General features: G+C 69.2%; 95 protein-coding genes, 1 tRNA gene and 1 pseudogene (1 of these 97 running past the window's edge). 31 read left to right on the forward strand and 66 right to left on the reverse strand.

The window, feature by feature from the left end:
* The 6 genes from EPA64_RS10955 to EPA64_RS10980 form a co-directional block, all read right to left on the reverse strand.
* On the reverse strand, nt 1-237 hold the beginning of the coding sequence (locus EPA64_RS10955; RefSeq protein ID WP_134726396.1) for a peptidoglycan glycosyltransferase FtsW. 930 nt of this gene lie to the left of the window's left edge; the window shows 237 of its 1,167 coding nt (coding positions 1-237); it begins with the start codon at nt 235-237; the stop codon falls past the left edge of the window.
* Between the two features lie 574 nt (nt 238-811).
* The gene (gene gltB, locus EPA64_RS10960; RefSeq protein WP_134726397.1) at nt 812-5,347 is read right to left on the reverse strand and encodes a glutamate synthase large subunit; all 4,536 of its coding nucleotides are present in this window, start codon (nt 5,345-5,347) and stop codon (nt 812-814) included.
* The gene (locus EPA64_RS10965) at nt 5,344-6,042 is read right to left on the reverse strand and encodes a hypothetical protein (RefSeq protein ID WP_246026721.1); all 699 of its coding nucleotides are present in this window, start codon (nt 6,040-6,042) and stop codon (nt 5,344-5,346) included. Before EPA64_RS10965 ends, gltB begins: the two co-directional genes overlap by 4 nt.
* Complete coding sequence (locus tag EPA64_RS10970; RefSeq protein WP_134726398.1) at nt 6,042-7,610, reverse strand: NAD(P)-dependent oxidoreductase; 1,569 nt, start codon at nt 7,608-7,610, stop codon at nt 6,042-6,044. The genes EPA64_RS10965 and EPA64_RS10970 overlap by 1 nt, the downstream gene beginning before the upstream one ends.
* A 147-nt stretch (nt 7,611-7,757) precedes the next feature.
* Entirely contained in the window at nt 7,758-8,561 is an 804-nt protein-coding gene (locus tag EPA64_RS10975) for an undecaprenyl-diphosphate phosphatase (protein WP_134726399.1), read from the reverse strand.
* Nucleotides 8,561-9,547: a complex I NDUFA9 subunit family protein gene (locus EPA64_RS10980; RefSeq protein WP_134726400.1), complete on the reverse strand. Its 987-nt coding sequence runs from the start codon at nt 9,545-9,547 to the stop codon at nt 8,561-8,563. Before EPA64_RS10980 ends, EPA64_RS10975 begins: the two co-directional genes overlap by 1 nt.
* Before the next feature lie 215 nt (nt 9,548-9,762).
* On the opposite strand from EPA64_RS10980, the gene EPA64_RS10985 reads away from it, so the two are divergent.
* Nucleotides 9,763-9,847, forward strand: a tRNA-Leu gene (locus EPA64_RS10985).
* Between the two features lie 67 nt (nt 9,848-9,914).
* On the opposite strand, the gene EPA64_RS10990 is transcribed toward EPA64_RS10985, so the two are convergent.
* Nucleotides 9,915-11,549, reverse strand: a complete 1,635-nt coding sequence (locus tag EPA64_RS10990) for a PQQ-dependent sugar dehydrogenase (RefSeq protein ID WP_220443746.1) — start codon at nt 11,547-11,549, stop codon at nt 9,915-9,917.
* Complete coding sequence (locus tag EPA64_RS10995) at nt 11,549-11,971, reverse strand: DUF2231 domain-containing protein (RefSeq protein WP_134726402.1); 423 nt, start codon at nt 11,969-11,971, stop codon at nt 11,549-11,551. Before EPA64_RS10995 ends, EPA64_RS10990 begins: the two co-directional genes overlap by 1 nt.
* Nucleotides 11,972-12,155: 184 nt before the next feature.
* On the opposite strand from EPA64_RS10995, the gene EPA64_RS11000 reads away from it, so the two are divergent.
* From EPA64_RS11000 to EPA64_RS11020, 5 genes are all read left to right on the forward strand, one after another.
* Nucleotides 12,156-12,869 carry a DUF1269 domain-containing protein gene (locus EPA64_RS11000; RefSeq protein ID WP_134726403.1) on the forward strand — a complete coding sequence of 238 codons (714 nt, stop codon included), beginning with the start codon at nt 12,156-12,158 and terminating at the stop codon, nt 12,867-12,869.
* Nucleotides 12,870-12,962: 93 nt separating this feature from the next.
* Nucleotides 12,963-13,694 carry a monofunctional biosynthetic peptidoglycan transglycosylase gene (gene mtgA / locus EPA64_RS11005; protein ID WP_181953514.1) on the forward strand — a complete coding sequence of 244 codons (732 nt, stop codon included), beginning with the start codon at nt 12,963-12,965 and terminating at the stop codon, nt 13,692-13,694.
* Nucleotides 13,695-13,788: 94 nt separating this feature from the next.
* On the forward strand, nt 13,789-14,469 hold the full coding sequence (gene fzlA / locus EPA64_RS11010) for an FtsZ-binding protein FzlA (protein ID WP_134726405.1): 681 nt from the start codon (nt 13,789-13,791) through the stop codon (nt 14,467-14,469).
* A gap of 64 nt (nt 14,470-14,533) precedes the next feature.
* On the forward strand, nt 14,534-15,559 hold the full coding sequence (gene queG / locus EPA64_RS11015; RefSeq protein WP_425467029.1) for a tRNA epoxyqueuosine(34) reductase QueG: 1,026 nt from the start codon (nt 14,534-14,536) through the stop codon (nt 15,557-15,559).
* Nucleotides 15,556-16,467 (forward strand): DMT family transporter, encoded by a 912-nt coding sequence (locus tag EPA64_RS11020; RefSeq protein WP_134726407.1) that lies wholly within the window; start codon nt 15,556-15,558, stop codon nt 16,465-16,467. The genes queG and EPA64_RS11020 overlap by 4 nt, the downstream gene beginning before the upstream one ends.
* Nucleotides 16,468-16,485: 18 nt before the next feature.
* Here the strand turns inward: EPA64_RS11020 and EPA64_RS11025 are convergent, their stop codons facing one another.
* The 9 genes from EPA64_RS11025 to cysQ all read right to left on the reverse strand — a co-directional run bounded on the left by EPA64_RS11025 (nt 16,486) and on the right by cysQ (nt 27,004).
* A complete protein-coding gene (locus EPA64_RS11025; RefSeq protein WP_134726408.1) occupies nt 16,486-17,862 on the reverse strand; it encodes a hypothetical protein in 1,377 nt (458 codons plus the stop codon).
* Nucleotides 17,859-19,781, reverse strand: coding sequence for a DUF5927 domain-containing protein (locus EPA64_RS11030; RefSeq protein WP_134726409.1), 1,923 nt, complete (start codon nt 19,779-19,781; stop codon nt 17,859-17,861). Before EPA64_RS11030 ends, EPA64_RS11025 begins: the two co-directional genes overlap by 4 nt.
* A complete protein-coding gene (locus tag EPA64_RS11035) occupies nt 19,781-20,830 on the reverse strand; it encodes a glycosyltransferase family 2 protein (protein WP_246026722.1) in 1,050 nt (349 codons plus the stop codon). The genes EPA64_RS11030 and EPA64_RS11035 overlap by 1 nt, the downstream gene beginning before the upstream one ends.
* Nucleotides 20,827-22,116 carry a glycosyltransferase family 4 protein gene (locus EPA64_RS11040; RefSeq protein ID WP_134726410.1) on the reverse strand — a complete coding sequence of 430 codons (1,290 nt, stop codon included), beginning with the start codon at nt 22,114-22,116 and terminating at the stop codon, nt 20,827-20,829. The genes EPA64_RS11035 and EPA64_RS11040 overlap by 4 nt, the downstream gene beginning before the upstream one ends.
* Entirely contained in the window at nt 22,106-23,107 is a 1,002-nt protein-coding gene (gene galE, locus EPA64_RS11045) for a UDP-glucose 4-epimerase GalE (RefSeq protein ID WP_134726411.1), read from the reverse strand. Before galE ends, EPA64_RS11040 begins: the two co-directional genes overlap by 11 nt.
* Before the next feature lie 2 nt (nt 23,108-23,109).
* Nucleotides 23,110-24,000 carry a UTP--glucose-1-phosphate uridylyltransferase gene (locus tag EPA64_RS11050; protein ID WP_134726412.1) on the reverse strand — a complete coding sequence of 297 codons (891 nt, stop codon included), beginning with the start codon at nt 23,998-24,000 and terminating at the stop codon, nt 23,110-23,112.
* Between the two features lie 172 nt (nt 24,001-24,172).
* On the reverse strand, nt 24,173-25,402 hold the full coding sequence (locus EPA64_RS11055; protein WP_134726413.1) for a glycosyltransferase: 1,230 nt from the start codon (nt 25,400-25,402) through the stop codon (nt 24,173-24,175).
* A complete protein-coding gene (locus EPA64_RS11060) occupies nt 25,399-26,199 on the reverse strand; it encodes a 3-deoxy-manno-octulosonate cytidylyltransferase (RefSeq protein ID WP_134726414.1) in 801 nt (266 codons plus the stop codon). The genes EPA64_RS11055 and EPA64_RS11060 overlap by 4 nt, the downstream gene beginning before the upstream one ends.
* A gap of 4 nt (nt 26,200-26,203) precedes the next feature.
* Nucleotides 26,204-27,004 (reverse strand): 3'(2'),5'-bisphosphate nucleotidase CysQ, encoded by an 801-nt coding sequence (gene cysQ, locus EPA64_RS11065; protein ID WP_134726415.1) that lies wholly within the window; start codon nt 27,002-27,004, stop codon nt 26,204-26,206.
* 178 nt (nt 27,005-27,182) lie between these two features.
* On the opposite strand from cysQ, the gene EPA64_RS11070 reads away from it, so the two are divergent.
* From EPA64_RS11070 to EPA64_RS11090, 5 genes are all read left to right on the forward strand, one after another.
* Complete coding sequence (locus EPA64_RS11070) at nt 27,183-28,007, forward strand: ABC transporter permease (protein ID WP_134726416.1); 825 nt, start codon at nt 27,183-27,185, stop codon at nt 28,005-28,007.
* Between the two features lie 280 nt (nt 28,008-28,287).
* On the forward strand, nt 28,288-30,201 hold the full coding sequence (gene dnaK / locus EPA64_RS11075) for a molecular chaperone DnaK (RefSeq protein WP_134726417.1): 1,914 nt from the start codon (nt 28,288-28,290) through the stop codon (nt 30,199-30,201).
* Nucleotides 30,202-30,291: 90 nt separating this feature from the next.
* The gene (dnaJ, locus tag EPA64_RS11080; RefSeq protein ID WP_134726418.1) at nt 30,292-31,452 is read left to right on the forward strand and encodes a molecular chaperone DnaJ; all 1,161 of its coding nucleotides are present in this window, start codon (nt 30,292-30,294) and stop codon (nt 31,450-31,452) included.
* A gap of 75 nt (nt 31,453-31,527) precedes the next feature.
* Nucleotides 31,528-32,316: a RadC family protein gene (radC, locus tag EPA64_RS11085; protein ID WP_134726419.1), complete on the forward strand. Its 789-nt coding sequence runs from the start codon at nt 31,528-31,530 to the stop codon at nt 32,314-32,316.
* A gap of 138 nt (nt 32,317-32,454) precedes the next feature.
* On the forward strand, nt 32,455-33,468 hold the full coding sequence (locus EPA64_RS11090) for an NAD(P)H-dependent flavin oxidoreductase (protein WP_134726420.1): 1,014 nt from the start codon (nt 32,455-32,457) through the stop codon (nt 33,466-33,468).
* A gap of 434 nt (nt 33,469-33,902) precedes the next feature.
* On the opposite strand, the gene serB is transcribed toward EPA64_RS11090, so the two are convergent.
* Nucleotides 33,903-34,784 carry a phosphoserine phosphatase SerB gene (gene serB / locus EPA64_RS11095; protein ID WP_134726421.1) on the reverse strand — a complete coding sequence of 294 codons (882 nt, stop codon included), beginning with the start codon at nt 34,782-34,784 and terminating at the stop codon, nt 33,903-33,905.
* Nucleotides 34,785-34,946: 162 nt separating this feature from the next.
* Here serB and EPA64_RS11100 point away from each other — a divergent pair, with 162 nt between their 5' ends.
* The 5 genes from EPA64_RS11100 (at nt 34,947) to EPA64_RS11120 (ending at nt 39,908) form a co-directional block, all read left to right on the forward strand.
* Complete coding sequence (locus EPA64_RS11100; protein ID WP_134726422.1) at nt 34,947-36,095, forward strand: phosphoserine transaminase; 1,149 nt, start codon at nt 34,947-34,949, stop codon at nt 36,093-36,095.
* A 105-nt stretch (nt 36,096-36,200) separates the two neighbouring features.
* A complete protein-coding gene (gene serA, locus EPA64_RS11105; RefSeq protein ID WP_167626656.1) occupies nt 36,201-37,793 on the forward strand; it encodes a phosphoglycerate dehydrogenase in 1,593 nt (530 codons plus the stop codon).
* Nucleotides 37,794-37,855: 62 nt separating this feature from the next.
* Nucleotides 37,856-38,605 (forward strand): metallophosphoesterase family protein, encoded by a 750-nt coding sequence (locus EPA64_RS11110; RefSeq protein WP_134726424.1) that lies wholly within the window; start codon nt 37,856-37,858, stop codon nt 38,603-38,605.
* 126 nt (nt 38,606-38,731) lie between these two features.
* Complete coding sequence (hspQ, locus tag EPA64_RS11115; protein ID WP_134726425.1) at nt 38,732-39,052, forward strand: heat shock protein HspQ; 321 nt, start codon at nt 38,732-38,734, stop codon at nt 39,050-39,052.
* 103 nt (nt 39,053-39,155) lie between these two features.
* Nucleotides 39,156-39,908, forward strand: a complete 753-nt coding sequence (locus EPA64_RS11120) for a TSUP family transporter (RefSeq protein WP_134726426.1) — start codon at nt 39,156-39,158, stop codon at nt 39,906-39,908.
* A gap of 156 nt (nt 39,909-40,064) precedes the next feature.
* On the opposite strand, the gene EPA64_RS11125 is transcribed toward EPA64_RS11120, so the two are convergent.
* Nucleotides 40,065-41,051, reverse strand: a complete 987-nt coding sequence (locus EPA64_RS11125) for an asparaginase (protein WP_134726427.1) — start codon at nt 41,049-41,051, stop codon at nt 40,065-40,067.
* A gap of 142 nt (nt 41,052-41,193) precedes the next feature.
* Between EPA64_RS11125 and EPA64_RS11130 the strand changes: the two genes are divergently transcribed.
* The 7 genes from EPA64_RS11130 to EPA64_RS11160 all read left to right on the forward strand — a co-directional run bounded on the left by EPA64_RS11130 (nt 41,194) and on the right by EPA64_RS11160 (nt 49,673).
* Nucleotides 41,194-41,718, forward strand: coding sequence for an invasion associated locus B family protein (locus EPA64_RS11130; protein ID WP_134726428.1), 525 nt, complete (start codon nt 41,194-41,196; stop codon nt 41,716-41,718).
* A gap of 106 nt (nt 41,719-41,824) precedes the next feature.
* Nucleotides 41,825-43,066: a dual-specificity RNA methyltransferase RlmN gene (gene rlmN, locus EPA64_RS11135; protein ID WP_134726429.1), complete on the forward strand. Its 1,242-nt coding sequence runs from the start codon at nt 41,825-41,827 to the stop codon at nt 43,064-43,066.
* Between the two features lie 117 nt (nt 43,067-43,183).
* Nucleotides 43,184-44,722 (forward strand): 2,3-bisphosphoglycerate-independent phosphoglycerate mutase, encoded by a 1,539-nt coding sequence (gene gpmI, locus EPA64_RS11140; protein ID WP_134726430.1) that lies wholly within the window; start codon nt 43,184-43,186, stop codon nt 44,720-44,722.
* Complete coding sequence (locus EPA64_RS11145; protein ID WP_134726431.1) at nt 44,719-46,002, forward strand: murein hydrolase activator EnvC family protein; 1,284 nt, start codon at nt 44,719-44,721, stop codon at nt 46,000-46,002. The genes gpmI and EPA64_RS11145 overlap by 4 nt, the downstream gene beginning before the upstream one ends.
* Nucleotides 45,999-47,531, forward strand: a complete 1,533-nt coding sequence (locus tag EPA64_RS11150; RefSeq protein WP_134726432.1) for a S41 family peptidase — start codon at nt 45,999-46,001, stop codon at nt 47,529-47,531. The genes EPA64_RS11145 and EPA64_RS11150 overlap by 4 nt, the downstream gene beginning before the upstream one ends.
* Nucleotides 47,528-48,049 (forward strand): RNA pyrophosphohydrolase, encoded by a 522-nt coding sequence (locus tag EPA64_RS11155; protein ID WP_134726433.1) that lies wholly within the window; start codon nt 47,528-47,530, stop codon nt 48,047-48,049. Before EPA64_RS11150 ends, EPA64_RS11155 begins: the two co-directional genes overlap by 4 nt.
* Nucleotides 48,050-48,203: 154 nt before the next feature.
* Nucleotides 48,204-49,673 (forward strand): ABC transporter substrate-binding protein, encoded by a 1,470-nt coding sequence (locus EPA64_RS11160; protein ID WP_134726434.1) that lies wholly within the window; start codon nt 48,204-48,206, stop codon nt 49,671-49,673.
* 4 nt (nt 49,674-49,677) lie between these two features.
* Here EPA64_RS11160 and EPA64_RS11165 read toward each other — a convergent pair whose 3' ends face one another.
* The 3 genes from EPA64_RS11165 to EPA64_RS11175 form a co-directional block, all read right to left on the reverse strand.
* Nucleotides 49,678-50,565 carry a DMT family transporter gene (locus EPA64_RS11165; RefSeq protein ID WP_134726435.1) on the reverse strand — a complete coding sequence of 296 codons (888 nt, stop codon included), beginning with the start codon at nt 50,563-50,565 and terminating at the stop codon, nt 49,678-49,680.
* A gap of 16 nt (nt 50,566-50,581) precedes the next feature.
* Nucleotides 50,582-51,601, reverse strand: coding sequence for a lytic transglycosylase domain-containing protein (locus tag EPA64_RS11170; protein ID WP_246026723.1), 1,020 nt, complete (start codon nt 51,599-51,601; stop codon nt 50,582-50,584).
* Nucleotides 51,602-51,732: 131 nt separating this feature from the next.
* Nucleotides 51,733-52,521, reverse strand: coding sequence for a L,D-transpeptidase (locus EPA64_RS11175; RefSeq protein ID WP_134726436.1), 789 nt, complete (start codon nt 52,519-52,521; stop codon nt 51,733-51,735).
* A 367-nt stretch (nt 52,522-52,888) separates the two neighbouring features.
* Here EPA64_RS11175 and EPA64_RS11180 point away from each other — a divergent pair, with 367 nt between their 5' ends.
* Nucleotides 52,889-53,170, forward strand: a complete 282-nt coding sequence (locus EPA64_RS11180) for a GlsB/YeaQ/YmgE family stress response membrane protein (RefSeq protein WP_134726437.1) — start codon at nt 52,889-52,891, stop codon at nt 53,168-53,170.
* Between the two features lie 61 nt (nt 53,171-53,231).
* Here the strand turns inward: EPA64_RS11180 and EPA64_RS11185 are convergent, their stop codons facing one another.
* A complete protein-coding gene (locus tag EPA64_RS11185) occupies nt 53,232-53,579 on the reverse strand; it encodes a hypothetical protein (RefSeq protein WP_134726438.1) in 348 nt (115 codons plus the stop codon).
* Between the two features lie 175 nt (nt 53,580-53,754).
* On the opposite strand from EPA64_RS11185, the gene EPA64_RS11190 reads away from it, so the two are divergent.
* From EPA64_RS11190 to EPA64_RS17095, 6 genes are all read left to right on the forward strand, one after another.
* On the forward strand, nt 53,755-55,389 hold the full coding sequence (locus EPA64_RS11190; RefSeq protein WP_134726439.1) for an MFS transporter: 1,635 nt from the start codon (nt 53,755-53,757) through the stop codon (nt 55,387-55,389).
* A gap of 136 nt (nt 55,390-55,525) precedes the next feature.
* Nucleotides 55,526-56,080: an NADPH-dependent FMN reductase gene (locus EPA64_RS11195; protein ID WP_134726440.1), complete on the forward strand. Its 555-nt coding sequence runs from the start codon at nt 55,526-55,528 to the stop codon at nt 56,078-56,080.
* 238 nt (nt 56,081-56,318) lie between these two features.
* On the forward strand, nt 56,319-57,257 hold the full coding sequence (locus tag EPA64_RS11200) for an ABC transporter permease (protein WP_134726441.1): 939 nt from the start codon (nt 56,319-56,321) through the stop codon (nt 57,255-57,257).
* The gene (locus EPA64_RS11205; RefSeq protein ID WP_134726442.1) at nt 57,254-58,066 is read left to right on the forward strand and encodes an ABC transporter permease; all 813 of its coding nucleotides are present in this window, start codon (nt 57,254-57,256) and stop codon (nt 58,064-58,066) included. Before EPA64_RS11200 ends, EPA64_RS11205 begins: the two co-directional genes overlap by 4 nt.
* The gene (locus tag EPA64_RS11210; protein ID WP_134726443.1) at nt 58,063-59,637 is read left to right on the forward strand and encodes an ABC transporter ATP-binding protein; all 1,575 of its coding nucleotides are present in this window, start codon (nt 58,063-58,065) and stop codon (nt 59,635-59,637) included. The genes EPA64_RS11205 and EPA64_RS11210 overlap by 4 nt, the downstream gene beginning before the upstream one ends.
* Nucleotides 59,638-59,694: 57 nt before the next feature.
* A complete protein-coding gene (locus tag EPA64_RS17095) occupies nt 59,695-60,180 on the forward strand; it encodes a TFIIB-type zinc ribbon-containing protein (RefSeq protein WP_134726444.1) in 486 nt (161 codons plus the stop codon).
* Nucleotides 60,181-60,287: 107 nt separating this feature from the next.
* Here EPA64_RS17095 and EPA64_RS11220 read toward each other — a convergent pair whose 3' ends face one another.
* Nucleotides 60,288-61,250, reverse strand: a complete 963-nt coding sequence (locus EPA64_RS11220) for an L-malyl-CoA/beta-methylmalyl-CoA lyase (protein WP_134726445.1) — start codon at nt 61,248-61,250, stop codon at nt 60,288-60,290.
* 170 nt (nt 61,251-61,420) lie between these two features.
* Between EPA64_RS11220 and EPA64_RS11225 the strand changes: the two genes are divergently transcribed.
* Nucleotides 61,421-62,281 carry a D-amino-acid transaminase gene (locus tag EPA64_RS11225; protein ID WP_134726446.1) on the forward strand — a complete coding sequence of 287 codons (861 nt, stop codon included), beginning with the start codon at nt 61,421-61,423 and terminating at the stop codon, nt 62,279-62,281.
* A gap of 67 nt (nt 62,282-62,348) precedes the next feature.
* Here the strand turns inward: EPA64_RS11225 and EPA64_RS16325 are convergent, their stop codons facing one another.
* The 42 genes and pseudogenes from EPA64_RS16325 to EPA64_RS11435 all read right to left on the reverse strand — a co-directional run.
* Nucleotides 62,349-63,260 carry a calcium-binding protein gene (locus EPA64_RS16325; RefSeq protein WP_167626657.1) on the reverse strand — a complete coding sequence of 304 codons (912 nt, stop codon included), beginning with the start codon at nt 63,258-63,260 and terminating at the stop codon, nt 62,349-62,351.
* A gap of 31 nt (nt 63,261-63,291) precedes the next feature.
* Nucleotides 63,292-64,083: an amino acid ABC transporter ATP-binding protein gene (locus tag EPA64_RS11240; RefSeq protein WP_134726447.1), complete on the reverse strand. Its 792-nt coding sequence runs from the start codon at nt 64,081-64,083 to the stop codon at nt 63,292-63,294.
* A 10-nt stretch (nt 64,084-64,093) separates the two neighbouring features.
* The gene (locus EPA64_RS11245) at nt 64,094-65,545 is read right to left on the reverse strand and encodes an amino acid ABC transporter permease (protein WP_134726448.1); all 1,452 of its coding nucleotides are present in this window, start codon (nt 65,543-65,545) and stop codon (nt 64,094-64,096) included.
* Nucleotide 65,546: 1 nt separating this feature from the next.
* Nucleotides 65,547-66,809, reverse strand: coding sequence for an amino acid ABC transporter permease (locus EPA64_RS11250; protein WP_167626658.1), 1,263 nt, complete (start codon nt 66,807-66,809; stop codon nt 65,547-65,549).
* Between the two features lie 123 nt (nt 66,810-66,932).
* Entirely contained in the window at nt 66,933-67,949 is a 1,017-nt protein-coding gene (locus EPA64_RS11255) for an amino acid ABC transporter substrate-binding protein (RefSeq protein WP_134726449.1), read from the reverse strand.
* A 158-nt stretch (nt 67,950-68,107) separates the two neighbouring features.
* Nucleotides 68,108-68,830 carry an ATP12 family chaperone protein gene (locus EPA64_RS11260; RefSeq protein ID WP_134726450.1) on the reverse strand — a complete coding sequence of 241 codons (723 nt, stop codon included), beginning with the start codon at nt 68,828-68,830 and terminating at the stop codon, nt 68,108-68,110.
* Nucleotides 68,827-68,976, reverse strand: a complete 150-nt coding sequence (locus tag EPA64_RS16330; protein WP_167626659.1) for a hypothetical protein — start codon at nt 68,974-68,976, stop codon at nt 68,827-68,829. Before EPA64_RS16330 ends, EPA64_RS11260 begins: the two co-directional genes overlap by 4 nt.
* Nucleotides 68,973-70,013: an RluA family pseudouridine synthase gene (locus EPA64_RS11265; RefSeq protein WP_134726451.1), complete on the reverse strand. Its 1,041-nt coding sequence runs from the start codon at nt 70,011-70,013 to the stop codon at nt 68,973-68,975. Before EPA64_RS11265 ends, EPA64_RS16330 begins: the two co-directional genes overlap by 4 nt.
* A complete protein-coding gene (gene crcB, locus EPA64_RS11270; RefSeq protein WP_134726452.1) occupies nt 70,010-70,378 on the reverse strand; it encodes a fluoride efflux transporter CrcB in 369 nt (122 codons plus the stop codon). Before crcB ends, EPA64_RS11265 begins: the two co-directional genes overlap by 4 nt.
* 31 nt (nt 70,379-70,409) lie before the next feature.
* On the reverse strand, nt 70,410-71,726 hold the full coding sequence (locus tag EPA64_RS11275) for a replication-associated recombination protein A (protein WP_134726453.1): 1,317 nt from the start codon (nt 71,724-71,726) through the stop codon (nt 70,410-70,412).
* A 71-nt stretch (nt 71,727-71,797) separates the two neighbouring features.
* Nucleotides 71,798-72,388 (reverse strand): acyl-homoserine-lactone synthase, encoded by a 591-nt coding sequence (locus tag EPA64_RS11280; RefSeq protein WP_134726454.1) that lies wholly within the window; start codon nt 72,386-72,388, stop codon nt 71,798-71,800.
* 61 nt (nt 72,389-72,449) lie between these two features.
* Nucleotides 72,450-73,061: a helix-turn-helix transcriptional regulator gene (locus tag EPA64_RS11285; protein ID WP_134726455.1), complete on the reverse strand. Its 612-nt coding sequence runs from the start codon at nt 73,059-73,061 to the stop codon at nt 72,450-72,452.
* 171 nt (nt 73,062-73,232) lie between these two features.
* Nucleotides 73,233-73,658: a 50S ribosomal protein L17 gene (gene rplQ, locus EPA64_RS11290; RefSeq protein WP_134726456.1), complete on the reverse strand. Its 426-nt coding sequence runs from the start codon at nt 73,656-73,658 to the stop codon at nt 73,233-73,235.
* Nucleotides 73,659-73,772: 114 nt separating this feature from the next.
* The gene (locus tag EPA64_RS11295) at nt 73,773-74,789 is read right to left on the reverse strand and encodes a DNA-directed RNA polymerase subunit alpha (protein ID WP_134726457.1); all 1,017 of its coding nucleotides are present in this window, start codon (nt 74,787-74,789) and stop codon (nt 73,773-73,775) included.
* A gap of 115 nt (nt 74,790-74,904) precedes the next feature.
* Nucleotides 74,905-75,294: a 30S ribosomal protein S11 gene (gene rpsK / locus EPA64_RS11300; protein ID WP_036704563.1), complete on the reverse strand. Its 390-nt coding sequence runs from the start codon at nt 75,292-75,294 to the stop codon at nt 74,905-74,907.
* Nucleotides 75,295-75,306: 12 nt separating this feature from the next.
* Nucleotides 75,307-75,675 carry a 30S ribosomal protein S13 gene (gene rpsM / locus EPA64_RS11305; RefSeq protein ID WP_134726458.1) on the reverse strand — a complete coding sequence of 123 codons (369 nt, stop codon included), beginning with the start codon at nt 75,673-75,675 and terminating at the stop codon, nt 75,307-75,309.
* 179 nt (nt 75,676-75,854) lie between these two features.
* Entirely contained in the window at nt 75,855-76,514 is a 660-nt protein-coding gene (locus EPA64_RS11310) for an adenylate kinase (RefSeq protein ID WP_134726459.1), read from the reverse strand.
* 45 nt (nt 76,515-76,559) lie between these two features.
* Nucleotides 76,560-77,930 (reverse strand): preprotein translocase subunit SecY, encoded by a 1,371-nt coding sequence (gene secY, locus EPA64_RS11315; protein ID WP_134726460.1) that lies wholly within the window; start codon nt 77,928-77,930, stop codon nt 76,560-76,562.
* A 130-nt stretch (nt 77,931-78,060) separates the two neighbouring features.
* Nucleotides 78,061-78,549: a 50S ribosomal protein L15 gene (gene rplO / locus EPA64_RS11320; protein ID WP_134726461.1), complete on the reverse strand. Its 489-nt coding sequence runs from the start codon at nt 78,547-78,549 to the stop codon at nt 78,061-78,063.
* Between the two features lie 145 nt (nt 78,550-78,694).
* Nucleotides 78,695-79,450, reverse strand: a complete 756-nt coding sequence (locus EPA64_RS11325) for a hypothetical protein (protein ID WP_246026724.1) — start codon at nt 79,448-79,450, stop codon at nt 78,695-78,697.
* A gap of 136 nt (nt 79,451-79,586) precedes the next feature.
* On the reverse strand, nt 79,587-79,772 hold the full coding sequence (gene rpmD / locus EPA64_RS11330) for a 50S ribosomal protein L30 (RefSeq protein WP_134726462.1): 186 nt from the start codon (nt 79,770-79,772) through the stop codon (nt 79,587-79,589).
* Nucleotides 79,773-79,774: 2 nt separating this feature from the next.
* Entirely contained in the window at nt 79,775-80,353 is a 579-nt protein-coding gene (gene rpsE, locus EPA64_RS11335; protein ID WP_134726463.1) for a 30S ribosomal protein S5, read from the reverse strand.
* 114 nt (nt 80,354-80,467) lie between these two features.
* On the reverse strand, nt 80,468-80,827 hold the full coding sequence (gene rplR, locus EPA64_RS11340; RefSeq protein ID WP_134726464.1) for a 50S ribosomal protein L18: 360 nt from the start codon (nt 80,825-80,827) through the stop codon (nt 80,468-80,470).
* A gap of 11 nt (nt 80,828-80,838) precedes the next feature.
* Nucleotides 80,839-81,372, reverse strand: a complete 534-nt coding sequence (gene rplF, locus EPA64_RS11345) for a 50S ribosomal protein L6 (RefSeq protein ID WP_134726465.1) — start codon at nt 81,370-81,372, stop codon at nt 80,839-80,841.
* A gap of 10 nt (nt 81,373-81,382) precedes the next feature.
* Nucleotides 81,383-81,781 (reverse strand): 30S ribosomal protein S8, encoded by a 399-nt coding sequence (rpsH, locus tag EPA64_RS11350; protein WP_134726466.1) that lies wholly within the window; start codon nt 81,779-81,781, stop codon nt 81,383-81,385.
* A gap of 10 nt (nt 81,782-81,791) precedes the next feature.
* Nucleotides 81,792-82,097 (reverse strand): 30S ribosomal protein S14, encoded by a 306-nt coding sequence (gene rpsN / locus EPA64_RS11355; protein WP_134726467.1) that lies wholly within the window; start codon nt 82,095-82,097, stop codon nt 81,792-81,794.
* An 18-nt stretch (nt 82,098-82,115) separates the two neighbouring features.
* Nucleotides 82,116-82,676 carry a 50S ribosomal protein L5 gene (gene rplE / locus EPA64_RS11360; protein WP_134726468.1) on the reverse strand — a complete coding sequence of 187 codons (561 nt, stop codon included), beginning with the start codon at nt 82,674-82,676 and terminating at the stop codon, nt 82,116-82,118.
* Complete coding sequence (rplX, locus tag EPA64_RS11365) at nt 82,676-82,981, reverse strand: 50S ribosomal protein L24 (protein WP_134726469.1); 306 nt, start codon at nt 82,979-82,981, stop codon at nt 82,676-82,678. Before rplX ends, rplE begins: the two co-directional genes overlap by 1 nt.
* Entirely contained in the window at nt 82,981-83,349 is a 369-nt protein-coding gene (gene rplN, locus EPA64_RS11370) for a 50S ribosomal protein L14 (RefSeq protein WP_010400243.1), read from the reverse strand. The genes rplX and rplN overlap by 1 nt, the downstream gene beginning before the upstream one ends.
* A 102-nt stretch (nt 83,350-83,451) precedes the next feature.
* Nucleotides 83,452-83,700 (reverse strand): 30S ribosomal protein S17, encoded by a 249-nt coding sequence (rpsQ, locus tag EPA64_RS11375; RefSeq protein WP_134726470.1) that lies wholly within the window; start codon nt 83,698-83,700, stop codon nt 83,452-83,454.
* Nucleotides 83,701-83,710: 10 nt separating this feature from the next.
* Nucleotides 83,711-83,917 (reverse strand): 50S ribosomal protein L29, encoded by a 207-nt coding sequence (rpmC, locus tag EPA64_RS11380; protein WP_134726471.1) that lies wholly within the window; start codon nt 83,915-83,917, stop codon nt 83,711-83,713.
* Between the two features lie 197 nt (nt 83,918-84,114).
* The gene (gene rplP, locus EPA64_RS11385; RefSeq protein ID WP_134726472.1) at nt 84,115-84,528 is read right to left on the reverse strand and encodes a 50S ribosomal protein L16; all 414 of its coding nucleotides are present in this window, start codon (nt 84,526-84,528) and stop codon (nt 84,115-84,117) included.
* A gap of 12 nt (nt 84,529-84,540) precedes the next feature.
* Entirely contained in the window at nt 84,541-85,257 is a 717-nt protein-coding gene (rpsC, locus tag EPA64_RS11390) for a 30S ribosomal protein S3 (protein ID WP_134726473.1), read from the reverse strand.
* 107 nt (nt 85,258-85,364) lie between these two features.
* A pseudogene (rplV, locus tag EPA64_RS11395) lies at nt 85,365-85,733 on the reverse strand (50S ribosomal protein L22); the annotation flags it as partial.
* 5 nt (nt 85,734-85,738) lie between these two features.
* Nucleotides 85,739-86,017 (reverse strand): 30S ribosomal protein S19, encoded by a 279-nt coding sequence (gene rpsS, locus EPA64_RS11400; protein ID WP_134726475.1) that lies wholly within the window; start codon nt 86,015-86,017, stop codon nt 85,739-85,741.
* A 3-nt stretch (nt 86,018-86,020) separates the two neighbouring features.
* Complete coding sequence (rplB, locus tag EPA64_RS11405) at nt 86,021-86,860, reverse strand: 50S ribosomal protein L2 (protein WP_134726476.1); 840 nt, start codon at nt 86,858-86,860, stop codon at nt 86,021-86,023.
* 92 nt (nt 86,861-86,952) lie between these two features.
* The gene (locus EPA64_RS11410) at nt 86,953-87,267 is read right to left on the reverse strand and encodes a 50S ribosomal protein L23 (protein WP_134726477.1); all 315 of its coding nucleotides are present in this window, start codon (nt 87,265-87,267) and stop codon (nt 86,953-86,955) included.
* Nucleotides 87,264-87,884, reverse strand: a complete 621-nt coding sequence (rplD, locus tag EPA64_RS11415) for a 50S ribosomal protein L4 (RefSeq protein WP_134726478.1) — start codon at nt 87,882-87,884, stop codon at nt 87,264-87,266. Before rplD ends, EPA64_RS11410 begins: the two co-directional genes overlap by 4 nt.
* Nucleotides 87,881-88,738, reverse strand: a complete 858-nt coding sequence (gene rplC / locus EPA64_RS11420) for a 50S ribosomal protein L3 (RefSeq protein WP_134726479.1) — start codon at nt 88,736-88,738, stop codon at nt 87,881-87,883. Before rplC ends, rplD begins: the two co-directional genes overlap by 4 nt.
* A 10-nt stretch (nt 88,739-88,748) precedes the next feature.
* The gene (gene rpsJ / locus EPA64_RS11425; RefSeq protein WP_036704922.1) at nt 88,749-89,057 is read right to left on the reverse strand and encodes a 30S ribosomal protein S10; all 309 of its coding nucleotides are present in this window, start codon (nt 89,055-89,057) and stop codon (nt 88,749-88,751) included.
* Nucleotides 89,058-89,236: 179 nt separating this feature from the next.
* Nucleotides 89,237-90,076, reverse strand: a complete 840-nt coding sequence (locus tag EPA64_RS11430) for a 2OG-Fe(II) oxygenase (protein WP_246026725.1) — start codon at nt 90,074-90,076, stop codon at nt 89,237-89,239.
* A 251-nt stretch (nt 90,077-90,327) separates the two neighbouring features.
* Nucleotides 90,328-90,543, reverse strand: a 216-nt coding sequence (locus EPA64_RS11435; protein ID WP_484217447.1) for an EF-Tu C-terminal domain-related protein, incomplete at its 5' end; no start/stop codon positions are given.

Here is a 90,543-nt window from a genome sequence, read left to right on the forward strand (position 1 = left end):
GACCAGCATCGCCACCAGAGCCATGCCGCCGAACGCCGCCTGCCGGATGACGTAATAGAACTGCGGCAGGTTGTTGCGTTCGGCCAGCGGCACCGAGGCGGCCAGCCCCAGCAGCAGCCCGATGCCGAACAGCCCCAGCACGCAGGCCATCGACCATCGGTCCACGGTGCGCCACCAGCGTGGAAGAATAGGGTCGCCCGCCCGCACGGGCGTGGCGCCGAAGACCATCTCGGTCATGGGAATACCGCCGTCACTGCCTCAAGCCATGCCCGGTTGGTCCGGGTCTGCGGCGAAGGATAGCGCGAATGAACGCCCCGCGCTACTGCTTGTCTGCTGACATGGGTGTGTCTTGAGGTGTCGAAAAACGCCGGTCAGGGGGCTGCGCCGTGCGGGGGGCGTGGACTGCGACGGGCACGGGCGCTGCGGCGGGCACGGGGGCTGCGGCGGGCACGGGGGCTGCGCCGCGGAATGGGACTGCGTTGCGGAACCGTCGCCGCGCCCCGGAACCAATGTCGCGCCCGCGCCGCGAGACTGCGCGACGGAACGCCGGATGGGTGGGACGGGGGGCGGCGCCGCCCCCGCGATCACTCGCCGGGCATGGGGGCAGCGTTGCAGAATATGTGCCCCGCCCAGCGCGAGGTCGCGGGGGGGTCCGCGTTGAGGAATGGATGCGCCCCCGGGCACGCGCTGCGCCCCGGAGCGGGCTGCGTTGCGAAACCGGCGTCGCGCCACGGCACCAAAGTCGCGCCGTGGGGCGAGGCTGCGCCCCGGCAGCCGGCGGGCAACGGGGGGGCGTCGCCGCCCCCCGCCTTCACTCCGCCGGGATGGCGGCCAGGTCGCCCGTCTCGGCCAGCGGGTGCGTCAGGTGGGGCAGCATCTCGCGCGGGCACAGTTGCAGGAAATGCCCGCGCTCGCGGTCCCAGTCGGCCAGGATGTCGGCGGCGCGGCGGCTGCCCGTCTCGGCCAGATGACGCTCGACCAGCCCTTTCAGCTGCGTTTCCCAGTGCGGCTGGGTGACGGCGCAGCTGACCAGCGTCTCGTCGTTCAGATAGGCGGGCGCGAGGCCGTCGGGGTCATACAGATACGCCATCCCGCCCGTCATCCCCGCGCCAAAGTTCGCGCCGATGCGGCCCAGGATCACCGCGACCCCGCCGGTCATGTATTCGCAGCCGTTCGACCCGCAGCCCTCGATCACCACCGACGCGCCCGAGTTGCGGACCGCGAAGCGTTCGCCCGCGCGCCCGGCGGCGAACAGGAACCCGGACGTCGCGCCATACAGCACGGTGTTGCCGATGATGGTGTTGTCGGCGGCGACCAGCGGGCTGTCCATCGGCGGGCGGACGGTGATGATGCCGCCCGACAGGCCCTTGCCGACATAGTCGTTGGCGTCGCCCGTCACCTCGATCTTCAGCCCCGGCGCGGCGAACGCGCCCAGCGACTGCCCGGCCGACCCGGTCAGCCGCACGGTCAGGTGGTCGGGCTGCAAGCCGTTGCGCATCCCGTAACGCTGCACGATCAGGCTGGACGTGCGGGTGCCGATGGTCCGATGCGTGTTGCGCACCGCATAGGACAGCTGCATCTTTTCGCCGTCGTCAAAGAACCGCGCCGCGTCGCGGGCGATTTCCGCGTCCAGCGTGTCCAGCACCGCGTTGCGCGGGCGGGTGCGGTCATAGACGATCTTGTCGGACCCATCGACCGTGATCAGCAGCGGGTTCAGGTCCAGGTCGTCCAGATGCGCGCTGCCCCGGCTGACCTGCGTCAGCAGGTCGGCCCGCCCGATCACCTCGTCCAGCGACCGCGCGCCGATGGACGCAAGGATCTCGCGCACCTCCTGCGCATAAAAGGTGATGAGGTTCACCACCTTGTCCGCCGAGCCGGTGAACATCGCGCGCAGCCGTTCATCCTGCGTGCAGACGCCCACCGGGCAGGTGTTCGACTGGCACTGGCGCACCATGATGCAACCCATCGCGATCAGGGCGGCGGTGCCGATGCCGTATTCCTCGGCCCCCATCATCGCCGCCATCACCACGTCGCGGCCCGTCCTGAGGCCGCCGTCGGTGCGCAGCGTCACCCGGTCGCGCAGGCGGTTCATCGCCAGCACCTGATGCGCCTCGGTCAGCCCCATCTCCCACGGCAGGCCCGCGAACTTGATGGACGTCGCGGGGCTGGCCCCGGTGCCGCCGTTGTGGCCGGAAATCAGGATGATGTCGGCCTTGGCCTTGGCGACGCCCGCCGCGATGGTGCCGACGCCGGACCCGGCCACCAGCTTGACGGTGATCTTGGCGCGCGGGTTGATCTGCTTCAGGTCATAGATCAGCTGCGCCAGATCCTCGATCGAATAGATGTCGTGGTGCGGCGGGGGCGAGATCAGCGTCACCCCCGGCGTCGAATGGCGCAGCCGCGCGATCAGCGACGTGACCTTCATCCCCGGCAGCTGCCCGCCCTCGCCGGGCTTGGCGCCCTGCGCGACCTTGATCTCAAGCTCCTCGCAGGCGTTCAGGTATTCCGCCGTGACGCCGAAGCGGCCCGAGGCCACCTGCTTGATCTTGGCGCAGGGGTTGTCGCCGTTCGGCAGCGGGTGGCTGTGCGCAGGGTCTTCCCCGCCCTCGCCGGAATCGGATTTCGCCCCGATCCGGTTCATGGCGATGTTCAGCGTCATATGCGCCTCGGGCGACAGCGCCCCTAGCGACATGCCCGGCGTCACGAAGCGCTTTCGGATCGAGGTGATGCTTTCCACCTCCTCGATGGGCACCGGCTTGCCCAGCGCCTTGATGTCCAGCAGGTCGCGCAGGTGGATCGGCGGGTTCGCCCGCATCGCGCCGGAAAACTGCTTCCAGATTTCATAGGACGCCTTTTCGCAGGCGACCTGCAGCAGGCGCATGGTGTTGGCCTCCCACGCGTGGTTTTCGCCCGACCGCCGCGCCTTGTAGAAGCCGCCGATGGGCAGCAGATCGCCCGCCTGCGCGTGCCAGCCCTTGTGGTGGATGTCTTCCAGCTTGGCCTGCAGCCCGTGCAGCCCGATGCCGGAAATGCGGCTTTGCATGCCGGGGAAGAACTCGGCCACCATCGCGCGGGACAGCCCCACCGCCTCGAAGTTGAGGCCGCCGCGATAGGACGACAGGACCGAGATCCCCATCTTGGCCATGATCTTCAACAGCCCCGCGTCGATGGCGTCGCGATAGCGGCACATCGCGTGGATCAGGTCGCCCGCCAGCAGCCCGCGATCGATCCGGTCGGCGATGGTGTCCTGCGCCAGATAGGGGTTCACCGTCGTCGCGCCGCAGCCGATCAGCACGGCAAAGTAATGCGGGTCGATGCATTCCGCCGACCGCACGTTGATCGAACAGAAGGTCCGCAGCCCCTTGCGCGTCAGCCAGCTGTGCACCGCGCTGGTCGCCAGGATCATCGGCAGGCCGATGCGGTCCGGTCCCTGCCGTTCGTCGGTCAGCACGATCTGGCCCGCGCCGGAACGCACCGCGTCCTCGGCCTCGGCCCGGATGCGGGCCAGCGCCTCGGCCATCGCATCCTGTCCGGCGCCGTCGGGGAAGGTGCAGTCGATCCACGTCACCGCGTCGCCGAACATCCGCACGACCTCGGCCAGCTCGCCGCTGGCAAGGAAGGGCGTTTCCAGCAGCGTGATCTCGGTATGGCGCGAGGATTCATCCAGCACGTTCTTGAGGTTGCCGAACCGGGTCTTGAGGCTCATCACCCGCGTTTCCCGCAGGCTGTCAATCGGCGGGTTGGTGACCTGGCTGAAGTTCTGGCGGAAGAAATGCGACAGCGGCCGGTATTGCGCCGACAGCACCGCCGGCGGCGTGTCGTCGCCCATGCTGGCCAGCGCCTCTTTCCCGTCCTCGACCATCGGGGCCAGCACCGTCTCGATCTCCTCGACGGTATAGCCGGCGGCGATCTGGCGGCGGCGCAGCTCCTCGGCGCGGTAATTCACCGGTTCGGGCAGGTTTTCCAGCATCTTGCCGGGCTGGACGACCTTTTCCACCCAGTCGCCAAAGGGCTGGCTGGCGGCCAGCCGGTCCTTGATCTCGCGGTCGTGGTAAAGCCGACCGTCCGTCATATCGACGGCGATCATCTGCCCCGGCCCCAGCGCGCCCTTTTCGCGCACCAGCGATTCCGGGACCGGCACCATCCCCACCTCGGACCCCGCGATCAGCAGGTTGTCGGTGGTCACGACATAGCGCATCGGGCGCAGGCCGCTACGGTCCAGCCCCCCGCAGACCCAGCGCCCGTCCGTCATCGCCAGGGCGGCGGGGCCGTCCCACGGCTCCATGATGGAATTGCAATAGGCGTACATGTCGGCCCACGCCCTGGGCATGTCGGTGGTGGCCTTGGACCACGCCTCGGGCACCATGATCGACTTGACCATCGGCGCGCTGCGGCCCGACCGGACCATCACCTCGAACACGGCGTCCAGCGCGGCGCTGTCGGACGACCCGCCGGGCACGATCGGCTTGATGTCCTCGGCCATGTCGCCAAAGGTCACCGACGCCATGCGGATTTCATGGCTTTTCAGCCAGTTGAGGTTGCCCTTCAGCGTGTTGATCTCGCCGTTGTGGGCCAGCATGCGGAAGGGCTGGGCCAGCCACCACTGCGGGAAGGTGTTGGTGGAATAACGCTGGTGATAGATCGCAAAGGCGCTTTCGAACCGTGCGTCTTTCAGGTCGGGATAGAACTCGGCCACCTGCTCGGCCAGCATCATGCCCTTGTAGATGATCGACCGGCAGGACAGCGTGCAGATATACATCCCCGCGATCTGGGCGGCGACGGCGGCGCGCTCGATCCGGCGGCGGATGATATACAGTTCGCGCTCGAACGCCTCGTGATCGATGTCCTTTTCGCAGCGGATCAGGATCTGCTCGATCTCGGGGCGGGTGGCGTTGGCCTTTTCGCCCAGCACGGCGGTGTTCACGGGGACATGCCGCCAGCCATAGATATAGTGGCCCATCCGCAGCACCTCGGATTCCACGATGGTGCGGCAGCGTTCCTGCGCGCCAAAGTCGGTGCGCGGCAGGAACACCTGGCCCACGGCGATCAGCTTGGCCGGGTCGGGCTTGTGGCCGGTGCGGTGGACCTGGTCGTGAAAGAACGCCACCGGGATCTGGACGTGGATGCCCGCGCCGTCGCCGGTCTTGCCGTCCGCATCGACCGCGCCCCGGTGCCACACGGCCTTCAGCGCGTCGATGCCGTTTTCCACGACCCGGCGCGAGGGGGAGCCGTCGATGTTGACCACCAGCCCCACCCCGCAGGACGAATGTTCGTCCTCGGCCCGGTAAAGCGAGTTCTCCGCCATCCACGCGCGGCGGATTTCTTCCTGCTGCTGCCAGTCGGTCATGTCGCGGCCTTTCCGGTTGCGCGCTGCGTCATCAGCAGGTCGCAGTCATATTCGGGTGTGGTCGATGCAAAGCCCGGCTGTCCGGGCGCAATCAGGCGCATGGGCGTGTCGTTGGTGTCCTGCGTCGCGCCGGTCCAGTCGGTCGCGGTTTCGACGCCGCCGTAAAAGCGGCCCTGTTCGCGGTTGACGAACTGGCCGCCGCGGCGGTCGATCAGCAGGTCGCCGGCCTCGGAAAAGGTTTTCAGCTGGAACGTTGTGACGTCCAGCGTCACACCCGACACCGTGACCGTCTTGCCGGTCAGGCGGTCGCCGCCGATGTGGCGCAAGCGCTCGCCCGTGGTGGAACGCGTCCAGAAGTCGAAATCATCGCGCCCGGTTTCCAGCAGCGTGGTCAGGCTGGCGTGGTCGGCCGATGCCTCGTCAAGCGTGTCGGTGACGCCCGACACAAGGTCGGTGCTTTCCATCCACCGCGTTTGCGCGTCGATGCGCGATTCGTGCACGCGGCCCGCCTTGGTGAAATAGGTCACGCGCTGGTCGCCCGGCGCGTCCGCGTCACAGCGGTAATGCTGCGCCACGGTGCAGGACCGCTGCTGCACGGTCAGTTCCAGCCGGCAGCCGGCGGGCGGTGTCCACTGCGCAGCGGCGGCGGGCGCAGCCGCCACCAGCGCCAGCGCCGCAGGGGCAAGGGCGCGCATCACTGCGCCGCCATGCGCGTGGCCGCGCCCAGTTCGGCGGCGATGGCGTCGGCCGCCTCGCGCCCGTCGCGGATCGCCCAGACGACAAGGCTGGCGCCCCGCACGATGTCGCCGACCGCCCAGACCCCGGGCAGGCTGGTCGCGTGGGTGCGGAAATCGGCGCGGATGGTGCCCCATCGCGTCACCTCCAGCCCCTCCACGCCCCACAGGCGGGGCAGTTCCTCAGGCTCGAACCCCAGCGCCTTGATGACCAGGTCGGCGGGTTCGTGGTAATCGGCGCCCTCGATCGCCTCGGGCATCTGGCGGCCCGACACGTCCGGCGCGCCCAGCCGCATCCGGGTGACGCGCAGCCCAAGGGCGGGGCCGGTCGAGCGGTCGGTGTCCGTCACGATCCGCGCGGGCGACAGCCGGGGGTTGTCGCCGATGCCGTCGCCGTCCACGTCGCCGCCGTCATTGGCGACCTCGGCCTCGTCCGCAGTCGCGGCGTCGCCCGCGACATGGCCGGCGAATGCGTTGGGCGCCGACAGCCAGACGAACTCGACACCCTCTTCCTCGGCGTTCTGCACCTCGCGCTGACTGCCCGGCATGTTGGCGCGGTCGCGGCGATAGAGGCATTTGACCGACGCCGCCCCCTGCCGGATCGCGGTGCGCACGCAGTCCATCGCGGTGTCGCCGCCGCCGATGACGACGACGCGCTTGCCCGCGGCATTCAGTTCGCCGTCGGCAAAATCCGGCACCTCGTCGCCCAGATCGACGCGGTTGCTGGCGGTCAGGTAATCCAGCGCCGCCACGACGCCGCGCGCGGGCGCGTTGTCGATGTCCAGATCGCGGGTCTTGTAGACGCCGGTCGCGATCAGCACCGCGTCGTGCCGGCCCCTGATCGCGTCAAAGCTGATGGTGCGGCCCACCTCGGCGTTCAGCACGAACTCGACCCCGCCATCCGACAGCAGCCGGGTCCGGCGTTCGACGACGTGCTTTTCCAGCTTGAAGCCGGGGATGCCATAGATCATCAGCCCGCCCGCGCGGTCGTGGCGGTCATAGACGGTGACCTGGAACCCCATGCGCCGCAGCCGGTCGGCCGCCGCCAGCCCGCCCGGACCGGCGCCGATGATGCCGACGCTTTCGCCGCGTTCGGCCAGCGGGCGGATCGGCTCGACCCAGCCTTCCTGCCATGCGGTGTCGTTGATGTATTTCTCGATGGCGCCGATGGTGACGGTGCCGTGGCCCGACTGCTCGATGACGCAGTTGCCCTCGCACAGGCGGTCCTGGGGGCAGATGCGGCCGCAGATTTCCGGGAATGTGTTGGTCGCCTGGCTGGTCAGATGCGCCTCGCGCAGGCGCCCCTCGGCGGTCAGCCGCAGCCAGTCGGGGATGTTGTTGTGCAGCGGGCAGTGCGACTGGCAATAGGGCACGCCGCATTGGCTGCACCGGCTGGCCTGCTCGGCGGCCTTGGCGCCGGCGAACTCGCGATAGATCTCGTGGAAATCGTCGGCGCGCTCATCCGCCGTGCGCTTTTCCGGCATCTCGCGACCAACGGTCACGAACTTCAGCATCGTCTGCGTGGCCATCGGCTGCGCCCCTTGGTCGAATCGCTTGGGACCGCAATAAACCAGCACCGGAATCTGATAAAGTCAGCAAGACTGATCTATCGCGCAGATATTTTCAATCGCTCAACAATTGCCGGGATTTCTAGCGGCTCATTAGGTCAGCACCGCTTACCCTTGCGCCATAAGCGCCAGCAAAGCCACGCCTCCCACCCCGATCCGCCACCACGCAAAGACGCCGTAACCATGCACCGAGACATAGTTCAGCAGTCCGCGCACCACGACCAGCGCCGACAGGAACGCGCATACGAACCCGATCGCCACGTTTCCGGCAGCGGCCGCGTCCAGGATGTCGCGGTTCTTCAGCAGGTCATAGGTGAACGCCCCCAGCATCGTGGGCATCGACAGGAAAAAGCTGAACTCGGCCGCGGACCGCTTGTCCGCGCCCAGCGCCAGCGCCCCCACGATGGTCGCGCCCGATCGCGACACGCCGGGGATCATCGCAAGGCACTGGATCGCGCCGATCCCCAGCGCCATCCGCAGGGGGAAATCCTCGGCCTGGTGATAGCGCGGGTTGACCGCCAGCCGGTCGGCGAACAGCAGCACCACGCCCCCAAGGATCAGCATGACCGCGATCAGCACCGGGGTTTCGAACAGCACGCGCTTGATGATGTCATGGGCCAGCACGCCCACGACGACCGCGGGCAGGAACGCGACCAGCACCGCCGCGATGAACCGGCGCGCGCGCGGGTCGCGGGGGGCCGCCGCCATGATCGACCACAGCCGGCCGGCATAGACGAACAGGATGGCAAGGATAGCGCCCAGCTGGATCAGCACCTCGAACGCGCGGCCGGGGCTGTCAAAGCCCAGGAAATGCCCCGCCAGCAGCACATGCCCGGTCGAGCTGACGGGGATGAACTCGGACAGCCCCTCGACCACGCCGAGGGCCGCGGCAACCAGCGTGTCTGGCGCCATCAGCGTTCGCGCAGGTTCTTGGCCGATGCCTTGATGGCGTCATATTGCCCGGACGGGCGGAACCGCCAAAGATATTCCGGCACCACCGCCGCGGCGGCGACCGGATGGATGCCCAGTTCGGCAAACCCCATCACGCCCTGCCCGACCCGATTCGGCCGGCGCAGCAGGCGCGCCTGATCGCGGGTGATGACACGGTTCGTGACCAGCCCGCCGGTGGTCCACTGGGCGGCGTCGAACATCCCGCCCAGAATGCCCGCCATCCAGTTCGGCATGCCGATGATAGCCCGCCGCCGGCCGGTCGTGTCGGCCACCAGCCGCGCGATCTGGCGCATCGTCATGACGTCGGGGCCGCCCAGCTCATAGACGCCGGGTTCGGCCTGGCCGCTGGCGGCCTTGAGGGCGGCGCAGGCCACGTCCTCGACATAGACCGGCTGCATCTCGGCGCTGGCGCCGGGCACCAGCATGACCGGACCCAGCCGCGACAGGCTGCCGATGCGGTTGAAGAACTTGTCGTCCGGCCCGAACATCACCGACGGGCGCAGGATCACGGCGTCGGGCCGGTGGGCCAGCACCGCCGCCTCGCCGCGGCCCTTGGATGCGGCATAGCGGCTGTCGCTGTCGGGGTCGGCGCCGATGGCCGAGACATGGACGAAGCGCCCGACGCCCCGCTGCGCGGCGATGCGCGCGATGCGGCCCGCGGCCTCGTCATGGACGGCGTCAAAGCTGTTCGGCCCCTGCCGGACCATGATGCCCACGCAGTTGATGACCGCATCGGCGTCCATCAGCGCCGCCGTCACCGACAGATCGTCGCGCACGTTGCAGGGCACCGGCTCGACCTGGCCCACGCTGCCATAGGTGCGGACCACGCCCGCCAGGTTCGGCCGCCGGCACGCCACGCGGACGCGCCAGCCGTCGCGCGCCATCAGCCGCGCGATCTGACGGCCCAGAAAGCCCGACCCGCCATAGATGGTGACCAGTCTCGACATGCGCTGCCCCCCGGTCGGGCGCCGCAACGGCGCCGGAAATGCCTGCTACCCCGCTGATAGCCGACGCCCTTTCCGGCATCAAGACGCCGCGCCGCCGCATCCGGTGGGGCGGCGGCAGCGTGCCGCCGGGTCACGGACCAAGGGCCTGCGATTTTCTTGCGACGCCCTGTTGACACCCCCCGCCGACCTCTCTAAATCCCCGCCTCACGCAACCTGCCCAGGTGGCGGAATTGGTAGACGCGCACGGTTCAGGTCCGTGTGCCGCAAGGCGTGGAGGTTCGAGTCCTCTCCTGGGCACCATGCGGACAAGGCCCGGAAAGCAAACGCTTTCCGGGCCTTTTTGTATTCCGGGGCAGAGGGGTCTGGGTCAGTCGGCCGGTGCGGGCGGCGTGGCCCCTGCCGCCGGTTCCGCCGCGGGCGCGGGGGTGGTCGCTGCGGGTGCGGCATCGGGTGCCGGGGTTGCGGGTGCGGATGCAGCAGCGGGTGCGGCATCGGGTGCCGGGGTCGCGGGTGCGGATGCAGCAGCGGGCGCCGCATCGGTTGCCGGGGTCGCCGGGGCGGGTGCAGCGTCAGGCGCGGCGTCAGTCGCCGGGGTCGCCGGGGCGGGTGCAGCGTCAGGCGCGGCGTCAGTCGCCGGGGTCGCCGGGGCGGGTGCAGCGTCAGGCGCGGCGTCCGTCGCCGGTGCGGCGGTCGGCGGTGCGGCCCCAGCGTCCGGCGTGACGCGCCAGACCGTGTTCGTCAGATCGTCGGCGACGATCAGCGCGCCGCGCGGATCGACCGTTACGCCGACCGGACGGCCCCGCGTGTTGCCGTCCTCTTGCAGGAAGCCCGACACGAAATCGACCGGGTCGCCCGCCGGCGCGCCGTCGCGGAACGGGACGAAGATCACCTTGTAGCCGACCGGCTCGCTGCGGTTCCAGCTGCCGTGTTCGCCCACGAACACGCCGTCCGCGAACCCGGTCCCCATCGCCTCGCTGGAAAACGCCACCCCCAGCGCCGCGACATGCGAGCCCAGCGCATAGTCGGGCGCGATGGCCGAGGCGACCTTTTCGGGGTCTTGCGGCTGCGCGCGCGGATCGACCGTCTGCCCCCAATAGCTGTAGGGCCAGCCATAGAACGCGCCCTGCCGGACCGAGGTGAGATAGTCGGGCACCAGATCGTCGCCGATCTCGTCGCGTTCGTTCACCACCGCCCACAACTGGTCCGTGCCGGGCTGGATGGCCAGCGCGGTGGGATTGCGCAGCCCGGTCGCATAGATGCTGTGCGCGCCGGTCTGCGCGTCGATCTGCCAGACCATCGCGCGGTCTTCCTCGGCCGCCATGCCGCGTTCGGTGATGTTGCTGTTCGACCCGATGCCGACATACAGGAACCGCCCGTCGGCGCTGGCGGTCATCGCCTTGGTCCAGTGGTGGTTGATGGCGGCGGGCAGCCGGGTCAGCGTCTCGGGCGGCCCGGCGGCCTCGGTCTGGCCGTCGGCATAGTCGAAGGTCACCACCGCGTCCTGGTTGGCGACAAAGATCGTGCCGTCGATCAGCGCAAGGCCATAGGGTGCGTTCAGGCCGTCGGCAAACACCCCCTGGGTTTCATAGACTCCGTCGCCATCCGCGTCGCGCAGCAGGGTCAGGCGGTTCCCGCCCTCGACCTTGCTTTTCCCCAGGCTCTTGATAAAGCCCGCGATGATGTCCTTGGGCCGCAGCGCGGGGGCGTTGCCGCCCGACCCTTCGGCCACCAGGATGTCGCCGTTGGGCAGGATCAGCGTCTGGCGCGGGATCTTCAGGTCCGTGGCGATTGGTTCGATGGTGTATCCCTCGGGGACGGTGGGGCGGGCGTCGCCCCACATCGCCGGCCGCGGGATCGTCATGGCGGGCAGCAGGCCCCGTTGGGGGTCGGGCAGGGCCGGGTTCGCGCCGAACTGCGCGGGCGCGGCCGCATCCTGCGCGGACGCGCCGCCGGTCAGCGCGGCGGACAGCAGGGCAGAGCCGATCACGAGGGTCGCGCGCATCATTCCATCCTTCCTGCGGCATGGCCGATCCAGGCCGCCGCCAGCGCCAGCGCCGTCGTGACCGCCGACAGATAAAGCCCCTCGGGCATGGTCGCCCACGCGTCCTTGGCGTGGACCAGCGCGTTCAGGAAGCCCAGCACCCACATGACAAGCAGCAGGGCGAAATAGAGGCCGCGCCGGTCCGTCCCGCCGGGTCGGCGGCGAAACAGGTTGATGAACGCCCACAGCACCGCGCCGGCGCTGACCAGCAGGCCGCCGGCGATCAGCCACGACGAGAAATTGGCCCACTGGACCTCATACGTGGCGCGATAGGCGAAATCGCTGGCCAGCGCGCCCGCGAACAGCGGAAACGCCGCCCCCAGGCAGATGGCGTGCAGCGGATGCAGCGGCCGTGGCCGTATCGGCGTGGACAGGGCGACCATGACCGCTCCTTTGGTTGCGTGACCGGGTATGGGGGGCGAACGCGTCGGCTGCGGGGCGGTTCCGGCCGCGTTGCCCGCCCGGCCCGTGCGCCGGGGTGCTGAGGCGAAAATGTCGCCGACGGGACGGACCCGGCCCGCCCCCGGCGAGTTGGGGTGCGAAACCCCGCAGCAGCAGGAGAAAGCGATGTCACAGCTGATCGTCATCGGGTTCGACAACCAGGCCGACGCCTTTGAACTGCGTCAGGATCTTGTCAAGGCGCAGGCCGAATACCTGATCCGGCTTGAGGATGCGGTCGTCGTCACCCGCCCGTCCGCCGGCGAATACCAGCTGCACCAGGCGGTCAACCTGGCCTCTGCCGGGGCGCTGGGCGGCACGTTCTGGGGTGGGCTGATCGGGCTGCTGTTCCTGAACCCGCTGCTGGGCGCGGCCGTCGGCGCGGCGTCCGGGGCCGTTGCGGGCCGCTATTCCGACTATGGGATCAACGACGATTTCATCCGCAGCATCGGCAAGACCGTGCCCGAAGGCAGCGCCGCGGTGTTCATCCTGGCGCGCGAGGTCAATACCGACAAGCTTCTCCCGCGGCTTGAGAAATACGGGTCGGGGGCGCGGGTGATCCAGACCTCGATGAGCGACGCGGACGAGGCACGGCTACGCGAGACGATGCGGGGCGCAGTCTGGCAAACCGGCGCGGCGGCACCCGGTGGGGCGGCATCCGGTGGGGCGGCACCCGGCGGGGCGGCATCCGGTGGGGCGGCACCCGGCGGGGCGGCACCCGGCGGGGCGGCATCCGGCGCGGCGGCACCCGGCGGGGCGGCGACCGTCCAGACCACCGGCAGCGCCCCCGACACCGCCTCGGACGCGCCGGGCCACCATTCCACCGCGGCGCCACGCGCCTGACGGGTCCGCCGCGCCACAGGCGCGTGCCGCGCATCGGCTTGCGCGCCGCCGTTCCTTGACGCCTTGCGCGGGGGCGTGACACTGGGGGCCATGATGCCGCCCGCAACGATGCATGCCGCAGACGGCGGCCCTGCCCCTCGCCGCCGGCGCTCCCTGCTGCGGCGCGCGTGGCGGGGGCTGCGCTGGCTGGCGTGGCGTTTCGCCGCGCTGATGCTGGCGATGGTGGTGCTGTTCTGGATGGTGAACCCGCCCACCACCTGGACGATAATGACCGAGGCGGGCGCGACCGGGCCGCACGACGCCACCCGCCGCTGGACCCGCGCCGACGACATCGCCCCGGTCATGCTGCGGTCGGTGGTCGCGGCCGAGGACGCCAATTTCTGCAGCCACTGGGGGTTCGACATGGCCGAGATCCGCCGCGTCATCGCGCGGGGCGAAAACCGCGGCGCGTCCACCCTGACCCAGCAGACCGCCAAGAACGTCTATCTGTGGCAGGGACGCAGCTGGGTCCGCAAGGCGCTGGAAACGCTGTATACTCCCATGATCGAGGCGGTCTGGTCCAAGCGCCGCATCGTCGAGGTCTATCTGAACGTGGCCGAGTTCGGCCCCGGCGTGTTCGGCATCCACGCCGCCGCCGCGCATCATTTCGGCACGACCCCCGACCGGCTGACGGCGGGCCAGGCGGCGGCGCTGGCCGCCGTGCTGCCCGCGCCCAAGACCCGCGACCCGCGCCCGCGCTCGGCCCGCGCCCGCGCCATTGCCGACGGCGCCGAGACGATCCGCCGCGACGGCCGGGCGGCCTGCTTTCAGGGCGGGGGCGGCTGACCGCGCCCCCCGCGCCCCAGCCCCGCCACGCGCTGCGGTTGAACACCGCCCCCCGCTTGCGTATCACCGCACGGACCCATCGCAGGCAGTTTCCATGAATACCCCCACGACCCCCCGGCTTTACCACGTCCCGCTGTCGCCATTCTGCCGCAAGGTGCGGCTGGTGCTGGCCGAAAAGCGGATCGAGGTCGAGCTGGTCGAGGAACGCTGGTGGGAACCGGGGTCCGAGGTCCAGCGCCGCAACCCCGCCGGCAAGATCCCGGTGCTGCGGATGGACGGGCGGCTGATGGCCGAAAGCCAGGCGATCTGCGAATACCTCGACGAGATCGCGCCGACCCCGCCGCTGATGCCGAACTCGGCCCTTGACCGCTATGAGGTGCGCCGCCTGTGCGTCTGGTTCGACGACAAGTTCAACGCCGAGGTGACGCGCCCGGTGCTGTCGGAACGGGTGTGGAAAAAGGTGATGAAGGCCGGATACCCCGACAGCAAGCTGGTCAAGTCCGGGCTGCGCGCGGTCAAGGACCACATCGACTATATGACCGGGCTGCTGGAAACCCGCAAATGGCTGGCGGGCAACACCCTCAGCCTGGCGGATTTCACCGCCGCCGCGCATCTGTCGTGCCTGGATTACATCTCGGACGTGGACTGGGACCGTTCGACCACGCTGCGCGACTGGTATGCGACGGTGAAATCGCGCCCCGCCTTCCGGTCGCTGCTGGCCGATCAGGTGCCCGGGATCACGCCCGCGCCGCATTATGCCCAGCTTGATTTCTGATCCGCCGCCCGGGGGCAGGGTCGGGGGCGCTGCCTCCATCGTCTTACACGACGATCCCCGGGATATTTCCGCCACGCTGAAACAGGCGCTGCACGCGCAGGCGCTGGCCGAGGGGTTTACCGCCATGCGGGTCACCACCCCCGACGCAATCCCGCAGGCGGCGGCGCGGCTGGCCGAGTATGTGGCCAATGACCGCCACGGCCAGATGGGCTGGATGGCCGAGCGCATGGGCTGGCGCGGCGATCCCGCCGCCCTGTGGCCCGAGGCGCGGTCCGTGGTGATGCTGGCCGAGGCCTATACGCCCCCCCACGACCCGCGCGAGGATCTGGCGCGCGCCGACCGCGGCGCGGTCAGCGTCTATGCGCAGGGCAAGGACTATCACGACATCGTCAAGTCGCGGCTGAAGCGCGTCGGCCGCTGGCTGATCGAACAGGGCGGGGGCGGGATCAAGGTCTTCGTGGACACCGCCCCGGTCATGGAAAAGCCGCTGGCGCAGGCGGCGGGGCTGGGCTGGCAGGGCAAGCACACCAACCTGCTGTCGCGCGACCTCGGCAGCTGGTTCTTTCTGGGCGCGATCTTCACCACCCTGCCCCTGCCCCCCGACGCGGCCGAGGCCAGCCACTGCGGCAACTGCACCGCCTGCCTGGACATCTGCCCCACGCGGGCCTTTCCCGCGCCCTATCAGCTGGATGCGCGGCGCTGCATTTCCTATCTGACGATCGAACACAGGGGCCCGGTCGACCCCGAGCTGCGCCCCGCGCTGGGCAACCGCATCTATGGCTGCGACGACTGCCTTGCCGCCTGCCCGTGGAACAAGTTCGCCGTCGCCGCGACCGAGATGCGCTATCACGGGCCGCACCGCGCCCCGCCGCTGGCCGAGCTTGCGGCACTGGACGACGCGGGGTTCCGGGCGCGGTTTTCGGGCAGCCCGATCAAGCGCATCGGCCGCGACCGGATGGTGCGCAACGTGCTGTATGCGATCGGCAACAGCGGCCTGCCCGCCCTGCGTGGCGTGGCGCAGGGGCTGGCGGACGACCCCGATCCGGCGGTCGCCGATGCCGCGCGCTGGGCTGTGGCGCGGCTGGCATGAACCCCTTGCGCGGCGTCCTGCTGAAGCTGGGCAGCGTGTTCCTGTTCACCGTCATGGCCGCGATCCTGAAGGCCACGGCCGTCAGCGTCCCGGCGGGGGAACAGGTGTTCTTCCGGTCGCTGTTCGCCATTCCCGTGATCCTGGCCTGGCTTGCCCTCCGGGGCGAGATGGCGACCGGCCTGCGGACGCGCGACCCGATGAGCCATGCGTATCGCGGCATCGTGGGGTCCATCGCGATGGGCACCGGATTCGCCGGGCTGGGGCTGCTGCCGTTCCCCGAGGCGACGGCGCTGGGCTATGCCATGCCGCTGCTGACGGTGATCTTTGCGGCGATGTTTCTGGGCGAGACCGTCCGCGCCTTTCGGCTGGGCATGGTCGGGCTGGGGCTGGCGGGGGTGCTGATCGTGCTGTCGCCGCGCCTGTCGGCGGCCGCCGACGGCGTGTCGCTGGCCGAGACGCTGGGCGCGGTGCTGACGCTGATCGGGGCCGCGTTCGGGGCGCTGGCGCAGATCTTCATCTCGCGCATGGTGCGGACGGAATCGACGACGGCGGTGGTGTTCTGGTTTTCCGTCACGGCGACGGTGCTGTCGCTGGTCACGCTGCCCTTTGGCTGGGTGCTGCCCGACGCGCGCACGGCGGCGCTGCTGGTCGGCTGCGGCGTGCTGGGCGGCGCGGCGCAGATCATGCTGACCGCGTCCTATCGTTTCGCGGACGCCTCGCTGGTGGCGCCGTTCGACTATGCCTCGATGCTGATGGCGCTGGCGATCGGCTGGTTCGTCTTTGACGAGGGCGCCTCGCCGCGGATGCTGGCGGGCGCGGTCGTCATCATCGCGGCGGGCGTCGCGATCATCCTGCGCGAACGCTCGCTGGGCATCAGCCGCGCGCGCCGGGCGGGGACGCCCCGCTAGGGTCGGGCGGGAACGCCCTCAGGGCCGGTCGGCAAAGCCGAAGGCGACATAATCGCGCAGATAGGCGGCCTTGGCCGCCTTGCGCAGGGCGGGGTCGTCCAGCACCGCGGGCAGCGGATCGGGCCGTGGCCCGGCCGCGTCGATCCCGGCGGCGCGGGCAAGAAAGGCCAGATCGCCGTCGATCCGATCCTCGCGCGCGACAAGGTCGGGGGCGGCAAAGCGGGCGAAACCGGCCAGCACCTCGGACTGGGTGGCCCAGCCGGGATGGGTGGCCAGCGTCGTCTGGCCCAGCAGGTTGCGGCGCAGGAAATCGAGGAACGCCGCGAACAGGGGCGCGCGCGCCGCGGCGTCCAGCCTGTCCAGTTCGTCGTCGGGCGGCAGGGGGACGCGGTGGATGTCGCGCAGGGTCTGGCGCAACTCGGGGCTGCGGGCGGCCAGCATCGCCCCGAACGCATCCCACGCGCGCGGCAGCGGATGGCGCAGCACGGTAAAGCTGCGGTGGCCGGGGTGGGCGCGTTTCCACTGGCGCAGGCCGTTCTGGGTCAGGTCGCCCGCCACCGGCCCCAGCCCCGCCAGCCAGCGCCCGACGCTGGCCGACGGCCCGCCGCGCACCGGCATGAACAGCAGCCCCGCGCCTGCGTCCGCCGTCTGGAACGACGGCACGGCGGGACCGCGCCGCGGTTCGAACCCGGGGATGCGGTGCAGCTGGAACGGATCGGCGGCGACCAGTTCGGCCTGCATCTCGGGCAGGTTCGTGACCTTGTCGGCCATCTCGCGCGGGTTCTGGGGCACCTGGTCCTGCGCCGGCTCGACCCGCTCAAGGTCGGTGCGGCCCAGCCAGCGCGCCAGGCCGGTCATCACGGCCGCGTCGCGCAAATCGTCATAGTTCAGCCAGAACGCCGTCTGCCCCCGGCTTTGCAGGCCGTGCTGGATGCGGTCCAGAAACGCCTGCGTCGCGGCCAGCGACTGGCGGAAATCGGCGGCGTCGAAATCGACGCGGGCGGGGATCGGCGTTTCGGACTGGTTCAGCTTCCACTGGTTGGTGGCATAGGCCAGCCGCGTGGACACCCAGCTGTCCACGGGATTGCGGGTCAGCACGATCTTGGCGCAGGTCGGATCGTCCATCACGGGATCGAACACGCGCGGATCGTGGTCGTGGAAATACCGGAACCCCTTGACCTTGCGGGCCGCGACCATGTGCTGCCACAGCCGCAAAGGGTCGGCGTCGCGGTCGGCCAGCGTCATGCCATACAGGTCGCCCTGATCGGGCCAGCCTACGAAATAGGGGTTATAGGCCTCGCCGAAGCAGGCGAGGTCGTGGGCGTTCATCGTCGCCTCAAGCAGGTTCGACCCGGTGCGCATGCCGGCGAAGATGACAAAGCTGCGAAAGGTCATGGGCGTTCCCTTGTCGGGCCGACGGCACGGCGCAGGCCGCGTCCGGCGGCCAGTGGGGCGGCAGGGTCGTGGCGGACCTGCGGCGCGCCGGGGGGCGCGGGGGGCGCCGCCGGCCCGGCCCGTTGCGCGCCCGCCGGGGCGCTGCCCGCGCCGGGCGCCGCCGCCGCGCCGCTGGCGTTGCCCGGCTTGGCCCCCGCATGCACCGTCACCGCGCGCAGGGTCCGCAGGTCGCCCATCCGGCGCGGGCGCAGCCCGGCGTTGGTCAGCCGCCGCAGCAGCGGCACCACCCCCGTCACGCTGCGCATCGCGGGCAGCGCGACGCTGTGCGGCCCCTCGGGCGCGAGGTCGTGCAGCATCAGCCGCAGCGGCACCTGCGGCTTGGCGACCGTGTCGGCCAGGTTGAACCGGGCAACGCGGGCCTTGACCCAGACCGAATCCAGCGCCGACAGGAACTCGATCTCGGCCCGCTGCATCACGGCGGCAGCGCGGCGGATGTCGTCGAAGGGCATCCCCGATCCCAGCATCGGGGCGATCCACGCCCCCGTCGCGACATAGATGCGCGCGTTCGGATCGGTCGCCATGAACCAGTTCAGCGACTGCCGGTCGCGCGGGGAAAACAGAAAGCCGATCTCGGTCGGCGAGGACCGGATCAGCGAGGTCAGGAACCCGCGCGGGTCAAGGTCGCGGATCGCCGCGCTGTCGGACAGCGCGCCGGGACCGATGCGTTCGTCCTGCGCGAACTCGACCTGGTCGCGGGCCAGCAGGTGGCGGTGCATGGTCAGGCCGGTCCCTGCGGCCAGCCATTCGGCCAGCCCCGGGAACAAATCGCCAAAGCCATAGATCACCGCATAGGGGCGCGCGGTCTTGCCGTTCTCGGCGTCCTTGCGGGGAAAGCGGCTTTGCATGTAAAGCCCCGGCCGCCCGCGCTGGCGGCGGTCGGCGGCCCGGTCCAGCAGCGCCTCGATCCGGTCGGTGTCGGGTTCCTGATCGGCCTGGCCGTCGGCCGCCGTCACCGGGAAATGGTCGTAGAGCGCCCGCGCCCCCGGCCAGATCTTGCGCGCGACAAAGGCGCGCGACCCGGCCAGCAGCGACAGGTGGTCGTCATAGAACACATAGGGTTTGCCCTGCGCGTCGAACTTGGCCAGCGTCAGCGACCGGCTTTCCACGTCGATGGAATGGCGGCGCACCAGCGTCTGGAAATAGCTTTCGTCGGGCACCCACACGCGGCGGAAATACGCGTCCCATTCCGCGCGCCGCGGGTCGTTCAGGATCGCGCGCACCGTGGCGGCGGTCAGGCACCACCATTGCGACCCCAGATGCGGGACCAGCCCCTGCGGGATGGCGCGGGCCAGCCCCAGCCGGCGCTGCAGCGCGACATAGCGGTCGAACAGCCCCCGCTGGCGGCGATAGGAAAACGGGAAGCGCAGGGTAAAGCGTTCCTCGTTCAACCCGCCCACGGTCCAGCCCACGTCCCGCGCCGTCACGCTTTCGATAAAGTCGCGCCCGGCGTGGCGCGCCAGATGCGCGGCCAGTTCCGGCATCGGGCGCAGCGGCAGGCAGGCGCCCGACGCGGTGATGACGTGGGTCAGGTCGGGGTGGCTGTCCAGCAGCAGCCGCGCGGCGTCCAGCGTCGCCTGCACCAGGCTGAAGGTGCCCCATTCGCAGGGCCGCCGCGCGGGATACAGCGCGCCCGTCCCCTGCAGCGCGGATTTCAGCGCCGCCGTCGCGTCGGCCGGGGCCTTGGCGTCGATGTGGATGGCGATGCGCGCGCCGCCATCCGTCCACAGCCGGGCCATGCGCGCGGCCAGTTCAAGATTGTCGTGGCACAGCATCACCACGCCCAGACGGACGGGGACAGGGACCGGGGCCGCCCCGCCCGTCGCCCCTGCAGGCACGGTGCCGCTGCCGGGCGGCGCCATCAGACCCAGTTCCCGCGCGAGATCAGGCCCAGATCCTCGAGCTGGCGCCAGTTCTGGAACCGCTGCGACTGGGCGGTCCAGAAATCGGGATCGTCCTGCAGGCCCTGATGATAGGCGCGGTATTCCTGGCTGTTGCCGTAATGCTGGCCCCGGTCCAGTTCCTCGGCGGATTTTTCAACGAAGGTGGACAGGAACTTGGCGTGCAGCAGGATGCCCGAGGCGCGTTCGCCCCCGTCCTCGTCATAGACCATGTTCAGCGAGCGGGGCAGCAGCATGTGGGTGGAACTGACATAGACATAGGGCCGTTCCCAGCGCACCAGCGGGATCTTGTTCAGCGCCGGGGCCTGTTCGGGCCGGTCGGCAAAGAACGCGCGCGTGCGCGGCCCGCCCTGTATCCACAGATTGCCATAGGTGCCGTTCTTGCGGATCGTATAGTTGGCCGGGTCGAACCACGACGCGACGGCGAACGGATCGCCGCCCCGCTGATAGGGTTCGGCGGTGACCGGGCCGCGCGGATACATGTCCAGCAGCATGGCGGGAAACGACTTGACGGCGGAACTGTCCAGCCAGTCGGTCAGCGCGCGGATCGGGCGCGTGTCGCAATGCGGATAGACCAGGAACTCGTCGGGATCGACGGTCAGGCACCAGTGCCCGCTGCCGTGCCGGAACAGCAGCCACGCCGTCCAGTCCATGCCGAAGCGCGACGCCTTGTAGCTGTCGCCCGTGCGCCACACCGACACGTCGGGCTGCGCGGCCAGGAACTCGCGGCTGCCGTCGTCGCTGTCGTTGTCCACGAACAGGAAATGGTCGATGCCCATCCTGCGGTAATAGTCGAGGAAGTATGGCAGCCGCACGCCTTCGTTGCGCTGGGTGACAAAGGCCAGGATCGCGTCGCGCCCGATGGCGCCGGTGCGGTCGGCCACCGGGGTCAGGCGGTTGCGGCGCCGGATGGCGCGGCCAAGATACCACTGCCGGCGCGCCCTCAGCCGCAGCTTGCGTCGATATGTCTTCCACCACCTCGGCACGGTCACGTCCCTTCCAGCATTCACGCGCGCGCGGACACGGCACGGATCGCCTGCGAGGCAAGCGCAAAATGCTCGTTCCAGGTGGGAACCGCAAGGGGCTGCAACCGCCGCTTGTGCCCGGCGGCCATGTCGGCCACCGCCGCGGCCCAGGCCTGCGGGTCGTCCGCCGGCAGCCAGCGCGCGCGATCCCCCAGGATTTCGCGCGCCGGCGGCAGGGGCGTCGCGATCACCGGCAGGCCGCGGGCCGCGGCCTCGGTCAACGGCAGGCCGAAGCCTTCGGCATGGCTGGGCATCAGCAGGGCGTGCGCGCGGTCCAGCAGCGCGGCGACAGCGCCGTCCGACAGGCCGGTCAGTTCCCGCACCGGCCCGCCCTGCGGCAGCGCGTCCAGCCGGGCGAAGGTCGCCGCGTTCCGCCAGCCGCGACGGCCGACGATGAACAGCCGCGGCATCGCCGCAGGCGGGGTTTGCGCGCCAAGCCTGTCCCACGCGTCCAGCAGCAGCGCATGGTTCTTGCGCGGCTCGATGGTGCCGAGGGCGACGAAGAACGGGCGCGACAGGTCAAGGTCCGTCGGCAGCGCGCCGGGTTCGGGCGCGGCCAGCGTGGTGCCGATGGGCGCGACGACGACCGGGGCATGGCCGGGCAGGCCCAGCCGGTCGCGCCACCGCAAGACGTCGCCGCGGGTCGCGGCCGAGATCGCCAGCACCAGGTCGGCGTGGCCCACCCCCGCGCCAAAGCGGTCGAGGAATGCGCGCGACTGGCCTTGCCGCGTGTAATCGGGATGGTCCAGCGGGATGGTGTCGTGGATCAGCAGGACGCGCCGCGCCCACCCCATGTTCGCCCACAGCGCCGCCGACAGATTGGCGTGGCCGACGTTCAGATAGGCGAGGATCGCGCCGGATTGCGCGGCCGGAGCCTCCGGCGGGGATATTTCGGGCCAAGAGATGTTCAACCCGGCAAGCGCCCGCCGCGCGGCGCGCCCCAGCCCGCGCCCGCTGCGGCCGCGCCGCGCCAGCGCCATGCGGGACAGCGCGGTTTCCGCCCGCGCGCGCAGGCCCGTCCGACCCAGCAGCCGGTCCAGCGCGCCCGCCGGCGGCACCGCCCCGCCCCCGGCCCACCCCAGCAGCGCGGCCCCGGCGGCCGGGGGCAGCAGCATCTGCCGGCGGCGGATGCGCGCCAGCAGCAGGTGCGGGCGGTCCTGCAGATGCGCCAGCCACGCCGCCTCGACCCGGTCGATCCCGGTCAGCGGCCCCTGCCCCAGGCGCGAGATCAGGCGGGTGACGTCCAAGACGATGACGGGTTCAGCCGCCATACCCGCCCGTCTGGTGCCACCGCCAGGCGTCGCCGATCATCGCGGGCAGGGTCGAGCGGTCGGGCCGCCAGCCCAGCACGCGCCCGGCCTTTTCGCTGCCCGACACCAGCTTGACGGCATCGCCGCCGCGGCGCGGTCCCTCGGTGACCGGGACGGCGCGGTTCGACACGTGGCGGGCGTTGTCGATCACCTCGCGGACCGAGAAGCCGTTGCCGGTGCCCAGGCAGAACACCTCGGTCCCGCCGCCCTGCGGGCCGTTGCCCGCGCGCAGCCAGTTCAGGCCCAGCACATGCGCGTCCACAAGGTCCATGACATGGACATAGTCGCGGATGCAGGTGCCGTCGGGCGTCGGGTAATCGCTGCCGTGGATGGTCAGCGCCGGGCGCCTGCCGTCGATGGCGTCCAGGATCAGCGGGACCAGATGCGTTTCCGGCTGGTGGAACTCGCCCACCTGCGCGTCGGGATCGGCGCCCGCGACGTTGAAATAGCGGAAGATGACCGACCGCAGCCCGTCCGACGCCCCGAAGTCGCGCAGCATGTCCTCGATCGCGCGCTTGGAGGCGCCATAGCTGTTCAGCGGCTGCTGGGGCGTCGCCTCGTCCAGAACCACGCCGTCATGGTCGCCATAGGTCGCGCAGGTGGACGAAAAGACGAAATCGCGCACGCCGGCGGCCAGCGCCGCCTCGATCAGGGTCAGGCTGGCGCAGACATTGCCGCGCCAGTATTTGCCGGGCTGGACCATCGCCTCGCCGACCTGGCTGAGGGCGGCGAAATGCATCACCGCGACGGGCCGGTGTTCGGCAAAGACCTGATCCAGCCGGTCCCGGTCCAGCAGGTCGCCCTGTTCGAACGGGCCGAACTTGACCGCATCGCGCCAGCCCGTGCAGAGGTTGTCATAGGTGACGGGGACAAGGCCCGCCGCCGCCAGCGCCTTGCAGGCGTGCGAGCCGATATAGCCCGCGCCGCCCGTCACCAGAATCCGGTCGGCCATGATTACTCGGCGGCCTTCCGCATCGCCAGCACGTCCTGAAGGTAATCCAGAAACTCGGGCCGCAGCTCTTCGCGCGCGAGGCCGAAGGCGACCGTCGCCTGCAGGAAGCCCGCCTTGGACCCGCAGTCGAACCGCTGGCCGCGGAAGCGCAGGCCATAGACGTCGCGCCCGGCCTCGATCTCGTCGGCGATGGCGTCGGTCAGCTGGATTTCCCCGCCCGCGCCCTGTTTCAGCTTGTTGAGGTTTTCCATCACCGTCGGCGCCAGGATATAGCGGCCGATCACCGCGAGGTTCGACGGCGGGTTCTCCCTGGGCTTTTCGACCATGCCGCGGACGCGGACGATGGCGCCCATGTCCTCGGCCACGTCCAGCACGCCATAGGACCGGGTCTTGTCCATCGGCACTTCCATCGTGGCCACCATGCTGCCGCCGGTCTCGGCATGCGCCTCGATCATCTGCTGCAGGCAGGGCGGCTCGCCCTGGATGACGTCGTCGGTCAGCAGCACGGCGAACGGCTCGTCCGCGACAAGGCGGCGGGCGCACCAGACGGCGTGTCCAAGCCCCATCGCCTTGTGCTGGCGGATATAGGCGATGGCGCCGGATTCCATGTTGGTCTGGCGCAGCAGTTCCAGCAGGTCGGTCTTGCCGTCCTTGCGCAGGGTGTTTTCCAGCTCGTGCGCGTGGTCGAAGTAATCCTCCAGCGCGCCCTTGCCGCGCGAGGTGACGAAGATGAACTCCTTGATCCCGGCCGACCGCGCCTCGTCGATGGCATACTGGATCAGCGGGCGATCCACGAGGGTCATGATCTCTTTCGGGATCGACTTGGTGGCCGGCAGGAACCTGGTCCCCAGGCCAGCGACTGGGAAGATGGCCTTGGTGACCTTGCGATTCATGACACGCTCCGAATTGGGTGGTGGGCGAACTGAGTGGTGGCCCGGCTTGGGTTGGCCGCGCGAAACGCCGCCAGCCGCGGGCTGCATTATCCACGCGCGGGCCAGCAGCTTCAAGCGCGCTGACACCGCCCGGGCTTTCGCCCGCCACCGGACTGCGCGGGGGGCGCGGGCGTCAGCGGCCCAGCCGCCGCAGCCGGCCGAATTCGCGGGCGGCCCGCCACGCGAACCGGCCCCGCACCAACGGCGGATCGTCACGGCCGGACGGCCCCCACAGCCCGCCCCGCTGTTCCCACCATCCGCCGGGCGTCAGCCCGCTGCGATGCGGCAGGACCGTGGGCGTCAGCAGCAGCAGCGTGACGATCCGTCCCGCCGCCGCCGCGTCCCGGGCCTGCCGCCGCAGTGCGGCGGCCCGCCAGTGCCAGCCCGCCATATGCAGCGTTGCGCGGCCCTGACCGTCCAGCCGCAGGTCCAAAGGCGCGGGCAGGGGCGCGGACAGCGGCGGGGGCAAGGGCGGCGCGCCGCGCCGGGCCGCGTCGGCCAGACCGCGCCGCCAGCTTGCCATCAGCGGCCCCACCGACAGCGGGTCCAGCCGCCCTGCAACCATGTGGCGAATCAGCCGGGCGCGTTGCGCTTTTTCTGCCGGATCGGCCGTGCCGCCGTGGCGCGCGGCGAACAGCCCCTGCGACCGGCCGAGTTGCGTCAGGTCGCGCGGCACCGCCTGCGGCCCGCGGCCCGCATCGGCCGCCAGCCCGTGCGCGACCTCGGCCCGCGGCACGACGGCGGTCAGCGCCTGCGGCCAGCGGGCCGCCATCCGCAGGTTCACGTCGCTTTCGTCCAGGTGATAGGGGAACGCCGGATCGAAGCCCCCGATTTCCGCCAGCGCCGCCGCCCGAAAGGCGCAGTTCGTCCCGATGGTCCCGACCGGACCGGCGGCATCGGGGGCCAGCAGCACCGGCGCGTCGCCCGTGACCGCCAGCGGCACGCCCAGCCCGTCCCGCGTCATGCGTTCGGCCCGCAGCTGCCAGCCCAGTCCGTCCGGCCCGCGCGTGAACCCCGCCGCCGCAATGACGCGGGGATCGGCAAAGGGCGCGGTCAGCGCCGCCAGCCAGCCCGGTTCGGCCACCGCGTCGTCATCGACGAACGCGACCACCGCGCCGCGCGCCGCCGCAAGCCCCCGGTTGCGGGCCTGCGAGATGTTGGGCACGTCGAACGCCACACGGCGCGCCGGCAGGTCCGGCCGCTGGCCGATGCTGCCGGGGTCGGCGACAAGGACGATTTCGTAATCCGGGTGCGATTGCAGCGACAGCGCCGTCAGGCACAGCGACAGGGCTGCGGGCCGGTGGCGCGACACCACGATGACGGACACGGCGGGCGCGCCGGGGCGGGCGCCCGGCGCGGTCACGCCATGCCCATCTGCCGCATCATCGATTCCAGCCGGGGCACGTCGCTGGGGTTGTTCAGCTCCCAGAACTGGCGGCCGCGGGCGTCCACCTCGACGCACAGCACGCGGCGGGCCTGTTCGAGGAACCGCAGCTGCTCCAGCCCTTCCAGCCGCTCCAGCGCGCCCTCGGGCCAGGTCGGATAGGCGGCCAGCGCGTCGGGGCGATAGGCATAGACGCCGACATGGTGGAACACCGGGCTGGGGTCGTCGGGCGCGACCTCGTGGGGGACGAAGGGGATGACCTCTTTCGAGAAATAGAGCGCGCCGCGATCGGCCCCGAACACCGCCGTCGTGCCGCCCACGCGCCCGGCGGCGCGGTCGGCCATGAGGTCGGCGCGCATGGCGCCCGAACAGCGCAGGACGGGCGTCGCCACCTCGGCCCCGGGGGCGGCGTCAAGGCCCGCGACCAGATCCTCGACGAACCAGGCGGGGGTCAGGGGCGCGTCGCCTTGCAGGTTCACGATCACCTCGGGGCGGGCGGGCAGCTGCGCCAGCACCTCGGCGCATCGCTCGGTCCCGTTGCGGCAGGCCGTCGAGGTCATCGCCACCTCGGCGCCGAAACCCGCCGCATGGTCGGCGATGCGGGCGTCGTCGGTCGCCACGATCACCCGGTCGGCGCCGGTGACGGCCATCGCGGCATCCCAGCTGCGCCGGATCAGGCTGCGCGCCTGCCCGTCCGCGCCGGTCAGTTCGACCAGCGGCTTGCCGGGATAGCGCGAGGATTGGAACCGCGCCGGGATGACGATGACGACCGACACCGCCTCAGCCCTGGGGATGCAGCAGCACGCCGGGGGCGTAGGCGATGAAGAACGGGTTCTCGAACCCCGCCTTGCCATAGGTCAGGGCGGTGTGGTCGTCGAATCGCACAACCTCGCCCCCCGCGCCGCGCAGCACGGCGTCGCCCGCGGCGGTGTCCCATTCCATCGTGCGGCCGACGCGGGGATACAGGTCCGCCTCGCCGGTGGCGACAAGGCAGAACTTCAGCGACGATCCGGCGCTGGTCATGTCGCGCACGTTGTATTGCGCGATATAGTCGTCGGTGGCCTGGTCGCGGTGGGACTTGGACGCCACGACCATCAGGCCGCGGTTGTCGGGGGTGGGGTTGACCCCGATGGGGTGAACCTCGCCGGGCTGGGGGCCGAACGGCCCCCTTTCCTCGACCGAGCGGCCGTCGGCGGTGGTATAGAACAGCCGCCCGCGCGCGGGCGCATAGACGACGCCGCGCAGCGGCACGCCGTTTTCGACATAGGCGATGTTGACGGTGAAATCGCCGCGGCGCTGCACGAACTCCTTGGTGCCGTCCAGCGGATCGACGATCAGAAAGCGGTCATGGCTCAGCCCGTGGGTGTCGGCCTGTTCCTCGGTCACCAGCGCCACGCCGGGGAACGCCGCGCGCAGCCCGGCCGAGATCAGCGCGTCGGCGGCCTCGTCGGCCTCGGTCACGGGGGATGCGTCGGATTTCGCCCGCACGGCGAACTCGGGGCCGTCATAGACCTGCATGATCCTGGCACCGGCCTCCAGCGCCAGACGCCGCATCTCGGGGACGAGTCGATCGAATTGCATGCGCTTTTCCTTGCGGTTCGGGTCCGGCACACCCCCCGCCGCGCCAGCCGCGATTGAATGAGGGCGTCAGGGAACTTATGGTGCGGGGCGAAGCGATCGGCAAGCGGGCACCCCGGCCCCGCCCCGCCCGCCGACCGTCCATCGCCCGTCCAACGCCCGCCACAAGGTTTCCTGACGCATGTTCGCCCCCCAGCGCCGCAACCGCACCCTTGCCCAGGCGGCGCTCACGACGCTGGCCCTGATCTATCACCAGGCGGTCTACAACGTCCGCAAGACCCACCGGAACGCGGTCATGGCCCTGCTGCTGTCCGTGCTGCAGGCGATGGTGATGATCATGGGGTTCTACGCCATGTTCTGGATCATGGGGGTCAGGCGGTCGCCCCTGCGCGGCGATTTCATGATCTATCTGATGTCCGGCATCTTCATGTTCATGACCCATGTGCAGACCGCCGGGGCGGTGTCGATGGCCGGGGGCGCGACCCAGGCGATCATGAAGCACGGGCCGATGAACACCGCCGTGACCATCTGCGGCGAGGCATTGGGCGTGCTTTACCTCAAGATCTTCTCGGTCCTCGTGGTCCTGGGGTTCTATCACCTGGCCATCAACCCGGTCGAGATCGAGAACTGGCGCGGCGCGCTGGGGATGCTGATCCTTGCATGGTTCACCGGCGCCTGTGTGGGGCTGATCTTCCTGTCCCTCCGCACCTGGTGGCCCGAAGGGGGCAAGATCGGCACCATGATCTATCAGCGGGTGAACATGATCGCGTCGGGCAAGATGTTCGTGGCCAACGCGATGCCCGGTTTCCTGATCGAGATGTTCGACTGGAACCCGCTGTTCCACATCATCGACCAGACCCGCGGGTTCATGTTCATCAACTATTCGCCGCACCACAGCTCGGTCACCTATCCGATCTGGGCGGGGCTGACGCTGCTGATGATCGGGCTGATGATGGAGTTCGTGACCCGCAACGCCGCATCGCTGAGCTGGTCGGCCGGGCGCTGACGGGGCTGGCCCCGGCACCCGGTCTTTCCTGCACGGTGCCGCGTCGCGGCGGCGACACGGCGCCCTGCCCGGCCGTAACCGCCGCCTTTCCCGCGCGCGCCTGTTCATCGCCCCGCCATGCCGGAACTTGCGGTTCGGCGCGCTTGCGCCCCCAAAACCGCACCCTATATACGCTGCGAAGCCGACCGGGGCTGCCCGGTCATTCACCAGCCACGGGATTTCGGCGCGGGGGCCGCGGACGGACCCGCATCCGAACCATCGCCGCAAGAAAGGTTTACGCATGGCCAAAGTCATCGGCATCGACCTCGGGACAACGAACAGCTGTGTCGCCATCATGGACGGCAGCCAGCCCCGCGTGATCGAGAACTCGGAAGGGGCGCGCACCACGCCCTCGATCGTCGCCTTCACCGAAAGCGAACGTCTGGTCGGCCAGCCGGCCAAGCGCCAGGCGGTCACCAATCCGGAAAACACCATCTTCGCCGTCAAGCGCCTGATCGGCCGCCGCGTCACCGACGCCGAGGTGGAAAAGGACCGCAACCTCGTCCCCTACAAGATCGTGGACGGCGGCAACGGCGACGCCTGGGTCGAGGTCCGGGGCGAGAAATATTCCCCCGCGCAGATCAGCGCGATGATCCTTCAGAAGATGAAGGAAACCGCCGAATCCTATCTGGGCGAAAGCGTGTCGCAGGCGGTCATCACGGTGCCTGCGTATTTCAACGACGCCCAGCGTCAGGCGACCAAGGACGCGGGCAAGATCGCGGGCCTGGACGTGCTGCGGATCATCAACGAACCGACCGCGGCGGCGCTGGCTTACGGCCTGGACAAGAAGGAAAGCCGGACCATCGCGGTCTATGACCTTGGCGGCGGCACCTTCGACATCACCGTGCTGGAAATCGACGACGGCCTGTTCGAGGTGAAATCGACCAACGGGGACACGTTCCTGGGCGGCGAAGACTTTGACATGCGGATCGTCAATTATCTGGCCGACGAGTTCAAAAAGGAACACGGCGTCGACCTGACCCGCGACAAGATGGCCCTGCAGCGGCTGAAAGAAGCTGCCGAAAAGGCCAAGATCGAACTGTCGTCGTCCAGCCAGACCGAGATCAACCAGCCGTTCATCAGCATGGACAAGAACAGCGGCACGCCGCTGCACATGGTCATGAAGCTGACCCGCGCCAAGCTGGAAAGCCTGGTTGGCGACCTGATCAAGGCCACGCTGAAGCCGTGCCAAGCCGCGCTGAAGGACGCCGGGCTGGCCAAGGGCGACATCGACGAGGTGGTGCTGGTCGGCGGCATGACCCGCATGCCCAAGGTCATCGAGGAAGTGACCGCCTTCTTTGGCAAGGAGCCCCACAAGGGCGTCAACCCCGACGAGGTGGTGGCGCTGGGTGCCGCCGTTCAGGCCGGCGTGCTGCAGGGTGACGTCAAGGACGTCGTGCTGCTGGACGTGACGCCGCTGTCCCTTGGCATCGAGACGCTGGGTGGCGTGTTCACCCGCCTGATCGACCGCAACACCACGATCCCGACCAAGAAGTCGCAGGTCTTCTCGACCGCCGAGGACAACCAGAACGCCGTGACGATCCGGGTGTTCCAGGGCGAACGCGAGATGGCCGCGGACAACAAGATGCTGGGCCAGTTCAACCTCGAGGACATCCCCCCGGCGCCCCGCGGCCTGCCCCAGATCGAGGTGACGTTCGACATCGACGCCAACGGCATCGTGTCGGTCAGCGCCAAGGACAAGGGCACCGGCAAGACCCAGAACATCACGATCCAGGCGTCGGGCGGCCTGTCGGACGAGGACATCGAGAAGATGGTCCGCGACGCCGAGACCAACGCCGAGGCCGACAAGTCCCGCCGCGATCTGGTCGAGACGCGCAACCAGGCCGAAAGCCTGATCCATTCGACCCGCAAGTCGCTGGACGAGCATGGCGACAAGGTCGACAGCTCGACCGTCGAGGCGATCGAACTGGCCGTCGGCGCACTTGAGGAAAGCCTCAAGTCCGAGGACGCCGGCAAGATCAAGGGCGGCATCCAGAACCTGATGGACGCGTCCATGCGGCTGGGCGAGGCGATCTACAAGGCCGGGCAGTCGGGCGGCGACGCCGACGACCGCGACACCGACGCGCCGCGCGACGTGGACGAGAACATCGTCGACGCGGACTTCGAAGACCTGGGCGAAGACAAGCGCAAGTAAGCGCCTGCCTCGCTGCGACCGGCCCGCGCGTGCGTGGGCCGGTCTTTCTGTCAGGGCGCCAGTCGCGCCGATACGGACACCGAGACCCCTATGGCAAAACGCGATTTCTATGATGTTCTGGGTTGCGCGCGCGCAGCGACCGCGGACGAGATCAAGAAGGCCTATCGCGCCAAGGCCAAGGAACTGCACCCTGACCGCAACCAGGACTGCAAGAAGTCCGAGGCATCGTTCAAGGAAGTGAACGAGGCCTATGAATGCCTCAAGGATCCGCAGCGCCGCGCCGCCTATGACCGCTTTGGCCATGCCGCGTTCGATGGCGGCATGGGCGGCATGGGGGGCTTTGGCCGCCAGCCGCAGGGCGATTTCGGCGCGGCGTTTTCCGACATGTTCGAGGATCTGTTCGGCGATTTCGTCGGCGCGCGCGCCAATGGCGGCGGGCGGGCGCGGGCGACGCGCGGGCAGGATCTGCGCTATAACCTGCGGGTCTCGCTCGAGGATGCCTATCAGGGGCTGGACAAGACGATCACGGTCCCCGGATCGGTCGCCTGCGGCGAATGCAACGGCACCGGCGCCGAGGGCGCGGTCGAGCCGACAAGCTGCCCGACCTGTTCCGGCATGGGCAAGGTGCGCGCAAGCCAGGGCTTCTTCACCGTCGAGCGCACCTGCCCGACCTGCAACGGCCAGGGCCAGATCGTCAAGAACCCCTGCAAATCCTGCCACGGCGCAGGGCGCATCGAACAGGACCGCAGCCTGTCGGTGACGATCCCCGCGGGGGTCGAGACGGGCACCCGCATCCGGCTGGCCGGCGAGGGCGAGGCCGGGATGCGCGGCGGCCCGGCGGGCGATCTGTATATCTTCGTCGAGGTGGCCGAGCACGCGATCTTTATCCGCGACGGCCGCACGCTGGCCTGCCAGGTGCCGGTCGGCATGGCCACCGCCGCACTGGGCGGCGAGGTCGAGGTGCCGACGATCGACGGCGGCCGGTCGCGCGTCAAGGTGCCGCCGGGCAGCCAGACGGGCCGCCAGATGCGCCTGCGCGGCAAGGGCATGCCGCCGCTGCGCCACGGCGCCGGCCTGAACGGAGAGCCGGGCGACATGCTGATCGAACTGACGGTCGAGACGCCGGTGAACCTGACCGCGCGGCAGAAAGACCTGCTGCGCGAGTTCGAGGCGATCCAGGCCGACAACAACCCGCAGACCGACAATTTCTTTACCAAGATCAAAAGCTTCTGGGACGGGCTGGGGGGCTGACCCCCTGCGCGGGGCCGGGGTTCGCGCCCGGCCGCCGTTAACCGCCCCTTAACCCGGCCGTGCCACGCTGGCCTCATGTCCGGGAATCACGCCTTTCACGAAGCCTCGCCCTCGCTTTTCGGTTTTGCTCCGGCCGACGACGACGTGGTCGAGGTGACGGTCCCGGCCCGTCCCCCGCGGGCGGGCCGGGCGCCCAGCTATGTGGCCGACCACCGCGCCCGCCTGCGCGACCGTTTCCTGCAGGGCGGGGCCGCGGCGATGCCGGATTACGAGCTGCTGGAGCTGGTGCTGTTCCGCGCCGTGCCGCGCATGGACATGAAGCCGCTGGCCCGCCGCCTGCTGGACCGTTTCGGCGATTTCAACCGCGTGCTGTCGGCCGAACCTGCGCGGCTGATGCAGGTCGAGGGCGTCGGACAGGCGGTCGTGACCGAGCTGAAGATCGTTGAGGCGGCGGCGCAGCGGCTGGCGCGGTCGCGCGTCATCAACCGCCCGGTTCTGACCAGCTGGGACGCGCTGGTCGATTACTGCCACACGGCGATGGCCCACGCCGCCATCGAACAGTTCCGCGTGCTGTATCTGGACCGCAAGAACGTCCTGATCGCGGACGAGGAACAGGCCCGCGGCACCGTCGATCACGTCCCCGTCTATCCGCGAGAGATCGTGCGCCGCGCGCTCGAGCTGAACGCCAGCGCAATGATCCTTGTCCACAACCACCCCTCGGGCGACCCGACGCCCAGCCAGCCCGACATCGCCATGACCGCGCAGATCGTGGCGGCGGCGGCGACGATGGGCATCGTCATCCACGACCACCTGATCATCGGGAAAAGCCGCGACCTGAGCTTTCGGGCGCAGGGGCTGCTGTGAGTAAGGCGCAACCGCGCGGTCCGGCGCCGCCCGCGCCGACGGGTCCGCCCGGCAAGCGGCGGCTGCGCGCCGTCCCACTCTGCCCTCGCAACCGGCATCGCCTTCTGCGACGTTGCGCCGAAAGCAGGGGGATACGCCATGACCGACCTGATCGCCGCCCTTGGACTGCGCTGCCCGGTGCTGCAGGCGCCGATGGCGGGCACGTCGACCCCCGCCCTTGCGGCGGCGGTGTCGAACGCGGGCGGGCTGGGCAATCTGGGGCTGGCCGCCATGACGCCGCAGCAGGCGGCGCAGGCGATGGCCGAGACGGCCGCGCTGACCGGCCGCGCCTGGGGCGTCAATCTGTTCTGCCACCGCCCGCCCGTCCGCGACCCGGTGCGAGAGGCCGCGTGGCTCGACCGCCTTGCCCCGCATTTCACCCGGTTCGGCGCGCAGCCCCCCGCATCGCTGCGCGAGATCTACCTCAGCTTTCTGCAGGACGACGCGATGCTGGCGGCCGTCGTGGCGGCGCGCCCGCGGCTGGTCAGCTTTCACTTTGGCCTGCCCCGGCCGGACCAGATCGCGGCCCTGCGCGAAACGGGCGCGCTGCTGGCGGCGACCGCAACAGGCCCGGCCGAGGCGCAGGCGATTGCGGACGCGGGGCTGGACGCCATCGTCGCGCAGGGCTGGCAGGCGGGCGGGCACCGCGGCATCTTCGACCCCGACGGCCCCGACGAGCGGCTGGACACGCTGGATCTGGTGGCGCGGCTGGTTCCCCTTGGCCTGCCGGTGATCGCGGCGGGGGCGATCATGCAGGCGTCGGACACCCGCGCGGCGCTGGCGGCGGGGGCGGCGGCGGTGCAATGCGGCACGGCCTTTCTGCGCGCCCCCGAGGCCGCGACCCCGCAGCCCCACCGCGACGCGCTGGCTGTGGGCGAGACGGTGATGACCGCCGCCATATCCGGGCGGCCGGCACGGGCCTGCGTCAACGACTTCACCCAGCTGGGCGGCGCCGGGGCGGGCTATCCGATGACCTATGACGCGGGCAAGGCGCTGAACGCGGCGGCGCTGGCGGCGGGTCACACCGGCTTTGGCCCGCATTGGGCGGGCACGGGGGCCGCGCAGGCGGTCGCGCGGCCGGCGGCGGAAACGGTTGCGGCGCTGTGCCCCTAATGGCGGGGCCTTGGCGGCAGATTGGCCGAGGCGGTGATCGCCACCGCCAACCCGGCGGCAGGTTCGCCGACGCCTCCCGGCGCGGGTTCACCAACGCGCTGATCGCCTGGGCCAGTCCGGCGCGGGTTCACCGATGCCTCCATCGCGGCGCGGGTTTGCCAATATCCCGATCGCCTCTGCCAGTCCGGCGACAGGCTCACCAACGCCCTGATCGCCTCGGCCAGCCCGGCGCAGGTGCGGCGATGCCCTGATCGCCCCAGCCAGTCATCGCGGGTTCGCTCACGCCTGTCGCCGCGGCCAGCCCGGCGCGGGTTCACCGACGCCCTGATCGCTGCAGGCGGCAGGCTCACCGACGCCCCCATCGCCGCGACCGGCTCGGCGGCAGGCGCGCCTGGCCGGTCCTGCCCGCTTGCGCGCCGCCTCCTCCCGGTCTCTCAGCCCGCGACGAACTCATCCGCGCCATAGCCCTGCAGATACAGCAGCGCGGTCAGGTCGCCGTGGTTGATGCGGATCGGGGCCTGCGCCGCGACCACGGGTTTGGCATGCAGCGCCACGCCCGCGCCCGCCAGCTGCAGCATGCCCAGGTCGTTCGCGCCGTCGCCCACCGCCAGCACGTCGGCGGCGGTCAGCCCGCGGCGCGCGACGATGTCGTTCAGCGCGTCCACCTTGGCCTCGCGTCCCAGGATCGGCAGCGCCACGCGGCCGGTCAGCCGCCCCGCGCCGTCGGACAGCAGCACGTTGGCGCGCTGTTCGTCGAACCCCAGCCGGTCGGCGACCGGCCCGGTGAAATCGGTGAAGCCGCCGGACACCAGCGCGGTCCACGCGCCCTGCGCCTTCATCGTGGCGACCAGCGTCGCGCCGCCGCGGGCCAGCGTGATGCGGGTTTCCAGAACCTCGGCCACGACCGACTCCGGCAGCCCTTCCAGCACCGCCACGCGGGCGACCAGCGCCTCGTGAAAGTTCAGCTCGCCGTTCATGGCGCGGGCGGTGATCGCCGCGACCAGCGGGCCAAAGCCTGCGACGGCGGCCAGCTCGTCGATGCACTCCTGGTCGATCATGGTCGAATCCATGTCCGCCAGCAGCACCGCCTTGCGCCGGTTGGCGGTCGGCTGGACCGCCACGTCGATGCCGCGCGCGTCCAGTTCCGCCTGAACGGCGTCAAAGTCGGCGGGGCGGTCCGCCACCGGAAACTCGGCCGCGATCGAGGGGTCCAGCCACAGCGCGTGACCGCCGTCCCAGCGGCGTTGCAGCGCGGTGACGCTGTCGTCGTCCAGGTCTGCGCGGCCCGGCGCGGCAAGGATGCTGACGGTAAACATGAAAACCCCCGACAGATGTCGCCGCCCGCATAAGGGCAAACGCGCCCGCCCGCCAGCCGGGCGCCGCCGCGATTTCGCGCTTGCGGCGAATCGCGCGGCCGATTACGCCGGTCAGCGGGACACACCGCCCCAACGCGGTGCTTTTTAGCTGGAAGGCTAACCATGCTCGACACGACGACCCCGGCAACGCGGCCGGCCAATCCGCGTTTTTCCTCTGGCCCCTGCGCCAAGATCCCCCATTATTCGCTGGACCTGCTTGCCGACGCGCCCCTGGGCCGTTCGCATCGCGCCGCCATCGGCAAGTCCAGGCTGGCCCGCGCCATCGACCTGACGCGCGAGGTGCTGGGCGTTCCCGCCGATTACCGCATCGGCATCGTGCCGGGGTCCGACACCGGCGCCGTGGAAATGGCGATGTGGACGATGCTGGGCGAACGCCCGGTGGAAATGCTCGCCTGGGAAAGTTTTGGCGAGGGCTGGGTCACCGACGCCGTCAAGCAGCTGAAGCTGGACGCGACCGTGCGCAAGGCCGACTATGGCCACATCGTCGATCTGGCGCAGGTCGATTTCGACCGCGACGTCGTGTTCACCTGGAACGGCACGACCAGCGGCGTCTGCCTGCCGAACGGCGACGCCATCCCCGCCGACCGCGCCGGGCTGACGATCTGCGACGCGACCAGCGCCGCGTTCGCGATGGACCTGCCTTGGGACCGGCTGGATGTGGTGACCTTCAGCTGGCAGAAAGCATTGGGCGGCGAGGGCGCGCATGGCGTGCTGATCCTGTCGCCGCGCGCTGTCGCCCGGCTGGAAAGCTATGTCCCCGACCGCCCGCTGCCCAAGATCTTTCGCCTGACCAAGGGCGGCAAGCTGATCGAGGGCATCTTCAAGGGCGAGACGATCAACACGCCGTCCATGCTGTGCGTCGAGGATTACATCGTCGCGCTGGAATGGGCGCAGTCGGTGGGCGGGCTGGACGGGCTGATCGCCCGGTCGCAGGCCAACGCCCGCACCGTGGCCGAGTTCGTGGACGCCCGCGACTGGATCGAGAACCTGGCGGCGGACCCCGCCACGGCGTCGAACACCTCGGTCTGCCTGCGCTTTACCGATCCGCGCATCAAGGACGCCGCGGCCTTCGCCAAGGCCGTGGCCAAGCGGCTGGAGAAGGAGGGCGTCGCCTATGACATCGGCGCCTATCGCGATGCACCGGCCGGGCTGCGGATCTGGTGCGGATCGACGGTGGAAACCGCCGATGTCGCGGCCCTGATGCCGTGGATCGACTGGGCGTTCCAGCAGGAAATCGCAGCGCAGGGCTGACTGCGCCCGGGGGCGCTGCCCCCGGACCCCGGGATATTTCAACACCAAAGACGATGCAGGCGCTGGCGGACCGCCGCGCGCTGCCCCATCACGAGGATAAGGCGAATGGCACCCAAGGTTCTGGTTTCCGACGCGCTGAGCGAAACCGCCGTCCAGATCTTCCGCGACCGCGGGGTCGAGGTCGATTATCTGCCCGATCTGGGCAAGGACAAGGAAAAGCTGGCCGAGATCATCGGCAACTATGACGGTCTGGCGATCCGGTCGGCCACCAAGGCCACCGAGAAGCTGCTGGAGAAAGCCACGCGGCTGAAGGTCATCGGCCGCGCCGGGATCGGCGTCGACAACGTGGACATTCCGGCCGCGTCGAAAAAGGGCGTGATCGTGATGAACACGCCCTTTGGCAACAGCGTCACCACCGCCGAACACGCCATCGCGCTGATGTTCGCGGTCGCCCGGCAGCTGCCCGAGGCGTCGTTCAGCACCCATGCCGGCAAGTGGGAAAAGAACCGCTTCATGGGGGTCGAGCTGTTCAACAAGACGCTGGGCCTGATCGGGGCGGGCAACATCGGGTCGATCGTCGCGAACCGGGCGCTGGGGCTGCACATGAAGGTCGTGGCCTATGACCCCTTCCTGTCCGAGGACCGCGCAAAGGAAATCGGCGTCACCAAGGTCGATCTGGACGAGCTGCTGCGCCGCGCCGATTTCATCACCCTGCACGTGCCGCTGACCGACAAGACCCGCAACATCCTGTCGGCGGAAAGCCTGGCCAAGACCAAGCCCGGCGTCCGTATCGTCAACGCCGCGCGCGGCGGCCTGATCGACGAGGCGGCGCTAGCCGAGATGCTGAAATCGGGCCACGTCGCGGGCGCGGCGCTGGACGTCTTTGCCGAGGAGCCGGCCACCAGCAGCCCGCTGTTCAACCTGCCCAATGTCGTCGTGACCCCGCATCTGGGCGCATCGACCAGCGAGGCGCAGGAGAACGTGGCCCTGCAGGTGGCCGAGCAGATGTCGGATTACCTGCTGACCGGGGCCGTGCAGAACGCCCTGAACATGCCCAGCGTGACCGCCGAAGAGGCGCTGGTCATGGGGCCGTGGATCAAGCTGGCCGGCCATCTGGGCAGCTTTGTCGGCCAGATGACGGACGAGCCGATCAAGGCCGTCAACATCCTTTATGACGGCGTCGCGTCCACCATGAACCTGAACGCGCTGAACGCGGCCGTGATCGCGGGCGTGATGAAGGCGGCGAACCCGGACGTGAACATGGTGTCCGCCCCCGTGGTCGCCAAGGAACGCGGCATCCAGATCGCCACCACCACGCAGGACAAGTCCGGCGTCTATGACGGCTATGTCAAGGTGACGATGGTCACCGGCGACCGCGAGCGGTCCATCGCCGGCACGGTCTTCAGCGATCACAAGCCGCGCTTTATCCAGATCCGCGGCATCAACGTCGATGCCGAGATCGGCGAGCACATGATGTATACCCGCAACCGTGACGTGCCCGGCGTCATCGGCACGCTGGGCGTCACGCTGGGGGGCATGGGCGTCAACATGGCGAACTTTACCCTGGGGCGCGCGGCCAACGGCGGCGACGCCATCGCCATCACCTATCTGGACGAGCCGCTGCGCGAGGACGTGCGCAACGCGCTGCTGGCGACGGGCAAGTTCGAACAGGTGCGGCCGCTGCGCTTTCAGCTGTGACGGCTGGACAACGCCCCGACCCCCCGCCCAATCTGCCGGGGGTTCCAGCGCGGGGGCACGCCATGCGGATCTATGCCGTCGGCGACATCCACGGCCACCTTGACCTGCTGCGGCAGGTTCATCGCCGCATCGCGGACGACGGCGGCGAGGATGCGACCATCGTCCATGTCGGCGATCTGGTGGACCGCGGGCCCGATTCCCGCGGCGTCGTCGATTACCTGATCGAGGGGCAGACCCGGGGCCGCAACTGGCTGGTCATCAAGGGCAACCACGACCGCATGCTGCCGCAGTTCCTGCGCGACCCCGGTTACGTCGATCCGGGGATCAAGTCGGGCCGCCCCTGGATCGCCCACGACAACATGGGCGCGGCCGGCACGCTGGCGTCCTATGGCATCGCCGACGCGTATGAGCGTGAGGTGGCCTCGGTCCACGCCGAGGCGCTGGCCCGCGTGCCCGACCATCACGTCCGCTGGCTGGACAGCCTGCCCGCGTGGCACCTGACGCCGCTGGCGCTGTTCGTTCATGCAGGCCTGCGTCCGGGCGTCGATCTGCGCGACCAGGTCCAGGACGACCTGCTGTGGATCCGCAAGCCCTTTGCGCAGGATGCGCGCGACCACGGCGTCCTGGTCGTCCACGGCCACACGCCCGTGCGCCATCCGACGCATTTCGGCAACCGGCTGAACCTGGACACCGGCGCCGCCTATGGCGGGCCGGTCAGCGCCGTGCGGCTGGATGCGGACGGCGGCATCTGGTGGCTGAGCGACGCGGGGCCGCGGCCGGTCGCGCCGGGCGCGGGCGACGCGCACGACTAGGGCGGCGATCAGGCCGAGGATTCTGCCTCAAGGTTGAGTGATCGGCGGATCAGGACACGCTCGCCGATAGACTTTTGGTCGGGACTGCCCTATTTACCGGGCCAACACGGATGCAGGGCGTGCGGGATGCGACAGGCGAAATACAACATCGGGCAGGTGGTCCGCCATCGGCAGCATCCCTTCCGCGGCGTCATCTTCGACGTGGACGCGGTGTTTTCCAACACCGAGGAATGGTATCTGTCCATCCCCGAGGATTGCCGCCCGTCAAGGGACCAGCCCTATTACCACCTGTATGCCGAAACCGAGGCGACCTATTACGTCGCCTATGTGTCCGAACAGAATCTGGTCGCCGACCCCTCGGGCGAGCCGCTGGAACACCCCGAGCTGATCGGCATGTTCGGCGAGTTCGACGACGGCCGCTATCCGTTGCAGCACGGGCTGAACTGACCCCTTTCGCCCGCCGGCCGCGCGTTTCGGCCCCCAGGATCGCCCCGATGCCGCGCCGTTCCGGCCCCCTGCCCCCTTGCGCGCCGATCGCGGCGGCCCCGTCATGCTGACGGCCGAGATCGTGGCCCTGCTGGTCGCCGCCGCGGCTGTCGCGGGGTTCGTCGATTCCATCGCAGGCGGCGGCGGGCTGATCACCGTGCCCGCGCTGATGCTGGCGGGAATGCCGCCCGATCAGGCGCTGGCCACCAACAAGGTGCAGGGCAGTTTCGGCGCGGCGACCGCCGCCGCCAGCTATGCCCGCAGCGGGCTGGTGGACCTGCGCGCGCAGCTGCCGGTCGCGGCGCTGGCGTTCTGCGGGGGTGTGGCGGGCGCGCTGATGGTGTCGGCGATCCCCACCGGCGCGCTGCGCGTCATCCTGCCCGTCGTGCTGGTCGCCATCGCGCTGTTCTTTGCGCTGAAACCCGGCCTTGACGACACCGACCGGGCGGCGCGGCTGTCGCGGGGCGCGTTCGCGCTGACCGCGGTGCCGGTCGTCGCGTTCTATGACGGGCTGATCGGGCCTGGGGCCGGGGCGTTCTATATGCTGTCGTTCGTGATGCTGGCGGGTTTCGGCATCCTGCGCGCGACCGCGCACACAAAGCTGTTGAACCTGGCGTCCAACATGGGCGGGCTGACGGCATTCGCGCTGACCGGGCAGCCGCTGTGGCTGGTCGGGCTGGTCATGGGCGCGGCGCAGATGGCGGGCGCGTGGGCCGGGTCGCGGGTGGCGATGCGCATCGGCGCGCGGGTGATCAAGCCGCTGCTGGTCGTGACCTCGACCGCGCTGGCGCTGCGGCTGCTGTGGCAGATGATCTAGGGCGGCGCCGTGACGGCCGAAGCCGTGCGCGTGGGGCTGCCACAATCCGGCACGGCTGACGCGGCGCCAAAATCGGGCGCGCCCCGCCCGAGGACGTGATCGGCGCACGGCTGGATCGCCAAAACCGCGCCCGCGTGACCCTGCCCGTCCGCCCCGTCAGGTCGCGAAACCGGCCGACTGCCGCAGTTCGGCGACGGCGGTGCCGCGCCAGTTGCGGATCGGCCCGGTCAGGTATTGCGCGACCACCGGATGCCCGGCGTCCAGCAGCCCCAGGCGGACCAGCAGGGCCGTGATCGCCGCCTCGGACCCGCGGGTGCCGCCGTCCGCCACCTTCAGCGCGACCCCCAGGCCGCGGTCGGGGGCGATGGCGACGAACACCGCCTCGGCCCCGGTCTTGACGGCGACGCGCCCGCCCATCGCGCGCATCAGGGCGGTGCAGGCCCGCCCCTCGCCCGCGACCAGCTCGGGATGCGCGCCCATCGCGTGGACCAGCCGCGTCATCGCCCGGCCCCGCAGGCCCGCGCCGGGGTTGGCGAACGCGGCCATCGCGCGGGCCAGACCGGCGACGGTGGTGGCAAAGTTCGGGGCCGAGCAGCCGTCGATGCCGTGGCCGGCAACGGGCGCGCCCGTCACCTCTTCGGTCGCGGCCAGCACGGCCCGCTGCACGGGATGGTCCAGTTCGTGATATTCCGGCCCCGCCCCCAGATGCCGGGTCAGGGTCAGGAAGCCCGCGTGCTTGCCCGAACAGTTGTTGTGCAGCTGGCAGGGGGCGGTGTCGGAACAGGTCAGCCGCCTGGCCTCGGCCCGGTCGTTCGGCATGTGGGCGCCGCAGCGCAGGTCAGGCTCGGCCAGGCCCAGCGCGGCCAGCCAGTCGCCCACCCGGCCGACGTGGTCGGCCGCGCCCTGATGGCTGGCGCAGGCCAGCGCCAGATGCTGCGGAGACAGCCCGGCGGCGTCGGCAGCCCCGCTTTCGACCAGCGGCAGCGCCTGGATCATCTTGCACGACGACCGCGGAAAGATCACCGCATCGGGGTCGCCCCAGCTTTGCACGACGCCCGACGCGTCGCAGACCGCGACATGCCCGCGATGCACGCTTTCCAGCAGGCCGCCCCGCCACAACTCGATCAGATCCGCCGCCGCCATCCGGTTTTCCTTTGACATTCGCGCGATTTCCCGCCTGCGGGTCTTTTGCCCCGCGGGACTTTTCGCTTATCTTCGCCGCAGACGGCTGAAAAGACCATCACCAGACGCGACACCCGCAATCAGACGGGGCAGGAGGCAGAGCATGACCATCCATTCGATCCGCAAGCTGGGCATCGCGGCGGCGACGCTGGCGGCGCTGGCCTCGCCCGCGCTGGCGGCCGAACCCAAGGTGCTGGGCAGCGAGGGGGACTGGACCGCGTTCGGCGGGGACGCCCCCAAGGAATGCTGGGCCGTGTCGCCGCCCAAATCCACCCGCAACACCGACGCCGAGGGCAACCCGCGCGAGGTGACGCGCAGCGACATCCGGCTGTATATCGCCTATCGCCCCGGCCAGAACGGCGAGGTGTCGTTCCAGGGCGGCTATCCCTTTGCCCCCGACAGCACGGTCGAGGTCGATGTCGGCGGCACCAAGTTCAAGCTGTTCACCGAGGGCGAAAGCGCCTGGACGGGTTCCCCGGACGAGGATGCCAAGCTGATCGGCGCGCTGCGCGCCGGGTCGAACGCAGTCGTCACCGGCCGGTCCTCGCGCGGGACGCGCACGGCCGACACGTTCTCGCTGGCGGGGATCACCGCGATGACCAACACGGCGCGCGAAACCTGCAAGTAAGCCTTGCGTCCGGGGCCTGCCCTGCGGCGGGGTCTTGTGCTATGACATGGGCCGCCCCAGATCGGGGCGGCCCTGCCTTTTTCCTGCTGACCCGGACGGATTGCCCATGACCCCGCCTGCCGCCCCCGCGAACCGACCCGACGCCGCGCCCGCCTCGTCGTCGCCGACGCCGACGGCACAGGCGCCGATCACCCAGGACGTGCTGACGATCCCGCGCAAGCCGGTCGCCGCGGACCGGATCAACATCATCGGGCTGACCCGCGAGGGGCTGCGCGCCGCCCTGATCGCCGCCGGGACGCCCGAGCGGCAGGCCAAGATGCGCGTCGGCCAGATCTGGCAGTGGGTCTATCACTGGGGCGTGCGCGATTTCGCGCAGATGACCAACCTTGCCAAGGATTACCGCGCCTTTCTGGCGGACCGCTTCGAGATCGCCATCCCCGAGATCGTGACCCGCCAGGTCAGCGAGGACGGCACCCGCAAATACCTGCTGCGCATCGCCGGCGGGCACGAGGTCGAGACCGTCTATATCCCCGAGGACAGCCGCGGCACGCTGTGCGTCAGCTCTCAGGTCGGCTGCACGCTGACCTGTTCGTTCTGCCACACCGGCACGCAGAAGCTGGTGCGCAACCTGACCGCCGGGGAAATCGTGGGCCAGCTGATGGTCGCCCGCGACGATCTGGGCGAATGGCCCGAACCCGGCGCGCCCAAGGACGAGACCCGGCTGGTCAGCAATCTGGTGCTGATGGGCATGGGCGAGCCGCTGTACAACTTCGACAACGTGCGCGACGCGATGAAGGTGGTGATGGACAACGAGGGGCTCAGCCTGTCGCGCCGGCGCATCACCCTGTCCACCTCGGGCGTGGTCCCCGAGATCGCCAAGACCGCCCGGGAAATCGGCTGCCAGCTGGCCGTGTCGTTCCACGCGACCACCGACGCGGTGCGCGACCGGCTGGTGCCGATCAACAAGAAATGGAACATCGACGAGCTGCTGGGCGCACTGCGCGACTATCCGCGGCTGTCCAACAGCGAGCGGATCACCTTTGAATACGTCATGCTGGACGGCGTGAACGACAGCGACGACGACGCCCGCCGCCTGATCCGCCTGATCCGCGGCATCCCCGCCAAGATCAACCTGATCCCGTTCAACGAATGGCCCGGCACCCCCTACAAGCGGTCGTCGTGGGACCGGATCGAGGCGTTCGCCGACATCATCTACAAGGCGGGCTATGCCTCGCCCATCCGCACGCCGCGGGGCGAGGACATCATGGCCGCCTGCGGGCAGCTGAAATCCGCGACGGAACGCGGGCGCAAGTCCGCCTCGCAGGTGGCGGCCGAGGCCGGGCTGTAGCAACGCGGGCCGGGGAACCGTCCCGCGCGCCGCCCGCGCCCATCACGGGCGCTTGCCTTGCCCCCTGCCCGCGCGGGGCGTAGAACCCGCCCCGACCGATCACGCGCAGGGACCGTCATGACCCAACCCCGACCCGTCGTGCTGTGCATTCTGGATGGCTGGGGCATATCCGACCGGCCCGAACAGTCCGCCCCCGACGTGGCGGATGTCCCGAACTTCCGCCGGCTGATGGCCGACGACCCGCATGCGACGCTGATCACCTATGGCCCCGACGTCGGCCTGCCGCGCGGGCAGATGGGCAACTCGGAAGTGGGGCACACCAACATCGGCGCGGGCCGCGTCGTCGCGATGGACCTGGGCCAGATCGACCTTGCGATCGAGGACGGCAGCTTTTTCGACAACGCCGCGATGGGGGCGTTCATCGACCGCATCAAGGCCGCGGGCGGCGTCGCGCATCTGATGGGCGTCATGTCGAACGGCGGCGTCCACGGCCACATCGCCCATGTCGTCGCCGCCTGCCGCGCGGTCGCGGCGCAAGGCGTCCCGGTCGTGCTGCACGCCATCGCCGACGGGCGCGACGTGCCGCCGCAATCGGCGCTGGGGTTCGCGACCGAACTGGCCGGCGCGCTGCCCGAGGGCGTGACCGTGGGCACCGTCATCGGCCGCTATTTCGCGATGGACCGCGACAATCGCTGGGACCGGGTCGAACGCGCCTTTACCGCGATGGTGCGCGGCCAGGGCGTGACCGCGGCCGACCCCGCGCAGGCCGTGGCCGACGCCTATGCCCGCGGCGAGACGGACGAGTTCATCCAGCCGACCGTCCTGCCCGGCTATCTCGGCGCGCGCGACGGGGACGGGTTCTTCTGCCTGAACTTCCGCGCCGACCGCGCGCGCGAGATCATGGCCGCCCTGGGCCAGCCCGACTTCGCCGAGTTCGACGTGACCGGCCGGCCGCGCTGGTCGGGCATGCTGGGGATGGTGGATTATTCCGCCCGCCACGACCAGTTCATGACCGCCGCATACCCCAAGCGGCAGGTCGCGAACACCCTGGGCGCCTGGGTCGCGGCGCAGGGGCTGCGCCAGTTCCGGCTGGCCGAGACCGAGAAATACCCGCATGTGACGTTCTTCCTGAACGGCGGCAAGGAAAGCCCCGAACCCGGCGAGGACCGCTTCATGCCCGCCAGCCCCAAGGTCGCCACCTATGATTTGGCGCCGGAAATGGCCGCGGCCGAGGTCTCCGACCGGTTGGTCGCCGCGATCGGCGCGGGGTATGATCTGATCGTCGTGAACTATGCCAACCCCGACATGGTCGGCCACACCGGCAGCCTGTGGGCCGCCGCCCGCGCCTGCGAGGCGGTGGACCGGGGCCTTGGCATGATGCTGGAAGCGCTGGACCGCGCGGGCGGCGCGGCGGTGGTGATCGCCGACCACGGCAACTGCGAGACGATGATCGACCCCGCCACCGGCGGCCCCCACACTGCCCACACGACGAACCCGGTCCCGGTCATCGTCCACGGCGGGCCTGCGGGCGCGCGCTTGCGGGCGGGCGGGCGGCTGGCCGACGTCGCGCCCACGGTGCTGGACCTGATGGGCCTGCCCCTGCCGCCCGAAATGACGGGCGCGAGCCTGATCCAGCGCCCGGCGGCGGGCGCATGACGGCGGCGCGCCTGATCGGGGCGGCGGCGCTGGCCCTGCTGGCAGGCGCGGGCCTCGCCGCGGCGCAGGTCGTGTCCGAAGGCGGGCACCGCGCCGTCACGACCGCCGATGCGGGCGCGGGCGAAGGGGTCGCGGAAACGCCGACCCCGGCCGAGGCCGCGGCCGAACAGGCCGCCGCCGCCGCCGCCCAGCTGCGCGCCGCGATGGGCCAGCTGGACCGCGCGCTGACCGCCGACGATCAGGTGGTGGCCCTGACCGAGGTGATCCGCGCCTATGAGATGGGGCAGGCCGCCCTGCGCGACGGCTTGCGCCGCGCCAGCCTGCGCGAGGCGCAGGTCCGCGCCGATTTCGACGCGCGACGCGACCGGCTGTCGCGCGTGATCGGGGTGATGACCGCGATGCAGCAATCGCCCGAAACGCTGATGCTGCTGCACCCCGCAGGCCCCGCCAGCACAGCCCGGTCGGGCATGGTGCTGTCGGCCATCGCCCCGGCCCTGCAGGCCGAGGCCGACAGCCTGAAATCCGGCCTGGCCGAGATCGCCACCGTCCGCGCCATCGAACAGGCCGCCGCCGACACGCTGGCGCAGGGCCTGGGCGAGGTGCAGGAGGCGCGGCGGCTGCTCGCCTCGGCGGTCACCGACCGCTCGACCGTGCCGGTCCGCTTTGGCGAAGACCCCGCCGAGTTGACCTCGCTGGTGCGGTCGGCCGAGACGCTGGACAGCTTTGCCGACGGCATCGTGGCGATGGAACAGGACATCGGCGCGCCGATGGCCGATTTCGAGGCGGCGCAGGGCAATCTGCAGCTGCCCGTGCTGGGCCAGGTGGTGCCCGGCCGGGACGGCGCCGGCGCGCGCCTGCCGGGGCTGACCATCGCCACCCAGCCCGCCGCGCTGGTGACGACGCCCTGGCCCGCGACCATCCGCTATCGCGGCCCGCTGCTGGATTACGGCAATGTGATGATCGTGGAACCCGCGCGCGACTATCTGCTGGTGGTGGCCGGGCTGGCGCAGGTGTTCGGCGAAACGGGCGACGTGCTGGCGCAGGGCGAACCCCTTGGCCTGATGGGCGGCAACGAGGGGCCGGCGGCCGAGTTCGGCGCCGGCTTTGTCGCCGCCGCGACCGGCGCCGCCCCGCCCGACGACGCGCCGCGCCTGTATCTGGAACTGCGGCACGGCAAGGAAACACTGGACCCCACCGAATGGTTCGTGATGAATCCGGTCATCACCGCCGATGCGGCCGCGGCCGGGACCGGTTCAGACGAGGTCAGGACAACCGAATGAAGAAATATCTGATGGCCGGGGTCGGCGGGACGCTGGCCGGCATCCTGGTGACGACGCAGCTGGCCGGCCCGCTGATCGCGCAGGAAAGCGGCCGGAACGTGTCGGTCTATGAACAGCTGGACCTGTTCGGCAACATCTTCGAACGGGTGCGCCAGGATTATGTCGAGCAGGTGGACGACAAGACCCTGATCGAGGCCGCGATCAACGGGATGCTGACCTCGCTGGACCCGCATTCGTCGTTCCTGTCGGCCAACGACTATGAGGACATGCAGACACAGACCCGCGGCACCTTCGGGGGCCTGGGGATCGAGGTCGGGCAAGAGGACGGGCTGGTCAAGGTCATCTCGCCCATCGACGGCACGCCCGCCGCCGAGGCGGGGGTCAAGCCCGGCGATTTCATCACCCATGTGGACGGCGAGCCGCTGATGGGGCTGGGGCTGGACGAATCGGTCGACAAGATGCGCGGCCCGATCGGGTCGGAAATCACCATCACCATCCTGCGCGAGGGTGAGGCCGAGCCGTTCGACCTGAAGATCACCCGCGACACCATCAAGCTGACCGTGGTCAAGACGCGGGTCGAGGGGCACGCGGTCGTGCTGCGCATCGCCACCTTCAACGACGAGACCTATGACACGCTGAAGGCCGAGATGGACAAGGCCATCGCCGAGGCGGGCGGCATCGACAAGGTCACGGGCTTTGTCGTGGACCTGCGCAACAACCCCGGCGGGCTGCTGGACCAGGCCATCCGGGTCAGCGACGCGTTCCTGGACAAGGGCGAGATCGTGTCCACCCGCGGCCGCAAGCCCGAGGACAGCGAACGCTGGAACGCCGAGGCGGGCGACCTGGCGCAGGGCAAGCCGATGGTCGCCCTGATCAACGGCGGATCGGCCAGCGCGTCGGAGATCGTCACCGGCGCGCTGCAGGACCACCGCCGCGCCATCGTCGTCGGCACCAAGTCCTTCGGCAAGGGGTCGGTCCAGACGGTGATGCCGGTCACGTCCGACAGCGCGATCCGGCTGACCACGGCGCGCTATTACACGCCGTCCGGGCGGTCGATCCAGGCGATGGGGATCAACCCCGACATCATCGTCGAACAGCCCCGCCGCGACCCGGCGGACGAGGCGGAGGAGGACGCGCCGAAGAGCGCCTCGAACTTCAACACCTCGGAAAGCGACCTGCGCGGTGCGCTGAACAACGATTCGATCAGCGACGAGGAAAAGCGCCAGATCGAGGAAGAGGCCAAGCAGGTCGAGGCGACCGCCAAGCTGCGCGAGGAGGATTACCAGCTGGCCTATGCCGTGGACATCCTCAAGGGACTGGCCGCGGTGGAATACCGCGCCGCCGACGTCCCCGAGGCCGCCAAGCCCGCCGTCACCGGCGAGAACGCGACGACCGAGGGGGCCGGGGACGCCGGGGCCGACGAACCCGCCGCTGGCGACGCGCCGGTCACCGCGCCGGTGGACGCCGCCGCGCCGCCCGCGTCGGGCGACGCCCCGCCGCCCGCGCGCCCGGCCGAATCGCGGCCATGACCGACGACGGCACCTTCGATCCGGCCGAACTCGGCCCGGCCGGCCTGCCCTATCGCCCCTGCGCGGGGGTGGTGCTGGTCAACGGCCGCGGCCAGGTCTTTGCCGGGCACCGCATCGACAACCCCTCGGACGCCTGGCAGATGCCGCAGGGCGGCATCGACGGGGGCGAGGATGCGCGCGCCGCCGCCCTGCGCGAGCTGCGCGAGGAAACCGGCATCGACCCCGCCCTGTGCGAGGTGCTGGCCGAGACGCCGGACTGGGTGCGCTATGACCTGCCGCCGGAGCTGGTCGGCCGGATCTGGAAGGGACGGTTCGGCGGGCAGCGGCAGAAATGGTATCTGGTCCGCTATGACGGCACCGACGACCAGATCGACATCGCGACCGAACACCCCGAGTTCGACTCCTGGCGCTGGATGACCCCGGCCGAGATCAGCGGCAAGATCGTGCCCTTCAAGCGCGACGTCTATGACCGGGTGTTCACGGCGTTCGCGCCGTGGCTGGACGGGCGGCAGGACTGAGCGCCTGCCCGCGCCGCCAGCCGGTCCTGATCGCACCCCATGATTGCGCGGACCCGGTCGCACCGCGCTGATCGCGCGGCCCCCACCGCGCGGCCTTGATCGCGCGCGCGCTGCCGCTAGGCTGTCGCCGCGCATCAACCCTTGGGGGACAGACATGTTTCGTTTGCTGACGACCGCCGCGGCGGTCGCGTTTCTCGCCGGCCCGGCGCTGGCCGCGTCGGACGCGATCAGGCTGGGGATGGTGCTGGAACCGCCGAACCTGGACCCGACCGCAGGCACGGCGGCCGCCATCGACGAGGTGGTCTATTCCAACCTGTTCGAGGGGCTGACCAGGTTCGCCCCCGATGGCACCATCGTCCCCGGCCTTGCCGAAAGCTGGCAGGCGTCCCCCGACGGCAAGATCTATGATTTCAAGCTGCGGACCGGCGTGACGTTCCATGACGGACAGGGGTTCGACGCGTCCGACGTCGTGTTCACGCTGGACCGGGCGCGGGCGCCGGATTCGGTCAACGCGCAAAAGGCGCTGTTCGAGCATATCGCCTCGGTCGAGGCGGTCGCCCCCGATCAGGTCCGCGTCACGCTGAACGCGCCCGACGGCAACTTCCCGTGGAAGATGGCGTGGGGCGATGCGGTCATGCTGGACCCGGCGTCGGCCGCGAACGCCGCGACCGCGCCGGTGGGCACGGGGCCGTTCCGCTTTGGCGAATGGACGCAGGGCGACCACATCACGCTGACCGCCTTTGACGGCTATTGGGGCGACAAGCCCGCGCTGAAGACGGCGACGTTCCGCTTCATCTCGGACCCCACGGCGGCGTTCGCGGCGATGATGGCGGGCGATATCGACGCCTTTCCGATGTATCCCGCGCCCGAGACGCTGGACCAGATCAAGGCGGACCCCCGCTTCAAGGTCATGGTCGGCACGACCGAGGGCGAGACGATCCTGTCCATGAACAACCGCAACGCGCCCCTGAACGATCCCCGCGTGCGCGAGGCGATCGCGCTGGCGGTGGACCGGCAGGCGATCATCGACGGGGCGATGTTCGGCTATGGCACGCCCATCGGCAGCCATTTCGCCCCGCACCACCCGGATTATGTCGATCTGGTCGCAACCTCTCCGCACGACCCCGACCGCGCCCGCGCCCTGCTGGCCGAGGCGGGGGTCGCGGACCTGACGCTGCGCCTGGCGCTGCCGCCGCCGCCCTATGCCCGCCGCGGCGGCGAGATCCTGGCCGCGCAGCTGCGCGACGTGGGCATCCAGACCCAGACGACGAACATGGAATGGGCGCAGTGGCTGGAAACGGTATTCAAGAACGCCGATTTCGACCTGACCATCATCAGCCATGTCGAGCCGCTGGACATCGGCATCTATGCCCGCGAGGGCTATTACATCGGCTATGACAATGCCGATTTCCGGGCGCTGATGACGAAACTGGACGCGGCCATCGACCCCGCGGAACGCAGCGCCCTGCTGAAGCAGGCGCAGGAAAAGCTGGCCGCCGACCATCCCGCCGCCTTCCTGTTCCAGCTGGCCCGCACCGGCGTCGCCGACGCCCGGATCGAGGGGTTGTGGGAAAACGCGCCCTCGCCCGCGAACGACCTGACCAAGGTCCGCTGGACCGAATGACGGCTCAGCGCGGCCGGCGCCAGCCCGCCGGCCGCGCGAACAGCACCAGGTTGCCCGCCAGCGCAAGGGCCAGCCCGGCGAACCCGGTCCAGTGCCAGCGATACCCCTCGAACAGGGTGGAGATCGTCAGGGCGATGACGGGGAACAGCACCGTCGCATAGGCCGCGCGCGACGTGCCCATCCGCGCCACCATCATCAGATAGGTGGTAAAGCCGATCACCGACGCGAACACCGCCAGATAGACCAGCGCCGCCAGATAGCGCCCGTCGGGCGGCGCCACGACCGGCGTGCCGGTGACCGCGACCAGCGCCAGCAGGATCAGCGCCCCATAGCCCATCGACCAGGCGTTGCCCGACATCAGCGGCACCCCCGCCGCGCTGTTGCGCCGCGACACCATGTTGCCCAGCGAAAAGAACAGCGTGCCCATCACCGCCAGCCCGATGCCGTGCAGCGCCGCAGGGTCGGCGGCCCCGGCCAGATCGCGCGCGAACAGCAGCCCCACGCCCGCCGCACCCAGCACTGCGGCCAGCGCCACGCGGGCGGTGATCCGCTCGGCAAAGAAGATGCGCGCGTTCATCGCGTTGAAGATCGTGGCCAGCGAAAAGATCACCGACACCAGCCCCGACGGGATCAGCCCGGCAGCGGCGTAGAAGCACAGGAAATTGAGGCTGAACAGGCACAGCGCCTGCAGGACCAGGAACGGGTGGTGCCGCCCCGCGGGCCAGCGCAGCCGCCCCGACAGCGCCAGCGCCGCCAGCAGGATCGCCGCCGCCAGCCCGAACCGATACATCACCGACACCGGCACAGGCACCGGCCCGACCTGCATGCGGATACCGATCCAGGTCGTGCCCCAGACCAGCACGGTCGCCACGAACAGCAGGGCGTTGGTCATGGTTGCGTCGGCGCCGTCAGTTCTTCAGCACGATGCAGCGCCCGCCCGCGGATTTCAGCCGGTTGCAAAAGGCGAACGCCTCGGTCCGCGAGGAATAGCCGACCTGCGCGGTATAGACCTTGCGCGCGCTGCCGGTCAGCGCCTTGCGGACATAGCCGACGCGCTTGCCGCCCAGGATCGGGCGCAGCTGCCGGTTCAGCCGGTTCACCTGCGCCTGCGCACCCGACTGCTTGGGGTGGGACGCGACGATCACCCCCCAGGGCCACACGCGCGAGGGCGTGCCGAACTCTTTCAGCGTGCGGTTCGCCGCCAGCCTGATGCAGGCGTCGCGAAACGGTTTGGCCTTGTCCAGCCGCAGGTCCAGCGAGGCCGCGTCGGGCGGGCTGTCGCGCCATTTCCAGGCGGTGTGGCCGGTGATCGCCTCGACGTAATCCTGCGTCTCATAGGGCAGCACGTGGCCGCCGTTGCGGAACCGCGCGGCCCGCGCCTCGCCGCCGTTATAGGCGACGGCGGCCAGCCCCACGCTGCCGAAACCGTCGATCAGGTCGCGCAGGTAATCGGCCGAGGCGTGGATCGCCTTGGCCGGGTTGAACGGGTCGTCCAGCTTTCGCATCCGGGCGGTGTCGGGCATGAACTGCGCGATGCCCTGCGCGCCGACGGGAGAGATCGCCTCCGGCTCGAACAGGCTTTCCTTCCACAGCAGGCGGGCCAGAAAGTTGGGGTCCAGCCGGTTCTCGGTCGCGGCGCGCTCGATGGTGGTGCAGACATCCGCGACATAGCTGGCCGCCTCGATGCAGCTGCGCGCGTCGGCGGTGCAGCGGCGCGTGGTATTCGCGGCGGGGGCGGGGTCCGCCGCGGCGGGCTGCGGCGCGGCCGCGGCGGGTGCGACGGCGGCGACCGCCCTGGCGCCGGGCGGGTCGCCCGCGGGTGCATCGGGCACCGCAGCCTGGGACGCCACCGGGGTTTCGGGATCGGCCAGTTCAGCCCAGGCGGGACCGGCCAGCGCCAGCGCAAGGATCAACGGAATCACACGCACGCCGGCCCCCAGCGATCACCCTGCCGCAAGCGATAACAACTGTCCGGCGCAAAGTTAACCCTTTGATGCCGACCCCGGAACGACAAACGCCCCGGCGATGGCCGGGGCGTCGCCGTGTCGCGGGACAGCCTTCAGCGGACCGGAACGGCGCTTTCGACCACCGGCGCGCCGCTGGCGGGCAGCAGCGCGGCCGTGGTCTGCCCCCCTGCGGGCAGCAGATAGCCGTCCGGCGTCTCGACCAGCGGCCCTTCCAGCGCGGCGCTTTCGGCCGGGGTGCGGACGCGGACCTTGGCGTTCATCGGCGTCATCTCATACAGGTCCAGGATGTCCTGGTTGAACAGCCGGATGCACCCGGCCGAGGTCGCCTTGCCGATCGACGACGGGTCCAGCGTGCCGTGGATGCGATACATCGTGTCCTGACCGCCCTGATACAGATACAGCGCGCGCGATCCCAGCGGGTTGGTCGGGCCGCCCGGCAGGCCGCCGCGGACCGGACCATACAGTTCCGGCTCGGTGCGGACCATGTTCGCGGTGGGCGTCCAGGACGGCCATGCGGCCTTGCGCCGGATCGTGGCGTTGCCGGCGAAACCGGTCCCGGCGCGCCCGACCGCGATGCCAAAGCGCGTGGCCTCGTTGCCTTCGTGCACCAGATAAAGGACGCGGGCATAGGGATCGACGACGATCGTGCCGGCCGCCTCGCCGCCGTTATAGGCGACGCGCTGGCGGCGGTTGCGCTCGGTCAGATAGGCGGGCTTGACCGCCTTGATGTCGATCGGCTCGCCGTTGGGACCGGCATCGGTGCGGGCCTGATAGATGGCGGGCACCGGGGCCGAGGCGGCGGTCGGCGCGGTGGCGGTGGTCTCGGGGGCGCAGGCGGCAAGGCCCAGCGCCATCGCCAGCATGACGGGTGCGAAACGCATCGGGTTTCCTTCAAGACGGTCAGGGCCGGGCGGGCAATGCCTGCGGCCCGAAGGTGGCAGCTTTGGACGTCGGAGGCAGGCGGGGCAGACCGCGCGCCGACTCGGATGGGTCCGTTACGCCGCGCGCCGGGCGCAAGGTCAAGCAAAGCGGCGCGGAAAAGCCGGCCGCGTGGCAGAAATGTGTCGGCCCGCCCCGGCACCGCCCGCCCGGCTAAGCTGCGGGCAGGGCGACAGAAAGTTGCCAAAATGTCGCAGGCGGTCCGGCGAATCAAGTTCTCGTGCGCCGCGCCGGAACCCCTTGGGGCATGGCTTGTTGTCTGCGCAGGACAGGCGTCCCCGCGGCGCTGCAATCGAAAGGACTGCGTTCATGGGCTTTATCATCGCCATCATCATCGGCGCCATTGCTGGCTGGCTGGCCGGCCAGATCGTCAAGGGCCACGGCCAGGGCGTCGTGATGAACATCATCGTCGGCATCATCGGCGCGCTGATCGCCAACTTCCTGTTCCCGGCGTTCGGCTGGAACATCGGGGCCGCCCCCGCGACGGCAGACAATGCCGTGGTGGGCACCAGCATCCTCGGCTCGATCATCTTCTCGACCATCGGCGCGGTGCTCCTGCTGCTGGTCCTGCGGCTGTTCAACCGGTCCTGAACCCGCCGGAACCGGACCCGCAATCCCGCGACCCCCGCCCCTTCGGCGGGGGTTCGTCTGTTCAGCCCGCAAGCGAACCCCCGATCCCGCGCAGCACGTCGGCCGAGATGTCCACCGCCCGCCGCGGCATCAGCGCCGCGTCCAGCGCCGCCCTGCCCGGCGCGGTCATCCCGCCCCCCTCGTATCCGACCACCCGGCCCGTGCCCGCGATCCGCGCGACGGCGGGCCACAACCCGTCGCCGCCCCGGTCCACGGCCACGCGGCACCCGGCCGTGACGACCAGCGCGGCCCCGTCGCCCCCGCCATGCCATGCGATGGCCGCAGCCGACGTCAGCACCGCCACATCGACCCCCCGCCCGTCCATGATCGCCCGCAAGGCCAGCAGGCGGCCGCCGTCACCCTGTCCCATCCCGCCCCTTTCGCGCATCCGGCCAGAATGCGCGGGCCGGGGCTTTCGTCAACCTGCGGGCCGCAGCCACCACCCGCGCAGCCTTTGCGCGGAATGGATTCTCCTGGCCCAAATACTCATCTTTTTTCGCGGCCGCGCTGATTGTCCCCGCCTGCGCCGCTGCTAGGGTGGCGCCATGCGACCGCAATCCTCGACCCTGGCGCCGTTCCGCCACAAGGCGTTCCGCACCCTCTGGGCGGCCACGCTGGTGTCGAACTTCGGCGGGCTGGTGCAGGCGGTGGGCGCGGCCTGGCTGATGACGCAGCTGACCGACAGCGCGACGCTGATCGCGCTGGTGCAGGCGTCCAACACCCTGCCGATCATGCTGTTCGCGCTGGTATCGGGGGCGCTGGCCGACATCTTCGACCGCCGCCGCCTGCTGCTGGCGGCGATCGGGGTGATGGCGGGCGGGTCGCTGCTGCTGGCCGCCGCCGCCTGGCTGGGCTGGCTTGCACCGTGGAGCCTCTTGGCCTTCACCTTCGTCATCGGCATGGGGCAGGCGCTCTACAACCCGCCGTGGCAGGCGAGCGTGGGCGACCTGGTGCCGCGCGCCGATGTGCCGGCGGCGGTGACGCTGAACTCGGTCGGGTTCAACCTGATGCGGTCGGTGGGTCCGGCGGCGGGCGGGCTGATCGTCGCGGGGTTCGGCGCGGCGGCGGCATTCGCCGTCAACGCCGCCAGCTATCTGCCGCTGCTGGGGGCGATGCTGCGCTGGCAGCCGCCCGTCCGGCCCCGCACCGTCGCGCCGGAACCGCTGGGTCCGGCCTTGGCGGCCGGGCTGCGCTATGTCGCGCTGTCGCCCAACCTGATGCGGGTGCTGGCGCGGGCCTCGCTGTTCGGCATGTCGGCGGTGTCGGTGCTGGCGCTGCTGCCGCTGATCGCGACCAGCCACCCTGCGGGCGGTTCGCTGACGCTGGGCCTGCTGCTGGGCTGCTATGGCATAGGCGCGATCAGCGGGGCCGCGCTGAACACCCGCATCCGCGCAAGGCTCAGCAACGAAAGCGTCGTCCGGCTGGCGTTCGCGCTGTTCGCGCTGTCCTGCGTGGCGCTGGCGCTGACCGACAACGCCTGGCTGCAGGGGCTGGCCCTGCTGCCCGCGGGCGCCAGCTGGGTGATGGCGCTGTCGCTGTTCAACGTGACGGTGCAGCTGTCCACCCCGCGCTGGGTCGTGGCCCGCGCGCTGGCGCTGTATCAGACGGCGACGTTCGGGGGCATGGCGCTGGGGTCGGGGCTGTGGGGCGCCATCGCGGGCGCGTGGTCGGTCGATCACGCCCTGCTGGGGGCGGCGGCGCTGCTGGTCGTGGGGGCGCTGGTCGGGCACTGGTTCAGCCAGCCCGAATACGGCACGCTGGACCTGGACCCGGTTAACCGGTTCCGCGAACCCTCGCTGGCGCTGGACCTGCGGGGCCGGTCGGGGCCGATCATGGTCATGGTCGATTACCGCATCGCGCCCCGGGACACGCCGGCCTTTCTGCGGCTGATGGCGCTGCGCCGCAACATCCGCCGCCGCGACGGGGCGCGCAACTGGGCGCTGCTGCGCGATCTGGAAAACCCGGAAACGTGGTCGGAATCCTATCACATCGCGACCTGGGACGAATACGTCCGCCACAACCTGCGCCGCACCAAGTCGGACAACATCGTCGGCGAAAAGCTCAGCGCGCTGCACCAGGGCGAGGATGCCCCCCAGGTCCACCGCATGATCGAGCGGCACAGCGTCAGCCCCGCCGACGACCTGCCGCTGATCGGCCGGATCGAGGTGCCGGGGTCGTGACCGATCCTTGACCGGGCGTTCGTCCCGGGGTTGTCGGGGCGCGTCTCGCATCGCACGGGCCGCGCCATCGCTGCGGCGGCCTTGTCCCCGCCCGGCCGGCCCCGTATCCACGCCGAAACTTCCGAAAGGGCAAGACGTGTCACAATTCACCGTTGCGATGCTGGTCGCAAGCACCCGCACAGGGTCCATCAACGTCCGGCTGGCCAAGGCGATCGAGGCGCTTGCGCCCGAGACGCTTTCGTTCAACTGGGTGCAGATGGACGACCTGCCGTTCTATCACGGCGACCTGGAAGGCGACCGCCCCGCCGCCGTGCGGCGCTTTGTGTCCGAGATCGAGGCCGCCGACGCCGTCTGCATCGTGACGCCGGAATACAACCGCTCGATCCCCGCGGTCCTCAAGAACGCGATCGACTGGGGGTCCAAGCCCGGCGACCGCAACGTCTGGCGCGACAAGGTCGTCGCCATGTCCGGCACCTCGCCCGGCGGCATCGGCACGGCCGTCGGCCAGCAGCACCTGCGCCAGATCCTGTCGATCCTGAACGCGGTCGTCGTCCCCGGCGAGGTCTATGTCACGTTCAAGACGCCCGACATGATCGACGCGGCGGGCAACGTCGCCGACGACAGCGTCCGCGACTTTATCGCTGCCTTTGCCAAGCGGTTCGAGGCGCTGATCCGGCGGATGCGCGACTAGGGACATCCCGGCCGCCGGTCCGATCGCCGCGTCGATAAGGGGGCCGAGCGGACGGGTTTCCTGCCGCGTCGCAGTGGGTTAGGACAGGGGCAGGAAGGCGCGGCGGGTGGCATGCCGCCTGTCGCCTGCTCAACTGACGCGGTGGTGAAGCAAAGCCGATGGTGACTTGCATCCGTGAACCGGCAGGGCGCGGGCGGGCGCGTGACGCGACCGCCCACGCGCAACCACGGCATCCGCGATGCGGCCGCTGATCCGCCGCCTGATCTCGCTGGTCGTCAGCCTGCTTGTCGCCTCGGCGGTGATCTTTGCGGTCGTGGACCTGGTGCCGGGCGATCCGGCCAGCTTCATGCTGGGGACCGGGGCGCAACCCGACACCGTGGCGGCGTTGCGGGCGCAGATGGGGTTGGACCTGCCGTGGCCCGTGCGTTACGCGCGCTGGCTGGGCGGGGTGGTCACGGGCGATCTGGGCACCAGCCTTGCCTATAAGACGCCGGTGGCGGGGATGATCGCCGACCGGGTGCAGGTGTCGCTGCCGCTGGCGGTGCTGGCGCTGGGGCTGGCCATCGCGGTGGCCTTTCCGGCGGGCATGTTCGCCGCCAGCCGCCGCGGCCGGGCGGGCGACGTGGCGGTGATGGGCGGCACGCAGCTGGGGATCGCGCTGCCCAATTTCTGGTTCGCGATGCTGCTGGTGCTGGTCTTTGCGGTGCGGCTGCGCTGGCTGCCGGCGGGCGGCTTTCCCGGCTGGGGCCATCCGCTTGCGGCGCTGAAATCGCTGATCCTGCCCGCCGTCGCGCTGGCGCTGCCGCAGGCGGCGATCCTTGCCCGCGTGCTGCGATCCGCGCTGATCGAGACGCTGGGGCAGGATTACATCCGCTCGGCCCGCGCCAAGGGCCTCAGCCGGGGCCAGGCGCTGCGCCGCCATGCGCTGCGCAATGCGCTGATCCCGGTGCTGACCATCCTGGGGATGCAGTTCTCGTTCCTGCTGGCCGGTGCGATCATCATCGAGAACGTGTTCTATCTGCCTGGTCTGGGCCGGCTGATCTTTCAGGCGATCAGCCAGCGCGACCTGGTGGTGGTGCAGTCGGCGGTGCTGGTGCTGGTCGCGGCGGTGATCGTCGTCACCTTCCTTGTCGATCTGGCCTATGCCGCCGTGGACCCAAGGCTGCGCGGCCGATGAGGGCGGGGCTGGTCCTTGGCGCGGTGCTGACATCCGTCGCGGTGGCCGCGGCGCTGCTGTCGTTCGTCTGGACGCCCTTTGACGTGACCGGCGTCAGCATCGCCGACAAGCTGCGCCCGCCGTCGGCCGCCCATCCCTTCGGCACCGATCATTTCGGGCGCGACATGCTGTCGATGGTGATGGTCGGCGCGCGCACCTCGCTGGCCGTGGCGCTGGTCGCGGTCGGCATCGGCGTGGGCGCGGGCGTGCCGCTGGGCCTGCTGGCGGCGGCGCGGGGCGGCTGGGCGGACGAGGTCGTGATGCGCGGCAACGACCTGGTGTTCGCCTTCCCCTCGCTGGTGATCGCGATCCTGATCACGGCGGCGTTCGGGCCGTCGGCGGTGAACGCGATCCTGGCCATCGGCATCTTCAACATCCCGGTGTTCGCCCGCGTCACCCGCGCGGCGGCGCTGCCGATCTGGACGCTGGATTACATCCGCGCCGCGCAGGTCGCGGGCAAGGGCCGGGCCCGCATCAGCGTCGAACATGTCCTGCCCAACCTCGCCAGCCTGCTGATCGTGCAGGGCACGATCCAGTTCAGCCTGGGGATATTGGCCGAGGCCGGGCTGTCCTATGTCGGCCTTGGCGCGCAGCCGCCCACGCCCAGCTGGGGCCGCATGCTGGCCGAGGCGCAGACGATGGTCACGCTGGCCCCCCACGTGGCCATCGTGCCGGGGATCGCCATCGTGCTGACCGTGCTGGGGCTGAACCTGCTGGGCGACGGGTTCCGCGACGCGCTGGACCCGCGGCTTAAGGCGCGGCTGGCATGATCGGGGTGCACGGGCTGTCAGTGCGGCTGCACGGGCGCGAGGTGCTGTCGGGCATCGACCTGCCGCTGCCGCCCGGCACGATCACCGGGCTGGTCGGCGAAAGCGGGTCGGGCAAGTCGATGACGGCGCTGGCGGTCATCGGCCTGCTGCCCGACGGCGCGCGGACCGCGGGGGCGGTCACGCTGGACGGGCAGAACCTGCTGGACCTGCCGGAAACGACGCTGAACGGGTTGCGCGGGCGGCGGATCGGGATGATCTTTCAGGAGCCGATGACCGCGCTGAATCCGCTGATGACCATCGGCGACCAGGTGGCCGAGGTGCTGGTCCGCCATCAGGGCATGGACCGGGCGCAGGCGGCGGCGCGGGCGCGCGAGCGGCTGGACCGCGTGGGCCTGCCGCTGCCGCGGTTTCCGCTGGGCCTTTATCCGCACCAGCTGTCGGGCGGCCAGCGCCAGCGCGTCGCCATCGCGATGGCCATCGCGCTGGCCCCCGACCTGCTGATCGCGGACGAACCGACGACCGCGCTGGACGTGACCACGCAGGCGCAGATCCTGGACCTGCTGCGCGGCCTTGTCCGGGACGAAGGGATGGCGCTGCTGTTGATCACCCACGATCTGGCCGTGGTCGCGGGCATCGCCGACCGCGTCGCGGTGATGCAGGCGGGCCGCATCGTCGAACACGGCCCGACCGAGGCGCTGTTTCGCACCCGCGCCCATCCCTATACGCGCGCGCTGTTCGCCGCCGCCGCCCACAGCCCCAACCCGGCGAGGACCGCGCCCGCCGGCACGGCGATCCTGCGGGTGACGGATGCGGTGCGCGAATACACCCTGCCCCGCCCGACGCCCCTTGCCCCGCACCCGGTGCTGCGGGCGGTGGACGGCGTCAGCCTGACCATCGCCGACGGCGAATCGGTCGGCCTCGTGGGCGAGTCGGGCTGCGGGAAATCGACCCTGACCCGCGCGATCCTGGGGCTGGACCGGCTGCAGGGCGGCCGGATCGAGCTGGACGGCGAGGCCGTCACCGACCGGATGCCCGCCCGCCTGCGCGCCAAGGTGCAGGTGGTGTTCCAGGACCCCTATGGCAGCTTTGACCCGCGCTGGCGCGTGGACCGGCTGGTGGCCGAGCCGTTCCATCTGACCGGCCGCCCCCGCGACTGGCGCGACCGCGTGGCCGAGGCGCTGGCGCAGGTGGGCATCCCTCCCGACGCCATGCGCCGCCACATCCACGAGTTTTCCGGCGGCCAGCGCCAGCGCATCGCCATCGCCCGCGCCCTGATCGTGCGCCCGCGTCTGGTCGTGCTGGACGAGGCGGTCAGCGCGCTGGACGTGCAGGTCCGCGCGCAGGTGCTGGACCTGCTGGCCGACCTGCGCCGCCGGCACGGGCTGGCCTGGCTGTTCATCAGCCACGACCTGTCGGTGGTCCGCGCGATTTCCGACCGCGTGCTGGTGATGGATCAGGGCCGCATCGTCGAGGACGGGACGACCGAGCAGGTGCTGTCCGCCCCCCGCCACGGGGTGACGCGGCGGCTTGTCGCCGCGACGCCGGTCATTCCCGCCGGATGGATCGCCTGACCCTTGCAGAACGGCCCGGACCGCCTAACTGACGGTGAACAGGCACGGAGGACAGCCATGCAATGCCCGGTCGACGGCGAAACCCTGGTGATGAGCGAACGCAGCGGGGTCGAGATCGACTATTGCCCCAAGTGCCGCGGCGTGTGGCTGGACCGGGGCGAGCTGGACAAGATCGTCGCCCGCGCCAGCGGCGACGAGCAGCGCCCGGTGGTGATGCAGGCACCCGGCGGCCCGGCCATCGACCCGACCTTGCAGCCGCCCGCCCATCCCACGGCCGCGCCGATGCTGCAGGGCGCGCCGCAATTCCCGACCGGCGACCGTGGCCGCGATGATCGCCGCCGTGACGACGACGACCGGCGTCGGGACGACGACGACCGTTACCGCACCGAGCGTCGCCGCGACGACGACGACCGCCGCCGCGACCACGACGACCGCGGCTATCGCGCGGACGACCGCGATTACCGGCGCGACGACGATGATTACGAATACCGGGGGAAGAAGAAAAAGCGCGAATCGTTCCTGTCGGACCTGTTCGACTTCTAGGGGAACTCGCCAAATGGACAGGCCCCGGCCGGTGGCGCGGGGCCTGCCTCTCCTCCCCCGAATGACGGCCGGGCCTCCCCGCCTGACCGTCCGGGTGTCGCGTTGTCCTAGTGCTGCTGGGCGATCAACTCTGCCTGCCGCACGATCACTTGTGCCTGACGGACGGACGCGATGTCAACCAGTCTACCTTTGTATACCGCCGCGCCGGCGCCGGACCGCTGGGCGTGGTCCATCGCGGCCAAAATCTCGCGCGCCTCGGTGACCGCGGCTTCGTTCGGCGAAAAGATCTCGTTGGCCATCGCGACCTGCGACGGGTGGATCGCCCATTTGCCGACCATCCCCAGCGTCGCGGACCGCAGCGCCTGCGCGCGGAACCCGTCGGCATCGCTGAAATCGCCGAACGGGCCGTCCACCGGCAGGATGCCGTGGGTGCGGCAGGCGGCGACGATGGCGGCCTGCGCCCAGTGCCACGGGTCGGACCAGTATTTCGCCCCCTCGCGCGCCATGTAATAGTTTTCCTGCGTCCCGCCGATGCCGGTCGTGGCCATGCCCATGCTGGCGGCGAAATCCGCCGCGCCCAGGCTCATCGCCTGCAGGCGGGGGGAACTGGCGGCGATCTCCTCGACGTGGCTGATGCCGGCGGCCGATTCGATGATGACCTCGAACGCGATGGGCCTTGTGCGGCCCTTGGCCCGCTCGATTGCCGTGACCAACGCATCGACGGCGTAAAGGTCGGCCGCGTTGCCGACCTTGGGGATCATGATCTGGTCCAGACGGTCCGACGCCTGTTCCAGCAGGTCCACCACGTCGCGATACCAGAACGGCGTGTCCAGCCCGTTGATCCGCACCGAAAGCGTCTTGTTGCCCCAGTCCACATCGCCGACCGCCTCGATCACGTTGCGGCGCGCCTGGTCCTTGTCGTCGGGTGCGACGCTGTCTTCCAGGTCAAGGTTGATGACGTCGGCAGCCGATCCGGCCATTTTCGGGAACAGCGCCGGGCGCGAGCCGGGACCGAACAGCTGGCAGCGGTTCAGGCGGGCGGGCGGCGCGGGTTGCAGGCGGAAGGACATGGACGGCACCTCGGTAACGATGTTTCGCGGGATATGCCTGACGTGATAGATTGTTGCCGCAGCTGCATCAACCCGTGATGCAGCCGCAGCATGGCGGGCCGACCATCCGCGCGGTTGACCGCCCCGCCGGATTGGCGCAATCCCCTTTCAACACGAACAGGAGCGTCCGCATGACCCGCACCGTCTTTGTCAACGGCCAGTATCTGCCCGAGGATCAGGCCACCGTCTCGGTCTTTGACCGCGGCTTTCTGATGGCCGATGGCGTGTATGAGGTGGTCAGCGTCCTGGCCGGCAAGCTGCTGGACTTTGACGGGCACATGGCGCGGCTGGCGCGGTCGCTGGACGAACTGCGCATTGGCCATCCAATGTCCGACGCCGACTGGCTGGCGGCGCACCGCAGGCTGGTCGCCGACAACGCCGTGACCGACGGGATGGTCTATCTGCAGGTCACGCGCGGCAACCCGGGCGACCGCGACTTTACCTGGCCGTCCGCCGACACGACGCCCACCGTGGTGATGTTCACCCAGTCCAAGCCGGGGCTGGCCGAAAGCCCGCAGGCCGCGACCGGGCTGCGTGTCGTCACCGTGCCCGACATCCGCTGGCACCGCCGCGACATCAAGACGGTGCAGCTGCTGTATCCCAGCATGGCCAAGATGGAGGCCAAGGCGCGGGGCGCCGACGACGCCTGGATGGTCGAGGACGGGCTGGTGACCGAGGGCACGTCCAACAACGCCTATATCGTCAAGGGCGGCGTCATCGTCACGCGGGCGCTGTCCCACGACATCCTGCACGGCATCACCCGCGCCGCCGTCCTGCGGTTCGCGCGCGAGGCGCAGATGACCATCGAAGAGCGCAGCTTTACCGTGGACGAGGCCAAGGCCGCGGACGAGGCGTTCATCACCTCGGCCAGCGCCTTTGTCATGCCGGTGGTGGAAGTCGACGGCGCGTCCATCGGGACCGGAACCCCCGGCCCCGTCGCCCGCCGCCTGCGCGAGATCTATCTGGAGGAAAGCCGCAAGACGGCGATCTGACCGCGCGGCCGCATCCCCCGCCGCGAAAAGGCCCGCCGGATCGGCGGGCCTTGTTCATTCCGGCGCATCAGCCGGTGACATAGCCGGGCAGCGCCTGCCCCGCCGCGACGGCGGCGGCCGCGGCGCGGTCGTCCACCACCGCGATGCCATCCACGTCCGCGGCGTCCATGTCGGCGATCACGACCAGCGTCTCGCCGCCCATGACCACGCGCACGTCGTCGCCGTCCTGCACCAGCTCATATTCCAGCGGCCCCTCATAGCCGGGCTGCGCGCTGAGCGTCAGGCTGTCGCCATCCTCCCACGCGATGCGTCCGGGGCCGTCCAGCCCGGTCACGGCATGGTATTCGTCGCGTCCCTCGCCGCCGTCGGCAAAGTCGCCGGCGCCCACCTCGATCAGGTCGTCGCCGTCGCCGCCATACAGCACGTCCACCACGTCGGCCGCGCCCGATGCGCCGTCGCGGGCGGCGATGGTGTCGTCGCCCTGCCCGCCGTGGATCGTCACCTGCCCGCCGGTGGCGGTCAGCAGGTCGTCGCCGTCCTCGTCATCCTCGTCGTCGTCGCCCCAGATGACGTGGGTGCCGCCGTTCGTGGTGATGGTGTCGTCGCCCGACCCGCCAAAGATCGTGTCGCTGCCCTCGTCGGCGCCCAGGTCCAGGCCGCCATAGACGTCCGCGCCCTCGCCCAGAAACACCCGGTCGTCGCCGTCCTGCGCGGCCACCAGATCGGCGCCAAGGCCGCCATAGATCTCGTCGTCGCCGCCGCCGCCCACGATGGTGTCGTCACCTTCCCAGCCGCGGATGATCTCGTCCTCGGGGGTGCCGGTCAGTGCCTCGTCGTCCTCGTCGCCGTTGATCACGTCGCGGCCGCCGACCGGGTCGTCGGGGATCGGATCGGGCTGGTCGTCGCTGTCCGACGACAGCAGGGTGCCGATGCCGCCAAGGGCCAGCGCGCCCAGCATCAGCAGGAATATCTGGTTCATCGGTCCACCCCCGGTTGCCGTGTTCCGCCGATCAATGCCCCAGAATCTGGCTGAGGAACAGCTTGGTCCGTTCGGATTGCGGATTGTTGAAGAACTCGTGCGGCGTGTTCTGTTCGACGATCTGGCCCTGATCCATGAAGATCACGCGGTTGGCCACGGCCTGCGCGAACCCCATCTCGTGGGTGACGCAGATCATGGTCATGCCATCCTGCGCCAGCTCGATCATGGTATCCAGCACCTCCTTGATCATCTCGGGGTCAAGGGCGCTGGTCGGTTCGTCGAACAGCATGATCTTTGGCTCCATGCACAGCGACCGGGCGATGGCCACGCGCTGCTGCTGGCCGCCCGACAGCTGGCCGGGATACTTGTGCGCCTGTTCGGGGATGCGGACCTTTTCCAGATAGCGCATGGCCGTCGCCAGCGCCTCGCGCCGCGGCACCCGGCGCACCCAGATCGGCGCCAGGGTGCAGTTCTCCAGCACCGTCAGATGCGGGAACAGGTTGAAATGCTGGAACACCATGCCGACCTCGGACCGGACCTTGTCGATGTTCTTCAGGTCGTTGGTCAGCTCGACCCCGTCCACGACGATACGGCCGGACTGGTGTTCCTCCAGCCGGTTGATGCAGCGGATCAGCGTCGATTTGCCCGACCCGGACGGCCCGGCGATGACGATGCGTTCGCCGCGCCGGACGGTCAGGTCGATGTCGCGCAGCACGTGGAAGCTGCCATACCACTTGTTCATGCCCTGGATCTGGATGGCCACCTGGTCGCTGACCGTCATGTGGCTGCGGTCGATGGCGCGGTCTGCGTAGACGTCGGTCATGGCTGGCCCCTCAGCGGTGTTCGCGCTTCAGCCGCTGTTCCAGATACATGGAATACCGCGACATGCTGAAGCAGAGGATAAAGAAGATGGCGCCGGTGAAGATATACGGCTCCCAATAGGCGCCTTTCCAGGCGAAGGTGGCGCGGATCGTGTCGGCCATCTGTTTCAGCGGGTCGAACAGGCCCACGAACGTCACCAGCGTGGTGTCCTTGAACAGCCCGATGAAGGTGCCGACGATGCCGGGGATGGAAATCTTCAGCGCCTGCGGCAGCACGATCAGCCGCTGCGCCTTCCAGTAATCCAGCCCCAGCGAGTCGGCGGCCTCGTATTGCCCCTTGGGCAGGGCGGCCAGACCGCCGCGGATCACCTCGGCCATATAGGCCGAGGCGAACAGCGTCACCATGATGATGACCCGCAGGATGATGTCGAAGTTGGTGCCCGGCGGCAGGAAATAGTTCAGCAGCAGCGAGGCCACGAACAGCAGCGTGATCAGCGGCACGCCGCGGATGAACTCGATGAACATCACCGCGAAGGCCTTGACCACCGGCATGTCCGACCGCCGCGCCAGCGCCAGGATGATGCCCAGCGGCAGCGACATCACGATGCCCGAGACGCCGATGGTGATCGCCAGAACGAACCCGCCGAAGGCGCGCGATTCGACGTAAGGCAGCGCCACGGGCAGCAGCGACTGCAGGTCGGATGCCGCGCGGTCCGACATGAACATCCACCACGCCGCCGCGGCCGCGACGCCGGCGGCGACCGCGAACAGGCCCAGGCGGGACAGCGCCCGCCACACGGCAAAGCCCAGCACAAAGCCCGCCAGCACGCACAGCGGCCCCCAGATCGACCCGCCCCACAGCAGCCAGACCGCGACGAAGGGGAACAGCAGGCTGAACACCAGCGCCGCGCGGTGGGCGTATTCGTTCAGCGCCGTCAGCCCGACCACCACCACCGCCAGCACCAGCAACGCGCGGGGCGGCGCGCCCAGCAGCATGCACAGCGCAAAGGTCAGCACCGCCGCGACCGCCATCACCGTCCAGCGCAGCGCGCGGCTTTCGGTGAACAGCACCGGCGCGATGGCAAAGAACATCAGCCCGAAGGCCGCGGTCGGCCGCCAGTATTCCGACGGCGGGAAGAACCCGAACAGGAACTGGTTCCAGCGTTCTCGGATCACCGCGAAACAGCCGCCGGTCGCGCCCTGCCCCCAGCGTTCCGCGATGATCTGGCGGCACTCGGCCATGCTGGAGGCGTTCCAGACCGAGTGGCTGAACCACGGCCAGAAATGCGACACGAGGAACCACACGACCGCCAGCCCCAACAGGGTCAGGATCGTGTTCAGCGGGCCGGAAAACAGGTTCTGGCGCAGCCACAGCACGCTGCCCGACTGGCGCGAGGGGGGCGCGCCCTGCGGCAGCATGCTGTCGCGGACATAGGCGACGGTTTCGGCGTGCAGCTCGCTCATCTCACCGCTCCTTCAGCCGGACGCTGGCGTTATAGACGTTCATCACCCCCGAGATGACCAGGCTGAGCGCCAGATAGACGCCCATCATCAGCAGCATCGATTCCATCTCGCGCCCGGTCTGGTTCAGCGTCGTCCCGCCCAGCGTGGCGCGCAGGTCGGGATAGCCCACCGCGATCGCCAGCGAGCTGTTCTTGGTCAGGTTCAGGAACTGCGAGATCAGCGGCGGGATGATGACCCGCAGCGCCTGCGGCAGCACCACCAGCGCCATGATCGGGCGCGCGCGCAGCCCCAGCGCCGCCGCCGCCTCGGACTGGCCGCGGCTGACGGCCATGATGCCCGCGCGCACGATTTCGGCGATGAAGGCGCCGGTATACAGCGACAGCGCCAGCAGCAGCACGACAAAGCCGTTGTCCAAGTTCATGCCGCCGGCAAAGTTGAACCCGCGCAGTTCCGGCGTCACCAGATGCAGGCCGAACAGCCGCCACAGCGCCACCAGCGGCACCAGGAACAGCGCCAGCGTGACCCACCATGTCGCGGGCCGGATGCCGGTCGCGTCCTGTCGCGCCTGCGCCCGCGCGCGGACCCAGCGGTTGATCAGCCACGCCGCCGCGAACGCCAGCACGAAGGCCAGCAGGGGCGCGCTGACGCTGACCGGCCCCAGCGCCACCGCGCCGGGGTCGTGTTCCACCCGCAACGCGGGGACCGAGGTATAGCGGTTGGTCGGCGCCACGCTGTCGAACAGGATCATCTGCGCGCTCGCGCTGCCGTCCGCGGCCGGGCGGTAATCGCGCGGCGACGGCATCACCTCGGTGAACACCGCCATGATGACCAGGATCCACAGCAGCAGGGGGACGTTGCGGAACACCTCGACATAGACGGTCATCAGGCGGCTGACCAACCAGTTGTTCGACAGCCGCAGGACGCCGACCAGCACGCCCAGGACGGTGGCCAGCAGGCAGCCCAGCGCCGACACCAGCAGCGTGTTCAGCAGGCCCACGCCCGCCGCGCGCAGATGCGTGGAATCCGAGTTGTAGGGGATCAGGCTGAACGGGATGTCATAGCCGGAACGGTTGTCCAGAAAGCCGAAGTCGAAGGTCTTGCCCATCCGGGCCAGGTTCTCGACCGTGTTGTTGACCAGCCACGCCGCGACCAGCATGACCAGGATGAACACCACCGCCTGGATCGTCAGCGACCGGTATCGCCGGTCGCGGATCAGCATCGACAGGCGGAAGGGCGGATCTTGCCCGCCGGGCAGGTCGGTCATTCGTGTCTTTCCCTGTTGAGGAAGCGCGCGGGCTTTGCGCCCGTCATCGTTTCCCGCGCCCCTTGGGGGCTGCGGGCCGGTGGCCGGCGCGCGCGGGACCGGCCCGCGCGCGCCGTCCTGTCCTTAGCGGAACGGCATCGCGTACATCAACCCGCCCTGCGTCCACTGTGCGTTCAGGCCGCGGGCCAGCCCGATGGGGGTCTGCTCGCCGATGGTGGCGGCGAAGATCTCGCCATAGTTGCCCGACGCGGCGATGGCGCGTTTGGCCCAGTCCTTGTCCAGGCCCAGCATCTTGCCATAGTCGTCGGACGCGCCCAGCAGGCGCTGCACCTCGGGGTTGGTCGAGGATTTGGTCAGCTCTTCCAGATTGGCCGAGGTGATGCCGTATTCCTCGGCGGCGATCAGCGCATACAGCGTCCAGCGGACCACGTCGCCCCAGTTGTTATCGCCGTGGCGCACCGCCGGCCCCAGCGGTTCCTTCGAGATGATCTCGGGCAGGATGATGTGGTTTTCCGGATCGGCGAAGGCCGCCCGCGTCGCCGCCAGCCCCGACGCGTCGGTCGTATAGGCGTCGCAGGCGCCGGCCATGTACTGCTGCTCGCCCTCGGCATTCGAATCGATGTTGACCGGCTGATAGGTCATGTTGTTCGACTTGAAATAGTCGGCCAGGTTCAGCTCGGTCGAGGTGCCGGTCTGGATGCAGATCGTGGCGCCGTCCAGTTCCTTGGCGCTGGTCACGCCCAGGTCGTTGCGGACCATGAAACCCTGCCCGTCATAATAGTTGACGGCCACGAAATCCAGCTTCAGGTCGGTGTCGCGCTGGAACGTCCAAGTCGAGTTGCGGGCCAGCACGTCCACCTCGCCCGAGGCGAGCGCGGTGAAGCGGGTCTGGCCGGTCGTGGGGATGTATTTCACCTTGGACGCGTCGCCCAGCACCGCGGCGGCCACGGCCTTGCAGACCGCGATGTCGAACCCCGACCAGTTGCCGTTCGCGTCCGGCGCGGCAAAGCCGACCAGCCCGGTGTTGACGCCGCAGTTCAGCACGCCGCGCGCCTTGACGTCGGCCAGCGTGTCGGCCGCGGCCATCCCGCCGATCAGCGCCGTCGCCGCGACGGTGCCAAGGAATACCGTTTTCTTCATGTGGACCTCTCTGTTGCCCGACTTCTCGGGTCGGTGTCTGGACCGTCACGCGGGCCGTTGGCCGGCCGCTATGCGCGACCGGCATAGGCGGCATGATGCCGATACAAAGCTATGCGTCAAGGCCGCCGCGGGGGCGGCCGCCCGTCCAAAAGGTCAGGTCAGCCCGGCGCTGCCTGCGCGCGCAGCAACGTCAACAGCCTTTCGGCAGACTGCATCGCCGCGCGGCGGCCGGCGGCGGCGGCCTCGGCCTCGTCGTCGCGGCCCCATTCCTCGGCCTGGAAATCCTCGTCCAGCCGCGACAAAGCGTGCGCCTCGTCCGCGGTGATGCGGCCGTCCAGCACGGCCAGCCCCAGCACCAGCGAACCGGGCAGCGTCACCAGATCGTGCAGCGCCGTCAGTTCCCACGGGGACAGCGCCGCCAGCCGGGCGCGCAGCGCCGCCAGCGCGGCTGCGTCCTGCGCGACAGGCATCACGCCTTGCGTGGCGACCAGCCGCGCGCCCTGCCCCGCCAGCCAGTCCAGCAGCGGGTTCCACGCCGCGGCCTGCCGCGCGGCCAGCTGCGGGGGGTGGGCGGCGCGATAGCACAGCAGGTCGGTCGCGCCGTATTCGCACAGCATGTCGGCGACCGCCCCCGCCTGCCCCGCGACCTTTTCCAGGGCCGAGTTCGCGGCCCGCGTCAGCGGCATCGACTGCGGGTCGATGGCGTCCGCCTGCGCGTCCCATTCGGCCGCGATCGCCAGCGCCAGCGCCCGGCCGGGCAGGATCAGCGGCTGCTTGCCCGGCGTGCGGACGGGGCGGCCGTCCAGCAGAACCTGCCAGCCGTCGCCGGCCTGCGCGACCGTGGCAGAGGTCCAGAAACGGCGCGCCTTCCACTCGCTCATGCGGAGCAATCCTCGATCAGCCGGGTCGGCCCGGCAAAGCCTTCGGTGACGGCAGGGGCGGCGGCCATGCCCGCGCCCGCCGCCGACATGACGATTGCGTGGCTGTCCGCCAGCGTGCCGTCGTTGCCCCGGATGACCCGCTTCATTCGTCCTCGAACGGGTCGGCGGGCACGTCGTTCTGGTGCCAGCCCAGCGTCTTCCATGTCCGCGCCATGTGGTCGGGCAGCGGCGCGGTCAGGGTGACGCGCTTGCCGGTGACCGGGTGGTCAAAGCTGATCGAGCGGGCGTGCAGGTGCAGCTTGCGGCTGATCTCGCCGCCCAGCTGCGCGCCCCAGCCGTCGCCCAGGTTCTCCTGACCCGATCCGCCGTATTTGCCGTCACCGATGATCGGATGGCCCAGTTCGGCCATATGCGCGCGCAGCTGATGGGTGCGCCCCGTCACCGGGACCAGCGCGCACCAGCTGACGCGGGTGCCCAGGCTGTCCAGCACCGCATAGTCGGTGGTGGCGCGCTTGGCGCCCTCGGTCTGGTCGATGCGGGCGGGGTGGACGCAGATCATCTTCTCGCCCTCGCCGCCGCGGCCGTGGCCCGCCGCCTTGACCAGACCGAACCGCACCGTCCCCATCTGCGGCGAGGGCACGCCCGCCACCGCCGCCCAATAGATCTTGCGCGTGGTCCGCGCCCGGAACGATTCCGACAGCCGCCGCGCAACCCGGTCGGTGCGCGCCAGCAGCAGCACGCCCGAGGTGTCCTTGTCCAGCCGGTGCACCAGCTTGGGCCGTTCCTTGAAGCCGAACATCAACGCCGCGGCCAGCCCGTCCACATGGCGGTCGCCCTGCCCGCTGCCGCCCTGCGACGGCAGGCCGGCGGGCTTGTTCAGCGCGATGACATGCTCGTCGCGCCACAGCACCGCCGACTGGATCATCTGGATATCGGCGTCGCGCGGGGACGCCCGTTCGGCCGCGGGCGGGGCCGCGTCGGGCAAGGGGGGCACGCGCACCTCTTGCCCCGGCTCGACGCGGGTGGCGGGTTTCACCCGCGCGCCATCCACGCGCAGCTGGCCGGTGCGGCACAGTTTCTCGATGGCGATCTGGTTCAGCTGCGGGAACTTGCGGCGCAGCCAGCGGTCCAGCCGCTGCTCGCCCTCGTCGTCGCCCACGCGCAGGGACTGCAGGCCGCTCATGCCGGGCGCCCCACCGCCATGCCCGCCGCCACCGCCGCCAGCGACAGCCCGACCGAGGCCGCGACATAGCCGGCCGCGCCCGCGTGCTGGCCGCGCTGCCACAGCGCCAGCGCATCCAGCGAGAACGCGGAAAATGTGGTGAACCCGCCCAGCAGGCCGGTCATCAGCAGCGGCGACCATGCCGCGCCACGCCCGGCCAGCACCACCGCCAGCACGCCGATCAGGAACGAACCCGCGACGTTGACCGCCAGCGTCGCCACTGGAAGCCCCGGCCCGAACAGCCGCGCCGCGCCGACATTGACGCCGTGGCGCGCCGTCGCGCCCATCGCGCCGCCAAGCGCCACCTGAAGAACCGGATACATCATCCCGCTGACCTGTAGGCGCGCCGGCCCAAAGTCAACCGCCACGCTTGGCGCGCTGGCTGACGAACCAGTCCAGCCGCTTTTTCAGCTCGCGCTCGAACCCCCGCTCGACGGGGGTGTAAAGGACCGGGCGCTTCATGCCGTCGGGAAAATAGTTCTGGCCGGAAAACCCGTCCTCGGCGTCGTGGTCATAGGCATAGCCCGCGCCATAGCCCTGATCCTTCATCAGCGCGGTGGGCGCGTTCAGGATATGGGCGGGCGGCATCAGGCTGCCGGTCTTGCGCGCCTCGGCCCGCGCGGCCTTGTAGGCGGCATAGCCCGCGTTCGATTTCGGCGCGAGCGCGAGATAGATCACCGCCTGCGCCAGCGCCAGTTCCCCTTCGGGACTGCCCAGCCGTTCATACAGCGCCCAGGCGTCCAGGCAGTGGCGCTGCGCGGCTGGGTCGGCCAGCCCGATGTCCTCGACCGCCATGCGGGTGATGCGGCGGGCGAGATAGCGCGGGTCTTCGCCCCCTTCCAGCATCCGGGCCAGCCAATACAGCGCGGCGTCGGGGTCCGACCCGCGCACCGATTTGTGCAGGGCGGAAATCAGGTTGTAATGCTCGTCCCCCGACTTGTCGTATTTCGCCGCCCGCCGCATCAGCCGCCTGGACAGCTCGTCCGGGCCAAGGGGGGCGGACAGTTTCCACGCCATCGCCTGCTCGATCAGGTTCAGGGCGGCGCGGCCGTCGCCGTCGGCCATCGTCAGCAGCGCGTCGCGGGCGGGGCCGGTCAGCGGCAGCGCCCGGCCCAGCTCCTGCTCGGCGCGCTGCGCCAGCCGCTCCAGCTCGGCCAGGTCCAGCCGGTTCAGGACGACCACCTGCGCGCGCGACAGCAGCGCGGCGTTCAGTTCAAAGCTGGGGTTCTCGGTCGTGGCGCCGACCAGCAGGATGGTCCCATCCTCCATATGCGGCAGAAAGCTGTCCTGCTGCGCCTTGTTGAAGCGGTGGATCTCGTCCACGAACAGCAGCGTTCCCCGCCCCTGCGTGCGGCGCAGCGCCGCCGCCTCGAACACCTTGCGCAGTTCGGGCACGCCGGAAAAGATCGCCGAAATCTGGATGAACGCGCGGTCGGTCTGGTCGGCCAGCAGCCGGGCGATGGTGGTCTTGCCGACGCCGGGCGGCCCCCACAGGATCAGCGACGACAGGCTGCCCGCGGCCAGCATCGCGCCCAGCGGGCCGTCCGGCCCCAGCACATGGGACTGGCCGATGACCTCGGACAGGTGGCGGGGCCGGATGCGGTCGGCCAGCGGCCGGTGCGCGCCCGGCGCCGCGGACGGCTGCGGGTCGATGTGATCGAAAAGGTCTGCCATGACGGGCGGATGTTACGCCGCCCGCCATGCCGATGGTATCCCCCCCGGGCGTCCCCTCCACGGGGTCGCGGTCAGTGCAGCTTGGCGGACAGGTTGATCGCGACGCACTGGAAATCGCCGTCGCCGATCCACATGACGCGGCCGATCGCCTCGGCGTCCAAGCCGCAGCGGCCATACCAGCGCGGCCATTTCGCGTCGGTCAGCGCGATCAGCCGGCTGGCGCCCAGTTCGCGCGCGCTGGCCGTCATCGCCTCGACCATCTTGAAGTGGACCTTGCGGCGCAGCGACATCGGCGTCGCGTGGTTGACGAAGACACGGGTGCATTCCCACACTTGCGGATCGACCGGCGCGTCGCCATACAGCAAGTCCCGCGGGATCGAACCGCCCAGGACACCCGACTGCGCGTCACGGATCATATAGGTATAGACGCCGCAGCGCGCCGTGGTCGGCGTCAGCCGGAACCCGCCCAGCACATCCCCGCCGTCATGCACCGCGATCCAGCGGCTTTGCGGGGTGTCATACTGGTCGAACTCCATACCCTCGGCCTCGGGCAGGTCCCAGTTCTTCTGGACGATAAAGCTTTGGCGACGTGCGCGGAACAGGTTGGCGAACAGTTCGCCGTGGTTGTGAAGGTTGCTGAAGGAAAGCGTCGTGGTCTGCATTGGTCTTCTCCTGGGGTTGGGGGGTGGCCCCCCGGAGTGACCGCGGTGTCAAAGGCGAGTCCTAGAGCAGACGGTATTCCTTGGCCCTTTGCAGCGCTTCGGCGGTGGTCTTTGCCATCAGTCGCTCACGCGCCGATATCAGACGCGCCTTGAACGCGCTTTCAGTAATGCCAAGCTTGGCAGCCGCTGCCGCATGACGGTCGCCCTCCGCGATACATCGAAGGGCCTCTTGCTGAGCCTTCGTCAGGCTCTCCGGCGGCTCGGTAATGTCATGGAGCCGGCGTACGTGGGCCGAGATCGTCTCGATCTCGTCATCTGTGAACTCGCGCGCGGTGTGCGCGAAGCTGGAAATGGTGCGCGACTTGATCGGCCCGCAAGACACGGTGATGCCGTATGGCAGGCCAAAGGCGGCGGCGTCCTTCATGATGCCGAACGGGTCGGGAATCGGCATCGTGGTCCAGCGGGTGGCGCCCGTCGTCGAAAATCCCCAGGCGATCGTGGGGTCGCGCAGCGCATAGGCGTTGGCCGAGTAATGGTCCGACCATCCCTTGGGATAGGTCTGGAACTGCATCAACGGTGCGGCGAACCGGATGTGCATCCCGATGAAATACCCGGCCGGCGCAAGCTTTCGCATGCGGGCAAGGGTGGCGTTTATCTCTGCGCGTCCTGACATATCTTTTTAGACAAATTGCCTGCTCTAGGGTCAACGCGATACTATGGGATGCAGTCCCATGCACACCCGATATTCTTTGCCACCGTCGGTTAACACAAAAAAACCTGCCGCGGCAGGGGGCCGTGGCAGGTTCCGGTCTTAAGCGGCAAAGCTGAAGATCAGGTTAACGGATCACGCGTCCGCGAAGTCTTCGGCCTCGGCCTCGACCCGTGCGCGGTCCGCCGCGCCCTTGGCCGACACGTCGCGGTCCACGAACTCGATGATCGCCATCGGCGCCATGTCGCCATAGCGGAAGCCGGCCTTCAGGATGCGGACATAGCCGCCCTGCCGGGTCTGATAGCGCGGGCCGAGAATCTCGAACAGGCGGGCGACATACTGGTCCTGCTTCAGCTGCGCGGCAGCCTGGCGGCGGGCGTGGATATCGCCGCGCTTGGCCAGCGTGATCAGCTTTTCGATGATCGGGCGCAGTTCCTTGGCCTTGGGCAGGGTCGTCTTGATCTGCTCGTGCTCGATGAGGCTGCCGGCCATGTTGGCGAACAGCGCCTTGCGGTGTTCGTGGGTGCGGTTCAGGCGGCGATAGCCGCGGGCGTGACGCATGGTTCTCTCCTATAGCGTTTTTGCTTTGTCCGGCGGCCCATGCGTGCGGGCCGCTCTCCTTGGGGCGGGATGCCCGGTCGTGGAAAGGCGGGGCATGGCCCCACCCTTCGTGTCCTAGAACTGGTCGTCGAAACGCTTGGCCAGATCCTCGATGTTTTCCGGCGGCCAGTCGACCACGTCCATGCCCAGGTGCAGGCCCATGCCCGACAGCACTTCCTTGATCTCGTTCAAGGACTTGCGGCCAAAGTTCGGGGTCCGCAGCATCTCGGCCTCGGTCTTCTGGATCAGGTCGCCGATATAGACGATGTTGTCGTTCTTCAGGCAGTTGGCCGAACGCACCGACAGTTCCAGCTCGTCCACCTTCTTCAGCAGGCGCGGGTCGAACTCCAGCCCGTCCTCGGAATCCAGGCGGTTGGCGGATTCCGGCTCGTCGAAGTTCACGAACACCGACAGCTGGTCCTGGATGATGCGCGCGGCATAGGCCACCGCATCCTCGGGCGACAGGCTGCCGTCGGTTTCCACCTTCATGGTCAGCTTGTCATAGTCCAGCACCTGCCCCTCGCGGGTGGGCGTGACCTCATAGCTGACGCGCTTGACCGGCGAAAAGATCGCGTCGATCGGGATCAGTCCGATGGGCGCGTCCTCGGGGCGGTTCTTGTCCGCCGCGACATAGCCCTTGCCGCTGGCGACCGTCAGCTCGACGTTCAGCTCGGCGCCGTCGTCCAGGTTGCAGATGACGTGGTCGCGGTTCAGCACCGTGATGCCCGCGGTTTCCGAGATCTGGCCGGCCTTGACCTCGCCCGGCCCCTTGGCCGACAGCGTCAGGCGCTTGGGGCCGTCCACGTCCATCTTCAGCGTGACGCCCTTGAGGTTCAGGACGATGTCCGTCACGTCCTCGCGCACGCCGGCGACGCTGCTGAACTCGTGCAGCACGTTGTCGATCTGAACGCTGGTGATCGCGCCGCCCTGCAGCGACGACATCAGGACGCGGCGCAGCGCGTTGCCCAGCGTCAGGCCGAACCCGCGTTCCAGCGGCTCGGCCACCACGGTGGCGACCCGGCCCGCGTCGGCGCCCGGACGGATGTCCAGCTGCGCGGGCTTGATCAGCTCGGCCCAGTTCTTGTGGATCATGCGATTGCCTCCATTCCAGTTCCCGGCCCATGTCCAGCGGCCGGCAACGCCCGAGGTAAAATGCGAAAACCCGGCCCACGCGACGACGCGCGCGGGCCGGTCAAATGCGGTCCGATCAGACGCGCCGGCGCTTGGGCGGGCGGACGCCGTTGTGGGCGATCGGGGTCACGTCGCGGATCGCCGTGATGTTGAAGCCGACGGCGGCCAGCGCGCGCAGCGCCGATTCGCGCCCCGATCCGGGGCCCTGCACCTCGACCTCGATGGTGCGCATGCCGTGTTCCTGCGCCTTTTTGCCGGCATCCTCGGCGGCCATCTGGGCGGCATAGGGGGTCGATTTCCGCGAACCCTTGAAGCCCATCGTGCCGGCCGACGACCAGGCAATGGCGTTGCCCTGCACGTCCGAGATCAGGATCTTGGTGTTGTTGAACGAGCTGTTCACATGCGCCACGCCGGTGGCGATGTTCTTGCGTTCCTTGCGCTTCATGCGCGTCTTGTCGCGTGCCATGTCCCTGACCCCTTACTTCTTCTTGCCGGCGATGGGCTTCGCCGGGCCCTTGCGGGTGCGGGCGTTGGTGTGGGTGCGCTGGCCGCGCACCGGCAGGCCGCGGCGGTGACGCAGGCCGCGATAGGAACCCAGGTCCATCATCCGCTTGATGTTCATCTGCGTCTCGCGGCGCAGGTCGCCTTCCACCGTCAGGTTGGCGTCGATGTATTCGCGGATCTGCAGGACTTCGGCGTCCGACAGGTCGTTGATCCGGCGGGCGCGGTCGATGCCGACCGCCTCGCAGATCTGCTCGGCGAACATGCTGCCGATGCCGTGGATATAGGTCAGTGCGATGGGGACACGTTTCCCCGTCGGAATGTTCACGCCAGCGATACGAGCCACGCGTCTTTCCTTTTCGTTGCGGTTCCGTCGTGCCGGAACCTTTTTTCACAACCAATGGCCCGAAGGCTGTGCCATCGGGCCAAAGCCTCACCCCGAATGGGTGATTCTCAGATGAGATGCCTGCGGGTATAGGATCGCGGGCGCAAGGTCAACAGCCCGGCCCCCGCTGCGTGGGCCGGTCAGCGGCCGATCCCGTCCATCACCGCCGCCACCTGCCGCCCCACCTCGGCCACATCGGCCATGCCGTCGACGGGCTGCAGCTGCTTGGTGGCATAGTAATAGCCGATCAGCGGCGATGTCTTTTTATAGTATTCCAGCAACCGGGTCTTGAGCGCGTCGGCGTTGTCGTCGGCGCGGCGCTTCAGGTCGGTCGATCCGCAGACGTCGCAGGTGCCTTCGGCCGCCGTCGGCCGGGTCGTGTCGTGATAGACCTCGCCGCAGTTGCCGCAGGTGAACCGGCCGCTGATCCGGTCCACCAGCGCGGCGTCGTCGACCCGCATCTCGATCACGGCGTCGATCGACTGCCCCATGCCGGCCAGCAGGTCGTTCAGCGCGTCGGCCTGCGGCAGGGTCCGGGGAAACCCGTCGAAGATAAAGCCGGGCGCGTCGCCGCTTTCCAGCTTTTCCCGGATCAGCCCGATGACGATCTCATCCGTGACCAGCTGGCCCTTGTCCATGACCTCGGCCACGCGGCGGCCCATCTCGGTCCCGGAACTGCGCGCGTCGCGCAGCATGTCGCCGGTGGACAGCTGCACCAGGCCGCGCTGTTCGACCAGGGTGCGGGCCTGGGTGCCCTTGCCGGCGCCGGGCGGCCCCAGCAGGATGATGTTGATCGTCAAAACCGTCTCTCCCCCTCGGTTCGTCCCGTATCGTCGCCCGCCCCGTCAGCGCCGGGCCGGCGCCTTGCGCGGCCTGGCCTCGCCCGGCTTGCGCTTGCCGCGCAGCTGCGACCGCTCGATCAAAGACTCATACTGATGGGCAAGCAAGTGGCTTTGGATCTGGTTGATCGTGTCCATCGTGACCGACACGATGATCAGCACCGACGTGCCGCCGAAGTAGAAGGGCACCGCGAACTGGCTGCGGATCACCTCGGGCAGCAGGCAGACGGCGGCCAGATAGGCCGAGCCGATGACCAGCACCCGGTTCACGACATAGTCCAGGTATTCCTGCGTGCGCTTGCCGGGCCGGATGCCGGGGATGAAGCCGCCCTGATTTTTCAGGTTGTCGGCCACGTCGTCGGATTTGAAGGCAACGTTCTGCGTATAGAAATACGTGAAGAACACGATCATCGCCGCGAAGAACAGCAGATACAGCGGCTGCCCCGGCCCGAAATAGGCCAGGATCGTGGACATCACCGGGCCGGTCTGGTTGCCCGAAAAGGTCGAGATCGTGACCGGCAGCAGCAGCAGCGAGCTGGCGAAGATCGCCGGGATCACGCCGGCCGGGTTGACCTTGATCGGCAGGTGCGATGACTGGCCGTCATAGACCTTCATCCCGACCTGGCGGCGGGGATACTGGATGCGGATCTTGCGCAGCGCGCGCTCCATGAAGACGACGAACGCCATCACCACGATCACCAGCACGATGATCCCCAGCACCACCGGGGTCGAGATCGCGCCCGACCGCCCCTGCGCAAAGAACTGCGCCAGGCTGCCCGGGATCTCGGCGAGGATGCCGACATAGATGATCAGGCTGATGCCGTTGCCGATGCCGCGCGCGGTGATCTGTTCGCCCAGCCACATCAGGAACATGGTGCCGCCGACCAGCGTGATCACGACGCTGAGGCGGAAGAACATGCCCGCCTCGTGCGCCAGCCCCCCGGCCTCGAGGCTGACGGCAAGCCCCCAGGCCTGGAACAGCGCCAGCGCCACGGTCGCATAGCGCGTGTATTGGTTGATCTTCTTGCGGCCCTGCTCGCCCTCTTTCTTCAGCTGTTCCAGCGCGGGCACCATCGAGGCCAGCAGCTGCACGATGATCGAGGCCGAGATATACGGCATGATCCCCAGCGCGAACACGCCCATCCGCCCCAGCGCGCCGCCGGTGAACATCGACAGGATGCCCCCGATGCCGGCCTGCGCGTCGGCCATGAAGTTGCGCAGCGCGCCGCCATCGATGCCCGGAACCGGGATATAGGTGCCCAGACGATAGATGATCAGCAGGCCGATGGTGAACCAGATCCGCTGGCGCAGTTCGGTTGCCTTGCCCAGCGAACCCCAGGACAGGTTCGCGGCCATCTGTTCAGCGGCTGACGCCATGACGGACCCTCGTTCGTCGCGCACGGTTGCGGCGCGGAAATCGTGACAACGCCGCCGTACCGTCTTCCGGTCGGCGGCGCTGGGAAAACTCAGTCGCTATCTATGGGGCGCGGGCGCGCCCTTCAACAGCTTATTCCGAGGCTTCGGCGGCTTCGCGCACCGGGCGGGTCAGGGTCAGCGTGCCGCCGGCCTTTTCCACCGCATCAGCGGCGGCCTTGGACGCGCCCGACAGGGTCAGGCGCAGCGCCGCGGTCAGCTCGCCCTTGGCCAGCAGGCGGATGCCGTCCAGCTTGCGCTTGGTGGCGCCGGCGGCGATCAGCGCGTCCTCGGTCAGGTCGGCGGTGGCGTCCAGGCGGCCGGCGTCGATCATCGCCTGCAGCTGGCCCAGGTTGACCACGGCGAACTCCAGCCGGTTCGGCTTGGTGAAGCCGCGCTTGGGCAGGCGGCGATACAGCGGCATCTGGCCGCCTTCGTAGCCGTTCAGCGCCACGCCCGACCGCGAGGTCTGGCCCTTGATACCGCGCCCGGCGGTCTTGCCCTTGCCCGAGCCCGGGCCGCGCGCGACGCGCTTTTTCTTGCGATTGGCGCCGTCGTTGTCGCGCAGTTCGTGCAGTTTCATGTCGCTTCTCCTGGCCGGACGCGCCCCCGAAGCGATCTGGGCGGACACGGCATGTCGTGTTGATGAGTCGGGTGCCCGCAGGCACCGGCGGTCCTTAGTCCATCCGGCGCGGCAAGGCAAGCGCCACCGGATGCGGGTGCGGCGCTCAGAACTCGACCCATGTCCCCAGCTTGACGGCCTGCTCGCCCGGGCCGGACAGAGGCGCGGTCACCCCGAGTTCGATCTTGGCGGGGATCCTTGCCGGGCCGCCCAGGTCATAGACCAACGAACTCGCCAGCTCGCTGGAAAACCCGGAGTCCTCGCGTTCCTCGAACCGCATCTGGTTGACCAGCATGGTGGCCGTTGTCGCGTGCCAGCCCAGCGTCAGCGCCGCCTTCACCTCGGCCTCGGGGGTAAGATAGCCCAGCCCGGACGCGCCGGAGCCGGCGAGCTCCCTCACCTCGTCCTCATCCTTCATCGCGCCCGCGACATTCAGCTGCGCCTCGGCCGACAGCCAGCCGCCGCGGGGTATGCGCCGCAAGCCCGGCACCGCGTCAAGGCCCCGGCCCCAGGCGGCCCCCGCCCGCGCCACCGGAAAGGCCACGCCGTTGCGCTCGACCACGCCCGCGCCCAGCGACATCGCCCAGCGGTCCGGGCCTGCGGCGGGGTCGCGTGCGCGTTGCAGCCAGATCAGCGCGCTGGTCTCTCCGGCGTTGCTGCGGCCCACCTCGACCCCCAGGGTGTTGCGGGGGGTCAGGCCGTATTCGCCATAAAGCCCGGTGTGGCTGTTGCCGTCCCGGTCGCGTTCCGTGGACAGCGACATGAACACGCCCTTGACCTCTCGGGGCCAAGGACCGGCCGAGGCCGCCGCGCCGGACAGCAGCACGGCGATCAGCAGCAGGCAGCGGGCTAGGCGCGGCACATCAGCCTCCTTCGGCGGTTGGGGCGATGCTGCCACAGGATCGTTAGCAGATGGTTAACGGCGGTGCGGCCCGCGCAAAAGAAAACGCCCCGGATCATCTCCGGGGCGCGTCTCGATTGTTTGCGGCGGGCTTGGATCAGCCGCGCTCTTCGACGATCTTCGCCAGATGCGGGATCGCGTTCACCATCCCGCGCACGGCCGGGGTGTCTTCCAGCTCGCGCGTGCGGTGCATCTTGTTCAACCCCAGGCCTTTCAGCGTCGCGCGCTGTTCCTTGGGACGGCGGATCGGGCTGCCGATCTGCTTGACGACGATGGTTGCCATGCTCAGGCCTCCACGGTTTCGGCGGGCGCGGCTGCCGGCTTGTCCTGCGACGGCAGGATGTCGGCGACCTTTTTCCCGCGGCGCTGCGCGACGGACCGGGGCGAAGCCTCGGCCTTGAGCCCGTCGATCGTGGCGCGGATCATGTTATAGGGGTTCTGCGAACCCAGCGACTTGGCCACGACGTCCTGCACGCCCAGCATCTCGAACACGGCGCGCATCGGGCCGCCAGCGATGATGCCGGTCCCCGGAACGGCGGTCCGCATCACGACGCGGCCCGCGCCGTGGCGGCCCTCGATGTCGTGGTGCAGGGTGCGGCCGTCGCGCAGCGGCACGCGGACCAGGCCGCGCTTGGCCTGCTCGGTCGCCTTGCGGATCGCCTCGGGCACTTCCTTGGCCTTGCCCTTGCCGAAACCGACGCGGCCGCGCTGGTCACCGACCACCACGAGCGCGGCGAAGCCGAAGCGTTTGCCGCCCTTGACGGTCTTGCTGACGCGGTTGATCGCGACCAGACGGTCGGCGAATTCCGGGGTCTCTTCGCGCTCTTCGCGGCGGCCCCCCCGGCGGTTGTCACGTTCTGCCATGCGGCATCCCTTTCGATCTGGCGCAAAGCCGCGCCCCATTGTTCCAATCCAGGTGGGCCGCCTTGCAGGACGGCCCCCGGATCATCGGGGTGGCGACACCGCCACCCGCATTGCTCAGAACCTCAGCCCACCCTCGCGGGCCGCGTCGGCAAGCGCCTTGATCTTGCCGTGGAACAGGAAGCCGCCGCGGTCGAACACGACCTCTTCGACACCCTTCGCCTTGGCGCGCTCGGCAATCGCCGCGCCGATCTTGGCGGCCGCCTCGACGTTGTTCTTGCCCACGAAGCCCAGATCCTTTTCCAGGGTGGACGCCGAAGCCAGCGTCAGCCCCTGCGCATCGTCGATCAGCTGGACCGAGATGTTCTTGGACGAACGGTGGACGGACAGGCGGGGACGGCCGTTGGACATCGCCCGCAGTTTGTTCCGGACGCGCAGACGGCGCTTCTGGAACAGCTCTCGTTTGTTCAGTGCCATTTGCGTGATCCTTACTTCTTCTTGCCTTCCTTGCGGAAGACCTGCTCACCCTTGTAGCGGATGCCCTTGCCCTTGTAGGGCTCGGGTTTCTTCCACTCGCGGATGTTCGCGGCGACCTGGCCGACCTTCTGCTGGTCGATGCCTTCCACAATGATTTCCGTCTGCTTGGGGGCGTTGACGGTGACGCCTTCCGGCGCGGCGAAGATCACGTCGTGGCTGTAACCCAGCGCCAGCTTGAGATCCTTGCCCTGCATCGAGGCGCGGTAGCCGACGCCCTGGATTTCCAGCTCGCGCCGGAAACCCGTGGACACGCCGGTCACGAGGTTCGCGACCATCGACCGCGACATGCCCCACTGCTGGCGCGCGCGCTTGGACAGGCCCCGCGGGGTCACTGTCACCTTGCCGTCCTCGACCTTCAGGGTCACGTCGTCGGTCGCGGTGAACGCGCGGGTGCCCTTCGGCCCCTTCACCTCGATCGTCTGACCCTTGATGTCCGCCGTCACGCCCTGGGGCAGTTCGACCGGCTTCTTACCAATCCGAGACATCCTGCCCTCCTTAGAACACGGTGCAGAGGACTTCGCCGCCGACATTGGCGCTGCGAGCCGCTGCATCCGTCATCACGCCCTTGGGCGTCGAGACGATGGACACGCCCAGGCCGTTGCGGACCTGCGGCAGTTCCCGGGTGCCCGAATAGACGCGGCGGCCCGGCTTCGACACGCGCGCCAGTTCACGGATGACCGGCGTGCCTTCGAAGTATTTCAGCGAGATCTCCAGCTCCGGGTGGCCGGCAGCCGAGGTCGCCTGCTCATAGCCGCGGATGTAGCCCTCGGCCTTGAGCACGTCCAGAACCCAGGCGCGCAGCTTGCTGGCGGGGGTGCGGACGGTGGATTTCCCGCGCATCTGCGCGTTGCGGATGCGGGTCAGCATATCGCCGAGCGGATCGTTCATCGACATGTCGGCCCCCTTACCAGCTGGATTTCACAAGGCCGGGGATCTGACCGAACGAGCCCAGCTCGCGCAGCATGATCCGCGACAGTTTCAGTTTGCGGTAATAGGCCCGCGGGCGGCCGGTCAGCTCGCAGCGGTTCTTCAGCCGCGTGGGCGACGAATTGCGCGGCAGCTCGGCCAGCTTCAGCGTGGCCTTGAACCGCTCTTCCATCGGCTTGGACTGGTCGTTGATGACGTCGTTCAAAGCCGCGCGCTTGGAGGCGTATTTCGCCACCAGCTCGACGCGCTTTTTCTGACGTTCGATCATGGATTTCTTTGCCATATCAATATCCTCGCGCGATCAGCTGGTGAAGGGCATGTTGAAGTGCTTCAACAGCGCCTTGGCTTCCGCGTCGGTCTTCGCCGTGGTCGCGATGATGATGTCCATCCCCAGAACCTCGTCGACCTTGTCGAAGTTGATTTCCGGGAACACGATCTGCTCTTTCAGGCCCATCGCATAGTTGCCGCGGCCGTCGAACGACGTCGGCTTCACGCCGCGAAAGTCGCGGACGCGGGGCAGCGCGATGTTGATCAGGCGGTCCAGGAATTCATACATGCGGTCGCCGCGCAGCGTGACCTTGCAGCCCAGCGGCATTTCCTCACGCACGCGGAAGCCGGCGATCGACTTTTTCGCATAGGTGATGACGGCCTTCTGACCGGCGATCAGCGACAGTTCCTCGGCGGCCTGCTTGACCTTCTTGGTGTCCTTGACCGCCTCGCCGACGCCCATGTTCAGGACGATCTTGTCCAGACGCGGGATCTGCATGTCGTTCTTGTAGCTGAACTCTTCCTTCAGCGCGGCGCGGATCTGGTCCTGGAAGACCGACTTGAGGCGCGGGGTATAGTTCGTTTCGTCCAGCATCAGATCACGTCCCCCGTGGTCTTGGCGAAACGCACCTTCTGGTCGCCTTCCATGCGGAAACCGACGCGGGTCGCCTTGCCGTTCTTGTCCATCAGCGCCAGGTTCGACAGGTCGATCGGCATGTTCTTGGGAACACGCCCGCCCTGCGACGTTTGGGTCTGCCGGGTGTGGCGCAGCGCGATGTTCACGCCGTCCACGATGGCCTTGTTGACCTTGGGCATGACCTGGGTGATCTCACCCGTCTTGCCCTTGTCCTTGCCGGCCAGCACGACAACCGTGTCGCCCTTTTTCAGCTTGGCGGCCATCACAGCACCTCCGGCGCAAGCGAGATGATCTTCATGAAGTTCTTGGCGCGCAGCTCGCGCACGACCGGCCCGAAGATACGGGTGCCGACCGGTTCGCCCTGGTTATTCAGGATGACGGCGGCGTTGCGGTCAAAGCGGATGGACGTGCCGTCCTCGCGCTTCACTTCCTTGGCGGTGCGCACGACGACGGCCTTGCGGACGTCGCCCTTCTTCACGCGGCCACGCGGAATGGCTTCCTTGACGGAGACGACGATGATGTCGCCCACCGACGCATAGCGCCGGTGCGATCCGCCCAGAACCTTGATGCACTGCACCCGGCGAGCGCCGGAGTTGTCAGCAACATCCAGGTTGGTCTGCATCTGGATCATGGTTTGCTCCCGACCTTTGGGGACCGGATGCAGTCCCGGCCCCAGGGTTTCGATATGTCACAAGGGGCCGCCGGACGCGGCCCCCGTCTTAGTCGCGAAGGCTTACGCCTGCGCCGCGGCCTCGGCCGTCAGCACCGTCCAGCGCTTGGTCTTGGACACCGGCGCGCATTCGATGATGCGGACGGTGTCGCCGACCTTGAACTGGTTCAGCGCGTCGTGGGCGCGGTATTTCTTGGACGACCGCACGATCTTGTGCAGCACCGGATGCTTGAAGCGGCGCTCGACCAGGACCGTCACGGTCTGTTCGTTCTTGTCGCTGGTGACCTTGCCCTGAAGAATGCGTTTCGGCATGGCGGCCCCCTCAGTTCGACTGCGCCGCGGCGGCGGCTTGCTGGTTGATCATGGTCTTCACCCGCGCCACGTCGCGGCGGACGCTGCGCATGCGGGCGGTCGATTCCATCTGGCCGGTGGCCTGCTGAAAGCGCAGGTTGAACGCTTCCTTTTTCAGCGCGACCAGCTGCTCGCGCAGCTGCTCGGGCGTCTTGTCTTTCAGTTCCTGCGCTTTCATGGCGCCTGTTCCTTTCAACATCACCGGAGAGCCCCAGAACACTGGGCCACCCTGATTCCCGGTGGAGTTCGAGATGAAGGCCGTCCCATACAGGGAGAAGCCGGGTGTGGCAAGGAAAAACCCTGCCCCTCGGAAAGCGGAAGGCCCCGCCATCGCTGGCGGGGCCTTGTTCACAAAATGGGGACGGACCCCACCGCTTACCAGTCTTCGCGTTGCACGATGCGGGTCAGGACCGGCAGCTTCATCGCGCCCAGGCGCAGCGCCTCGCGGGCGATGTCGTCCTCGACGCCATCGATCTCGAACATGATGCGGCCGGGATGGACGCGGGCGGCCCAGAAATCGACCGAGCCCTTGCCCTTGCCCATCCGCACCTCGGTCGGCTTGCCGGTGACCGGCACGTCCGGGAAGATCCGGATCCAGACGCGGCCCTGACGCTTCATGTGGCGGGTGATCGCGCGGCGGGCCGCCTCGATCTGCCGCGCCGTGACGCGCTCGGGTTCCGTCGCCTTCAGCGCGTAGGAGCCGAAGTTCAGGTTGAACCCGCCCTTGGCCTCGCCGTGGATGCGGCCCTTGTGCTGTTTGCGGAACTTGGTCCGTTTCGGTTGCAGCATTTCCCTGACTCCTTAGCGCGCGTCGCGATCGCGGCGCGGACCGCGCGGCGACGGACCGTCCTGCGCCTCGCTGGCGCGGCGGTCGTGGGCCTGCGGATCATGTTCCATGATCTCGCCCTTGAAGATCCACACCTTGACGCCGATGATCCCGTAAGGGGTCTTCGCCTCGGACAAGGCATAGTCCATGTCGGCGCGCAGCGTGTGCAGCGGCACCCGGCCCTCGCGGTACCATTCGGTCCGCGCGATCTCGGCGCCGCCCAGGCGGCCGGCGACGTTCACCCGGATGCCAAGCGCGCCCATGCGCATGGCGTTCTGGACCGACCGCTTCATCGCGCGGCGGAACGACACCCGGCGTTCCAGCTGCTGGGCGATCGACTCGGCCACCAGTTGGGCGTCCAGTTCCGGCTTGCGGACCTCGACGATATTCAGGTGCAGTTCGCTATCGGTGAAGTTCGCCAGCTTCTTGCGCAGCGTCTCGATCTCGGCGCCCTTGCGGCCGATGATGACACCCGGACGCGCGGCGTGGATCGTGACCCGGCATTTCTTGTGCGGGCGTTCGATGATCACGCGGCTGACGCCGGCCTGCTTGGCCTCGTTGTGGATGAACTCGCGGATCTTCAGATCCTCGAGCAGCAGGTTGCCATAATCCTTGGTGTCGGCGAACCAGCGGCTGTCCCAGGTGCGGTTGACCTGCAGGCGCATCCCGATGGGGTTGACCTTCTGTCCCATTACGCGAGCTCCTCGGCAGCGGCGGTGGTGGTCGTGGCGTCCGTGTCGCGGCCCTGCGCGGTGCGCTTGGTCGCGGCGGCCTTCTTGGCGGCCTCGGCGGCGGCCAGGTCGATCTCGCGCACCTTGATGGTGATTTCCGAGAACGGCTTCATGATCTTGCCGAACCGGCCGCGGGCGCGCGGACGCCCCCGCTTCAGCACCATGTTCTTGCCGACCCACGCCTCGGCGACGACCAGGCTGTCGACGTCCAGGTTGTGGTTGTTTTCGGCGTTGGCGATCGCGGACTGCAGGCATTTCTTGACGTCGCCGGCGATCCGGCGCTTGGAGAACGTCAGGTCGGCCAGCGCCTTGTCCACCTTTTTCCCGCGGATCATCGCGGCAACCAGGTTCAGCTTCTGCGGCGAGGTGCGAAGCATCTTGGTCTTCGCCATCGCTTCGTTCTCCGCCACGCGGCGCGGATTTTGTTCCTTACCCATGACGATTACTTCCTTTTCGCTTTCTTGTCGGCCGCGTGACCGTAATAGGTCCGGGTCGGCGAATATTCACCGAACTTCTGGCCGATCATTTCCTCGGACACGTTGACCGGGATATGCTTGCGGCCGTTATAGACCCCGAAGGTCAGCCCGACGAACTGCGGCAGAATGGTCGAACGGCGCGACCAGATCTTGATGACGTCCGAGCGGCCCGAGTCGCGTGCCTTTTCCGCCTTGCGCAGGACATAGGCGTCGACGAAGGGGCCTTTCCAGATAGAACGTGCCATGGATTAACGCCCCTTCTTCTTGGCGTGGCGCGACCGCAGGATGTACTTGTCGGTCGACTTGTTCGAACGGGTCTTGTTGCCCTTGGTGCCCTTGCCCCACGGCGTGACCGGGTGACGGCCGCCCGAGGTCCGGCCCTCGCCGCCGCCATGCGGGTGGTCGATGGGGTTCATCGCGACGCCGCGGACGGTCGGGCGCACGCCCATGTGGCGCTTGCGGCCGGCCTTGCCGAGGTTCTGGTTGGAATGGTCGGGGTTCGACACGGCGCCGATGGTCGCCATGCATTCCTGACGCACCAGACGCAGCTCGCCCGAGGACAGGCGGATCTGGGCATAGCCGCCGTCACGGCCGACGAACTGGGCATAGGTGCCGGCCGAACGGGCCAGCTGGCCGCCCTTGCCGGGCTTCAGCTCGACGTTGTGGACGATCGTGCCGATCGGCATGCCGCTGAACGGCATCGCGTTGCCCGGCTTGATGTCGGCCTTTTTCGACGCGACGACCTTGTCGCCGACGGCCAGACGCTGCGGCGCCAGGATATAAGCCTGCTCGCCGTCCTCGTACTTGACCAGCGCGATGAAGGCCGTCCGGTTGGGATCGTATTCGATCCGCTCGACGACCGCCGTGACGTCGAACTTGGTCCGGCGGAAATCGACGACGCGGTAAAGCCGCTTGGCCCCACCGCCCTTGTGCCACATCGTGATACGTCCGGTATTGTTCCGGCCGCCCGTCTTGGTCAGACCCTGGGTCAGGGTCTTGACGGGGCGGCCTTTCCAAAGCTCCGAACGGTCGATCAGTACCAGCCCGCGCTGGCCAGGCGTCGTCGGTTTGTACGACTTGAGTGCCATGGTTTCTGTCTTCCGTTGCCTTGGACCGATGGTCCGTTTCAGTCGAAAATGACCGGCGGCCCCGTTGCGGGGGCCGCCGGCGCATCACAGGATCAAAGCCCGGTGTTCACGTCGATGCTGTTGCCAGCCTCGAGCATCACATAGGCCTTTTTCACGTCGTTGCGGACGCCGGGGCGGCCGCGGAACTTCTTGACCTTGCCCTTGGTCAGGACGGTGTTGACCGCCTTGACCTTGACGCCGAACAGCGCCTCGACGGCGGCCCGGATCTCGGGCTTGGTCGCCGACTTCGCCACCTCGAAGGTGACGGCGTTGGACAGCTCGGCCGCCATCGTCGCCTTTTCGGTGATGATGGGCTTGCGGATCACGTCATAGTGCTCCGGCTTGGCGGTGGTGGTTTCGGCGCTCATTTCAGGCGGGCCTCCAGGGCTTCGACACCCGCGCGCGTGATCACCAGCGTGTCGCGCTTGAGGATGTCATAGACGTTCGCGCCCATCGAGGGCAGCACATCGACGCCTTCCAGGTTGCGGGCGGCGCGGGCGAAGTTCTCGTTCACGTCGGCGCCGTCGATGACCAGAACACGCTTCCAGCCCTGCTCCTTGACCGCCTTCGCCAGGACCGCGGTCTTGGCGTCGGCCAGGTCCAGGCTGTCCAGCACGACCAGCTGCCCGCGCGCGGCTTTCGCCGACAACGCATGCTTCAGACCCAGCGCGCGCACCTTCTTGGGCAGGTCGAACGCATGGCTGCGCGGAACCGGGCCCTTGTAGACGCCACCCTTGCGGAAGATCGGGGCCTTGCGGGAACCGTGGCGGGCGCCGCCGGTGCCTTTCTGGCGATAGATCTTCTTGGTCGAATAACTGACCTCGGACTTGCCCAGGGTCGAGTGGGTGCCGGCCTGCGCCTTGGCGCGCTGCCAGCGCACCACGCGCTGCAGCAGGTCCGCACGCGGCTCCAGCCCGAAGATGTCGTCGGCCAGCTCGATGTCCCCGGCAGGGCCGGAGGCGAGCGAAATCACGTCGAGTTTCATTTGCTCTCGTCTCCTTCGGGGGCAGTGGCTTCGCCCTCGGCGGCAATCGACGCCTTGGCATCGGCCAGCGCGGCTTCCTGCGCGGCGGCCTCGGCCTCGGCAGCGGCCGCGCGCGCGGCTTCTTCCTCGGCGGCCGCTTGCGCGGCGGCTTCCTCGGCCAGGCGCTTGGCCTCCCGCTCGGCCGACCGCAGCGCGGCCGGATAGATCAGGTTCTCGGGCGCGGCTTTCTTGACGGCGTCCTTGACCGTGACCCAGCCGCCCTTGGAACCGGGGACCGAGCCCTTGACCATGATCAGGCCGCGTTCGCTGTCGGTGCGGACGACCTGCAGGTTCTGGGTGGTGACGCGCACGGCGCCCATGTGGCCGGCCATCTTCTTGCCCTTGAACACCTTGCCCGGATCCTGGCACTGGCCCGTGGACCCGTGCGACCGGTGGCTGACCGAAACCCCGTGCGAGGCGCGAAGGCCGCCGAAGTTGTGGCGCTTCATCGCGCCGGCAAAGCCCTTGCCGATCGAGGTGCCGGCGATGTCGACGAACTGACCCGCAAAGTAATGCGCGGCGATGATCTCCTCGCCCACCGGGATCAGGTTGTCTTCGGACACGCGGAACTCCGCGATCTTGCGCTTGGGCGCCACGTTCGCCTTGGCGAAATGGCCGCGCATCGGCGCCGACACGCGCTTGGCCTTGGCCTCGCCCGCGCCCAGCTGGACGGCGACATAGCCGTCAAGCGCGGTGGTGCGCTGCGCGACGACCTGAAGGTTGTCGATCTGCAGCACGGTGACGGGCACCTGGCGCCCGTCGTCCAGGAACAGCCGGGTCATGCCCAGCTTCTTTGCGATGATACCTGTCCGCATGTTCGCCCCCTTAAACCTTGATCTCGACGTCCACGCCGGCGGCGAGGTCGAGCTTCATCAGGGCGTCCACGGTCTGCGGCGTGGGATCGACGATGTCCAGCAGGCGCTTGTGCGTGCGGATTTCCCACTGGTCGCGGGATTTCTTGTCGATGTGCGGGCCGCGCAGGACGGTGAATTTCTCGATCTTGTTCGGCAGCGGGATCGGGCCGCGCACCTGCGCGCCGGTCCGCTTGGCGGTGTTCACGATCTCCAGCGTGCTGGCGTCCAGCACACGGTAATCGAACGCCTTGAGCCGGATACGGATGGTCTGGCTTTGCATCAAAGCATCCCTTGAAGAGGGATTTCAGTCGAGAGGCTGACCACGCACCACGCGGGGCCAGCTTCGGACCTTGCTGTCATTGAAGGACAGGGCGCGCAGATACGAAACCTGCGGGGGATTGGCAACCTGATTCGGGCTGCCGGCGCAAAGATTCAGCCGCGTGCGGCGGAACCGGCCTTTTACAGGCCGATACGGCGCAGCCGGTGGCCGATCTTGCGATAGATGACCGGGGGCAGAACATCACGAATCCGGGCGTGGCGCAACTCTTGCCTGTCCGCCTTGTCGGCGGTGCCGGGGCGCGGCTTGAACAGGGTGCTATGCTCGACCCGCGTGTCGTCCCAGGTCGCGGTATAATAATAAAGCGCGATGGAATGTCTTGCGTCGCCGTTCGGGTTGTTCACCGTTTCCGGGTTTCCGTGCATGCTGGTCGAACTGGTCGAGAAACACACCATCCGGTTGCTGATCGGCACAAAGCTTTTGACCTTGCGGGACATGTCGTTTTCCCAGATCTCGAACGACCCTCCCCACGCCTCCTGCCAGCCGGGATTGAGGTAAATCAGCACGTTGAGCCGCCGTTCGACCTTCATGTGGCTGTGCAGGTTGAAATCGGCATGGATGTCCAGATGCCCGCCATTCTGGACCCTGTGGATGCCGGCGCCGAAGAAATAGGGGTCGGGAATCAACGCCTTGATCCCCGTCATCTCTTCAAGGAACATCAGGAACGGGCGCGAGTTGAACGCATAGAAAAGGTCGCGCGTATACTTCGGCAGCCGCTCGGGCATGTACGAGGTCTTCAACCGCTCCTGCGCCCGGTCGAAACTGGTTTCGGATTCGGGCAATTCCTGCAGATCCGAAATGACGTGGTCGATGACCGGCTGGGGCAGGAAATTGTCGATGCAGACGTAATGATACGGCTTGCCTGATTGATACGCATCGGCATGGGCCGCGCCCAGCTTCTTGGCCGCGCTGACTTCGGTCAGCAGATTGTCGGGGTCGATGGGATAGGCGGCTTCGGACACGACGATTCCCCCCTGACTGCAGACAGCTGCAGACACCATCATAGCTCACGGTTTCGGCATCGGGACTTTTTTCGGCGCCCCGGCGGGCACCGGATACCTAGCTTTTTCGACAGGTTCGGGGCAGGTTGGGCGATCCGGCCGGGGCGCGCAACCGGGTGGACGCCCCCCCCCCACGCAAAAGCCCGCCCCTTTCGGGACGGGCCTTTGTCTTTGCGGCAGGGTGCGTGACCGGCACGCACCGCCAGCTCACATCACTCGATGATCTTCGACACCACGCCGGCGCCGACGGTGCGGCCGCCTTCGCGGATGGCGAAGCGCAGCTTTTCTTCCATCGCGATCGGGGCGATCAGCTCGACCTCGAACTTCAGGTTGTCGCCGGGCATCACCATCTCGGTGCCTTCCGGCAGCTTCACCGTCCCGGTCACGTCCGTGGTGCGGAAATAGAACTGCGGGCGATAGTTGGCGAA

It is taken from the genome of Paracoccus luteus (assembly GCF_004522155.1).
GTDB classification, from domain to species: Bacteria; Pseudomonadota; Alphaproteobacteria; order Rhodobacterales; family Rhodobacteraceae; genus Paracoccus; species Paracoccus luteus.

What these genes read in the sequence shown, in the direction of transcription:
- rpmD (WP_134726462.1), bottom strand. Translation starts at nt 79,772, where the DNA reads ATGGCAACCATCGTCGTCAAGCAGATCGGCAGCCCGATCCGCCGTCCC.
- dnaK (WP_134726417.1), top strand. Translation starts at nt 28,288, where the DNA reads ATGGCCAAAGTCATCGGCATCGACCTCGGGACAACGAACAGCTGTGTC.
- EPA64_RS10995 (WP_134726402.1), bottom strand. Translation starts at nt 11,971, where the DNA reads ATGGTCGCCCTGTCCACGCCGATACGGCCACGGCCGCTGCATCCGCTG.
- gpmI (WP_134726430.1), top strand. Translation starts at nt 43,184, where the DNA reads ATGACCCAACCCCGACCCGTCGTGCTGTGCATTCTGGATGGCTGGGGC.
- EPA64_RS11145 (WP_134726431.1), top strand. Translation starts at nt 44,719, where the DNA reads ATGACGGCGGCGCGCCTGATCGGGGCGGCGGCGCTGGCCCTGCTGGCA.
- EPA64_RS11410 (WP_134726477.1), bottom strand. Translation starts at nt 87,267, where the DNA reads ATGAGCGCCGAAACCACCACCGCCAAGCCGGAGCACTATGACGTGATC.
- EPA64_RS11160 (WP_134726434.1), top strand. Translation starts at nt 48,204, where the DNA reads ATGTTTCGTTTGCTGACGACCGCCGCGGCGGTCGCGTTTCTCGCCGGC.
- EPA64_RS11210 (WP_134726443.1), top strand. Translation starts at nt 58,063, where the DNA reads ATGATCGGGGTGCACGGGCTGTCAGTGCGGCTGCACGGGCGCGAGGTG.
- EPA64_RS11175 (WP_134726436.1), bottom strand. Translation starts at nt 52,521, where the DNA reads ATGCGTTTCGCACCCGTCATGCTGGCGATGGCGCTGGGCCTTGCCGCC.
- EPA64_RS11245 (WP_134726448.1), bottom strand. Translation starts at nt 65,545, where the DNA reads ATGAGCGAGCTGCACGCCGAAACCGTCGCCTATGTCCGCGACAGCATG.
- EPA64_RS10965 (WP_246026721.1), bottom strand. Translation starts at nt 6,042, where the DNA reads ATGCGCGCCCTTGCCCCTGCGGCGCTGGCGCTGGTGGCGGCTGCGCCC.
- EPA64_RS11205 (WP_134726442.1), top strand. Translation starts at nt 57,254, where the DNA reads ATGAGGGCGGGGCTGGTCCTTGGCGCGGTGCTGACATCCGTCGCGGTG.
- EPA64_RS11100 (WP_134726422.1), top strand. Translation starts at nt 34,947, where the DNA reads ATGCTCGACACGACGACCCCGGCAACGCGGCCGGCCAATCCGCGTTTT.
- EPA64_RS11265 (WP_134726451.1), bottom strand. Translation starts at nt 70,013, where the DNA reads ATGAGCGGCCTGCAGTCCCTGCGCGTGGGCGACGACGAGGGCGAGCAG.
- rpsK (WP_036704563.1), bottom strand. Translation starts at nt 75,294, where the DNA reads ATGGCACGCGACAAGACGCGCATGAAGCGCAAGGAACGCAAGAACATC.
- EPA64_RS16325 (WP_167626657.1), bottom strand. Translation starts at nt 63,260, where the DNA reads ATGAACCAGATATTCCTGCTGATGCTGGGCGCGCTGGCCCTTGGCGGC.
- EPA64_RS11090 (WP_134726420.1), top strand. Translation starts at nt 32,455, where the DNA reads ATGACCGACCTGATCGCCGCCCTTGGACTGCGCTGCCCGGTGCTGCAG.
- rplE (WP_134726468.1), bottom strand. Translation starts at nt 82,676, where the DNA reads ATGCTGGACGAAACGAACTATACCCCGCGCCTCAAGTCGGTCTTCCAG.
- EPA64_RS10970 (WP_134726398.1), bottom strand. Translation starts at nt 7,610, where the DNA reads ATGGCCACGCAGACGATGCTGAAGTTCGTGACCGTTGGTCGCGAGATG.
- EPA64_RS11280 (WP_134726454.1), bottom strand. Translation starts at nt 72,388, where the DNA reads ATGCAGACCACGACGCTTTCCTTCAGCAACCTTCACAACCACGGCGAA.
- rplD (WP_134726478.1), bottom strand. Translation starts at nt 87,884, where the DNA reads ATGAAACTCGACGTGATTTCGCTCGCCTCCGGCCCTGCCGGGGACATC.
- fzlA (WP_134726405.1), top strand. Translation starts at nt 13,789, where the DNA reads ATGAATACCCCCACGACCCCCCGGCTTTACCACGTCCCGCTGTCGCCA.
- rplP (WP_134726472.1), bottom strand. Translation starts at nt 84,528, where the DNA reads ATGCTGCAACCGAAACGGACCAAGTTCCGCAAACAGCACAAGGGCCGC.
- cysQ (WP_134726415.1), bottom strand. Translation starts at nt 27,004, where the DNA reads ATGCAATTCGATCGACTCGTCCCCGAGATGCGGCGTCTGGCGCTGGAG.
- EPA64_RS10990 (WP_220443746.1), bottom strand. Translation starts at nt 11,549, where the DNA reads ATGCGCGCGACCCTCGTGATCGGCTCTGCCCTGCTGTCCGCCGCGCTG.
- EPA64_RS11030 (WP_134726409.1), bottom strand. Translation starts at nt 19,781, where the DNA reads ATGGCGCCGCCCGGCAGCGGCACCGTGCCTGCAGGGGCGACGGGCGGG.
- EPA64_RS11240 (WP_134726447.1), bottom strand. Translation starts at nt 64,083, where the DNA reads ATGACCGACGTCTACGCAGACCGCGCCATCGACCGCAGCCACATGACG.
- rpsN (WP_134726467.1), bottom strand. Translation starts at nt 82,097, where the DNA reads ATGGCAAAGAAATCCATGATCGAACGTCAGAAAAAGCGCGTCGAGCTG.
- EPA64_RS11225 (WP_134726446.1), top strand. Translation starts at nt 61,421, where the DNA reads ATGACCCGCACCGTCTTTGTCAACGGCCAGTATCTGCCCGAGGATCAG.
- EPA64_RS11000 (WP_134726403.1), top strand. Translation starts at nt 12,156, where the DNA reads ATGTCACAGCTGATCGTCATCGGGTTCGACAACCAGGCCGACGCCTTT.
- rplB (WP_134726476.1), bottom strand. Translation starts at nt 86,860, where the DNA reads ATGGCACTCAAGTCGTACAAACCGACGACGCCTGGCCAGCGCGGGCTG.
- EPA64_RS11275 (WP_134726453.1), bottom strand. Translation starts at nt 71,726, where the DNA reads ATGGCAGACCTTTTCGATCACATCGACCCGCAGCCGTCCGCGGCGCCG.
- EPA64_RS11150 (WP_134726432.1), top strand. Translation starts at nt 45,999, where the DNA reads ATGAAGAAATATCTGATGGCCGGGGTCGGCGGGACGCTGGCCGGCATC.
- secY (WP_134726460.1), bottom strand. Translation starts at nt 77,930, where the DNA reads ATGGCGTCAGCCGCTGAACAGATGGCCGCGAACCTGTCCTGGGGTTCG.
- rpsH (WP_134726466.1), bottom strand. Translation starts at nt 81,781, where the DNA reads ATGTCGATGAACGATCCGCTCGGCGATATGCTGACCCGCATCCGCAAC.
- rplX (WP_134726469.1), bottom strand. Translation starts at nt 82,981, where the DNA reads ATGGCCGCCAAGCTGAAAAAGGGCGACACGGTTGTCGTGCTGGCCGGC.
- rpsC (WP_134726473.1), bottom strand. Translation starts at nt 85,257, where the DNA reads ATGGGACAGAAGGTCAACCCCATCGGGATGCGCCTGCAGGTCAACCGC.
- EPA64_RS11220 (WP_134726445.1), bottom strand. Translation starts at nt 61,250, where the DNA reads ATGTCCTTCCGCCTGCAACCCGCGCCGCCCGCCCGCCTGAACCGCTGC.
- EPA64_RS11120 (WP_134726426.1), top strand. Translation starts at nt 39,156, where the DNA reads ATGCTGACGGCCGAGATCGTGGCCCTGCTGGTCGCCGCCGCGGCTGTC.
- hspQ (WP_134726425.1), top strand. Translation starts at nt 38,732, where the DNA reads ATGCGACAGGCGAAATACAACATCGGGCAGGTGGTCCGCCATCGGCAG.
- rlmN (WP_134726429.1), top strand. Translation starts at nt 41,825, where the DNA reads ATGACCCCGCCTGCCGCCCCCGCGAACCGACCCGACGCCGCGCCCGCC.
- serA (WP_167626656.1), top strand. Translation starts at nt 36,201, where the DNA reads ATGGCACCCAAGGTTCTGGTTTCCGACGCGCTGAGCGAAACCGCCGTC.
- rplF (WP_134726465.1), bottom strand. Translation starts at nt 81,372, where the DNA reads ATGTCTCGGATTGGTAAGAAGCCGGTCGAACTGCCCCAGGGCGTGACG.
- rplC (WP_134726479.1), bottom strand. Translation starts at nt 88,738, where the DNA reads ATGCGGACAGGTATCATCGCAAAGAAGCTGGGCATGACCCGGCTGTTC.
- EPA64_RS11025 (WP_134726408.1), bottom strand. Translation starts at nt 17,862, where the DNA reads ATGACCTTTCGCAGCTTTGTCATCTTCGCCGGCATGCGCACCGGGTCG.
- EPA64_RS11255 (WP_134726449.1), bottom strand. Translation starts at nt 67,949, where the DNA reads ATGAAGAAAACGGTATTCCTTGGCACCGTCGCGGCGACGGCGCTGATC.
- rpsQ (WP_134726470.1), bottom strand. Translation starts at nt 83,700, where the DNA reads ATGCCGAAACGCATTCTTCAGGGCAAGGTCACCAGCGACAAGAACGAA.
- EPA64_RS11250 (WP_167626658.1), bottom strand. Translation starts at nt 66,809, where the DNA reads ATGACCGACCTGCCCGGCGGGCAAGATCCGCCCTTCCGCCTGTCGATG.
- rpsJ (WP_036704922.1), bottom strand. Translation starts at nt 89,057, where the DNA reads ATGCAAAGCCAGACCATCCGTATCCGGCTCAAGGCGTTCGATTACCGT.
- rpmC (WP_134726471.1), bottom strand. Translation starts at nt 83,917, where the DNA reads ATGAAAGCGCAGGAACTGAAAGACAAGACGCCCGAGCAGCTGCGCGAG.
- EPA64_RS17095 (WP_134726444.1), top strand. Translation starts at nt 59,695, where the DNA reads ATGCAATGCCCGGTCGACGGCGAAACCCTGGTGATGAGCGAACGCAGC.
- EPA64_RS11165 (WP_134726435.1), bottom strand. Translation starts at nt 50,565, where the DNA reads ATGACCAACGCCCTGCTGTTCGTGGCGACCGTGCTGGTCTGGGGCACG.
- EPA64_RS11110 (WP_134726424.1), top strand. Translation starts at nt 37,856, where the DNA reads ATGCGGATCTATGCCGTCGGCGACATCCACGGCCACCTTGACCTGCTG.
- radC (WP_134726419.1), top strand. Translation starts at nt 31,528, where the DNA reads ATGTCCGGGAATCACGCCTTTCACGAAGCCTCGCCCTCGCTTTTCGGT.
- EPA64_RS10975 (WP_134726399.1), bottom strand. Translation starts at nt 8,561, where the DNA reads ATGGCGCCAGACACGCTGGTTGCCGCGGCCCTCGGCGTGGTCGAGGGG.
- rpsE (WP_134726463.1), bottom strand. Translation starts at nt 80,353, where the DNA reads ATGGCAGAACGTGACAACCGCCGGGGGGGCCGCCGCGAAGAGCGCGAA.
- mtgA (WP_181953514.1), top strand. Translation starts at nt 12,963, where the DNA reads ATGCCGCCCGCAACGATGCATGCCGCAGACGGCGGCCCTGCCCCTCGC.
- EPA64_RS11180 (WP_134726437.1), top strand. Translation starts at nt 52,889, where the DNA reads ATGGGCTTTATCATCGCCATCATCATCGGCGCCATTGCTGGCTGGCTG.
- EPA64_RS11260 (WP_134726450.1), bottom strand. Translation starts at nt 68,830, where the DNA reads ATGAGCGAGTGGAAGGCGCGCCGTTTCTGGACCTCTGCCACGGTCGCG.
- EPA64_RS11130 (WP_134726428.1), top strand. Translation starts at nt 41,194, where the DNA reads ATGACCATCCATTCGATCCGCAAGCTGGGCATCGCGGCGGCGACGCTG.
- EPA64_RS11185 (WP_134726438.1), bottom strand. Translation starts at nt 53,579, where the DNA reads ATGGGACAGGGTGACGGCGGCCGCCTGCTGGCCTTGCGGGCGATCATG.
- EPA64_RS11285 (WP_134726455.1), bottom strand. Translation starts at nt 73,061, where the DNA reads ATGTCAGGACGCGCAGAGATAAACGCCACCCTTGCCCGCATGCGAAAG.
- EPA64_RS11040 (WP_134726410.1), bottom strand. Translation starts at nt 22,116, where the DNA reads ATGGCGGCTGAACCCGTCATCGTCTTGGACGTCACCCGCCTGATCTCG.
- EPA64_RS11295 (WP_134726457.1), bottom strand. Translation starts at nt 74,789, where the DNA reads ATGATCCACAAGAACTGGGCCGAGCTGATCAAGCCCGCGCAGCTGGAC.
- EPA64_RS10980 (WP_134726400.1), bottom strand. Translation starts at nt 9,547, where the DNA reads ATGTCGAGACTGGTCACCATCTATGGCGGGTCGGGCTTTCTGGGCCGT.
- rplO (WP_134726461.1), bottom strand. Translation starts at nt 78,549, where the DNA reads ATGAAACTGCACGAACTGCGCGACAACGACGGCGCCAATCGCAAGAAA.
- dnaJ (WP_134726418.1), top strand. Translation starts at nt 30,292, where the DNA reads ATGGCAAAACGCGATTTCTATGATGTTCTGGGTTGCGCGCGCGCAGCG.
- EPA64_RS11200 (WP_134726441.1), top strand. Translation starts at nt 56,319, where the DNA reads ATGCGGCCGCTGATCCGCCGCCTGATCTCGCTGGTCGTCAGCCTGCTT.
- galE (WP_134726411.1), bottom strand. Translation starts at nt 23,107, where the DNA reads ATGGCCGACCGGATTCTGGTGACGGGCGGCGCGGGCTATATCGGCTCG.
- EPA64_RS16330 (WP_167626659.1), bottom strand. Translation starts at nt 68,976, where the DNA reads ATGAAGCGGGTCATCCGGGGCAACGACGGCACGCTGGCGGACAGCCAC.
- serB (WP_134726421.1), bottom strand. Translation starts at nt 34,784, where the DNA reads ATGTTTACCGTCAGCATCCTTGCCGCGCCGGGCCGCGCAGACCTGGAC.
- EPA64_RS11070 (WP_134726416.1), top strand. Translation starts at nt 27,183, where the DNA reads ATGTTCGCCCCCCAGCGCCGCAACCGCACCCTTGCCCAGGCGGCGCTC.
- rplQ (WP_134726456.1), bottom strand. Translation starts at nt 73,658, where the DNA reads ATGCGTCACGCCCGCGGCTATCGCCGCCTGAACCGCACCCACGAACAC.
- EPA64_RS11155 (WP_134726433.1), top strand. Translation starts at nt 47,528, where the DNA reads ATGACCGACGACGGCACCTTCGATCCGGCCGAACTCGGCCCGGCCGGC.
- gltB (WP_134726397.1), bottom strand. Translation starts at nt 5,347, where the DNA reads ATGACCGACTGGCAGCAGCAGGAAGAAATCCGCCGCGCGTGGATGGCG.
- rpsS (WP_134726475.1), bottom strand. Translation starts at nt 86,017, where the DNA reads ATGGCACGTTCTATCTGGAAAGGCCCCTTCGTCGACGCCTATGTCCTG.
- crcB (WP_134726452.1), bottom strand. Translation starts at nt 70,378, where the DNA reads ATGATGTATCCGGTTCTTCAGGTGGCGCTTGGCGGCGCGATGGGCGCG.
- EPA64_RS11125 (WP_134726427.1), bottom strand. Translation starts at nt 41,051, where the DNA reads ATGGCGGCGGCGGATCTGATCGAGTTGTGGCGGGGCGGCCTGCTGGAA.
- EPA64_RS11020 (WP_134726407.1), top strand. Translation starts at nt 15,556, where the DNA reads ATGAACCCCTTGCGCGGCGTCCTGCTGAAGCTGGGCAGCGTGTTCCTG.
- EPA64_RS11190 (WP_134726439.1), top strand. Translation starts at nt 53,755, where the DNA reads ATGCGACCGCAATCCTCGACCCTGGCGCCGTTCCGCCACAAGGCGTTC.
- rplN (WP_010400243.1), bottom strand. Translation starts at nt 83,349, where the DNA reads ATGATCCAGATGCAGACCAACCTGGATGTTGCTGACAACTCCGGCGCT.
- EPA64_RS11050 (WP_134726412.1), bottom strand. Translation starts at nt 24,000, where the DNA reads ATGAATCGCAAGGTCACCAAGGCCATCTTCCCAGTCGCTGGCCTGGGG.
- rplR (WP_134726464.1), bottom strand. Translation starts at nt 80,827, where the DNA reads ATGGCACTGAACAAACGAGAGCTGTTCCAGAAGCGCCGTCTGCGCGTC.